This is a genomic window from Flavivirga algicola, assembly GCF_012910715.1.
Lineage (GTDB): Bacteria > Bacteroidota > Bacteroidia > Flavobacteriales > Flavobacteriaceae > Flavivirga > Flavivirga algicola.
The window spans coordinates 64,841-180,183 of the sequence record NZ_JABBHF010000001.1 but is presented as its reverse complement, the minus strand read 5'-3'; the positions used below and the strand labels follow the sequence as shown (position 1 = coordinate 180,183).

General features: G+C 34.3%; 70 protein-coding genes, 1 tRNA gene and 1 pseudogene (2 of these 72 running past the window's edge). 51 read left to right on the top strand and 21 right to left on the bottom strand.

Annotated features, from left to right (window positions below):
- The 4 genes from HHX25_RS00650 to HHX25_RS00635 form a co-directional block, all read left to right on the top strand.
- Positions 1-1,752, top strand: the 3' portion of a protein-coding gene (locus HHX25_RS00650; RefSeq protein WP_169669038.1) for a T9SS type A sorting domain-containing protein. Its footprint begins 888 nt before the window's first position; only the last 1,752 of its 2,640 coding nucleotides appear in the window; the start codon falls outside the window, past its left edge; it ends in the stop codon at positions 1,750-1,752.
- A 369-nt stretch (positions 1,753-2,121) separates the two neighbouring features.
- Positions 2,122-3,684: a sugar porter family MFS transporter gene (locus HHX25_RS00645; protein WP_169669036.1), complete on the top strand. Its 1,563-nt coding sequence runs from the start codon at positions 2,122-2,124 to the stop codon at positions 3,682-3,684.
- Between the two features lie 6 nt (positions 3,685-3,690).
- Positions 3,691-5,838: a beta-galactosidase gene (locus HHX25_RS00640; protein WP_169669034.1), complete on the top strand. Its 2,148-nt coding sequence runs from the start codon at positions 3,691-3,693 to the stop codon at positions 5,836-5,838.
- 25 nt (positions 5,839-5,863) lie between these two features.
- Entirely contained in the window at positions 5,864-8,338 is a 2,475-nt protein-coding gene (locus HHX25_RS00635; RefSeq protein WP_169669032.1) for a glycoside hydrolase family 2 protein, read from the top strand.
- A gap of 70 nt (positions 8,339-8,408) precedes the next feature.
- Here the strand turns inward: HHX25_RS00635 and HHX25_RS00630 are convergent, their stop codons facing one another.
- The 3 genes from HHX25_RS00630 to HHX25_RS00620 form a co-directional block, all read right to left on the bottom strand.
- Positions 8,409-9,407 (bottom strand): family 16 glycosylhydrolase, encoded by a 999-nt coding sequence (locus tag HHX25_RS00630; protein WP_169669030.1) that lies wholly within the window; start codon positions 9,405-9,407, stop codon positions 8,409-8,411.
- Positions 9,408-9,677: 270 nt separating this feature from the next.
- Positions 9,678-11,123 (bottom strand): aldehyde dehydrogenase family protein, encoded by a 1,446-nt coding sequence (locus tag HHX25_RS00625; RefSeq protein WP_169669028.1) that lies wholly within the window; start codon positions 11,121-11,123, stop codon positions 9,678-9,680.
- An 8-nt stretch (positions 11,124-11,131) separates the two neighbouring features.
- Complete coding sequence (locus tag HHX25_RS00620; RefSeq protein WP_169669026.1) at positions 11,132-11,905, bottom strand: enoyl-CoA hydratase/isomerase family protein; 774 nt, start codon at positions 11,903-11,905, stop codon at positions 11,132-11,134.
- A gap of 749 nt (positions 11,906-12,654) precedes the next feature.
- Here HHX25_RS00620 and HHX25_RS00615 point away from each other — a divergent pair.
- From HHX25_RS00615 to HHX25_RS00585, 7 genes are all read left to right on the top strand, one after another.
- Positions 12,655-14,298, top strand: coding sequence for a response regulator transcription factor (locus HHX25_RS00615; RefSeq protein WP_169669024.1), 1,644 nt, complete (start codon positions 12,655-12,657; stop codon positions 14,296-14,298).
- Positions 14,299-14,827: 529 nt separating this feature from the next.
- The gene (locus HHX25_RS00610) at positions 14,828-15,844 is read left to right on the top strand and encodes a zinc-dependent alcohol dehydrogenase (protein ID WP_169669022.1); all 1,017 of its coding nucleotides are present in this window, start codon (positions 14,828-14,830) and stop codon (positions 15,842-15,844) included.
- Positions 15,845-15,864: 20 nt separating this feature from the next.
- Complete coding sequence (locus HHX25_RS00605) at positions 15,865-16,659, top strand: gluconate 5-dehydrogenase (RefSeq protein ID WP_169669019.1); 795 nt, start codon at positions 15,865-15,867, stop codon at positions 16,657-16,659.
- A gap of 45 nt (positions 16,660-16,704) precedes the next feature.
- A complete protein-coding gene (aldA, locus tag HHX25_RS00600) occupies positions 16,705-18,159 on the top strand; it encodes an aldehyde dehydrogenase (protein WP_169669017.1) in 1,455 nt (484 codons plus the stop codon).
- Positions 18,160-18,163: 4 nt separating this feature from the next.
- Positions 18,164-19,255 carry a mandelate racemase/muconate lactonizing enzyme family protein gene (locus HHX25_RS00595; protein WP_169669015.1) on the top strand — a complete coding sequence of 364 codons (1,092 nt, stop codon included), beginning with the start codon at positions 18,164-18,166 and terminating at the stop codon, positions 19,253-19,255.
- Between the two features lie 18 nt (positions 19,256-19,273).
- Positions 19,274-20,392, top strand: coding sequence for a glycoside hydrolase family 117 protein (locus tag HHX25_RS00590; protein ID WP_169669013.1), 1,119 nt, complete (start codon positions 19,274-19,276; stop codon positions 20,390-20,392).
- A gap of 113 nt (positions 20,393-20,505) precedes the next feature.
- A complete protein-coding gene (locus tag HHX25_RS00585; RefSeq protein WP_169669011.1) occupies positions 20,506-21,690 on the top strand; it encodes a LamG domain-containing protein in 1,185 nt (394 codons plus the stop codon).
- 13 nt (positions 21,691-21,703) lie between these two features.
- Here HHX25_RS00585 and HHX25_RS00580 read toward each other — a convergent pair whose 3' ends face one another.
- The 4 genes from HHX25_RS00580 to HHX25_RS00565 all read right to left on the bottom strand — a co-directional run bounded on the left by HHX25_RS00580 (position 21,704) and on the right by HHX25_RS00565 (position 25,875).
- On the bottom strand, positions 21,704-22,060 hold the full coding sequence (locus HHX25_RS00580; protein ID WP_169669009.1) for a GNAT family N-acetyltransferase: 357 nt from the start codon (positions 22,058-22,060) through the stop codon (positions 21,704-21,706).
- A 150-nt stretch (positions 22,061-22,210) separates the two neighbouring features.
- On the bottom strand, positions 22,211-24,547 hold the full coding sequence (locus tag HHX25_RS00575; RefSeq protein WP_169669007.1) for an efflux RND transporter permease subunit: 2,337 nt from the start codon (positions 24,545-24,547) through the stop codon (positions 22,211-22,213).
- A 25-nt stretch (positions 24,548-24,572) separates the two neighbouring features.
- Positions 24,573-25,355 carry an SDR family NAD(P)-dependent oxidoreductase gene (locus HHX25_RS00570; protein ID WP_169669005.1) on the bottom strand — a complete coding sequence of 261 codons (783 nt, stop codon included), beginning with the start codon at positions 25,353-25,355 and terminating at the stop codon, positions 24,573-24,575.
- Positions 25,356-25,377: 22 nt separating this feature from the next.
- Positions 25,378-25,875, bottom strand: coding sequence for a hypothetical protein (locus tag HHX25_RS00565; RefSeq protein ID WP_169669003.1), 498 nt, complete (start codon positions 25,873-25,875; stop codon positions 25,378-25,380).
- Between the two features lie 110 nt (positions 25,876-25,985).
- Between HHX25_RS00565 and HHX25_RS00560 the strand changes: the two genes are divergently transcribed.
- Positions 25,986-26,411, top strand: a complete 426-nt coding sequence (locus tag HHX25_RS00560) for a winged helix-turn-helix transcriptional regulator (RefSeq protein WP_169669001.1) — start codon at positions 25,986-25,988, stop codon at positions 26,409-26,411.
- Positions 26,412-27,203: 792 nt separating this feature from the next.
- Positions 27,204-27,851, top strand: coding sequence for a response regulator (locus HHX25_RS00555; protein WP_169668999.1), 648 nt, complete (start codon positions 27,204-27,206; stop codon positions 27,849-27,851).
- Positions 27,852-27,917: 66 nt separating this feature from the next.
- On the opposite strand, the gene HHX25_RS00550 is transcribed toward HHX25_RS00555, so the two are convergent.
- Genes HHX25_RS00550 through HHX25_RS00540 form a run of 3 tightly spaced genes read right to left on the bottom strand, consistent with a single transcriptional unit; the run spans position 27,918 to position 30,637 of the window.
- Positions 27,918-28,217, bottom strand: a complete 300-nt coding sequence (locus HHX25_RS00550; protein WP_169668997.1) for a hypothetical protein — start codon at positions 28,215-28,217, stop codon at positions 27,918-27,920.
- Between the two features lie 11 nt (positions 28,218-28,228).
- Positions 28,229-29,302 carry a cytochrome d ubiquinol oxidase subunit II gene (gene cydB, locus HHX25_RS00545; protein ID WP_169668995.1) on the bottom strand — a complete coding sequence of 358 codons (1,074 nt, stop codon included), beginning with the start codon at positions 29,300-29,302 and terminating at the stop codon, positions 28,229-28,231.
- A 3-nt stretch (positions 29,303-29,305) separates the two neighbouring features.
- On the bottom strand, positions 29,306-30,637 hold the full coding sequence (locus tag HHX25_RS00540; RefSeq protein WP_169668993.1) for a cytochrome ubiquinol oxidase subunit I: 1,332 nt from the start codon (positions 30,635-30,637) through the stop codon (positions 29,306-29,308).
- Positions 30,638-31,780: 1,143 nt separating this feature from the next.
- Here HHX25_RS00540 and HHX25_RS00535 point away from each other — a divergent pair.
- From HHX25_RS00535 to HHX25_RS00375, 33 genes and pseudogenes are all read left to right on the top strand, one after another.
- Positions 31,781-32,458, top strand: coding sequence for a response regulator (locus tag HHX25_RS00535; RefSeq protein WP_169668991.1), 678 nt, complete (start codon positions 31,781-31,783; stop codon positions 32,456-32,458).
- 538 nt (positions 32,459-32,996) lie between these two features.
- On the top strand, positions 32,997-34,130 hold the full coding sequence (locus HHX25_RS00530) for a hypothetical protein (protein WP_169668989.1): 1,134 nt from the start codon (positions 32,997-32,999) through the stop codon (positions 34,128-34,130).
- The gene (locus tag HHX25_RS00525) at positions 34,108-34,458 is read left to right on the top strand and encodes a hypothetical protein (protein WP_169668987.1); all 351 of its coding nucleotides are present in this window, start codon (positions 34,108-34,110) and stop codon (positions 34,456-34,458) included. Before HHX25_RS00530 ends, HHX25_RS00525 begins: the two co-directional genes overlap by 23 nt.
- A complete protein-coding gene (locus tag HHX25_RS00520; RefSeq protein ID WP_169668985.1) occupies positions 34,451-34,966 on the top strand; it encodes a hypothetical protein in 516 nt (171 codons plus the stop codon). Before HHX25_RS00525 ends, HHX25_RS00520 begins: the two co-directional genes overlap by 8 nt.
- A gap of 46 nt (positions 34,967-35,012) precedes the next feature.
- Positions 35,013-36,137: a type II secretion system F family protein gene (locus tag HHX25_RS21395; protein ID WP_169668983.1), complete on the top strand. Its 1,125-nt coding sequence runs from the start codon at positions 35,013-35,015 to the stop codon at positions 36,135-36,137.
- A gap of 26 nt (positions 36,138-36,163) precedes the next feature.
- On the top strand, positions 36,164-36,592 hold the full coding sequence (locus HHX25_RS00510) for a type IV pilin protein (protein WP_169668981.1): 429 nt from the start codon (positions 36,164-36,166) through the stop codon (positions 36,590-36,592).
- Between the two features lie 154 nt (positions 36,593-36,746).
- The gene (locus tag HHX25_RS00505; protein ID WP_169668979.1) at positions 36,747-37,076 is read left to right on the top strand and encodes a hypothetical protein; all 330 of its coding nucleotides are present in this window, start codon (positions 36,747-36,749) and stop codon (positions 37,074-37,076) included.
- A complete protein-coding gene (locus tag HHX25_RS00500; RefSeq protein ID WP_169668977.1) occupies positions 37,076-38,482 on the top strand; it encodes a GspE/PulE family protein in 1,407 nt (468 codons plus the stop codon). The genes HHX25_RS00505 and HHX25_RS00500 overlap by 1 nt, the downstream gene beginning before the upstream one ends.
- A 3-nt stretch (positions 38,483-38,485) precedes the next feature.
- Positions 38,486-40,426, top strand: coding sequence for a type II secretion system protein GspD (locus HHX25_RS00495; protein ID WP_169668975.1), 1,941 nt, complete (start codon positions 38,486-38,488; stop codon positions 40,424-40,426).
- 1 nt (position 40,427) lies between these two features.
- Entirely contained in the window at positions 40,428-41,615 is a 1,188-nt protein-coding gene (locus tag HHX25_RS00490) for a hypothetical protein (RefSeq protein WP_169668973.1), read from the top strand.
- A gap of 1 nt (position 41,616) precedes the next feature.
- Complete coding sequence (locus tag HHX25_RS00485; RefSeq protein ID WP_169668971.1) at positions 41,617-42,144, top strand: hypothetical protein; 528 nt, start codon at positions 41,617-41,619, stop codon at positions 42,142-42,144.
- The gene (locus tag HHX25_RS00480; RefSeq protein ID WP_169668969.1) at positions 42,128-43,084 is read left to right on the top strand and encodes a fibronectin type III domain-containing protein; all 957 of its coding nucleotides are present in this window, start codon (positions 42,128-42,130) and stop codon (positions 43,082-43,084) included. Before HHX25_RS00485 ends, HHX25_RS00480 begins: the two co-directional genes overlap by 17 nt.
- A gap of 15 nt (positions 43,085-43,099) precedes the next feature.
- On the top strand, positions 43,100-43,600 hold the full coding sequence (locus HHX25_RS00475) for a hypothetical protein (protein ID WP_169668967.1): 501 nt from the start codon (positions 43,100-43,102) through the stop codon (positions 43,598-43,600).
- Entirely contained in the window at positions 43,593-44,105 is a 513-nt protein-coding gene (locus tag HHX25_RS00470; RefSeq protein ID WP_169668965.1) for an OmpH family outer membrane protein, read from the top strand. Before HHX25_RS00475 ends, HHX25_RS00470 begins: the two co-directional genes overlap by 8 nt.
- A 67-nt stretch (positions 44,106-44,172) precedes the next feature.
- On the top strand, positions 44,173-44,796 hold the full coding sequence (locus HHX25_RS00465) for a hypothetical protein (protein ID WP_169668963.1): 624 nt from the start codon (positions 44,173-44,175) through the stop codon (positions 44,794-44,796).
- Between the two features lie 3 nt (positions 44,797-44,799).
- Entirely contained in the window at positions 44,800-45,897 is a 1,098-nt protein-coding gene (locus HHX25_RS00460) for a hypothetical protein (RefSeq protein WP_169668961.1), read from the top strand.
- Between the two features lie 13 nt (positions 45,898-45,910).
- Positions 45,911-47,407 (top strand): fibronectin type III domain-containing protein, encoded by a 1,497-nt coding sequence (locus HHX25_RS00455; protein ID WP_240964190.1) that lies wholly within the window; start codon positions 45,911-45,913, stop codon positions 47,405-47,407.
- A gap of 23 nt (positions 47,408-47,430) precedes the next feature.
- Complete coding sequence (locus HHX25_RS21140) at positions 47,431-53,625, top strand: thrombospondin type 3 repeat-containing protein (protein ID WP_240964188.1); 6,195 nt, start codon at positions 47,431-47,433, stop codon at positions 53,623-53,625.
- 141 nt (positions 53,626-53,766) lie between these two features.
- Positions 53,767-57,906, top strand: coding sequence for a leucine-rich repeat domain-containing protein (locus HHX25_RS00445; RefSeq protein ID WP_169668960.1), 4,140 nt, complete (start codon positions 53,767-53,769; stop codon positions 57,904-57,906).
- Between the two features lies 1 nt (position 57,907).
- Positions 57,908-58,633, top strand: a complete 726-nt coding sequence (locus tag HHX25_RS00440) for a hypothetical protein (RefSeq protein WP_169668958.1) — start codon at positions 57,908-57,910, stop codon at positions 58,631-58,633.
- Between the two features lie 13 nt (positions 58,634-58,646).
- Positions 58,647-68,852, top strand: a complete 10,206-nt coding sequence (locus tag HHX25_RS00435; RefSeq protein ID WP_169668956.1) for an RHS repeat-associated core domain-containing protein — start codon at positions 58,647-58,649, stop codon at positions 68,850-68,852.
- Positions 68,853-68,857: 5 nt separating this feature from the next.
- A complete protein-coding gene (locus HHX25_RS00430) occupies positions 68,858-69,289 on the top strand; it encodes a hypothetical protein (protein ID WP_169668953.1) in 432 nt (143 codons plus the stop codon).
- Between the two features lie 558 nt (positions 69,290-69,847).
- Entirely contained in the window at positions 69,848-70,405 is a 558-nt protein-coding gene (locus tag HHX25_RS00425) for an REP-associated tyrosine transposase (RefSeq protein ID WP_169668951.1), read from the top strand.
- Positions 70,406-70,513: 108 nt separating this feature from the next.
- On the top strand, positions 70,514-70,849 hold the full coding sequence (locus HHX25_RS00420; RefSeq protein WP_169668949.1) for a hypothetical protein: 336 nt from the start codon (positions 70,514-70,516) through the stop codon (positions 70,847-70,849).
- 71 nt (positions 70,850-70,920) lie between these two features.
- Positions 70,921-71,559: a tyrosine-type recombinase/integrase gene (locus tag HHX25_RS00415; protein ID WP_169668947.1), complete on the top strand. Its 639-nt coding sequence runs from the start codon at positions 70,921-70,923 to the stop codon at positions 71,557-71,559.
- A gap of 142 nt (positions 71,560-71,701) precedes the next feature.
- Positions 71,702-72,025 (top strand): annotated as a pseudogene (locus tag HHX25_RS00410) (integrase core domain-containing protein); the annotation flags it as partial.
- A gap of 316 nt (positions 72,026-72,341) precedes the next feature.
- On the top strand, positions 72,342-73,118 hold the full coding sequence (locus HHX25_RS00405; protein ID WP_169668945.1) for a toxin-antitoxin system YwqK family antitoxin: 777 nt from the start codon (positions 72,342-72,344) through the stop codon (positions 73,116-73,118).
- A 568-nt stretch (positions 73,119-73,686) separates the two neighbouring features.
- Positions 73,687-76,203, top strand: a complete 2,517-nt coding sequence (locus HHX25_RS00400) for a TonB-dependent receptor (protein ID WP_169668944.1) — start codon at positions 73,687-73,689, stop codon at positions 76,201-76,203.
- Between the two features lie 2 nt (positions 76,204-76,205).
- Positions 76,206-82,256: a fibronectin type III domain-containing protein gene (locus tag HHX25_RS00395; protein ID WP_169668942.1), complete on the top strand. Its 6,051-nt coding sequence runs from the start codon at positions 76,206-76,208 to the stop codon at positions 82,254-82,256.
- A 10-nt stretch (positions 82,257-82,266) separates the two neighbouring features.
- Positions 82,267-83,448 carry a hypothetical protein gene (locus tag HHX25_RS00390; protein WP_169668940.1) on the top strand — a complete coding sequence of 394 codons (1,182 nt, stop codon included), beginning with the start codon at positions 82,267-82,269 and terminating at the stop codon, positions 83,446-83,448.
- A 345-nt stretch (positions 83,449-83,793) separates the two neighbouring features.
- A complete protein-coding gene (locus tag HHX25_RS00385) occupies positions 83,794-88,443 on the top strand; it encodes a hypothetical protein (protein WP_169668938.1) in 4,650 nt (1,549 codons plus the stop codon).
- Positions 88,433-90,526 carry a fibronectin type III domain-containing protein gene (locus HHX25_RS00380; RefSeq protein WP_169668936.1) on the top strand — a complete coding sequence of 698 codons (2,094 nt, stop codon included), beginning with the start codon at positions 88,433-88,435 and terminating at the stop codon, positions 90,524-90,526. Before HHX25_RS00385 ends, HHX25_RS00380 begins: the two co-directional genes overlap by 11 nt.
- Before the next feature lie 10 nt (positions 90,527-90,536).
- The gene (locus tag HHX25_RS00375; RefSeq protein WP_169668934.1) at positions 90,537-97,106 is read left to right on the top strand and encodes a T9SS type A sorting domain-containing protein; all 6,570 of its coding nucleotides are present in this window, start codon (positions 90,537-90,539) and stop codon (positions 97,104-97,106) included.
- Positions 97,107-97,903: 797 nt separating this feature from the next.
- Here the strand turns inward: HHX25_RS00375 and HHX25_RS00370 are convergent.
- A tRNA-Ser gene (locus HHX25_RS00370) sits at positions 97,904-97,988 on the bottom strand.
- A 217-nt stretch (positions 97,989-98,205) separates the two neighbouring features.
- Between HHX25_RS00370 and HHX25_RS00365 the strand changes: the two genes are divergently transcribed.
- Positions 98,206-98,835, top strand: a complete 630-nt coding sequence (locus HHX25_RS00365) for an NAD(P)H-dependent oxidoreductase (protein WP_169668932.1) — start codon at positions 98,206-98,208, stop codon at positions 98,833-98,835.
- 24 nt (positions 98,836-98,859) lie between these two features.
- The gene (locus HHX25_RS00360; protein ID WP_169668930.1) at positions 98,860-100,059 is read left to right on the top strand and encodes a DegT/DnrJ/EryC1/StrS family aminotransferase; all 1,200 of its coding nucleotides are present in this window, start codon (positions 98,860-98,862) and stop codon (positions 100,057-100,059) included.
- Between the two features lie 87 nt (positions 100,060-100,146).
- Here the strand turns inward: HHX25_RS00360 and ribB are convergent, their stop codons facing one another.
- The 6 genes from ribB to tpx form a co-directional block, all read right to left on the bottom strand.
- Positions 100,147-101,310, bottom strand: a complete 1,164-nt coding sequence (gene ribB / locus HHX25_RS00355; protein WP_240964185.1) for a 3,4-dihydroxy-2-butanone-4-phosphate synthase — start codon at positions 101,308-101,310, stop codon at positions 100,147-100,149.
- A gap of 134 nt (positions 101,311-101,444) precedes the next feature.
- Positions 101,445-103,457: an LptF/LptG family permease gene (locus HHX25_RS00350; RefSeq protein ID WP_169668928.1), complete on the bottom strand. Its 2,013-nt coding sequence runs from the start codon at positions 103,455-103,457 to the stop codon at positions 101,445-101,447.
- Positions 103,458-103,635: 178 nt separating this feature from the next.
- Positions 103,636-104,271 carry a LolA family protein gene (locus tag HHX25_RS00345; RefSeq protein WP_169668926.1) on the bottom strand — a complete coding sequence of 212 codons (636 nt, stop codon included), beginning with the start codon at positions 104,269-104,271 and terminating at the stop codon, positions 103,636-103,638.
- 14 nt (positions 104,272-104,285) lie between these two features.
- A complete protein-coding gene (locus HHX25_RS00340) occupies positions 104,286-106,673 on the bottom strand; it encodes an FtsK/SpoIIIE family DNA translocase (protein WP_169668924.1) in 2,388 nt (795 codons plus the stop codon).
- A gap of 63 nt (positions 106,674-106,736) precedes the next feature.
- Positions 106,737-107,105, bottom strand: coding sequence for a diacylglycerol kinase (locus HHX25_RS00335; RefSeq protein WP_169668922.1), 369 nt, complete (start codon positions 107,103-107,105; stop codon positions 106,737-106,739).
- Positions 107,106-107,132: 27 nt separating this feature from the next.
- Positions 107,133-107,630 carry a thiol peroxidase gene (gene tpx / locus HHX25_RS00330; RefSeq protein WP_169668920.1) on the bottom strand — a complete coding sequence of 166 codons (498 nt, stop codon included), beginning with the start codon at positions 107,628-107,630 and terminating at the stop codon, positions 107,133-107,135.
- Between the two features lie 223 nt (positions 107,631-107,853).
- Between tpx and katG the strand changes: the two genes are divergently transcribed.
- Together katG and HHX25_RS00320 are read left to right on the top strand one after the other, a co-directional pair.
- Complete coding sequence (gene katG, locus HHX25_RS00325; RefSeq protein ID WP_169668918.1) at positions 107,854-110,049, top strand: catalase/peroxidase HPI; 2,196 nt, start codon at positions 107,854-107,856, stop codon at positions 110,047-110,049.
- 218 nt (positions 110,050-110,267) lie between these two features.
- Positions 110,268-110,738: an ankyrin repeat domain-containing protein gene (locus tag HHX25_RS00320; protein WP_169668916.1), complete on the top strand. Its 471-nt coding sequence runs from the start codon at positions 110,268-110,270 to the stop codon at positions 110,736-110,738.
- Between the two features lie 147 nt (positions 110,739-110,885).
- Here the strand turns inward: HHX25_RS00320 and HHX25_RS00315 are convergent, their stop codons facing one another.
- From HHX25_RS00315 to nhaC, 4 genes are all read right to left on the bottom strand, one after another.
- On the bottom strand, positions 110,886-111,143 hold the full coding sequence (locus tag HHX25_RS00315; protein WP_169668914.1) for a DUF6952 family protein: 258 nt from the start codon (positions 111,141-111,143) through the stop codon (positions 110,886-110,888).
- Between the two features lie 10 nt (positions 111,144-111,153).
- Positions 111,154-111,462 carry a thioredoxin family protein gene (locus HHX25_RS00310; RefSeq protein WP_169668912.1) on the bottom strand — a complete coding sequence of 103 codons (309 nt, stop codon included), beginning with the start codon at positions 111,460-111,462 and terminating at the stop codon, positions 111,154-111,156.
- An 86-nt stretch (positions 111,463-111,548) separates the two neighbouring features.
- A complete protein-coding gene (locus tag HHX25_RS00305) occupies positions 111,549-112,193 on the bottom strand; it encodes a peroxiredoxin (RefSeq protein ID WP_169668910.1) in 645 nt (214 codons plus the stop codon).
- A gap of 147 nt (positions 112,194-112,340) precedes the next feature.
- Complete coding sequence (gene nhaC, locus HHX25_RS00300; protein ID WP_169668907.1) at positions 112,341-113,831, bottom strand: Na+/H+ antiporter NhaC; 1,491 nt, start codon at positions 113,829-113,831, stop codon at positions 112,341-112,343.
- Between the two features lie 654 nt (positions 113,832-114,485).
- On the opposite strand from nhaC, the gene HHX25_RS00295 reads away from it, so the two are divergent.
- Positions 114,486-115,343, top strand: the 5' portion of a protein-coding gene (locus HHX25_RS00295; RefSeq protein ID WP_169668905.1) for a metal-dependent hydrolase. It continues 165 nt past the right edge of the window; only the first 858 of its 1,023 coding nucleotides appear in the window; the start codon lies at positions 114,486-114,488; its stop codon lies beyond the right edge, outside the window.

Here is a 115,343-nt window from a genome sequence, read left to right as displayed (position 1 = left end):
TTGGAACATTACAGTAAACTATCGTTTGATGTGGTAAAACCAATTGTGATTTCAGAATATGGTGCACAAATGCATGATTATTCAAGAGATACATGGAGCCCTTTTAGGGATTGGTTACATATAAAAGCTTCAAGCTCTCAATTGATGTCCTTTTTGGAACGGCCAGAAACTATAGCATCTGCTATAAATTTTATTATAGTAAAAGCAGAGTGGGGGTATGATAATACATTGGATATCCCTTACAACCATCGTTTAATGCGTAAGGAAAATGAACCTTCAAGTTATACGGGGCAATGGGTGTACAGTGATATGGTTAAGTTTTATCAATTATGGCAAAATGTAGAAGGTACTAGGGTTGATACGACTTCAGATGACCTGGATATTCAGGTTGATGCTTATGTGAAAGGCGATAAAGGATATATTATATTGAATAATTTGAATTTTGAACCGACAACTATTAACCTAAATATATTTGATGATGCCAATAGAAATATTAACAGTATTTTTAAAAGGCATTTAACACTATCTGGAAATGTGCCTGTTCTGGATGAAGAGACATTGACGTCTCACATATCGTCGGTGGAATTAGGGGCAGAATCAACTATGATTCTAGAATATACATTTAGTGATGTTATTCAGGTTGATAAAACTTCCGATGAGAAAAAATATTATGCCACATCTTACCTAAAATCCATAAGTGCCAATCAGGATATCATATTCAATATCAATAATATTTCAAAAGAAAAAACTTATGGAGAAGCTGTGTTGCGAATAGGGGTTGGACGCGAGCATGGCAAATCACTGCACCCTACTGTAAAAATTAATAATCAAGATATTACCGTTCCAACAGATTGGCGTGGTTACGACCAAGCTCAAAGGGAACGTTTTTTTGGGGTTTTAGAAATTCCAGTAACTTTCGATTTACTTCAAACAAATAATACCATTGCTATTCAATTTAATGATGATGGAGGTCATATTAGTAGTGTAAGCATGCAGGTATTTAATTTTAGCCATAATATAAGAGACATTGACCCAGCAACATTCCCTTCTGATAATTATAAAATTAAATCGACTAGTACAACCTGCCCAGATAAAAGTAATGGAGAAATAGAAATAGATACACGATTTCGGCATAATTATAAGCTCAATATATCTGGAAACGGGGTTGATGAAAGTTTCGACTTTACAAATAACTTAAAAGTTAGCGATTTAAGTGCTGGAACTTATAAACTTATTATTACAGTAGAAGGGTATCCCGATTATAATATAGAATTTGATATTGAAATAACAGAACCAGATGCCTTAGATGTATTTTCAAAAGTAGATAAGTTTTCTCGTTCTGTAAATTTAAAACTCTCTGGAAGCAAAGTTTACCACATCGATTTAAATGGTAAAATAATAACGACTTCTTTTAATGAAATTGATCTTGAATTAAGAAATGGAAAAAATACCATAAAGATATCAACAGATAAGGAATGTCAAGGTGTTCATAATGAAAGTGTTTTTATTCAAGAAGCTAGCCTTATTTATCCCAACCCAACGAGTAATGAGTTTTTACTTGTTGTACCTGATAAAATGATTAACGGAACGGTTTCAATTTATAGTGATGTAGGAAGTTTAATATTGTCTAAGAAGATTTTGAAAGTTAATAACCTGATTAAAGTTAGAAACTTGCCTAACGGTATTTACTTTATTACTACCCATAAAGAAAACAACGATTATATCTTTTCTAAGTTAATTATTAAAAAATAATTTTAAAGCAGTTTTGTTTCTAAGTAATTAATTAAACGGGAGATATAGCAATTAAAAGGGTTTGGTTATTAATAATCTTATTATAAATGAACTAGCAATTTATAGGCGCCGTTATATTAAGATTTTGTAAAGTTTTTGTCTAGTATGATTTATGTATGAGACATTAAAATTAGCCTATATTACAGGTTAATATTATAAAATCACAAAACATATCTATAGAGGCCATAAGCTAAACGAAAAGCAATCAAAGTTCAGATTGGTTTATATACTGTATATATAAAAACTACAGAGTCTGAGGAGATTCTTTAATAGAAACTTCTAGTGCCTTAAAATATTCAAAATAGAAAACAACAATTAAAAAATAAGTAGATGTCTGGAAAACAATTATACACAATTAGAATTGCAGCTATTGTTGCATTGGGTGGTTTTTTATTAGGATTTGATGCTTCTGTAATTTCTGGAGTGGTAAAATTCATAGAACCTGAATTTAATCTTACAAAAATACAATTGGGTTGGGCAGTAAGTTCTATTACGCTCACAGCAGCCTTAGGGATGATTATTGCTGGCCCTATGAGTGATAAATATGGACGATGCAAGTTATTAAAATATGCAGCGATCTTATTTACAATTTCGGCTATTGGTTCTGCGCTAGCTACCACATTTTATTGGTTAATTATTTTTAGAATGATTGGAGGGTTGGCTGTTGGTGCTGCCTTAATCATTGCGCCCATGTACATAGCAGAGGTTGCACCTCCCGATAAACGTGGTCAACTAGTGTCGTTTAATCAATTAAACATTGTTATAGGTATATCGTTAGCCTTTTTTACCAATTATTTAATACTTCAATGGGGAGACTCTAATGCCTCCTGGACGCAATCGTTAGGTTTTGGAAAGTGGAATTGGAGGTGGATGTTAGGCATTGAGGCTATACCAGCTATTTTATACTATTTAGGCTTGCATATGGTGCCTAGAAGCCCAAGGTGGTTAATGATTAAAAACAGAAAAAATGAGGCTTTAGAGGTCATGAAAAAAGTAGTGCCTGAAGAAGACGCACAAAATCAGATTAAGGAAGTTGAAAAGAGCATTTTTGAAGCTAGAAATAAAGAAAAGTCAAAGCTGGGAGACTTGTTTAAAAAATCAATGAGAAAAGTTATTATTATAGGGTTGGTTGTTGGTGTTTTTCAGCAAATTGTTGGTATAAACTCAGTTTTGTTTTATGCACCAATGATTTTTGAACAAACAGGAATTGGAACTGATGCCTCTTTTGTACAGGCGATATTGGTCGGGCTCACTAATTTGGTTTTTACGGTTATAGCCATATTGACTATAGATAAGCTTGGAAGAAAACCATTGTTGATTATTGGAATGGCTGGTATTGCTTTATGTTTATTCTTGCTGACCTACGGATTTAGTTCTGCTACTTATTCATTAGATGCCGATGCGATTGCAAGCCTTCCAGAAGCTATTAATAAAGAACAAATTGTTGTATTGCAGGATAAGACTTTCGATAATGATTTAGCTTTTAAGTCTGCTTTAGTCGATACTTTAGGGGAAGCTTCTGCTAAGGCCAATGAAGCTGTTATTGTAACTGCTGGAGCAAAAATGAATACCCTTTTAATTTTAATTGGAATATTAGGGTTTGTAGGATCTTTTGCTGCATCTATAGGACCTGTTATGTGGGTGTTGTTTTCAGAATTATTTCCAAACAAGATACGAGGCTTAGCCATATCATTTGTCGGTTTTATAAATTTAGCTGTGGCTTTCTTGGTTCAATTACTTTTCCCATGGGAGCTTTCTAAATTAGGTAATTCAACAACTTTCTTAGTATATGCTGTGTTTGCAGTAATAGGCTTGGCATTTATATGGTTTAAAGTTCCTGAAACTAAAGGGAAATCATTAGAAGAATTAGAAAAATTATTAATTAATAAATAAGAACACATGAAAAGTCTAGGTGATGGAAGTCTATTAATAAAAGTATTGTTTTTTAAACTGTTATTAAGCTTCATAATCCTACCATGTTTTGTAGGATGTAAACAACAAACAAACAATGAAGACATAGTTGTTAAAAAAGATACGCTGGTTTTATTCGATTTTGAAAATGCTGACAAATCTTTGATTAAAGCACAAGATGCCACATTTGAGCTGGTCGAAACAGAAGACAATAATTATATAAAAGTAAATAATGGTTTTACCATAAAAGAACCAGGTATAAAACTATTTAGTTCAAAAGATAAACCCTGGAATTTAAAAGATTATTATCAAGTAAAAGCAGATGTTTCAAATATAGGGGATGAGTTTATTCAAGTAGAATTATTTGTTGGTAACGACCCAGATGGACTTGTACGTTGGTATTGTTCCGATTATGTCGATCTGAACCCAGGCGAAAGCAAAACTATCACTATTGATTTAGCCTGGACACCATATGTTTTTGATCCACAAATAGAAGTTAATGGCCTTCGGGGCGTTCCTGGAAAAATAAAAACAGATATAAGTAAAATTGATGAGCTGACATTTTGTTCTCGTTATGCAACACAAGAAAATCAATTTACGGTTGATAATGTTAGGGCTGTTGGAACTTTAGAAAAAAGAAACCCAGATGATTTTTTCCCTTTTATAGATGAATATGGTCAGTTTATACATGATGATTGGAAAAATAAAATGCACTCTGAGGAAGCGCTTAAAAAGGCAGCAGAAAGTGAATTGGCATATTTAGAAACAAGCAAAGGACCAGAAAACATAGGAAAATACGGAGGTTGGAAAGCTGGTCCCAAATTAAAAGCGACGGGCTTTTTTAGAACAGAAAAGGTGGATGGCAAATGGTGGATAGTCGATCCAGAAGGGTACCTGTTTTGGTCGGCAGGTTTAAATTGTGTGTCTTCAAATTCAGTGCATACAGGTATTACACACCGAGAAAACTATTTTAAAAACCTTCCCCAAAGAGATAGCGAATTTTCATCCTTTTATGGAAAAGGAACATTTGCTACCCATGGATTTTATAAAGACAAACTTCCGTACGATTCGTATAATTTTTATCAAAGTAATTTATATAGAAAATATGGAGATGATTGGCTAAAAACCTTTCAGGATATGACGCATAAGCGAATTAAAGACTGGGGAATGAATACTTTCGGATTTGTATCTGATATTGGAGCGATACGTCAGGAGAAAACACCATTTGTTGGATCTATATGGATTAACGGGACTCCGAAAATCGAAGGTTCTGAAGGGTTTTGGGGGAAATTTCATGATGTGTTCGATCCAAATTTTAGAATTGCCGTGAGAAATTCGGTTGAACGTCAGAAAGAAGGCGCAAATAACCCTTGGTGTTTAGGTTATTTTGTCGATAACGAATTGTCTTGGGGATTGTTAGGGTCGCTTTCTGAAGGAACTTTAAAGAGCCCTGAAACCCAACCTGCTAAGATTGAGTTTGTTAACGACCTTAAATTAAAATACAATCAAATTGAAGCTCTTAATAATACATGGGGAACAAGTTATAAATCATGGGGAGGGCTTTTAACTTCCATAGAAACCCCTGATTTAGAAAAAGCCAAGGTTGATCTTGTCACTTTTTATGAAAAAATAGCGGATGCTTATTTTAAAATCATCAATGAAGAGTTAAAGCGTGTGGCTCCTAACCAAAACTATTTAGGATGTCGATTTGCTTGGGCAAATAATGATGTCGTACTCACTGCTGCCGGCAAGTATTTAGATATTATGAGTTTCAATAAATATGAATACAGTGTAGAAAACTTGTCACTTCCTGATGGAGTTGATAAACCTATTATGATAGGCGAGTTTCATTTTGGCGCCCTAGATAGGGGAAGTTTTCATCCAGGTGTAAAAAAATCGAAAGATCAAGCAGAACGAGGGCAGCATTATCAAGATTACATTCAGGGAGCATTACGGAACCCATATATTGTTGGAGCACATTGGTTTCAGTATATAGATGAGCCAAATACAGGACGTTTTGATGGTGAAAATTATAATGTCGGATTTATAGATGTTTGCGATAATCCCTATGAAGAGCTCATAGAAAAAGTAAAAGAAACAACATATGGGATGTATGAATTTCGTAGAGCACAATAAGAACATACGTTATTATTAAAAATATATGAAGAATATTAGTCAAGAAGAAAAAGATTTTATGAGTAGAGACGGGATTGTCTCTAACGAAAAAATTGTGTTTGATTTAAGTGGAAACAATTGGCAAATGGAAGGTATTAGGCCTGATGAAGGTGTAAAGATAGGCTTTCATGAGCTAAATTTTGACATTACAGGAGATTCCTTTAATTGGATTTATGCCAAAGTTCCTGGAGATGTTTATACAGATTTGTGGCGAGCTGGTCGATTAGAAGATCCACATTTTGGAAGAAATAGCCTAAAGGCAAAGTGGGTTCCCGAAAATGAGTGGTGGTATAAACGTCAGTTTGATGTCCCGAAAGAAATGTTCAATAAGCGGATTCAGCTTGTGTTTGATGGTGTGGATTTTGCTTGTGATGTGTGGTTAAATGGTAAATTTTTAGGCACGCATGAGGGCATGTTTTCCAAATTTAAGTTTGATGTATCAAAAACCATTCGTTTTGAGAACTTACGTTTTGGAACAAATGTATTGATGATACGTTTGCACCCAGCTCCAAGGCGTTACAGTCAAGTGGCAGGTCGTAAACCAGCTTGGCATGGCGACTATTGGGTAAGCTTACCGCCTACAGGTATTTGGAAACCAGTGTATTTGGAAGCTATGGGAACAGTAACAATAGAAGATACCTATGTGAAATCTACGTTGCTTTCTGAAAACTCCGCAAAGCTTGATATTGAAGTTGAATTAGAAAACCATAACGATTCATTTAAGGATGTACAGCTTAAGGTTGAGGTTGAAGGCGAAAACTTTAAATCGAAAGTATATGAGGTTTCAGCTATGGTTTCAGTCGCTAATGGGACAAATAATTTTACATTAAATTTAGATGTAGATGATGCCAAACTTTGGTGGCCCTGGGATCTTGGTGACCAAAATCTATATACGGCCAAAGTAACCGTGTTGGAAGGGGAAAACCATCACGATACGGTTACAACTTCATTCGGAATTAGAGAAGTTAAAATGGTTCATAACCCTGGGTTTACTAAAGACCAAGTAGAAAACCCTTGGACAGTTTTAATAAATGGAAAACGTCATTTTATGCGTTCTGGAACTTGGGGAGGACCACCAGATATATTTATGGGACGTGCTCATAAAAGTAAGTATAAAGAATTGATCCGCCTTGCTAAAGAGGCTAATTTTAATAACCTAAGAATTTTTGGATGGCATCCAGAAGAAATACCATATTTTTATCAATTATGTAACGAAGCGGGAATTACCGTTTGGCAAGACGTATTGCCGTTAGCGAGTTTGTCTTTACCTAAAGATGAGGCATTTAAACAGGCTGTTTTTGGAGAAGCTGTAGCCTCTGTTAAAGAACAGCGTAATCATCCTTGTATTGTACTTTTGGAAGGTTCGGAAGAGTTGTTTATGACAGCTTCAGACCCACAACACAATTTGAATTTTGTCAATGAATTAGGGAAAGCTATAAAACCTTATACTTCATTGCATTACATCCCGTCCTCGCCATTAAGTGATGAGGTTGGGGTAAATCTTGGGTTCAAACCTAATGAAAGTTATCATGCCAATGATCTGTTTTACGGTGAAGGCGAATTTGTGATGGAAGATTATTTTCCTAGTTTAGATTATGCTGTAATTCCAGAGCTGGCAATTTCTTCGTGTCCAAATGTGGAAAGTATCAAGAAATTTATTCCTGAAAACGAAATCTGGCCTCCTGGACCTAGTTGGGGGCACCACTGGACAGATTTTGATGCTTTACGAACACTTAATTTTGAAGTGCTTGGTGACCAATCTAGAGATAGTCTCGAAAAGTTTGTAGAGGCTACGCAAATAGCGCAAGGTGTTATTTTTCAATATGCCCTGGAGCATTTCAGAACTAGAAAACCAAGAACAAGTGCGATCTGTATTTGTCATTACATCACATTTGCTCCAGATATGAAATGGGGAATTGTCGATTATTATCAAGAAAAGAAATTGTCTTTCGATCATGTAAGAAAGGCTTATCAACCTGTTCTAATTACTATGAAACACTATAATAGACGTTGGTTACCAGGTGAAGTATTTAAAGGCGAATTATGGGTGGTTAATGATTATTACGAGTTGTATAGTAATTGTAAAGCAACTATAAAATTTTTAAATAATAATAAATCAATTGTTAAAGAGGAACATTTTGATTTCTCTGAAATAGCAGCAGATAGTTCTGCTAAGTATGTTGATGTATCATGCAAGGTGCCAGGCGAATTAGGAGATCGGTTTTATGTAGAAGTAGAGCTTGTTGATGTAGAGGGAAGTGTATTGTCTACCAACGATTATATGCTATTGGTTGCAGATAAGGTAAAAGACAAGGCTGTATTGAGAACGATTGGTCTTGAAGCTTTTAATATAAAGCAAAAATATGGATGGGCTAATTATTTTAGATATTACCCTGGGTTAGGAGCAGAAGAAAGTGTAAATGAAGCTGACAAGGAAATGCCTACGGCTAGAGGGTTTTAGACTAATGTTTTTCAATTAAAAAAATGCCCTTTCCAAGAAAGGGCATTTTTTTAATTGAGTTTAGTCTAAATTATTTGTCTACGAGCTTAAATACTCTTATCCAATCTAATTTAAAAGTATTATCGCTTAAATTTTCAAGTTCTTCATCAGTGGGTGATAGTCCGTCATTAGCTCTCCAAGTCTGATCTTCTACACTAACAAGTATATCCATCTCTTTACTTAAACCAGTACCATCTGTGTAATCAAGCGGGTCAATTTCAGAAACACCAGACCTGGTTCTTACAAGCTTTCCGTCAACATAATATTCTAAATTCCATGGATCTTTCCAGTACACTCCAAAGCGGTGGAAATTTTCTCTCCAAATAGTAGTACCATCTGTATAAAAACTACCTTCGTCACTTGGCTGCCAATCTTGAAAAGGATCCCTGATAAATACATGGTGACTTAAATGTACACGATCGGGAGCAAACCAAGCATTTTTCCAAATATCACTGCCGTAAGCTTCAACAATATCAATTTCTTGTGTGTCATCTGGGCTAAGCAACCAAAAACCATTAGCTAATTTTGAATTCATTATTTTTACACGAGCCTCAATATAAACAGGATATACCACCCTTTTTTTGGAACTAATAACGCCAGCATTGGTAATTGTAGTACCAGTTGGTCTACTGGCAATGAGTTGTAATTGATTATCGGCAACTAGAGAATGGTCTCTTCTCCAAACTGTTGGTTCTGGGCCAGTCCATGTATTATGGTACCAGTCATCCCATTTGGTTAAAAATGTAGCTCCTTTGTCGCCTGCAGGTGCATCGTACTCGAAATTATCTGAAACATCACTTTGAAATTCCCATTCTTTACCGCTTTCTGGAGTCGCTGGTACGGGAATGGTGATCCATGTTTCTTCCTCTTCCTCTTCTTCTTCTTCTTCTTCTTCTTCCATTTCCTCTTCTTCTACAGGAGGTTGGTTTTGATTTGTGTCTTCTGGCAGAACAATGCTAGGTGATCTTGAACAACTAACAAAGATTAATGCGCAAAAAAGTAATGCAATACTAATATTGGGTATTTTCATAGCTATATTGTTTTTTTATGGAATAAAATTAGTCAAAAATGTAAAGTACTCATGAGTAATAAACTAGACAATAACTTAACATATCATGATGATCATTTTATTTTAAAGCACATATGGTTAACCGCTTGCTCTATAAAAGAAGAAAAGGCCTACTTGTAAGTGGTTTCTATAGTTATCAGAGTATTTGTCACTTAGAGCTAAGTGTATATGGACAAATACATAATTAAAATGCCGAAATATTTACTGGTTTTAAATTATCTCGTTATATATTTATTCATAGTTCATGTAGATAGTTCGTTTCTGTAAGTAATGCTCGATGCCATAAATACCATCCTCACCAGCAATACCACTTCGTTTGTGACCTGAATGGTAACCCTGAATATAACCAACGATTTGTTTGTTGATAAAAATGGTACCAATTTGAAACTCTTGTATAGAACGCATAATTAATCTATGATTTTGGGTATATAAATAAGCTGATAAACTATCGTCTCTTTTATTTAATAAATCTTTTGCTTCCTCATAACCTTTAATTTTAACGATTGGTAAAACTGGACCAAACATCTCTTCTTGTATTGCTGCCTGATTGGGCTTTACATTGGTGAGTATAGTAGGTTCGTACCAATTACCTTTTTCAAATGAAGCGCCATCTGGTCGTTTTCCACCCATAACCAATTCCGCTCCCTGTGCAACATTTTCTTTTACAATACTATCGATACGTTCTAAGCCTTTAGAACTTAAATTAGGCCCCATGTCTACATCCGTCATAGGGTCTCCAACTCTAATTTTCTCTACCCTTTTAATTAGTTTTTCAGTAAACTCATCAGCTATCTTATCGTCTACAAATACCATTTCGTTGCAAATACATACTTGGCCACAGTTGGCATAACGCGAAATTGCTGCTGCTTCTACAGCTTTGTCAATTTCGGCATCATCGAGAACGATGAAAGGAGCTTTGCCCCCTAATTCTAATACCAAACCAGCAACATTGTCTGCAGCCCCTTTATAGATTGCCTGTCCTGCCCGTGTACTTCCTGTCATGGAAACCAGCCTTGTAAGCGGGTTAGATACTAAATGGGCTCCAACATCATGCCCATAACCAACAACCATGCTTATAACGCCTTTTGGTAGTCCAACTTCTTCAATAATCTTACAAAATTCAGAAGCAGTAACGGGTGTTAATTCTGAAGGTTTAATGACCATGGTATTTCCAGTAATCAAAGCAGGGCCTATTTTACGACCAATTAAAGCCAACGGATAATTAAAAGCCATTAAGCCAACCGTTACCCCGTAAGGCACTTTGTGAATAGATAATTGCTCGTTGGGTAAATCGGAAGGGAAAATGGCGCTCTGAATACGTCGACCAGCTTCAGCTGAATATGAGAGGTATCTTATGGTGTCATCTACTTCATACCGAGCTTCCACCAAAGTTTTACCTTGTTCCATAACCAATAATTTGGCAAAATGCTCTTTACGTTCTTTTAGCTTCTCGCAAATAGCGTATAAATAGTTTGCCCGTTGCTGAACTGGTAACATTTGCCATGCAAATTGTGCTTTTTCTGCCGATTCTAATGCGTATTGTACTTCATCTAAACTACTGCAGTAAACTTCAGCAAAGATGTCTCCATTAGCTGGGTTTTCTACTTCTATTTTTTCGCCTGATGATTTATTAATCCACTCACCATTAATGTAGCAATTATATATTTTTGGCTTCATGTTATGTTTTATTTAAAATTTGGACTTCTTCTTTCAATAAAGGCTTTCAACCCTTCTTTAGCATCTTCTGTATCGTACAAAGAATCTGCTAATTTGGTTTCTAATAGCAAACCTTCCTCCAAAGATAATTCAATTCCCTGATTTACGGCTTGTTTTATTGCTTTCATGGCAGATCCCGACCCTGAAGCTAAATTTTCTAAATAAGCTGTACTAAGTGCTTCAAATTCCGATTCTGGATAGAATTGGTTGACTAAGCCTATATCAAAAGCTTGATCAGGTGTAATGGAGTTCCCCTTTAATAAGAATTCTAATGCCCTACTTAAATTTATAAGCCGAATGAGTCGTTGTGTGCCCCCGTTACCTGGCATTAGCCCTAGATTTATTTCAGACATGCCAATTTGGTAGTCTGCATCACTGGCTAAACGAATATCACAGGCTAAAGCCAATTCAAGTCCCCCTCCTAAAGCATGTCCATTTATTAAGGCTACGGTTATTTTAGGAATTTCGTGAAGTTTTTTTGCAACTAAATTAGCATAGTTTACCATTTCTTTATTTTCAACAACTGTATTTTTTTGAAATACTTTTATATCTGCACCAGCACAGAAGAATCTTGGTAAAGCACTTTTTAAAGCAATAATTTTTACTTCATCATTAAGCGCTGCGACTTCTATTTTTTCTGCCAGTAACTTCATAAAATGAATATCATATCCATTTGCTTTGGGTTTGTTGATAATGATGTAACCTATTCTTTTCTTTATTTCTAGGCGAATTATTTGTGACATAATGGATCGTTATTTTGGTTAGTTTTTAAACTCGGTTTTATCTACAATATTTCTTTTGTTTAGCCATTAATTAATGTTTTTTTGAATCTAAATTCTGGGTTTTGTTTTTATTCCCGTGATTATATCTAAAATTAATCGACCCCCTTTATCAATTGATATTTTTAAACAAGAAAAAATGTGAAAATTAGAATATAATAATTAATTTTAATAGGCTTTTTTTGAAAAAATAACTTTGATAATAAAGTAACAAATTAAATATGTTAAAAAATTGTTTTTTTACTTGATTAAAACTATACATGCAGATTATTACAGCTGACCATCACCTGATTTATAATTGATTTAAGAACCACTATAACATTTGTTGTATTTTAATTTATAGAACGGTTAAATTTCAATGTCGTTTATGTTTGAAAATTACTTCATTTAATCGTAAGTAATTCATTTCTTTTTGATTTTAAGGGAATATGAAGAATATTAAAGCCAAATTTTTATTTTATTCATGTAATGTCTATGGCTTTTTTCTTTCAAATTATTACGGTAATTGTATGTTGGAATAAATTTGATCTATTGGAAGATGTTGGTTGTTAGTAAATTGAGGTGTTATCGACAGATTAACTAAGAACTTTAATAATGCATTTAAAAATAAAAATACGTGATTTTATATCTATATATAAATAATGTTTTTATTTTTACATTTCACGTTTCAACCATACAAATCAATGAATTTTACCTATAAAAATCACTTATATATGTTTAATTTTTTAACCAAAAGAAATTTTCATTTGTGGTTTTTATTGATCATTTTGTGCTCTAATTTTTGTTTCTCACAAGAAAAGAGTAAAGACTCATTTAAAATAATAGCAGATCAAGCTTTTGAAAAAGCTGATAAAATAAAACATCAAGAGCCTAGAACTGCCATTGATTTGTTTCAAACTAGTATTGATAATTATACTAAAGCCAACGATACGGCAAGTACTATAAGAGCCATTCTTAAAAAGGCTTATGTTTTTGAAACGAATGCTGAATATCCTAAATCGTATGATTTGTTATGGAAAGCGTTATTATTGGGAGACCAATTAAATGACGTCGGACTATTGTCTGTTATCTACCATAGATTAGGAAGAATTTATAGTTATTATAAGAGAGAGCATAAATCCATTGAGTACCTAATTAAAGCCCTTCAAATTCAAAAGGAAATTGAAAAAGGAGGTAGTATCACTAAAGCCGACTTGGTGCCTTATTATTATTCAATTGCTTCAACTTACAGAGAACTAAACATTCCTAAGCTTGCCCAAAAATACTTAGATACATGTTTTTTGTATTACGGTGAGTCTAAGATCGTAATTCCAAGACCTTATTTGGAATTTGAAAAGTCAAATTTGTTGTATAAAGAAGGCAAGGGAAAAGAAGCCTTAAAAACCATGGAGGAAATTTATCCATGGTTTAAAGAAAATCAGCCTTCTTATTTGGTTCATTTTTATAAAAGCTGGGGAGATATCTACTTGGAATTATCGGATTTATCTAAAAGTGAAGCATATTATGAAAAAGCCTTAACAATATCAAAAGAATTTAAGAGCCATATTGACTTTACACCTTTAATTTATGAAAGATTAACGGAGTTATATTTAAAGGAAAACAATTTTCAAAAAGCTTATGCTAACTTGAAGATCGCTAAAGATCTAGATGCTAAGTTTTTTGATAGTAGAAGTTTGGGTAACCAACCACTATTGGAGATTAAAGATGAGTATAGAATTGTAAAAGAAGAGCAAGAAAAACGTTTGCAAGAGCAATATTTGAAGCAACTTGAGCAAGAAGATAAGATCAATAAACTTCAAAGGGTTATTCTTTTGGGCTCTATTGTTTTCCTTCTTTTATTAGGTTTCCTGTTTTTTAAACACCTAAGAGCTAAGCATAAAACTGAAAAGGAATTGATTAATAAAACAAAAGAAATTGAAATTCAGAAAGCGAGAGAACTATTGGAACTAAAGAACAAAGAACTCGCTGCATCTGCTTTACAGTTGATTGAAAAAGATGAGTTTTTAAAGGATTTAAAATCAAAAATTCGAGTTGGGGCAGATAAATTAAAAATTCCTGAATTAAACAAACTTCTTCGCTCTGTCTCTGTTAACAATAATAAAAACTGGGATGAATTTAGGCTTAGGTTTATAGAAGTAAACAAGGGGTTTTATGATAAAATCTTTGAAAAATATCCTAATTTAAGTCAAGGAGACCAGAAAGTTTGTGCTTTAATAAAATTAAATTTTTCTAGTAAAGAAATGGCAAGGTTACTTGGTATTTCAGTTGAATCTGTCCATACTTCCAGACATAGAATTAGAAAAAAAATGGAATTACCCAGAAATATAAATTTAGAAGACTATATCAGTTCGTTATAAGAGCATATATTTATATTTTCTTCTTTAGAATATAATAAAATGTTGCTCATTATTTAAGACAGTTCTAGTTTCAGATTATTATAGCTTAAATATATTTTATAGTTGTAATTTAACGACACAAAAAAAGGGGGTGTTTTAAGTTCTAATTAAAGGGTAAAATCTGACTTTGATAAGGTAATTATTGTTCTTTTGAGGTATTTATTAACACTTCCAGAAATTCTTTTGTAATTTGCCTTTTAGGTAGTAAATTCACCATAAATATTTTTTGTTTAAACAAATTGAAAGCATAAATAATTTAAAATTATTTACGCCTAATAAAGTAATTTAGTTTTTGTTCGGTTGATTTAACACATTGTAAAGTTTTAGTCTAGTCTTTATATTTCTATTTTGCTTTGGTTTTGTTCTAATTTAGCTATCGATTAAAAAAGTTATACTTTTTTAATCGATCGTTATCTCTTTTTTACATTAAAATATAGTTATTGCCTTTTTAAATTAAATATTATACAAACTAAATAAATATTATAGCAAAATGTTAGCAACCCAATACGAAGGAAATAAAACCTTCACGGTATTTGAAAAAGAAATTGAAGCGCCAGCTGCAGGAGAAGTAAGAATAAAAGTAGCATATGTAGGAGTATGTGGTACAGATGTTCATATTTATCATGGAATGATGGACAAACGTGTAAATATTCCAGAAACTATTGGCCATGAAATGTCAGGAGTTATCGATGCATTAGGAGATGGAGTAACTGGTTACGAAGTAGGAGATAAGGTTGTTGTTCGTCCTTTGGATGATAGATTAGCACAACCTTCAGATAAAGGCTTCAATCATGTCTGCGAAAAATTAAAATTTATTGGTATTGACAGTCCTGGAGCGATGCAGGAATATTGGAATGTACCAGCATTTACTTTGCATAAATTAAAAGCTGAAACAGATTTGAAATTAGCAGCTTTAATAGAGCCGTTATCTGTAGCTACTCACGATGTTAGAATGAGTGGTTTAAAAGCAGGTGAAACCGCAGTTGTTTTAGGTGGTGGCCCAATAGGGTTGTTAGTAGCGATGGTAGCCAAAGAGACAGGAGCTGATGTTATTGTTTCTGAAGTAAACGAAACAAGAATAGCAAAGGCCAAGGAGCTGGGTTTAGATGCTGTTAACCCAATAAAAGTTGATTTGATTGACTATGTGAGAAACAAAACAGAAAACAGATTGGCTGATGTTGTTTTTGAAGTAGCTGGTGTACAACCTGCATTAGATACAATGACTGAAGTGGCAGGAATTAGGGGAAGAATAGTTATGGTAGCTATTCATGGAGAAAAAAAACCTGTTGATTTATTTAAATTCTTTTGGAAAGAATTAAAATTAATTGGTGCCCGTGTTTATGAAAAAGAAGATTATGAAAAATCTATCGCATTAATAACTGCTAATGAAATACCTTTTGAAAAAATGATTACAGATGTTCAACCGTTAAGTAATATTCAACAGGTATTTGGAAATATAGATAGTAACCCAGATGGGATGAAAGTATTAATGGATTGCCAACAATAAAAATCATAAAGAACATAAAAATGAAAGAATTATTTGAATTAACAGGAAAAGTAGCATTGGTAACTGGAGGAACTCATGGGATAGGAATGGCAATTGCCAGAACCTTAGCAAGTGCAGGAGCTAAAATATGTATCAATGATATCGATCAAGAAAAACTTGATAACTGTAAAAAAGAATTTCAATCAGAGGGCATCGATGTTTATACATTATTATTTGATGTTACAAACGAAGAAGCTGTAGATAAGGGAATTTCTCAAATTGAAAATGAGGTTGGAGATATTGATATTTTGGTAAATAATGCGGGAATTATAAAGCGTATTCCAATTTTGGATATGCCTGTTTCCGATTTTAAACAAGTTATTGATATCGATTTGGTTGCGCCTCTAATTATGGCAAAAAGAGTGGCTCCAAAAATGATCGAGAAAAAAGAAGGAAAAATAATAAACATTTGTTCAATGATGAGCGTATATGGAAGAAACTCAGTTTCTGCCTATGCAGCTGCTAAAGGTGGTTTAAAACTTTTAACGCAAAACATGACCTGTGAATGGGCAAAATACAATGTTCAGGTAAATGGAATAGGTCCTGGTTATATTGCTACAGCTCAAACTGCACCTATTAGAGTAGGAGGTCATCCATTTAATGATTTGGTTATGACACGTACACCTGCCAATCGTTGGGGAGAACCATCAGATGTTGGAAATGCTGCATTGTTTCTAGCCTCAAAAGCTGCAGATTTTGTTAATGGTCAGGTATTGTATGTAGATGGAGGTATACTAGCTAATTTTGGCTATGTAAAAGGAGAGAATGACCTGTAACCTGTAAAATTTTAAGTAAACTCTAATAAACTAATAAAGAATAATATGTCAGAAACTAAAGAATACAAATTATTTATAAATGGTGAATGGAAAGCATCAGCTTCAGGAGAAACGATCGATGTTATTAGTCCATCTAATGAAGAATTGGTTGCGAAAATTCAAAACGGAACTGTTGAAGAGGCTAATGAGGCTTTAGAGGCTGCTGAAAAAGCGCAAAAAGAATGGAAAAAATTACCAGCACGTAAAAGAGCTGAGTATTTATATGCATTGGCAAATGAAATAAAGGCTAATTCTGATTATTTAGCCGAACTTTTAGTGAATGAACAAGGGAAGTTGCTTAAGGTAGCAAAAATGGAAGTAGCAGTAACGGCATCATTTATTGAGTATGCTGCTGAAGGAGCACGTAGAATAGAAGGAGATATCATTCCTTCTGATAATCCTGAAGAGCAAATATGGATTCAAAAAATACCTAGAGGTGTGGTTGTGGCAATTACTGCTTGGAACTTTCCTTTTGCTTTAGCTGGAAGAAAAATTGGACCAGCATTAGTAGCAGGAAATACCATTGTTGTTAAACCAACTTCAGAAACACCATTAGCAACTTTAGAGTTAGGGAATTTAGCTAATAAAGTAGGTATTCCTAAAGGAGTGATAAACATTTTAACCGGGCCAGGAAGAGCCATGGGGAATGCTCTGGTAAAAAGTCCAATTACCAAAATGGTTACTATGACTGGTTCTACGCCTGTTGGTCAACAAATTGCCAGAAATGCTGCAGATAACCTAACACATGTCCAATTGGAATTAGGTGGAAAAGCACCATTTATTGTTTTTGAAGATGCTGATATTGATGCTGCTGTTGATTCGGCACTGCACTCTAGATTTGATAATTGTGGACAAGTATGTACTTGTAACGAAAGAATGTATATACATGAGTCTATCTATGATGTATTCATGGAGAAATTTATAGCTAAAACAAAAGCTCTAAAAGTGGGTAATCCTATGTTGGAAGATACAGATATGGGGCCAAAGGTTAACAAATCTGAGCTAGCTCACATGGAACACCTTGTTAAGGTAAGTTTAGAGGAAGGTGCTACTTTAGCTACTGGAGGTAAACGACCTGAAGGTAAGGAATTTGAAAAAGGATTCTGGTTTGAGCCTACTGTTTTGACTGATGTTAAGCAAGATATGACTATTGTTCATGAAGAATCATTTGGTCCTATTTTACCTGTTTTGAAATTCAAAACATTTGATGAAGTTGTTGGGTATGCTAACGATTGCGAATATGGTTTAGCCGCTATGGTTTTTACAAACGATATGAACAAAATAATGAAGTGTAATGAAGAATTGGAGTATGGTGAAATCTATGTAAATAGAGGCCATGGAGAACAGCACCAAGGGTTTCATAATGGCTATAAATTGTCTGGGTCTGGAGGAGAAGATGGAAAGTATGGTTTCGAACAATACTTGGAGAAGAAAACATTTTATGTAAAATATAAAGCATAATTAAATGACGACAAAAATTTCTAATGTAGAAGTTAAATTGTTTAAAGTGCCATTGCCTGAGGTTTTATCAGATGCAAAACATGGTGATCACTACCACTTCGAATTAGTTACAACTACAATTACTCTGGAAGATGGTTCTCAAGGAACAGGATATACTTATACTGGAGGAAAAGGAGGAACGGCTATTAAAGCGATGATAGAACATGATTTCGCAGAAGCTTTAATAGGTATGGACGGGAGTAAAATTGAAGAAATTTATGATTTTTTAGAGTGGCATATTCATTATGTTGGTCGTGGTGGCATTGCTTCATTCGCTATTTCAACAGTAGATATTGCTTTATGGGATATTCGTTGTAAAAAACTAGGTCAACCGCTATGGAAAGTAGCTGGAGGATCTAACAATACTTGTAAGGCTTACTGTGGAGGAATTGATTTACAATTTCCTATCGAGAAATTGTTGAGCAATATGAAAACCTATTTAGCAAATGGATTTAACGCCGTTAAAATTAAAATAGGACGTGATAACTTAGATGAGGATCTGGAAAGAATTAAAGCTGTTCGTGAATTTATTGGACCAGATGTCACTTTTATGGTAGATGCTAATTATTCAATGACTGTTGAAAAGGCCATTAAAGCTATTGAAGGATTTAAAAAATATGATATAACTTGGTTTGAAGAACCCATTATTCCTGATAATTATAAAGGCTATGGAGAGATTGTAGATAAAACGGGGTTTCCGTTGGCTATGGGTGAAAACCTGCATACTATTCACGAGTTTGAATATGCTATGGAGCAGTCTAAATTGTCTTTTGTTCAACCAGATGCTTCAAATTGTGGAGGTATAACGGGTTGGTTGGCAGCTGCTAAATTGGCAAAAGAAAATGATATCCCTGTGTGTGCTCATGGTATGCAAGAGTTACATGTTAGTTTGGTTTCGTCTCAAGAAAATGCTGGTTGGTTGGAAGTTCATAGTTTTCCTATAGATGAGTACACAAAACGTCCTTTGGTTGTAGAAAATTATAGGGCAGTAGCACCTGATACTCCTGGTGTTGGTGTAGAGTTCGATTGGGAAAAGCTTCAACCATATATACAGTAATAGTTTGGTATTAAAATTATGAGTAAAGATATAACCGACGAACAATTAGATTTCCTAGGCATCACCAATAAGGGCTATTTAAGTGCAGCTAGTAAAAGAGCTTTAGAATGGCCTACAGATATAGGCAATGAATGGTTTTTTGAATATGAGGTGGAAGACTTAAAAGGTGATTTGGCTTATGAAGAAGGTGTTGTAAGGAGGGATCCGAGTGCTATGATCAAGCATGAAGGGAAGTACTTTGTCTGGTACAGTAGAAGTGTTGGGCCAACCGATGGTTTTGCTGGTGATATTGAAAACGATAAGGTTTTTCCTTGGGACCGATGTGACATCTGGTATGCTACATCGGAAGATGGGATTACTTGGAAGGAAGAAGGCTTAGCTGTTCCCAGAGGGGAAAAAGGAGCCTATGATGACCGTTCTGTTTTTACTGTTGAAATCATGGAACATGATGGGATGTATTATTTATGTTACCAAACAGTAAAATGTCCTTACACAGTTAGGGTTAAAAATCAGGTTGGGTTAGCATGGTCTAAGTCTCCATATGGACCTTGGACAAAAAGCGAAGCACCTATTTTAAGTCCAGCTGACAATGGCGTGTGGAAAGGAGAGAAACAAAATCGTTTTTTTGTTGAGAAAAAAGGTGATTTCGACAGTCATAAAGTTCATGATCCATGCATTATTCCCTATAACGGAAAATTTTACCTTTACTATAAAGGGGAGCAAATGGGAGAAGCAATTACCTTTGGTGGCCGTCAAATTAGGCACGGAGTTGCCATTGCAGATAACCCAAAAGGTCCCTATGTTAAATCTAAATATAACCCTATCTCCAATAGCGGACATGAGATTTGTGTTTGGAAATACAATGGGGGTATAGCGTCATTGATTACTACAGATGGTCCCGAAAAGAATACCGTACAATGGTCGCCAGATGGGATTAATTTTGATATAAAATCTGTGGTGAAAGGAGCACCTCATGCTATTGGGTTAAATAGGACAGCAGATGCAAAAAAGGAACCATTAGCGATGCTTCGTTGGGGATTAACTCATGAATATATGAATGATGATTACCAATATATCAGACGATTTACCACTTGGCGTATGAAGCACCATACGGCTAAAGGGGAAACAGGAGAATAAAACTAAAAATAAACTCCAAAAGTTAATTGTGTTTTTTTACTTCTAAGTAAAATGCAATTAATTTTTGGAGTTTTTATTTTTTGACATCAGTTTAAAAAATAAAAACTTATAATATGGGGGATATTAAAAACAAGGTATTAGTACTATTATTATGGTACTTGTTAGTACCATGTATTATGCATGCGCAATTAGATTTTGGTAATACACCACTACCTTCTAGATTGGGGGGACAAGAAAATTGGCAGCTTCAAGAGGAGCTTTCAGATGATTTTAACTATACATTTCAATCGACTTCCAATGATATGAATTTTGGAAATAATACCGATGAAAGTAAAAAATGGAAAAACTTTTATCACAATAATTGGACTGGCCCTGGACCAACTATTTGGCAAAAGCAAAATGTTTCTGTGTCCGATGGTTATCTAAATATTTGGGCTTCTAGAAACCCAGGTGAAATGAAAACTTTTTTTCATAATGGGCAGCGTTTCACTAAAAAAGCTACAAGGGCAGGGTGCGTAACGTCGTTAAAGAAAGTAAAATATCCTGTATTTGTAGAAACACGTATACGCGTAATGAATTCAGTAATGGCTTCTAACACTTGGTTATTAAGTCCTACGGTCCATGGTCAAAAAGATGACCAGGAAATAGATATTATTGAGTGTTATGGTGGTGCAGGAGCAGATAACAGAAATGTATTTTTTGCTAATAAAATACATTTGAGCCACCATGCTTTTCGTAAAGGGCTTTCAAGTGTATTAGATTATCAACCATCAGATAGAAATAGTTGGTGGACAAAAAATGGCGTTAATCAATGGGGAGGAAAATGGGTACGTGTTGGAGTTTATTGGCAATCGGCCACTAGAGTTGAATATTATATTGATGGAGAATTGGCAAGAATAGTTGATGATAAGGCTATTGAAACAAGAATTGATAATCATAGAATTTATACCTATCCAGATCCCGATTATACTTTTGGTTCTGGTGCTAATGGTCAAATTATTACTCATGACCCAAGTTCTAATTCTAATGAAGTGGGTTACCAAAGAATGCTTACAGCTAGGAACTTAGAAGAGGCAAAAAGTAAATCTCAAAGAAGTGTTATAGACCCTCTTAACTATATGAAAACCGAGGGTAAATGGACTAAAGAGCTTGAAATAATCATCAATATTGAAGACCAAAGCTGGTTGGCTGCAATGGATATTACTCCAACCGACGAGGAGTTATCTAATTTCCAAGATAATAACTTACTGGTCGATTGGATTAGAGTATATAAACCTGTAAACTTGAATGGTGATTAATTTTTATTTTCCATTACTTTTTTAGCTGCAGTCGCAAAAAGCCTTTAATCCGTGTTTTTGTAGAAGGAAATAGTATGGTCATTGATTTTAAACTGATCATATTACTCAAAGTGCTATCTATTAGTTCTTTATATAAATTTTTGCCTTTACCTCTATAGTTTGGGTGTAGTACTAGTATTAAGTTCGTTTCTTTGTTTTCTGATTGTAAACCTACCCAACCAGTTAGCTGACCGTTAATAACTAATGCCCACGGACCGTCACCATATTTAGTATAAGGTTGTTCTTTGGTAGTAATAAATGTATCACAAACATCTTTACCGAAACATTCTATTAATATAGGCATTTGTCGTTTAACTAGCTGATTATTCATTAATTTAATAGTTCTTGATTGTTCAATTTTAGTCAGCTTCTTAAATGTAAGACTCATTTCATTTTGCGAATTATTTATTTTTCTATACTTCTGAATTGGTCACTCAGTATTTTGTGGTATTTTCCTAGATATGTTTGTATTGTTTTTTCATTATTTATTGTCTTTGCTTACCAATATCAATAAAGATGGTAGTAGAATAAAATCAACCAATAATGCTGCTGGAATAATCATGGTTGTAATTAGCGCCATATAACTGGTCATGGCAAAAGAAGACTGCGCCAATACCAAGAAACCTGATAACAGTACTACTGTAGTAATGATAAGTGCTTTCCCTACAGTTTCAAATGCATATTTTACTGCTTCTGTTGAAGTGTATCTCAATTCCCTTCTTGCTCTTAAAAATTTGGAGACAAAGTGAACGGTATCATCTACAATAACACCAAGGGTCATGCCAAATACCACAACCATTCCTGTATTTACCTCACCCAGATATAGTGCCCATATTCCAAACCCTATGGCAACTGGAGCCACATTGGGTATGATACTTAATAATCCGATTTTAAGGTGCCTGAGTGCGATAATTAGAATCACTGAAATCAAAATCAAGGCTATAATGTTTCCGCTCATCATACTATCGGCCTGTCTTACACCTAGTTTTGAAAACATTAAAGTACTACTGGTACCAAGGGCTTTCATTTCTTCAGACGCGTTATCTTTTAACCATTTTTCCCCACTTTCTGAAAGCGCTATCAATTCGGAACTTCGAAGGTTTCTTGTAGTAACCGTAAAGCGGGTTTCAGATTTATCGACATTCACTTGGTTGTTCAAGTCAAGGCCAAAGGGTAAGGACATTTCATATAAAAGGAGGTACTGAGCTGCCTCCTGTCTTGATTCTGGAATTTTATAATATGCTAACTTATCTCCGTGCATAGATTTATTGATTCTTCTGGCAACTTCCGTAAAGGCGTTTACATGTACTACCTTTGGTTGTTTTTCAAACCATTTTTCAAATTCTTCTAGTTTTTTAAGATACTTGGGGTTGTTTATGCCTCCACTCTCTCCAGCCCCAATAGAATATTCAATATTATATATACCCGTAATGTTATCACTTATATAATCACTATGAATTCTAAAATCTACAGTTTCGTCAAAATACTTGATGAATTCATCATCGAAAAAATTCCTAAAAGATAGTACCGATAAGATTCCAATTACTACTAAGGAGATTCCTGCCAATTTTTTTGGGTTTGTCGACACATATTCACCAAAAAGGATGAGCCAATCTTTTTTTCGGGGAGATTTTTCCATTTTGGTGCTCACACGTTCTTTAATGGGCATAATAGCAATAAATGCTGGCAAGAAGGTCAATGAAAACACCAGTGCTGCTAAGATACCAATGGATACGATATTCCCTAAATCAGCAAATGGCGGTACATCTCCAAAGTTCATAGAAAGAAACCCAATTATGGTCGTAATACTTGTTATGAAAACAGGTATAAAATTCAGCCGTAAACTTTCAATAATAGCTTGTTTTTTTGGTGATTTTTCTACTCGAATGTTATGTAAAAATGTAACCAAAATGTGAATACTATCTGCAACTGCTAATGTTAGAATAATAGTTGGAAAAGATGCTGAAGATGGTGTGAGTTTAATTCCTGCTATTCCCAGAAAGCCTATGGATACTGCTATTGAAAAGATAATGGTCAACAAAGTAGCCACGGTACTGTAGAAGCTTCGAGTAAGAATGACTATCATTAAAATAACAATTACGAACATGATCATGGTATACATCATATCTTTCTGTGCAGTAGAGAACATGGCATCCTGTAGCATGACAATACCCGATAGATGTACATCAAACTGAGGGTGCTTTTGCTTGAATTTTTCGATCATGTCTCGAACAAAGGCAACCGTCTTAGGGTTTTCATCATCCTTAAGTCCTGGAAAGGTCACATTAACATTAATAGCAGTTATGGAACCATTGTCATTAATCAATCTATTGACAAGTAAGGGATCTTTAAGTGCAATTTCCCTTATTTGTTTAATATCTTCTTCAGATTTTAGACTGGTTTCATAGGATAGATCTTCTACATATAGGTCGTCACTGTCGGCCCTGGTATACTGAAAATTGGTAATAGCATCAACACGATTGGAAAAAGGTGTATTCCAAGCTTCAGCGGTAAGCTCTTCAATGGCAGTAAGGTTTTCCTTTGTGAAAATATCTCCGTTTTTAGCAGTCAATACAATAAGAGCGTTGTCATCTTTGGTATACTTTTCCTGTAAACCATCGAATGCTAAAAGTTCAGGATTATCATCACTAAAATACGTATGGTAGTCTCCGTCAAATTCCATTTTGCCTTGAGAAGCTATTCCATAGGTTAGTAATATACTGCCTAATAGAATTCCCCATTTATATTTTATAATAAACTCAGCCCATTTAATAGTAAATGAGTTCAGCTTTTCTTCTGTTTTCTTTAGTGTATTCATATTAATGAGTTTGTTAGTTAAAAATTTATTCAAGAATATGTCCCCCAGAATGGTTAAGCATGGTGCCTGTCATGTATCCTGCCAAGTCTGAGGCAGCAAGAACAACAACCTCCGCTGTTTCATGTGTTGACGGAAGGCGTTTCAAGGCAGTTTTTTGTTGTTCTATAAATCCCTGCATTTCTTCCTTGCTCATACCCATGTTAGCTCCCATGGTAGTAAAAGTATAGTCGATAGTTGGTGAGTCTGGCATAGCTTCAGAACGAACGCCGATAACGCGAATACCATCAGGTCCCCATTCACTCGCAAGGCTTTTTACCAAACCTTCTGTGGCTGCATGCGAAGCGGTGAGGGCAGGACTCCATGGAGAACCGACTTTTGCCAAAGTTGAAGTGATAAAAATAATAACACCGCTTTTTTGCTTAGACATAAGGGGAAATGCTGCTTTTGCTGTGACAAATTGATTGGCTGTGGTTGTTTTAAGAGGAATTAGAAATTGTTCTAAAGAAACATCTAACGCGGGTTTTCCGTGATTGTATTCTGAGGGATTGGAAGCACTTAGATTAATGACAATGTCTACTGGGATTTTTTCACGTTCAAACCAAGAAAAATAGCCGTTGACTTCGTCTTCATTTAACGTATCTACCTTTCTTACTTCTCCTAATTCAGAAGGTTCTATACCAGTTACATTGATATCTGATAAATATACATTAGCTCCACTATCTTTAAAAGTTTTGGCTACTTGTTTACCTAATGCTCCTTTTGCTCCAAAGATTAATGCGTTTTTGTTTTCTAATAATTGATTTTTCATTTTTCTGTTTTTTTAATTTTATTTATTCGTATTTCATGGCTTCATAACCAAAGGCTTTTCTAATTAATGCTATTTGTCCTATGGCGTAAGATTCTCTATCTATTAAAAATATGAGGGTTCCTAAAATGTTATTTTGTTTTATTGATTTGGGAATAAAAAGGGGAGATGGCGCTGATAATTGTTCGGGTGTCATCTCTTCAAGGCGCTTTTCTAATACAGGTGTGATTCTGTCCCAGTCTTTTATGATGGCTTCTAAAGAGGGATATTGAACATTTGGAATAATAGATTTATGATCTTTGAAAAACTCAGGGAAACCTTGTTTTAACTCTATTCCGATATTATTTCCAAGATTGAATCTAGTAGCTGCTAAGTTACCTGCTATCCAAGACACATGGTTTGTGAGCCCGTTCAGCCTAATATGGGTATGTTTAGGTTTGATACTTTCTAATACATTTTTGTAAAGGGTGTCGTGGAATCGGTATTGTTCTAATAGCCGAGTGATAGATGTGTCTGTTTCCATTTTATAGGCATTAAATATTATTGTATATTTGACTAGTTGCAAAAAACAACTAGACAAATATATAAAACTAATTGTTTTTCACAACTGGTTTTGTATTAAAATTAGTTTTTATGAAAAATTGTAAATCATATTGCCCAATAAATCAGGCTTTAGAAGTATTTGGAGATAAGTGGACTTTATTGATAATCAGAGATATTATGTTTGATGGGAAGCGTTATTTTAGAGAAATGTTAAACTCTGATGAAAAAATTGCAAGTAATATTTTAACCAATAGATTGAATAAACTAGAGGAATTTGGAATCTTGGTTAAAACCAAAGATGCACATCATAAGCAGAAAAACGTATATAGTTTAACAGATAAAGGCATAGACTTAATGCCTGTTATGATACAACTGGCCCATTGGAGTACTAAGCATAGGGAAGTTTCTGATAAGGATAAAGCGCATGTCATGGAACTTGTTGATGGAGGGAAAAAGTTACAGGATAAAATGAGTAAAGCACTTAAAGAGGAATTCAAATCGGTGTCAATACAATAAACGAAGAGTCATATAATGACAACCTGAGGTTTAATTTTGTGGTTTTGGGAATAATCTGAAGTAGAATGGATAACTACATTAAATTTTACAACTAAGAATTTTAATAAAAAGAAAGCCACATTTTATCAAAATGCGGCTTTTGTGCAACAGATTTAAGCTTCTAATGACATTAAGTGTATAGGATAGAGAGTATACCTAAGTTTTTTCTTATTAAACTAGTACTTATCAGAAAAACTTAATTTATTGCTTGCTATTAACCATATTTAAAATTATAATTCATTAGTATTTAAGACCTTCATAAATTCATTCTTAAAGGCTATTTTTTTAGAGGTCTTAATTTTTACTTGTTTTAAAAATTAAATGATGAGCAAAAAAAGAAAAAAAAATAGTTTTATGCATCACTATAAAAAGGGGAATAGAGAATCCCTATTTATAATTGCTTTTTAATAGAGGTCGTTCGATATATTTTCCTGATTTTTATTTTTTTAACTTAACAATATTATTTGTTAATTTGTTCAAATAAGTGAGTCTAAAATACCTACTCTCAAGCAAATCACTATATTTAGGTACAGTGTAATCATTATAAACGGGTATTTTTTTATGAACCAGCTTTATATTTACAGTATAGATAAAAAATGAAATTATTTATATTTTTTTTGTAACGTATTAATAAAAGAAAAATGCGTACTTGTTAGGGGGAGTTTAAAATCAAATTAGAGATTCTAATTGAATAATAAATTAGTAGCTTCTTGTCAAATATAAAAGCCAGTTAAAACCTACTAGAAATTGTTTATGATCTACAAAAAAGAAATTAGTATTATAATTGCTGACGACCATCAGATCTTTTTAGATGGTCTTATAGCACTTTTTGAAGGTGTTGAAAATTTATGTATTACTGGTACTGCTGTGAATGGTCTTGAAGTTTTATCACTTCTTGATACTCATGTTGTAGATATGGTTATTCTTGATATTAATATGCCTGAAATGGATGGTATTGAGCTGAATAAAATTATAAAGAAGGAATACCCTAATGTAAAAACTTTAGTGTTGAGTATGCATATTAGCCCAGATAAAATTTCTAGCCTAGCTAAAAGTAATGCTAATGGATATTTGTTGAAGAATAGTGGAAAAACAGAATTGTTAAATGCTATTGATTCTATAGTAAACCAAAATGTTAATTATTATTCTTCAGAAGTTAAAGAGGAATATATGAATAGTATTTTCAATTCTAAAGAAAAACCTATTGAAGAGTTAAGAGATCGAGAAAGAGAAATCATAAAATTGATTGCTCAGGAATATACGACTCAGGAAATAGCAGAAAAACTTTTTATTAGTCCGCATACTGTAAACACACATAGGAAAAACCTACTTGCTAAACTGAATGTTAAAAATTTAGCTGGCTTGGTAAAATATGCAATTAAAAATGGGCTTTCCGAATAATTACAATTTGTAAAATAGATTGTTTTTAACTTTGAAAGCTATTTATTAAATGTATTTTATTGAAAATCAACCATGACCCATCTTAGTTTTTAATTTGTGAATTAAAATCACGGCAATAGCGCCTCCAACAAAAGAGATGAATAAGTTTAATGCAAATAGGCTAAAATAAACATCTCCCGATTGAATTATTGATTTAGGTCCGAATCCAAACTTTCCAAGAGCTTTTATGAAAAAAATACCGCCAAAAACACCAGCGATGGTATTGCCTATAATTCCTAATGTATATGTCTTGAAAATATATCCAGAAATGTTAGAACCAATAATTCCACATACAATGCTTATCAAAGAAATTAAGGTGTCCGTCATAGACTTATATATTAATGGCCATAATCCATTTTATCAATTTTTCCTCCCATAAGTCTTTTTTGAATAATCATATAAACGAAAAGTAGAATAAAACCAATAATACCCCAGTTAATAGCGACAGATAATCCATATTCTGGCGCAGCAGTATTGTAAATAGTTAGCGATTCATTAACCACATTGTTAGAAGGTAGCATAGCTGGAAATATGGATGCCAAAGAAGAGGAGATACCTCCAAGTATCAATAGGGTAGAGCAAATAAAACCATAAATATCTTTCCCTAATTTTTTGATGAAGAACAATCCGATTAACCCCGAAATATAAATAATTGGAAATACCATTAGATAAGGGGTTTCTATAAAATTATCTAAAGAATTAGGGTTAATGTTCTGCCAAACAATCAAAGAAAATATAGTTAACGCAGACAATACTATGTTTAATTTAAAAATAACCGTTTTAAGTTTGTTATTTATGGATGAATTGGTTTTTAAAATAATCCAGTTGGCGCCATGAATAGCTAAAGTAACTAGGGTTATTAGGCCAATAATAATAGTGAACCAATCGATTACCCCTGGAGATTCGCTCAATGGACTAAAACTGGAACTCCATAAAGGCAGGAAAAAATAATGTCCTTCATAGATAGATACTCCGTTCTCAACACCTCCTAAGTTAACACCTCTTACAATGTTACCCAATGCAATACCGAAAAATAATGCTAACAAAAAGCTAGAAATACCAAAGGCCTTATCCCAGATATCTTTCCACATTTGGTAATCAAACTGACCTCTGAACTCCAACCCAATGGCCCTAAATATAATGAGCCATAAAACGATAATTAAAGGCAGGTAAAAACCACTAAAAACAGAAGAATAAAATGTTGGAAAGGCCATGAAAAGCATACCGCCAGCGGCAACTAACCAAACTTCGTTGGAGTCCCAAAACAACCCAGCAGATTTGGCAATAACTTCTTTGTCTTTTTCGGTTTTGGCATAAAATAAATGAATGATACCAGCTCCAAAGTCATAACCGTCCAATACAAAAAATACAACTAAGACGATAGCAATTATAATGAACCAAAATATTTCCATAAGTTAATGTGTTTGAGGTTTAGGACCTTGGTGTATGGTTTTGCCAACCAATATCAAAAATAACAGTCCAAGTAGTAGATATATGGCAACAAAGCCCAACAAAGTAAATAAAGTGTTCCCAGAAGAAACTGTAGGAGAAACCCCTTCACTTGTTTTTAATAAGCCGTAAACTAAGTAGGGCTGTCTACCTAATTCTGCAACATACCAGCCCGTTATATTTGCGATATAAGGAAATGGAACCAAAAACATGATGGTCCAGAGCAAAGGCTTTATGTTAAATAATTTTTTGCGCCATAAAAAGAATACTGCTAACCCCATGACGCCAATAAAAATAGTGCCCAACCCAACCATGATATGATATGAGTAATAAAGTGCAGGGATATTGTCGGGCAGCTCTTCTTTTTTAAACCTGTCCATTCCAGGAATTTGCTTGTCCCACTTTTGGTAGGTTAAAAAACTTAATATGTTGGGGACGGCAATCTTATTATCTAATTTTTTCTCTACCATGTTTGGCTGACCGATTAGAACAATTTCGGCTCCAGCTTCTTCTGTTTCAAAGATGCCTTCCATAGCAGCGAATGATGCAGGTTGATATTTAGCCACATTTTTAGCGTTCCAATCTCCGGTAGGAAAGGCTAAGAGTATACTGGACACCAAGCCAAATACAACGCCTGTTTTTAAAAGTAATTTACCATAGTCTAAATTTTTGTCTCTTAAGATGTAAAAAGCACCTATACTGGCAATTACAAATGAAGAAGTCGCAACAGAGGCAAACTGATTATGTAAAAAGGCAGGAAGTAACCAGGGATTACTGAAAAGCGACGAGAAATTTTCTAAAACAAATTTACCATTATCCAATATTTCATACCCTACAGGATGTTGCATCCATGCATTGGTAGCTAGTATAAACCAACCACTTCCCCAGGAGCCCAGAAAAACCAAGAAACCGGTTAGGAAATGTAATTTTTGCCCCATAAGCTTCTCCCCAAAAATAAAAAGCGCTAAGAATGAAGATTCTAAGAAGAAAGAAAACATCCCTTCCATAGCTAACGTTTGCCCTATAATACTTCCCGTGAGTTCTGAAAACTTTGCCCAATTGGTGCCAAATTGAAACTCCATAGGGATTCCAGTAATAACCCCCATTGTAAAATTAACGGCAAATATCTTCATCAAGAATTTTGCAATATCATTATATTTTTCAACTTTATTTATTAGATATTTTCCTTTAAAATAGACTATTATTAATGATAAGCCCATGGTTAATTGTGGAAATATATAATGGAAAGTGATAGTAAATGCAAATTGCAATCTATCATAAAAAATCATGTCTTCCATTTTAGTATCTTTTTTTAGAAGTGAACGACTTTGAGTATGAAAAATAACGTGTTAAAGAGCTATTAAATTGAAGGCTTAACACAGGTGAATTTTTTAAAATTTATATCGATAATTTTACACTGCAAAGATAGCCAATTTTAAAAAAAATAATGATATTAAATCTGTAGATTTTATGATGTTTTAATAGAGTTATATCGTGCTTGCTTTTGTTTTTTTGCTATTATTCTATTTCTAATTTTTATAATAATTATGTACAGAAAGCATAAAAATAACACCTGTAATTTGATGACATTCTTTGATAAGATTGTCGTTTTTTAATCTAATAGAATAATCTAATTATATGTTATAAAATAAAAACAAATAGAAGGAACTTTCAAGAAACAGATTTACAACAATAATAAAGTAAAAGTTATTTAGCTAATAATCAAATAATTTGAATGATTGCTAGAACTTTTATGGAAATTTTGGTTCAACAGAATGACGATACAAAAAAAAAGATGATATAAAATCTAAGTAAAAACCTTAGTTTTTGTAAGGTAAAACCATAACGGCGATAATGGGGATATGAATATAATTGTTTACTGTTTTTATTACAATATTTTGGATAATTAGCTTACTGATAAAGTCAAAAAAATAATATAGAATGAGACTTAAAATGGGTTTCTAGTAGTTTCTTTGAGATTAATTGTGCTAGTTGTATCCATAACTATTTAGAAGTTAATTGATATAATTTTATAATATATGTTCAATTTAATTTTTTTAATGCTTTATAATAAAGTGAGCCAATACCTTAAAAAAGGTTATAAATTTATTGCTATTTCTTTTTCAAAAACCTAATTAAGTATATAAACTGATTTTACATAAATATTACGCTATTAAAGCCCTTTATCAAACTTTTAAAATCTTTTAAAAAGATTGTCGTAAACTTCTTAAGAAGACGTTAAGTTATATTTTCAATTGAAAATAATAAAGTATAGAAATAAGTAAAATTTGATCTATAAAACAATTATAATTGGCATATGTACCTTGTAAACTTAAGAATATATAAAAGAAGTGATTTAATGTTTAGATTTTTTGGGATTGGGCGAAATTAAAATATATTGATTGTAGTAAAAATAACATTTTTAAATTTAATATTTTGACATGAACAGTCCTTACAGAGTTTTACTAATTGATGATCACCCACTAATTACAAATGTTTACAAAGTAGCCTTACAAACAACAACAAAATTAAATAGGGCCTTTAAATTTAGCATTGATGTTGCGCATAGTTGCGATGCAGCCATTTCAAAAATTAATGAGGCAACTAAAAACCATCCCTTTGATATTGTTTTTTTAGATATAAGACTGCCAGCATCTAAAGACAATAAAATTTTAGGTGGAGAAGATTTAGGTGTATTGATTAGAAAACAATTTAAAAACATCAAAATAATCGTGTCTACAAGTTATGACGATAGTTATATGATTTCTTGTATTCTTAAAAATGTCAACCCAGAAGCTTTTGTCACAAAAGGAGATTTAACTGTAGATGTGTTAAATGAAACTATTAAAGCTGTAATTGCAGATCCTCCTTATTACAGTAAAACCGTGATGAAAATATTTCGGAAACAATCGGCAAACGATTTTGTTATAGATAGTATTGATAGGCAGATTTTATATGAATTGTCTAATGGGACTAAAATGAATGAGTTGCCCCAAATTTTGCCACTTTCAATTGCAGCACTAGAAAGAAGGAAACGAATATTAAAAGATGTTTTTAATGTAGAAGGTAAAGGGGACAGAGGATTGCTTCAATTGGCTCATGAAAAAGGATTTATTTGATAGCAAAGTACAGTCTTTGAAGCTCGGTTTCGGATTTTCGTTAAAACTACCATTTCTCTAAAACCAGTAAGATAAATACGATAATAGCAGGATTTTAATTTTCAATACAAAACGAAACCAGCTGAATTACTTAAAAACTTAGTTTTTGAAAATAGCTGGTTTCAATGTTTTAAGTGCTGTTGCCCAGAACAATTAATTAGTTGGTTTTATTAAAAGAATAAGGCTATTGGTTAATAAGCATAGCTAAATATATTTTTGAAAACATTATATCGGCATCTTTTTAAAGTAAGGAATCGCCTGTCTCTTTTAAGGGTTAATCCCTAATTGTTTTAATGCACTGTCTATTATTTTTAAATGTTAATACATGTGAGTGGGATTAAAAAATATAATTACTTAATAATTGAAAAATAATTTTAAAAACTACCTTGAAATCAAGTGTTTATTAAAGAGTTCTTCTTTAGTAAATGCCGTTTTCGTGTGCGCAGTTATTTCTGTTTTTAGTGGTTGTTTTATTTTAATATCTCACTATCAAAATATATTGAATGATAGACTTTATTTACAGGAAGATTTAATTAGCGAAAATGAGTCGGTATTCAATTATTTTTTGAATAATAGTGACGTTGTTTCATATAATGATGTTAAGGAGATTACTGTTTTTGAAAACGATATGCTTTCCTTAATTGAAAAAAAGAATTGGGGGTTTTACGATATCCTTGTTTGTAAAACGATATTTAAAAAGGATACTGTTAGCAAAACGGCTTTAGTGGGCAGTACTAGTAATGTTGTGGACAATTTGGCTTTGTATGTTACTGATTATGATAAACCTTTAAAATTATCAGGTGAAACAAAAGTTTTTGGAGATATTAAAATACCCAATGGACACTCTGAGCTAGCTTATATTAATGGTAAAAAGGGCAATGCTTTAACTTTAAAAGGCAGGCAGTTAAAATCTAAAGATAAACTTCCGAAAATTAATAAAACAGTTGATTTGAATATTTTAGGTTTACCTCAATTGTCGTTTGGTACCATAGATATTAATAATGAAAAGGTACTTGTAAATAAGTTTGATGAACTTTCTAAAGTTATAGATCTTAATGGTATAGCTTCCCTTAAAGAAATTAAATGTAAAGGCAATTTTATTTTGCATTCCATTAACGATTTAGAAATAGATAGCTCAGCAATACTAAACGATGTGGTTATTATGGCTCCCGTGGTTAAAATTGCATCAGGTTTTAGAGGTAATATTCAAATTATAGCAACACAAAAAGTGATTGTTGAAGACAATGTATCTTTAATGTATCCGTCCAGTATTTATATTAAAAGTGATACAGATATTGCTTCTGTAGAAATAAAAAAAAATAGTACACTGATTGGAGGTGTTGTTATTGATGGCAATACTTATAACAACTCTTTAGAACGCAAATTATATATAGATGAAGACGCTGGTGTAATTGGAAATGTTTATTGCTATGGGAGTACGCAATTAAAAGGTAGTATAATTGGAAGTATTTATACAGATAGGTTTTTTTTAAAAACTAAGGCTTCAAACTATGAGAATGTCATTTTAAATGGAAGTATAAACAAAGAAAAACTTCCCGATAATTTTGTGGAGCTCCCACTATTTAATAACTCATTTAATAAAAAAAAATATGCAGTTATTAAAGAATTATAAGGTTTTCAAAGCTTCATCATTAACAGAATCTGTATTTGCGATATCTATTATTTCAATTTGTGTATTGGTAGTTTTTATGGTTTACCTAAACATTATTAGTCAAAACAAACCAGTATACTACTATGAGGCTAAGCATACGGTTGAATTTTTAACACAAGAAAGTATTAAACAACAAAATTATGAAGATAATGCCTTTGAATATAAAGGTTATACTATAAATAAAAAAGTAACTATAAATAAAGAGGACCAAATGGTTTCACTGTCGTTTTTCATAAAAACAGGGCATAATAAATACAAAATCAATAAGCTTATTCCATTTAATGAATAGCAATACAAATTTAAAAGCTTTTACTATTCTGGAAGCATTGATCAGCTTGGTTCTTATGGGCATTATTATCACGTTATGCTATACAGTATTTAATTTAATTGAAAGGCAAATGACACTTTTTAAAAACGAAAATATGAGTGTTTTACAATACAACTTATTTAATACAACGATTAAAAATGATATTTATAATGCTGAAGATTTTATTTATAATGATAACCGATTATTATTAAAGAATTATGATGGATCAAACATAGACTATCAAGTATCAAAGCGTTTTATTTTAAGACATCATAATATAAAAACGGACACTTTTAAGTTTCGTGTTTTTAACCATAAGTTTTTACAAAGCGATAATTCTAAACCACTTGATAAAATACTTCAAATCACTATTGGGGTTTTAGGAGATTCTATTAATACAAACTATTATTTAAATAAGCATATGGCTAATACTATTAACAATATCTATTTTAATGAAACGGCTGTTACCAACAATCCAAATGCGTTATAGAATGATTCATGGATACATACTTAATCATTAAGAAGAATATTATCAAGTGAAAATTGAAATAAGCACATATAACCCAAAAGTTAAAAAGACAAATACGATCAATAGAGAGATTAGCTTTTCATCTCCTGTTTTTAAGCGATTTTCGGATAAACAAAAAGAAGATTTTTATAGAGAATTTTCTACCCTTATAAAGTCCGGAGTAGATTTTAACCAAGCCTTGGAAATATTAACAGGCCAACAAAAATCTAAATTTGTAAAATCTATTTATAAAACTATTAATGATGATGTAGTTAAAGGAAAATCATTGCATCAAGCCATACAAAATTATAAATACTTCTCGCCTTACGAATATTATAGTATAAAGATAGGAGAAGATACAAGGCGATTGCCAGCCATTTTTGATCAGTTGCAAAAATTCTTTTCGCGAAAAATAAAAATGAAAAGGCAGGTTATTTCTGTTTTAGCCTATCCTGTTTTTGTACTGCTTATAACATTTGGAGTACTGTATTTTATGCTAAACTTTGTGGTGCCCATGTTCGCATCGGTTTTTCAGCAGTTTGGAAAAGAACTACCTAGGATAACACAATTTGTTGTAAACATTTCAAATAATTTTAACATAATAATTTCAGTGCTATTAGGGACTATTTTATGTGTGTTTACAGCACATAAACTATTAAAACAACATGATGCTTATAAAAGAATAATATCAAATATATTTCTAAAAACTCCTTACTTTGGAAGCCTAATTAGAAAGATTTACTTAGCGCGATTTTGTCAATCATTTGGGCTTTTATTATCTGCTAAAACACCATTGATTACATCTTTAGAATTGGTAGAAAAAATGATTACGTTCTACCCGCTTAAAAATGCATTGTCACAAACTAAAAAAGATATATTAAAAGGAGAAACTTTAGCAAATAGTTTAAAAAAGCATTCCTTTTTCACTCCTAAAATAATATCGTTAACTGCCATTGGAGAACAAATTAATGAGTTGGATGCTATGTACGACGGTTTAGCAAATCAATATAATGATGATGTCGATCATTCTACCAAAATGATAGGCACCATTTTAGAACCTATAATGATTGTTATTATTGGAAGTATTGTAGGTTTTATAATGATTGCAATGTACTCTCCAATTTTTAATTTAAGTAAAGTCATTCAAAATTAGATATCAAATAATTCAAAAATTTAAAAATGAAAAAGTCACTATTAAAATTAAAGAAAAATAAAGGTCATTTAAAGGCATACTCTATGTCTGAGATATTGATTGTACTATGTATTATAGGTATATTAATTTATTTGGTCGTACCTAATCAAACATCTGTAGTTACGAGTGCTAAATCTATCGAAGCTCAGAATATGTTGAGTATGATTCATGGGTTGGAAAAGAGTCATTTTTACCGTCATTCTAAATACACAGCAGATTTTGATGAGCTAGGATTTGAGGAAACTTTAACCATAGATAAAGGCGGACAAGCCGTATACAAAATTCAAGTTACAGAGGCTTCATTAAATAGTTTTAAAGCAACAGCAACAGCGCTGCAGGATTTTGATGGCGACGGTGTTTTCAATACCTGGGAGATAGACCAAGATCGTAAGTTAAGAGAAATTGTAAAAGACTGATATGTTGCTTGATTTGGGATATGTTTTTTTAGTAATAACGTTACTTTTTGTGCTGTATTTTGATACAAAAAAACGAACTATACATGTTATTTTGCCTGTATTGATTTTCTGTTTCTCGATACTCATTAATTACACTTCTATTGATTTAAGGTTAATGGATATAATATACAATTTTGTTTTTCTACTTATTAATATATCGGGACTTACACTTTATTTTTCAATAAAAGAAAAAGTATTTGTTAATCCCATAGACCGTTTTATAGGGTTAGGAGATATTGTTTTTTTTATAGCTATAACACCGCTTTTTAAACTTGAAACATTTATTCCGTTTTTCATAGTGGGCTTATTATTTTCATTGTTATTATATGCAATTATCTTACTTTTTAAAAAAATAAAAACAATTCCACTAGCAGGTTATTTGGCATTGTACCTTGTCATTAATATAGTGATACAAAATGTATTTAATATTAATATATCTATTTAATGGAAGCAGCAAAAATAGACCATATAAATTTATCTGTTAACCTACAGCAAGCCATTAGTTCTGAGATGGCAAATCACTTCTTAATCATTCCAAAATCCATTTCTGAAACAGAATGTACATTCTTTATAGACCAAACACAAGAATTAGAGCTGTATAGCATTAAAGATGAACTCAAGTTGCTTTTTAATAAACAGATAAACTTGGAAACCGTTGAGGCTTCCGTGGTAAAAAAAGCCCTTTCCATTTACTATAGAAGGCATGATTCTCAACCCAAAATGGTTTCCTATGGCAATGATTTTTTAGAAGATCTAATTTTTGAAGCGAAACATATTAATGCGAGTGATATCCATATAGAAATCTATGAAGAAGATGTCAGGGTTAGATTGCGAATAGATGGTCAACTAATCGAAAAAAACAATATAAAAAAGGAGAGTTATTTGGAATTGATTAATCAAATAAAAATCAAATCAAATTTAGATATTACTGAAAAAAGATTGCCACAAGACGGGAGAATTGAATATGATAATTTTGACGTAAGGGTTTCTATCTTACCTACGCATCACGGAGAAAAGGTAGTCATGCGTATATTGGGAAGAGATGCTTCTCATTTGGATATCTATCAACTAGGTTTTGAAACACATGATTTACCACTTTATCTGGAAGCTGTAAAAAAAACGAATGGTATTATTTTAATTAGTGGGCCAACGGGTTCTGGTAAAACAACTACTTTATATGGTACTTTAAAACATTTAAATACTATAAATACAAATATTGTAACGGTAGAAGACCCTATAGAATATACCTTGAAAGGTATAAACCAAGTACAATTAAAAGAAAACATTGGGCTAACTTTTACATCTGCATTACGATCCTTTTTAAGACAAGACCCAGATATTATTATGTTGGGAGAGATTAGAGATGCGCAAACAGCCCAAATGGCTATTAGAGCCTCTTTAACAGGACATTTGGTGTTGTCGACAATTCATACCAATTCAGCAATAGGTACTATCTCCAGGTTGGTAGATATGGGCGTGCCTTCTTTTTTAATAGCAGAAACCATCAATATATCTGTAGCACAAAGATTAATAAGAACACTATGCGAAAACTGTAAGAAAGAACAGGAATTTAACGATGACGATTTGCCATTATCTTTTAACCCAAAACATAAATTAACGAAACACCATATAGCTGTAGGTTGTGACGAATGCTACCATACAGGTTATAAGGGGAGAAGGGCTATTTATGAAATACTGCCAATTACTCGAGAAGTCATGGATGCTATAAAGAAAAACACATTGGAGCAGTCTGGCGTTATGAAGAACAGAAAACTCTCTGACAAAGCTTTTGATCTATTCTCAAAAGGACTTACATCGTTAGATGAGATATACCCAATACTTATCAATTAAATTATGCCATACAGAACTATTATAGTCTTTATATCTTGTATTGTTTTTAATATAGGTTTTTCACAAACACATATTAAAACATTTACTGAAAAATTAGACGAACTGTCAAAGACAAAAAAAGGCTTGCAAGATAATGTTAGAATCGACTTAAGCGGTTTAACATTGTATGATTTTATTAACACTTTAGCCGAAGAGCATCAATTAAATGTTAGTGTAGATTCAAATTTAAATCAACTGGTTACAAGTAATTTTTATGATGTTAATATAAAAGATGTTTTCTTGTTTTTAATTAAGAAACATCAACTAGAAGTTGACGTGGCAAACAATATTTTAATATTTAATAAAAAGCCAGAAGCCGTTGTTGTTAAAAAAATAGCGCCATTAAAAAAAATAGATATTTCTTATAATCAACAAAATAAATTTTTATCGGTGAGATTAAAAAACGATTCGTTACCACGAGTTGCGCAAGCCATTACAGATGCTTCTAAGAAAAATGTTGTTTTGGCTCCAAATATAAAAGATCAAAAAGTATCTGCTTATATTTTAAACAGACCCATTGATGAAGTTTTGAAAATGATGGCCAAATCGAATAGTTTGATTTTAACAAAAGATGAAAACGAGAACTATTTTCTTGAAAAAGATATTGTTGAGCCCGAACTTCCCAAAAAAACAACAACATCACGATCTAACAGGAGTAGAAGTCGAGCTAGTCAATCAAAAAATAACCGGACTACGAATCAGAATGCAACAGGCGATTTCGAAATTAAAATAAATGCTCAGGGGTTTTTAGATATTAAAGCCTTTGAAGCCGATGCCTCATCTATAATTAAAGAAGCAGCTGAAAAATTGAATATCAACTTCTTTATGTATAACACGCCTGAAAGTGTTATAACGACCTTAGTGGCCAATGGTATTACGTTTGATAATTTATTGGATCACCTTTTTAAAGGCGAAAATTACACTTATAAAAAATCAGGTAACCTATATTTAATAGGAGAACATACAACCGAAGGTCTTAGAAAGACAGAGTTGGTGCAACTAGAAAATAGGACTATTGAGACTGTTTTAAGCACACTACCCGCAGCTGTAACGGAAACACTAGAAATAAAGGAGTTTGTAGAGCTTAATGGTTTTGTGGTTACCGGGTCAAAAAATCATATTCAGGGATTTAAAGATTACATCTATGAAATTGATCGGGTTGTACCAGTCATCCAGATAGAAGTTATCATTGCACAATACCAGAAATCCTATGAAATACAAACAGGCATGCAAGCAGGTCTTAGTGATGAACCAAGAACAACATCGGGTGTTCTTTTTCCAACAAGTGACGTAAACCTTAATGCGACATCGGTAAATGGATTGATTGATGCATTTAACGGTTTAGGAATTGTAAATCTAGGTAAGGTTTCCGAAAAATTTTATTTAAACTTAAAAGCTTTAGAAAACAACTCACTTATTAAATTATCATCAACACCCAAACTGGTTACATTAAATGGCCATGAAGCCACATCTTCAATAGGGGAGACCAATTATTATTTTGAACAAAATAACCGATTAATTAATTCCGGGGTAAACAACAATATTCTTCAATCTGGTACCTGGAAATCCACAGAAGCTAATTTGAGTATAAACATTAAACCTTTTGTTTCTAAGGATGAAAATGTAACGTTAACTATTTCAGTTGAGAAAAGTTCATTTTTAGGAAGGGCAGGAGAGAATGCACCTCCAGGCAAATCGACTCAAAAATTTGAATCGATGATTAGTGTAAAAAATAATGAGATGATTCTTTTGGGAGGTTTAGATGAGTTGGAAAATGAGAATTCGGGAACAGGTACGCCTTTGCTTTCTAGAGTTCCAGTTATTAAATGGCTATTTAGTGGAAGAAAAAAAAGAAAAGAAAAATCGAAGCTCCATATTTTTATAAAACCTACTGTTACCTATTAAAATGCTACCAGAAAAGCTAACAAACATATTTAATGATAATAAGAGATACTATGTACTAAGTATATCAAATACTGGTGACGTATCGGAGTATTATTTAATCACATTGCTATTTAAAGACAATGAATTAAAAATTGAAGATCGCTATACATCTAGGGGCATTGATGAGGATTTCAAAGGGCATTTAAATAAGAACTATCCGGTTATTCTACATATTGAAGGAGACAGCATCATAAATAAAAGTGTTGAAAACAAAGCTGGGTATCGAAAAAACTTAATATTTAAATCCAATCTTGACGATTTCTACTTTTATGAGTATAAACAAGAGGAAACGGTATTTGTATCGGTAGCAAGAAAAGAACTTATTAATGTACTCATAAAAGAAATAGAAGCATTGCATGTTTTTGTGGTCCATCTATCTTTTGGGCCTTTTGTAATGGCCAATCTACTCCCTGTTATAAAAAATCACTCAAATATTTCATCATCTAATTATACTATCGAAATAAGTGAAAATTTAATTCAGTCTTTTAAAAAAGAAAACCATTATAAAAATCAATACATCATTAACGGCGATACGTTTAATTCCTATGAAATACCATTGATTGGCGCTTTTTTAAGTTATAAACTACCTAATAATGTTATTGAATTTGATACTGCTTTTTTAAATAATAATGCAAGCGAATTTAAGTTTAAAAAATGGTTTAAAATAGCATGTGTTTTTTCAATCTCCTTTCTTTTAATAGCACTTTTTTCAAGTCACTTGTTACACAGTTCCTATGTAAGTGCTTTAGTTGAAAAAGAATCGGTTTACGCTTTGTCTCAACAAACAGCTGCAGAGATTGATGCACTGCAAGAAGAAAAGACATTAAAAGAAAAAATACTTCAAACAACTAATATTAGTAACAAAAGTTTTATCACAAAATATGTGGCAGACATAGGAAACTCTACACTTCCTGAAATTACATTAAAAAAAATTCAAGTAATTCCGACACTAAAAAAAATAGAACATGGTAAGAAGATCGCTTTTAATTTTAATGTGATTCATATAACAGGTAAAGTTACTGATGATGAGGCTTTTAATCGCTGGATTAAAAAAATTAAGCAACTAAAATGGATTGAGAAATTAGATATAGTGGCCTACACACAAGAAAGTAAAATAATGAACAAATTTATTTTAAAAATAGAACTATAAAGTGTTTAAAAACTTAACATATAAACGAAAATTTTTTCTGGTTCTTATTGGTTTCGTATTGCTTTTTTTGGCATCATATAAAAAGACCTTTAAACATACTTTAGCTGCTAAAAAGGAACTTAATCATGTGAGGCAAAAACTGGCGAACACCAATAATTCATTTAACAACTTGTATGCTTTAAAAAACGACATTAAAACTTTAGATAAATTAATTGGAGGGCGCTCGTTAAATCCCGTGCATGTTCAACAAAAAATTCTTGATTTCATATCTAAAACAGATCCAACAATTAATATAGTATCTATTGAAGATGTTCACATATTTTCAGGCAAAGAGTTTTTAATTTACTCTAATCAAATAGAGCTTGAAGGTGCTTATGAGTCACTCGTTAAACTACTCTACGAAACAGAAAAAAAATTTAAGGATTCCCGTGTAGTAAGCTCAGAATTTTATTCAAAAAAGAATTATAGAACAAATAAAGAAACCCTTTTTTTAAAAATAATATTGCAGAATTATGAAAAAGCTAAATAATATAACTTTAATACTAATCTTGTTTTTTGTATCGTTTGCTTGTGATGATATTCTAGAAGAAGATATTACCGATGTTACTATACAGATAATATCTCCAACCGAGGGTACCATAGTGGAAGGGAATACGGCTCAATTTTTATGGCAAGCCGTTAAAGGCGCCGATGCATATAGAGTTCAAATTGTTAGGGATGACCAAAGGTATGAAGTGGACTCTTTGGTGACTTTAACAAACTTTACTTATAATTTAGACCCTGGATATTATCAATGGCGTATTAAAGCAGAAAATTTTGCATATGAAACAAGTTATATTTTTCCTGTAAACTTTGAGATGCGTGCTTCAGATAATCTATCAAATCAAAATGTGGTTCTTCAAACACCTTCAGAAAATTTATACACCAATAATAAAAGTATCATTTTCACTTGGCAAAGTTTAAGTAATACAGATACATACACATTTGTATTAGCAAAAAAAGTGGGAGGAGAACAAACTGTTTTCGAACAACCAGATATAACCAATACCAGCTTAAATATTGATCCTATGAAACTTGATGAAGATGCCGAATATATTTGGAAACTAAAAGCAAAAAACGCAATATCAGAAACCTCTTTTTCAGAACGTTCTCTTTTTATAGATACCGTGATACCTAACCAGCCAACATTATCTGCACCATTAAATGAAGCAAAGGTGGCTCCATCGTCAGTGACCTTTAATTGGGCGAACGGAGCAGATTCAGGAACCGTTCAATCGTTAATAACCAATACTCTGGAAATTTCCACAGATGTTAATTTTAATACCTTGATCCATTCAGCTAGTACTACAAATAATTCTGCTGTGTATGAGTTTGTCTCCCCAAATACATATTACTGGCGAATAAAAGCTATAGACGCTGCAACAAACGAAAGTGATTATAGTATAGTAAGATCCATAGTTGTTGAATAATAAAAAAAATGTCATTTGAATAAAAAGTATGTAAATAGTGTTCTGATAGCCTTTCTTATTGTTATTTGGGGGGCGGTAATATATAAATATTTTGGAAAGTCTAATACTGTAGAGGTAGGTGTGGAAAATAAGGTGTCTAGTACGAATTACCAACCTAAATACAACATAACAAAAGACACTTTTTTACTCGAAATAATAAATAAAACACCTTTTAAAGCTTCTAAAAACCTTAAAAAAAAGGCAACAGTAGTTAAAAAAGCTAAGACAATAGTAAAGAAAATACCTAAAAAGCATGTTAAAAAAACAAATGTGACCTGGCCAGACATTAGCTATCATGGTTTTGTTAAAGGAGATAAAAAATCAACCCGACTTGTCTTATTAAAAATAAACAAAAAACTTTATAGAAAGCGAGAAAAAGAGACAGTAGATGGTCTAACTTTAATAAAAGCATACAACGATTCCTTATGGGTATCATTTAATAATATAAAAAAAACAATAACAAAAATCCATGACTAATATTAATCGTCTTACTCTAACAAATTCTATTTTAATAGCAATTATTATTACAGTCGCTATAATTAATTATTTACAGATCAATGATCAAAAAGATATTGTCTACATAGATAACATCAAATTGTTCAACGGTTTTAATATGACCAAGGATATTAAGGCTATTGAAGAAACAAAGATTAACAAACAGACCAAAGAACTAGATAGTTTATATTCAAAATTAAAATCGCTATCCAGTCAAGAAAAAGAGCATACTATGACTAAAAATTTGCAGCAGCAAATTGCTTATAAAAGTAAAGCATTACAAGAACTTCAAGATAATTATACTCATAATTTAAGTCAGAATGTATGGCAGAGACTCAATACTTATATAAAAGGATATGCACAAACCCATAATTATAAAATCATATTGGGAACAAGTGGTAATGGCAATGTTATGTATGCCAAAGAAGCCATCAATATTACCAATCAAATTCTTGAATATGCAAATAAAGAATATGAGGGGAATTAAAAAGGTTTTCCCTTAACTATATAACGGAGAATCCCTACAAGGCGCGTTAGCACTTTCTATAATTTTAATGAAAGTTTTAACGAGTATTTTTTACATGGGGTCTTTTAGAAAATTTTCATATTACAGTCTTTTTATAGGGGTGTTGGGAGCGATGATTTCCTGCAATAATTCTGGAAAAGCAAAAAATCAACCAGCGTACAAAATCTATAGTTTACAGCAACAAGGTTGGAAATCTAAGCGTGTTACACAATTTGTCAACAATATAAATTATACGGCTACAGAAGTACCCATACAGTATTACCTGTTGAAGAATAATCAGAATAATGAAGCTGTAGTAGATTCGCTGTATCAAACAAACATTAAAGAACGTATTGTAGAAATAGAATTCCAACATGTCAATGAAGCAGATTTACTGCTAAAAGATTATACAAATAAAACGTATAAAGATGCTGTAAAATACATGGCATTTACTATTGAAAAGGATTTTTCTATTGTTACATCCTCTAATGATACAATTTCATGCTCGGGAGTGAATTTTGAGCGAAACTTCAAAGTGGCACCTTTTAAACGGATGTTACTCTACTTTAATAATATAAACCCTAACGATCATATAAAGCTAATATACCAGGATCATTTGTTTGGTAACGGGATTATAAAATTCAATTTTAACGAAACCCCTCTAAAGTTATAGGTTATGAAGACAATTATAAAAATAATCATCTTATTTGTTTGCAGTTCATCATTAGCACAAACCAATCTTTTAGATACTTCTACGTGGACAGCTGGAACGGGTTCAGCTCCTGGTTTTCTACACAATGGGGCTGATGAAGAAAATGTAAGGGAAATGGGAATAGGTCCGCATGGTACTTCTGTTCTTCTGTGGAAAGCTGTTCCCAGTGCCTCTTCTTTCAATATTGGATGGACTACTGAATATATAAATATAGACCATACAAAAACTTATCGTTTAACATTATGGTTTAAAAAAACAGGATCCAACGATGGTAGTACGTGGCAATCATTTTTATGTAAAGACGATTTAGATAATAATACCGCTTTAAACTTAGATGGTACCGTAAATGGAAATCCGTATCCTTTTTATGGTGACCCACCTCAATTAGATCAATGGTATCTCATAGTAAGCTATATTCACGGTAGTGATTACAATTCCCTTACTAGTTTAGGAGGCATATATAATACCAGTGGGACAAAGCAAGGAATTAATGTTAAAGATTATAAATTCTCTAACACTGCTACTCGAATTTTGCATAAGCCTTATTTTCATTCCTCAGGAAATATATCGGAAAGGCAGTATCTATATGCACCTACTATATATGAAGTTAATGGTCAAGAACCAAGTATACAAGATATAGTAGATTCGCAGTCAAATAATAACCAAAACCCAACTACAAGTACAGGAAACTGGACTTTGAGCAATCAGGATGTATACTACAATGCAGGTAATGTAGGGATTGGCACAGCTACACCAGATGAAAAACTGGCGGTAAACGGCAATATCCATACCAAGGAAGTACGCGTAGATTTAATTGGCTGGAGCGATTTTGTTTTTGAAAAAGATTACAAGCTGCCTACGTTAAAAGAAGTAGAGAAACATATAAAAGAAAAGGGGCATTTAAAAGATATCCCTTCAGTAAAAGAAGTGGAAGAGAACGGTATTTTATTAGGAGATATGAATGCCAAACTCCTTCAAAAGATTGAGGAATTGACATTGTATATCCTGCAACAGCAAAAAGAGATAGAGCAATTAAAAAAGAATTTGAAAAATAAAGGATAAAAAGCAATAACCAATGAAAACAATCATAAAAATAACCCTTCTACTTGTTTACAGTGCCACTTTTGCTCAATTTGATTCTGATTATCAGGCAATTTTAGATGAAGCGACCACTCAGGGGTATACTTTACCAAGTGCTGCCGACCAGAGTATACAAAACCAAATTGTTGTTAGTGCCAAAGCTAATGGTATATGGGCAACCTCAGATCTCATTTTATACTTTAAAGGAAGTGGGGACAAAAATTTTAAGCTAATAAACTGGAAGAACCCAACGGGAACGAAAGCCACAGAAGAAGATTTTGGAGGGACGTTAACATGGACGTCCACGGGGGTAAAAGGAGATGGTTTAAATTTAATTAAGACTGGTTTTAACCCTACGTCGTCGGGGCTCAATTATCTTCAGAACGATGCAGGTGTTTATGTAAAAGTAACGCAAGCCTATACCACCAAGCATAACGTATTTGGAGGGGCAAACGTTAGTTTAAATACATTATTTCAGAGACCATCCATAAATTCTGATAGTAGCTTAGCTCCCATATTTACATATCCAGGAACGGGTTTATTGGGTTTGTCGAGAAATAATGCTACTTCATTTATAGCTTCCGTTGATGCCACCTTAACTACGCTAACACATAATTCTGGTAGTATTACGAATGAAGAGCTAAAAGTACTGGGAAATGGGGCTGCGAATAATGCTTTTACTAAGTTTGATGGAGAAGTAGCATATGTAATAATAGGAAGTGATATGTCTGATAAATTACCAGACATGGCCACTACGTTTGATTCAGCATCAGGAGGGGATACCGAACTTCCCACAACACCAACCTTATTACCTAATGAAGACAAAACAGAAACTACAGTAGATTTAAGCTGGACGGCCTCGACCGATAATGTGGCGGTAACAGGTTATAAGGTCTATAAGGATGATGTTTTGGAGGCCACCTTGAACAATGTTCTAACCTATCAGGTAACAGGCCTTACAGCATTTACGGCTTATAATTTTAATGTAAGCGCTTTAGATGAGGCAGGGAATGAGAGTGCATACAGCAATGTTTTGGGTGTAACGACCAATAATACATCAGGAAGTAGTGGTACCTCTGGCAACTGGACTTTGAACAACCAAAATGTGTATTATAATACAGGTAACGTAGGGATCGGCACCACAACACCAGATGAAAAACTAGCAGTAAATGGTACTATCCATACCAAAGAAGTACGTGTAGATTTAGATGGCTGGAGTGATTTTGTTTTTGAAAAAGATTACAAGCTGCCTACGCTAAAAGAAGTAGAGAAACATATTAAAGAAAAGGGACATTTAAAAGATATCCCTTCAGCTAAAAATGTGGAAGAACATGGCATCCTGCTAGGAGATATGAATGCCAAGCTCCTTCAAAAAATTGAAGAATTGACCTTATATATTATTCAGCAACAAAAAACATTGAAAGAGCAAGACCATAAAAATGAAATGCAGGAAAAGAGGTTAGCAGAATTAGAGAAATTAACAAAGCAGTAATTATAAAATTATAATAAGCCATTATGATTCATTCCATTAAAACCAATAAGTTTTCAAAAGTCATAGCTAGTTATTTGGCTATACAGTTACTTATTACAACGGTACAACCATCCAATTTATTTGCTTTAACCAGTGGTCCATCACAGCCAGAGTTTAATTCGTTTACACCTATTGGGACATCGGATATGGTGAATTTATCTACTGGTGATTTTAACTATAATATTCCTATTATGGATGTGGGAGGGTATCCGTTAAATTTATCCTACGATTCTGGTATCACAATGGATCAGGAAGCTTCTTGGGTAGGTTTAGGCTGGAACCTTAATGTAGGACAGATAAACAGACAGGTTCGTGGTATTCCTGATGATTTTAAGGGAGATGAAATGATTTATGAGAAAAATTTAAAGCCTAATGTGACTGTTGGGATTAGCGCACAATATTCAAGCCAAGTTTTTGGCTTGGAAACAGAAGACTATGTCAAAGGAGGCTTTGGTGCTTCAGTAGGTTTGGGGATACAATACAACAATTATCATGGGGTGAGTTTTAAACCGTCCTATGGGTTGTCATTTGATTTAGGAGACTATGTATCAGTTGGTATGAATGTACAAACATCGGCGACCGAAGGCGCTACAATTTCTCCATCTTTAGGTGCTAAAATTAATCTTCCATATATAGATGATATGTCTATTGGCGGAAGGTTAAATGCAGGATTGTCATATAATTCCAATAAGGGATTAACTTCTTTTGGTTTAAATGCAACAACATCTTTTAGTTCTAAGTTGAGTACTAAAAATGAGGCAATAGATAACACGTCCAAATCTTTTGGGGTTTCATCTGGAAGTTTATCATTTTCTAATATTACGGTAACACCAAGAAAACGAAATGCTTTTCAGGACTTTAATAGTACGTTTTCATTTTCAACAGGCGTAGATTTATGGGGAGTAGATGGCGAAGCAGAAATATCTGCGACAGCTTCTGTTCAAAAAATAAAAGACAAAACAAAAACTGAAAAAGCTTATGGGTATGAGTTTACAGGGCAAGCAACAAAAAATGATGTCTTAGACTATAATAGGGAGAACGACAGAGTTATTAGTAAAAATATGTTGGCATTGCCGTATACAAATTATACATATGATTTGTATAGTGTTAATGGACAAGGTATCAATGGTATGTTTAGGGCACATCGTAGTCAAATTGGTCAAATTTATGATGAATATGTGGAAGATGAAAGCTCTGGATTTAGCTTAGGTGGTGAATTCGAAGGAGGACCCTCTTGGCATGTAGGAGCAAATTTTGTAGTTGCACCTTCAAAAAGTTATACAGGTGTTTGGCAAACTAGAGCCTCCAACACATTTAAAAATGAGAATGAGAATAAATCATCATCTAATTTAGATTATGAACCTGTATATTTTAAATATGTGGGTGAACATAAAATCGATAATGAAAGAAGCTTTTATACAGATCGGTTAAAGAGAGACAAACCTATGGCTATTGGTATTGGAGGGACAGGTTTCAATAAATATGCAACGACTAATTTTAAAGTTAAAGAATATGGTACAAACAATATTCCCAGTCATTCAACACAAGCGTTTAGTACAACTTCAGGAGGAAAGTTTAAAAGGACAGCAAGAGATGTTCGTAATCAGTCCATCCAAAAAATAACTGTAAGTGAACTACGTGACTTTTATACAGAAGATTATGCACTAGAACGTATTAATAAACATGCGGCCGAGCATCATACGGCAGAAATACGTATACTAAAGCCTGATGGTGCAACTTATGTGTTTGGAGAGACTGCTTATAATACAGAAAAACAAGAGGTTACGTTTGCTACTAATTCTAATGATTTCGATTGTGGAACTGGTATAATAAGATATAACGCGGGAGATAATTCGAGAAACAATAAAGCAGGAATCGATCATTTTTACGATAAGGTAATCACACCAGCGTATGCACATACCTATTTATTGTCTTCAGTATTATCGTCAGACTATGAAGACCTTACAGGTAATGGTCCTACCGATGATGATTTAGGAGCCTATACCCTTTTTTCATATAAAAAACAGAATGAAGATTTTCAATGGCGTATTCCTTTTGGAAAAGATGAAGCCTCTTATAATGAGGGACTAAGGAGTAATCGGGCTGATCAAAAAGGAAGTTACCTCTATGGTAAAAAAGAAGTGAAATATATAGACAAAATTGAAACCAAAACACATGTGGCTGTTTTTAAATTATCAGATAGAGAAGATGCTATTGGTGTTAATGATGATAATGGCGGTACTGGAACTGGGCGCTTACAAAAAATAGATGAAATACATTTGTATTCCAAGCCAGAGTATAACATTTATAAGGAAGAAATTGAAGATGAAGACCCAGCAAACGACCCTGGAAAAGATGAGCTGTCACCTATTAAAATAGCATATTTTGAATACGATTACTCCCTGTGTAAAAATCTTCCTAACCATTTGGATTATGATCCTGATGACTTAACTAATCAAGATGGAAAACTAACCCTTAAAAAGGTATATTTTACATATAGAAACTCTAAGATGGGAAAGCATACGCCCTATACTTTTAGTTATGAAAAAGATTTAGATGGAAATTTGACAATTGATAATAATCCAGATTATAGTTTAAAGGCTTTTGACATTTGGGGAAATTATAAACCAAATGATCTTAGTAGTTGTAGCACCCAAGATCCAATAACCACTTCGGAGTTTCCTTTTGTAGATCAATACAATAAAACGTTACAAGATCAATATGCTGCTTCATGGTCATTAACTTCTATTAGTTTACCGTCTGGAGGTTCTATAGATTTAAACTATGAAAGTGATGACTATCAATATGTTCAGGACAGACCAACTATGGAAATGTTTAAGGTAGTAGGTGCTGGTATTAGTGATAGTCCTACAGACCCAGAAAGTAACCAGTCATTGTATCTAGGTGTTGTGCCATCTACTTATTTGTATGTAAAATTAGAGGATGAGACCACAGCAATTTCTTCTGGGGCATTTAAAGAAAAGTATTTAAAAAATCAGGATGATAAACCAATTTACTTTCGTTTTCTGGTTAACATGACCAAAAGAGGAGCGCTTAATTCAAATAGTAGTGATTACGATTATGTCACAGGCTATTTTGGATTGGATGGAGATGTTAATGTTTTCGAGGTAGGTACGGGTGATTTTTATGCGGCTATTCCAATGAAGACCACCAGTATGGAAGGTGGAACAGACGGGGCAGATCAAGTAAACCCCATATCCAAAGCAGGATGGTATTTTGGTAGGCGTTATTTAAATGGCATTGTATATGGTTTAAATCAAGATCATAGATCTGAGAATGTTGTCACCATTGCAAAAAAATTAGTATCCAGTATAGGGGCGATAGGTGAAATATTTATGGGGCCTAACAAAAAGTTAAGAAACAAACGTTGCGCACAAAACTTTATTCCAGAAAAATCATGGATTCGTTTATCAACTCCAAAGCTATATAAATTAGGGGGTGGTTCGCGTATAAAGCAGTTGGTTATGAATGACCATTGGGACGATATGACTGCAGGTGGAGCTTTACAAACCTATGGACAAACCTATAAGTATACTTTAGAAGATAATAGTTCTAGTGGCGTTGCAACCTTTGAGCCTAATGATAGTGCAGAAAACCCCTTTGTTGAGCCCTTCTATGATAAAGGAGAGCGATTAATAGCCCCTCGTGAGGTGAGTTATGTAGAGAAACCTTTTGGAAAAGCCTTTTTTCCATACTCTAAAGTAACATATAGTCGTGTTTCCGTAAAAAATTTAAAGCGCCCCAATATAACGAGACATGCTACAGGTGAGGTAATCACGGAATTTTACACCTCTAAAGACTTTCCAACCAAAGTAGATTATACAGATATAGATAGTCATTATAGCAGTAATCAAAACAATGTGTTAGAACAACTTATAGGGGGACTTTTTGGTCTTCCTGTAAAAGTGAAAAACGAGTTTACACTTTCGCAAGGCTATGTTGTACATACTAACGATATGGATGGAAAAATGAAAAGCCAAAACGTTTTTCAAGAAGGTGTAAGTACACCTATTTCTTCCGTAACCTATAAATATAGTACCAAAGTAAAGGATAATACTAATAATCAGTTGGCCAATGCAGGCATTCTTAATAATGTGTTGCCAACTATAAGTAAAAATGGTGAAATTAAGGATCGAGAGATAGGTGTAGATTATGATGTAATTACCGATTTTAGGGAAGCTTACTCTAAATCTGAAACAAAAGGAGTTAACGCAAATGTAGTAGCCATTCCATTTACATTATTTGTTTTGATTATTTGGACAGCTTTTCCAGTTTTAACAGAACAAGAAAATATAGCCCATAGTGTCATTACTACAAAGACAGTGCATACCACATCCGTTTTAAAAGAAAAAATAGCTACGGATTTAGGGGCTAAAGTATCTACGGTCAATGAAGCTTGGGATGCCGAGACAGGGCAGGTTATTTTAACCAAAACCATTAATGAGTTTGATGATACCTATTACAACTTTAATTTCCCTGCATACTGGGCTTACAATAATATGGGACAAGCCTCTAAAAATTTAGGTGTTAAAGGTACTTTAACGCCTTCTGGTGATTACTTTATGTTACCAAATGCCGATAAATATCTGACGTTGGGAGATGAACTTATAGTGTCATACGGGAATACAACAGAGCGGTTATGGGTCGTAGGTTTTAATAACGAACATACGGGGATACTTTTAATGGATAAAGATGGTAGTGTAGCAAATAAAAGTGAGGGGTATGCTATACAAGAAGATATAGACTTTAAAATAGTGCGCTCAGGTTACCGTAATCAGCAAATGGGAAATATGGGAGCTATTACAATGATGAGTAACCCTATAAAAAAAGATGTTGACAATAATTATCTTAATATAAATACAGCAACATTCTCACAGTTAGCTTCTTCCTCAGCATCAGATAACTTGCGTATTGTAAATGCCAGTGCAGTGGGTTACGACGATTTTTGGAATTGCCAATGTGAAAACAATTTACCATTTATTCCAAATGCGAATGTAAATGAAGATGTTTTGGCAAATTTAGCCATAGAGGAGTACAAATTCAATCCCTATCTATACAATGCAAGTGGGGAATGGCGTGCCGAAAAATCATATGCCTATTTAACAGAGCGAACCGACGTTAAAGAAGGGGCTAGTACCGTTAGGAAACATACAAGAAAAGAAGGCTATTTTAAAGAGTTTATACCTTTTTATGCTTTAGAAACCGATGGCACCCAGTGGGCAGTAAATTCTGAGGTAATTGATGAGCAAACCCCTGATGAAATAAACTATTGGACGTTTGCCAGCGAAGTTACCCAATACAGTCCTTATGGTGCAGAAATAGAAAACAAAGATGCTCTTGATAGATATTCATCTGCGCAATATGGTTACAATTTCACATTACCAACAGCTGTGACTTCTAATAGTAAGTACCGTTATATGGGGGCTGATAATTTTGAGGATTATAGCTTTTTAAACACAAGAGACGGTCATTTTAATTTTAAAGATAATGTAGACGATGATGGAGATGGAGGTATCCAGATCTCTACAGACCAAGCTCATACGGGGCATAGTAGTTTATTGGTGCCTAATGGAGATATGGCCACTAAAGAAGTAGAGCTTTTGGGAATTGAAGCGGAGGATGCCGATGTAGATGGAGATGGTATACCTAATAAAGAAGACAATTGCCCATATACATGGAACAAAAACCAAAAAGACTATGATGGGGATTTAATAGGAGATGTATGTGATGATGAGGCCGTTCCAGAAGTCTCTAATGTCATTAAAACAGAAAGGTTAGATCATGGTTGTAGCAAACAAATGTCTTTTACGGTTAATGGCACCCCAAACGGAAAGGGATATATTAAGTTTCATGTTTATGAGGAACCACGTGGGGGCTATGTTATATTCTTAAATGGTGACGAAATTGGTGATAATGCAGATAAACCCAATGGTAAAGTGGTTGAAATAAATTTTGATGCTACTGGTAAATATTTTGGTGAGTTTGAATTATACGGACAGCGAAAGGACAAAAGCTATTTGAAAACAGCGATAGAATTGCAAGATAGTTTCCATAACTATGTGTCTAAAGAATTTTTAACGCTTACAGTTTATAAAAACAAAGGATGTCATGGAGAACCATATCAGGATAATAAGTTATTTGATTCTGGAATTAATTAAACTAAAAGCTTCAGTATGAAATTGAAGTCTAACAATAATATAGCAAAGCCTATTTATAACAATAGCATTTTTAAAGTGTTTAGCAAATTCTCTTTCGACATAATTTACAATTTAGTTAATAATAAAATTTTATTATATACCATGAAAAGAACATTTTGTAATATACTTTTATTAGTATCGATATTATCTATAAGCAGTCGTGGATATAGTCAATGTACAACAGATGTGCCCACAGCAGAGCGTGATGCTTTAATAGCATTATATAACGCAACAGGTGGAGCCAATTGGACAAATAACACAAATTGGAATACGTCTGCATGTGTAAGTGATTGGTATGGGGTGACGGTTGAGAATGGAAATGTTGTACAAATAATACTTCCTTCAAATAATTTATCTGGATCTATTCCTACAGAGTTAGGAAACTTCCCTTTATTGAATAAATGTGAATTATATACAAATAACCTAATAGGTGATATACCTTCAAGTATAGGAAATCTTATAAATTTAGAATGGTTGAGTTTAAGTGAGAATCAACTTGTAAGTATACCTACAAGTATTGAAAATCTTATTAACCTAGAGGTATTATATATCAGCGATAATCTACTAGCAGGAGCTATCCCTTCAGAGTTAGGGACATTACCCGAATTAGTGGAGTTGTCACTGCACGCCAATCAGCTTACGGGAAGCATTCCTGATAGTTTTGTTAATAGTGGATTATTTTATTTATACCTTAACGATAATGAATTGTCAGGGGATTTCCCTTCATTAAGTACATTAAGCAATCTTGCTGGATTTAGATTCAATAACAATAAATTTGTCTTTAAAGATTTTGAGAGTGAACACCCAGCCTTTAATACTAACTTGACAATATATGCTTACAGCCCCCAAGCCAAAATAGACCAGGTTGAAACTCCGATAGTTGAAGAGGGTACCAGTTATACATTAACAACAAGCTTGAGCAGTCCCAATAATAGCTACCAATGGTATAAGGACGGCGTGGCAATTCCTGGAGCTACGAATAAAGATTATACAATAAATTCTGTAGCATCAACAGATGCAGGTGTGTATCATGTAATAGCTACTAATAGTATTGTTACAGGACTTACTTTAGAGCGCAATACCATTACGCTTGCTACAACAACAAACACTTGTGGGGTGTCTCAAACAGAACGCGATGCTTTAATGGCTTTGTATAATGCTACAGATGGGGCTAATTGGACCAATAATACTAACTGGGGAACATCGGTACCCGTTTGTGATTGGTATGGAGTAACAGTAGCTAATGGAAGTGTTACAAGGTTAATACTTAATAATAACCAGTTATCAGGCACTATTCCATCGCAATTAGAAGATTTAACTAATCTAATTGAATTGAATTTGTCTAATAATCAATTGTTTGGATCCATTCCAAGTGAAATAGGAGGATTATTAAATCTTACACATTTATACTTATTCGATAATCAATTATCTGGAATCATTCCTAATGAATTGGGAAACTTAACAAGTCTTGTACATCTATATTTATATGTTAATCAATTAACAGGAAACATTCCTTCTGAACTAGGAAATTTGACTAATTTAAGCAGATTACGTCTAACTTCAAATCAATTCACGGGAAGCATTCCTTCTAGTTTAAGTAATTTAACTTCATTAATAATTCTTGAATTGGCTAATAATAATTTAACTGGTGGTATTCCTTCAGAATTAGGAACATTAAACAATTTAGAGCAATTATATTTATATAACAATCAGCTTACCGGTAGTATTCCCAACACATTCGAAACTCTACCTAATCTTACAAGGTTGCGTATATATAGTAATCAATTGTCAGGGGCAATTCCATCAGGCCTTAGTTTGATAAATTCTATGAATCAATTTCGCTTTCAGTTAAACAATTTTATTTTCAGAGATTTTGAAAACGAATTTACAACGTATGTGTCTAATATTGATAGCTTCATATACGCTCCCCAAGCCAAAGTAGATCAAGTAGAAACCCCAATAGTAACGGAAGGGACAAGTTATACATTTACAACAAGTTTGGTTAGTACCAATAATAGCTATCAATGGTATAAAGATGGAGTGGCTATTCCAGGTGCTACCAGTAAAGATTATACAATAAATCCGGTAGCCTTAACAGATGCAGGAGTTTATCATATGTTAGCCACAAACAGTATTGTTACGGGACTTACTTTAGAGCGTCATACCATTACTTTAACGGTTAATCCACCACCTGTAAATAATAATATATTCTGTCTTAGTACATGGGAAAATTACCCCTTAATAACAGATTTGACACCTTCGGGAAGTAATGTTTTATGGTATGCAGCAGAAACAGGAGGCATTGCGTTTAACGATACAGATGAAATTAGGGAAGAAGCAGAAAATCCAGGAGGGGTCTCTTATTGGTGGGACGATACCACCGATGCAATAAGCACCCGTACAGAAGCAACTGTAATCATTTATTTGGGACCAGAAGGAGATACCGAGCAGGCATTTAGTATTTATGGGCCAGCGCCTACAATTTCAGATATTGATGTTGTTAACAATGGAGAGCCTGTATTTTGGTATGATTCAAGTACTAGTAATACAGCATTAAGTACAAATACGGTATTGGTTGACGGACAAACATATTACGCTTCGTCATATACTGATACAGAAGACGGAAATAGTTGCCGTTTACCCGTTGCCATTACTATAGGCGTTATACCTCCTAAGGGCGACCCCATACAGTTTTTATGTGAAGGTTCTGAATTAAGCGATATTGTTATAGAATTAGAAGATGGGCTGTCGGCAGTATGGTATAATAGTTCAGAAGGTGGCACATCTTTAAGTGACTCTACCCTAATTTTAGACGGGAATACATATTATGTAGCACAACTGGATACCAATAACGGGGAAGAAAGCCCGAAACGATTGGCGGTACTTGTAAATATATTACCCTTAAATACGCTCGTAATAAATGAAACCACACAGACTTTTAACCTCAATGCATCTCCAAAAGTTGAAGACTTGCTAGCCAGTGGTTATGATGTTGTGTGGTATAGCCAGCCAACAGGAGGTAATCAATATGGAGGTGCCACCCCATTGGAAAATGGACAGTATTATGCTGAACAAACAGAAACAGACGGGCAATGTCCTGAAGGCAATCGTGTAGAAGTTACTGTAATTTTAGTAGACGAACCTGTAGACCCACTTTTGGGCTGCGAATTATTTAGACCAGATTTAAAAAAGCATTATGTTATAGATGCCTGGCTAAATGAACGAGATGTAATGACAGAAACCATAAGTGAAATCTCTTTTAATGGAAGTCCAGAGAGTGAATTGTTTATAGACCTTCTTAATCACTTGAAAAATAGATTGTTGAGTGAGGATGAACAGTTACATGATATTCCTGCTGAATACGAACCAGTATTTTCCAGTGGTGAGGCACCTCGCGATTTATCACCATTAATGGCTTTCATTGATGGTTTGGCTGCTACCGAAAAAAAATTGATTGTTTACGATTTTGAAACCATTGATGATGCTTATGGCAGGGCCATTGGTTTTTCTTTTTATTTGAATGCTGCAAAAGATAGACAGATTATTTATAAAACACCAAATATTGTGAGAAATGGTGTTAAAGAGACAGGCGATTTAAACCGCTACCCTTTATTGGATAATATAGGTAATACTTCCGATGAATTTTTAAAATTTACTAAAGTGGAGGTTGTTACCCCAACAGGTGAGTTTGAAATCTACGCCGATTTTAAGCAAGTTATAGAGCCAGCACACGAAGTGAGTCAAAAAAGTACATTTTCCAACTCCAATATTGTAAAGCAAACATCAACCAACTTTAAATACAATGAAGTTGCTTATCAGTCTGTATCGTCCTATAACCAAGCAGTTATAGAGGTTAGTTTTGTAGATGTAGATAATGTGCTCATTGGGGCACCCATACCACTACTACCACAAAGTAAAATAATAGATAAATGGCAAAAAGTTGCTACAGATTTTATTATTCCAGATAATGCTGGTAAAATGATTATTTCTCTAAAAAATAACGATAGCAATAGGATTGCATATTTTGATGATTTGAGAATCTTGCCGTTTAAAGGTAACATGAAAACTTTTGTCTATCACCCAGAAAACCAGAGACTCATGTCCGAATTGGACGAAAACAACTTTGCAACTTATTATGAATATGATTTGGAAGGAGGTCTTATCAGGGTTAAGAAAGAAACTGAAGAAGGCATTTACACTATACAGGAAACAAGATCTGGAACTATTAAAAAAACAAACTAAAATGTGTAGAAAAGTAAAACATTATTTACAGGTAACATTTCTATTATTGTGTAGCATAAGTATTCAAGCCCAACTACCAGCAGCTGCAGAAAGCTTGGCCAAAACAGAAGCTTACTACAAAATGGCTAAAACGCTTAGTCTACAGGTTACATATAGTATGTATAAAGGACACACGGGTAACCATCTTACCGAGTCGTATAAAGGTACCATGCATAGAAATGAAAATGTTTCACGAATAAGGATATTAGGCTCAGAGATATTGCAATTTCCTAAAGTACAGCTTACCATTAATAAGGATAATAAGACGTTGGTTTATAACAAAATATCTGATCAGGGGTTGAAAAAATCGCCATTGGACATATCGATATTTCTTAAATATTATAAAGAAACATCCACACGAGTAAGAGAAAACATGCTTATCCACGAAATGGTTTTAAAGAACAACAAAATGCCAATTCCATATAATAAAATTGTCATTTATATTAACAGGACTAACCATCAACTAATAAAACAGGAATTATATCTGTCTACCAAGGTGCCATTTGTTGACGAAAACGGGAAAAGCACCCATGATGTGGCTCGTATGGAAATTAGCTTTAAGCACGATGAAAAGATCATGAATAGAGTACCTAAGTTAAACGATTATGTGTTATTGGAATCCAATAAAAAAGTACGTTTAGCTAATGCGTATGCTGCTTATACCATAATAGATCCAACAAACTTATAAACACATAAAAGATATGTTTTTAAAAAAAATTAAATCACGGTACATAAAAGTTATATTACTCGTATTAATTTCTGGGTTTAATATACATGCTCAAAACTTTAAAGATGAGTTTACTGGGCCTACAGAGATCATTAATGGCACTTTAAGCACAAATACGTCGGCAGAAGTAACGGGAACTACAGATGTAAACCCTTACACCTATTTTTCTTTGGGAATAAAAGAAGATACGGCACCGTATACAGCTTATAAATTTTCGATAAGCTTACAGGTTACGCCTGTATTGCCTGATGGAACACCAGATGCTACAAGCCAGGACATTACTTTAGAAGTGGAGAATAATTTAGCTCCGGGAGTAAGAAACATTACCGATTTAAACCAACATATTATTGCCAATACTTATGGTGCCAATATCGTGGTTTCGAGCTTTACCTTTGAAGATTTAGAAAATGGTTCCATTGATAATACTACGGTTCCAGATAATATGGTACTTACGGTGGGATTTGATACTACCCGCTATTATGAACTGCCAGAAACGGCACTAACAGGTGTTGCTTCTGCACTTACAAATAACAATACTGAGTTACAGATTAATTGGACTGGTATAACAGAAGCGAGTCATTATGATGTAGAATGGACATGGGTGGATAGTTATGGAGATGACCTATCTACTTTTTTAACATCAGACTTAATTCCATTTTCAGTTAAAGATTTTCAGCGTAACAGCACACGTGTACAAACCAGTGAAACAAGTTATAGTATTCCTTTAGTTTATGAGAGAGGCTTTATAATTTATAGAGTAAGAGCGGTAGGTCATTTTAGTGTGGCAGAAGACCCTACCTTCTCAAAAACCAAGTATAGTGAGTGGAGTGCTAATCCAATAGGAGAGGATACTAAGGTTTTAAATTGGGGAACACAAGGTAATGGCGTCCATGAAATTGATCAGCTTCAAGATCATGAAGCAACTAAAAATTGGCAATTTCAGGCTTCATATGCTGAAGCGGGGAAAAAGAAAGAAGTGGTTAGTTATTTTGATGGCTCGTTACGTAACCGTCAAACAGTAACAACAATCAATACAGACAATAATGCCGTAATTGGTGAGGTCATATATGATGCTCAGGGTAGACCAGCAGTAGAGGTACTACCTGTGCCCACTACGGTAAACGAATTAAAGTATCATTCTAGTTTTAACTTAAATAGTGCTGGAACACCGTATAGCTATTTGGATTTCGATATAGATACTCAAAATGTTGTAGATGAGCTCTCTACAGATAAAGAAATGGATACAATCATTGGAGCTAGTAATTATTATTCAGGAGACAATACCAGTTTTACAGGAGCGAAACGCGACCGCCTCCCAAACGCTTCAAAGTACCCATTCTCACAAATAGAGTATACCCCAGATAATACGGGTAGGATTCGTAGAAAAAGTGGTGTGGGTAAAACACATCAATTAGGTTCTGAACATGATATGGAATATTATTATGGTGTACCAGAACAAATAGAACTAAACCGTCTCTTCGGTTATTCTGTTGGTCATGCATCACACTATAAAAAAAATATGGTATTAGATCCCAATAGACAATTAAGTATAAGTTATATAGACCCGCAAGGGCGAACCATAGCGACCGCTTTAGCAGGGGCTACACCATTAGAGTTAGACCCTTTAGATGATGAGGCAGATACTAGCTTGCATACAGAATTTACCACAGATCTTTTAGGCAAAGTATCTAGTGGAGACACCGATAAGCCCGAAGATAATAATGAAGTAGGAGCTTCAGGTGCTTTTGGACCTTTACAAGATCAGTTGTCATACAGTGCTATAAAAACTGCTGTTTTTGATGACACCCGAACTTTTAATTACAATGTTACCGATACATTGCCTTTTACATATTGTGATATTAGTAAAAGATACCCAATAATATACAATTTAGAAATCGATGTATTAAATGAGGATGCCGAAAGTATTTTGCCTGCAGCAATAACAGAAACCATAGATTTAGGAACAGGAGCTACAAACCTCATATTTTCAATTCCAGAAACATTGGCTCCAGTTAAAAGAGGGACTTTTACCATAAATAAACGTCTTCGAGTAAATAAAGATTCTGTTACCGTATATGCAGATCAATACATAACAAAGCTACAAACTCCTGGAGATCCTTGCTATGTGTCCAAAACGGATCTTGCTGCAGAATTAGACCCGCTTATTGTGGAGGGATGTAATATAAACTGTATTGATTGCGAGACTAATCTTCTGGCGGAATATGCCACAGCTACAGTGTATGCCGATGTTCAAATAAGCTATAACCAAGAGTCATACGATGCACTTTCCGATGAAGAAAAAGTTAGATTCAGAGCCTCTTTAGAAGCTCAGTGGCAAGAAGCCTTAGAAACGTGTCAAGCTTTATGTACCGATGCTAGCAATAGTAACGGTGCTGCCCCTAATGTTATTTCTTGTAAAACAGCTCTGGATCAATTGTTAAGAGATATGAGTCCTCTAGGACAATATGGTAATGGATCAGATGAATCAGAAACGACATTAAATATCTTTAATGAAAACAATAAACTGTTAAGTGCCAAAAAAGATGAAGACGAATATTATAGTTGGAAAAATCCCTGGCATCCAGATTATGATATCTCCGTTTCAAAGGAAGAAGGGCATTATTATAATGAAGATGGTACAATTAGTTATGTAAAAGTAAAAAGAACAATAACTATTGATGAAAATGAGGAAGAAATTGTAAGCTATAACCCCGTAATTAATGAAGATGTCCCCATGACACTTGTAGAAGATTCTGATGATGAGTACTGGGTAGAGCCCCAATACTTGGGTAATAGTTCAGATATAACACATCCTGATGTATGGCAGGACAGCTGGGCCTATTCATTGTTATCGTACCACCCAGAATATGACTATTTACAGTATAGTAATGCCTTGTGCGAACTAACAAATACCGCAGGTGATTTTAGTTCAGATGGATTCGACTCTTATTTACAATCTCTTGATACTTATCAAAAAGCAGAAGATGCATTGCTTTTGTCTGATGATTTATCAATATACAATAAGGACCCTTATTTTCAAGCTACACAAATAGGGACAACCCAAGATGGTTTTGAGACATTAGCTTTAGCCAATGCAAGAAAGCAGATCATGATTGATGCTTTAAAAGAAGCTGGAGGCGATTTTGATGGCACAGGAGCATTAATGATGGCTTCCGCCCATGCTACAGTAAGTTGTAATAGTTTAACCAATTGTACGCAGCTTACCACGGTATCTAGTATTTTAAGCGACTTAACACCAGAAAATAAAGATCTGTTCTGGAATACCTATAAAGCTAATTATTTAGGTTTAAAACAGCGGATACAATCGGTGTTTTTAAATGCTTATGCCCAAAAACAAGGTACTTATAATGGCTGCATAGGTCTTTCAGAAGCACCAGTAGCTTTAGTGGCTAACATTTCTACATATAGTAGTAGTATCACATCTGTTTTAGAAAGTTATTTAAATGGAACAAGTCCGTCGGATGGTTTATGTAGTGATTCTTTTGCAGATAACTATACAAAAAAACAAAAACGTTTTTTGCCAACCGATATGTTTCACAATGCTGGCGCAGATCCAGAAGATGCTGTTGCAGATATAGCAGAGCAAGTAGATTATGAATATTATGTAAATACAGGAATCTGTCCATTAGCTAGGGATTTAGTAGTCTATTTAGACGGTTATTTTAAAGAAAGCGCGGCTTTAATTACGCCTACTGTTACAGGCAGTAGAACGTACGACGCACTCTACGTATCATCCACCTTGTTTAAAGAATTTGGAGGAGATTTTCCTGCCAGTTCGGTTTCTATAAATGGAAACGTTTCAGGAGCCTCGAATGAGATACTCACATTAAATATAAACAATCTGGTAGATTCCGATGTTAATATTACTATTCCAGGCTATAATTGGAATAATTATGGTAGTACGGGGTTTGTTATTACTGAGGTAAATACTATAACGACATCTTATAATGAAACTAGCCAACTGTTTGAGTATAGAGCCTTGGCGAAATTAGATGTTAATAATGGCACATACGAAGAAATCGTAATTACTGGAACTACTAAAGCGCGTATTACCTGTAGCACAACAAACCCAGTAGCAGAAGGACAATATTTAGGAGAAGGCAATACCTATGATGAAACGGGGGCATGTAACAAGGAGTCCCATTTTAATAAGGCCATGGCTAAACTGCTTAACAGCCTTATAGACTCCAATCAAATTGATGGTTCAGATATAGTTATTACTGACGCAGATGCTTATGCTAATGGGTATTTACCAGAGTTTTTTGAGAATAGTGAAACCACGACTTGGAATAACATAGGAAATAATACCTATACGTTATCTATTGATGGCGTTGATAATTTTTTAATGAGTTTAGACGCCCCATTGCCAACAACTGGTACCATTACCAATCTTAGTTTTAATTATACCTATAACGCAACAGGAAATGCTATAACTGGGCAAAATGTAAAGGTAACTTGGTTAACGAACACATATATAAAAGAAAGCACGCAAGGAACTATAACTGGTGTAGATAATAGTTTGCTTAACTTTTTGTGTTGTGATGATATTAATAATTATAAAGAACTTTCTGATAGTTATACTTATGTTTATAAAGGTAAGAGATTTTCTGCATCAAATCAGGCTGTTGGGCACACTTGGAGTGCAGATGGTAATATACTTTATATTAGTTTTCATAATAGTGTGGGTAGACAATATTTATGTTCAACTCCATATGACGTCTCAACGGCTAATTTAAATGCTTCTGCAGGTATTTTTGGTCAAGGAGAGGGTATTCACATAACTTCTTCAGGGAATTTTATGATCCACAAATTTAATGATATACAAGGAGAAATAATATTGTATGAATTTTCTATACCTCACGATATATCAACAATGACAGAGGTTAGTCGCGTTAATTTATCTGGAATACTAAACGACACAGATATATTTATGACCGATAATGGTTTAAATATGTATTTGTTTAAAACGGAAGGACTTACGAGGTATTCATTATCAGCTCCATTCGACCTTAGTAATCCTACACAGGAAGAAACACTTACAACAGGGCCAGGCCGGAGTTTTACTTTTTCAAAAGATTTAAAAAAACTGTTAATTTTCTATGGATCTGGTACCCCTATACTTAGAACATACTTACTTACAACACCAGGAGATTTAAGCACTGCATCTTTAGTTAATGAACAGCCATTCGATACAGTTATAGAAGGGAGTAGTTATAATTTCCCGATAATTAGGATTTCGCCAGACAATAACTACTTAACAGTTAGTACATATAATGGTGCTTACCCGATTTATACTTTTGAAAAATCTAATATAAATCAATATCAATCAGAGGAACCTATAAATAAATTCAAACCAGCCTTTACCTTAAGAAAACAGATAGCAGCTGCGACAAATCGTATAGAAAGCAGAGATATAAATTTTAGCCCCAAAGGATTTAAAGTGTCTTTAAATGAACTTGTAAACTTTGAAGCTAGGTTAGATTTTAGTAATTATTCAGAAAATCCAGGAGATTATAATACGGCAGAAATAATAGTAAACGGACAATCCTTTAAACAGGAAAACAATGAGTTAATATTTGGTGTTGTTGATTATACTGTGAATAAAGGGCGTTATTACCCCAAAAATCGCTTTTCGTGGAATGAAACAGACGCTTATGGGACAGCTTTCGATATTTTTAATTTTTCATATAACTTTAATGGTATTGAACGCTCTTTCAGCTTGAACGAAGGTAGTGGTTCCACTACTTCAACAGATGGGATTGGAAATATAAATATTAATAATAGCAGTTGGATTACAGACCCTGTTTATGGTACAGGCTTGAGGTTTGATTCTACTTTAGAAGCTGCTTGGGACGATGAGATTCCTTTAATTTTTGAACAAGGAGCAAATATTAATTTTAAAGCAAGTTTAAGATTTACTGGAGAATTGCCTTATACTACTCAGCCAGGTTATGGTCTGATAGCACAAATTGATTATGAAGATCCAGATAACCCAGAAAACCTGTATCAACTTTTAATTTATGGGGAATTTGGAGATGAGGACATTGTTCCCGAATCATGTAGCAATTCTTTGGCTGAATGTGTTGCTCAACCTATAGAACCTGTTAGCTGTACAGATAAGTTTGCGGCATTTACTACAGCGATTAACGCCATTGGGGATACTGAACAACAAAGTATAACGGAAGAAGCCTTTTGTGATAGGAAATATGCATACATAACAGACGATTATGTTTATTATTTAACAGAGTTAGGGATAACAGATGCAGATCAATCAATACATTACTTGACTATAGGCGATTTTGGTGCCACCGAGTTTGGATATGGTTATGAAGACCCGGATATTAATATTGCTGGTATGGAAGGTATTATTGATGCCTATGTAGCTCACATTAATGCGATGGATACTGCAGGAACACCAGACGACATTAAAACTTGGGTACAGTTCACGTCAGATAAGTTATATGAATTGAAAGAAGATGGGACCAAATGTATTTCACTACCATCACCATTACCAATTACTACTAATGGTTATCAGCCACCTAATATGCCAGAAGATCCACCATGTGTAGAGTTTGCAAAAGCTATATATAACAGTTACAGAGATGATGCATATATAGCTTTACTGGATAGAGAGCGTGAAGCATTTATTAACGCCTATCTTGAAAATGCAATAAACAATGCCGTAGAGAACTTCAGTATGAAGTATCATGATAAAGAATATCAATACACGCTATACTACTATGATCAAGCAGGCAACTTATCGCAAACCATACCACCAGAAGGCACCAACAGATTTACCAATGCCCAGTTAATGGCACAAGATACTAATGGAGCAACACTTAATGATAGAATTAACATTCATAGAAAGAACAACGAAGCCAATGAGGATGTAGCATTGTTACCACCACACGATTATAAAACCCAATACGCTTATAACTCCTTAAATCAGTTGGTATGGCAATTTACACCAGACGGAGGCGAAACGCGTTTTGCTTATGATGCTTTAGGACGTATTGTGGCTTCACAAAATGCAAAACAATTAACAAATAATACCTTCAGTTATACTGTTTATGACGAATTGGGACGTATTACAGAGGCTGGTGAGTTGGTGCCAAAAATACCCATAGCGATTAACCAGACCACAGGAAAACTTGTAGATATAACTACGGGAGACCCCGTGTTTACAGATGGTTTTTCAGAGGATAATTCGGTTGTTCTTTTTCCAAAAAATATATCCGATCAACAAAATGAAGTAACACGAACCAAATACAACACATACATTAGTGATCCAGGTATCGTGTTTAAAACATTAGATGCTGGTCGTTTAGATATAACTTCTAGGAATAGGGTTACCGAAGTATATTATTTTGATAAAGTAACAGTAACACCACCAACAGCATCCATAGATTTTAATAATGCGATGTATTACAATTACGATATACATGGTAATGTAAAAGAGTTAGTACACCACAACAGATTGCTTGCAAAATCGGCTATGCTATATTCGGGGCTCAAGCGTGTAGAATACGAGTACGATTTAATAAGCGGTAATGTAAACAAGGTATATTATCAAAAAGAGGCTCCTGATCAATTTATACATAAATATACTTACGATGCCAATAACCGTATAACAGCTGTAGAAACATCGGCCAATGGGTATATTTGGGAACAAGATGCCAGTTATGACTATTTTGCTCACGGTCCACTGGCAAGAACAGAACTCGGTGACAAAAAAGTGCAAGGCCAAGATTATGCCTATACCATACAAGGTTGGTTAAAAGGTGTGAATTCAGATGAGTTAGACCCAACTAACGATTTGGGAGGCGATGGCGATACAGACTCTAACATTGCAACAGATGCCTACGGATTTGCATTAGCCTATAACGATGAAGATTACCAGCCTATAGGAACCATAAATGCCTTCGTAAACAGTGGCGCAGGCGGACCAAACAATACAAGCGATTTATATAATGGTAATATAAGGCTTATGACTACAGGTTTAATGGATAAAGATGAAGTTTCATTGGGTTCTCAAATAAATCATTATAAGTACGATCAGTTAAACCGTATTAAATCCATGCAAGGGTTTGATGTAAACAATAATGCAAATTATTATGCCGATTATAGTTACGATAGAAACGGAAATCTGAAAACACTCAACAGAAAAGCCCATAATGGTCAGGATATGGACCAATTAGATTATAAATATAATAATACCAAAGAAAACCCTCTAACTGGTGAAATAACAAAAAATAATCAATTAAACTATGTCACGGATGCTATTGGTGATGCTGGGTTTAAAGATTTGGTCGGTCAATCTGTAGATAATTATGAGTATGATGAAATAGGGCAGTTAACTTCAGACTTTAGTGAGAATATCACTAACATCGATTGGCGTGTAGATGGTAAAGTAAAGAGCATTACCAAAACAGGGGGCGTAGAAATCCGTTTTGAATATGATGGATTGGGTAACCGAATAGCAAAAACCTTATTACCAGAAAACATAACGACTGTTTACACACGTGATGCGCAGGGTAATGTATTGGCTGTTTATGAAACTAATGAGACCGATATTACTAACATTTCGGTAAATAAATCTGTTGTACTTAAGGAACATAACATTTACGGGAGTTCCAGATTGGGTATTGAGCAGAAAAATATATCCATACCAGATGATGGTAATACGTTTATAATACAAGAAAACCTGGTATTGACAACCGATAACATAACAACAACCGAACTGCTACAAGCAGCAAATAAGATAGACGTTGCTGGAGGGGTTAATACGTATACTATTGATGATACTGGTAATATGACAATGCGAGCTGGTCAGGTTATATTAAAACCTGGGTTTTCAACAGTTCTAGGCTCTAATTTTATAGCACAAGCCCAAAATATAGATGCCACCTTGCCAGAAAACACCTTTATCCGTAAAGTTGGCGACAAGCGTTACGAGCTTAGTAACCATCTAGGTAATGTACTAAGTGTGGTCAGTGATCGAAAATTGGTTGCAGACCCACTTAATTTTACTAACTTTACTGCGGACGTTCTTACATTTAATGACTACTATCCCTTTGGCCAATTACTGCCTAACAGGCATGATAACACGCCTGATTACCGTTATGGCTTCCAAGGGCAGGAGATGGATAATGAAGTAAAAAATGTTGACGGAAGTTCTGTAAATTATAAGTATAGGATGCATGATCCTAGGGTGGGTAGGTTCTTTGCGGTTGACCCATTGGCTAGAAAGTATGCATATAACTCTCCTTATGCATTTAGCGAAAATAGGTTAATTGATGCTATTGAATTAGAAGGGCTGGAAAAATATAGATTAGGAGCTACAGATGGTTTGGGGAGATTTAGTTTGCTTTATTGGTTAGGCAAGTTTAAAAAGGGAGCTGCGATAGATAAAATAGAGAATCCTGAATTACATGATAAAAGTACAGTTGTTAGTTCTAGAATGTTAGGATATATAACTATTGATGTGACAACAGATGTTCTGCAATTTACTGATGTTGATGATGCTGTGGTTATAGCAACTACAATATTGCCTGAAGAATCAGGTCCAATAAATGTTAAAGGAATGACCGCAACTAACACAGATAAAGTCTTCGCTTTTGGAGGAGTATTTGTACCAATTGTTGCAGGGGCAGTAGGACGCAAGATATGGAGATTAATTAAAGGTGAAACACATCTTTTAAAAGGCATAGTTAAAGTTACAGATGAAGCTATTGAATATGCTGGAAGAAGTAAAAACGCATTAGCAGACCTCAATAAACTCAAAGCGACGGGTGAAGCTTTAAGCGATAGAGGCTTAGATGTTATTATTAAAGGAGAAGGAGTTGCCAATGGAGCTGGAGAAATAACAATTATGGGGGCGTATGGAAAGCAAATTGCAGCAGAAAGTAAAAGATTAGCAAGTAATTCTGCAAATGCTGTTAATAAGAATTTAAGAAAAGGCACAAAACAAGCTGGAGATGGTGGGTTCACAATAATTGATGGTACTGGTAGTGGAACGACTTTGGAATCATTTAATGAAGGATTAGATTCATTTATAAGAGAATCGGTATCTTCTAGGAAGGCCGCAGGAGATGCTGGTTCTAGCGGGACAATTATATTCTTACACGGTAAAGGAGAAATGGAAGTAATTAAATTTTAATGTCTATGTATTTAGTAACTTATGTAATTAACGAATCAGGATATGAGTTTCTTAATAAAATAAATAAAGAGACTTTTAATAAATCGTTTTTTGAAGGAGAGATATTTGGTGAGAATATCGATTTAGAAATATCTAAAGAATTAACCGTTTTTTCGGTCGGCATAAAATATGGTTGGTTTATTTTGGAAGAAGAACCTCAAACAAGAATAAAAGAGTTTGAAGAAAAACTAATGAAAGTGCTTAATATTGAAAAATATGACTATATTTTACGTGTAGATGAATCGCTAGTTGAAAAATACTGGAGTAAATATGTTAACAATGAATATTGGTTTAAAGAAGAAAATGCTTTCGATAGATTCTCTAAATGGATTACAACTCAAGAATCTTTACATTGGAAAAAGATTTATTTAACCCCAGCTGGTGCTAGTTTACCGTAACGGCTACCCCAGATGGTGCTAGATTAACACGTAACGGCTACCGCTAGCATTTGCTAGTGGCGTTCCGAGTCAGCAGTCAAGAGTCACGCTAAAGACGTGATAAATAAGAAAAAATAAAATAGAAAAGCTTTTACAGAGATGTAAAGGCTTTTTTAGTTATAAGCCAATCGCGTTTTAGCATCGCGCAACAGCGCATCAAGATTGTATAAAATGGCTTGCCTGTCTTTTTCTGGAAGTTCACTAATATCCCCCGCTGTTCCATAGTATGCGCTACCGCTAGCATTTGCTAGTGGCGTTTTGAGTAAGAAATAAAAAAAATAATATAGAAAAAGCTTTTACAGAGGTGTAAAGGTTTTTTTTAAGCAATAGACTTAAGCTTCCCCAGATGGTGCTAGTATGTGCAAGTAACGGCTACCGCTAGCATTTGCTAGTGGCGGTAAGAGTGAGAAATAAAAAAAATAAAAATAGAAAAGCTTTTACAGAGATGTAAGGGCTTTTTGTTTTTTACTGTGGCTAGTAAATTAATAGATAATATTAAGTTTTACCTATATTAGGGGCATGAGTAGAAACTATAAATTTCACAACAAAAGTGGATTATATTTTGTGTCTTTTGCTACCATAAATTGGATAGATATCTTTACAAGACAAGTCTATTTTGATGTCCTGGCAAAAAGTATAACTTATTGCAGGTTAGAAAAAGGTATGGAATTATATGCTTATTGTTTCATGCCTAGTCATGTACATTTTGTTTTCCGTTCGGCTAATGAAGATCCAGCAGGTTTATTAAGAGATTTTAAACGGCATACATCAAAAACAATGATAGAATCTATAGAGACCAACCCACGAGAAAGCAGAAAAGAATGGCTATTGTGGATGTTTGAAAGAGCAGGCAAAAAGAATGCAACGACATCCAAGTATCAATTTTGGCAACACCATAATAAGCCAATAGAATTATGGAGTGAAAAAGTTATTAAACAAAAAATAGATTATATACATAATAATCCAATAGAAAGCGGTTTTGTAACCAATGCTATAGATTGGAAGTACTCAAGTGCCAGAAATTTTCAGGACGACCATACTGTTTTAGAAATTGACAATGTTGGCTTTTTTGAATAAAAGAATGATAATCTATACAACTTATTTTTTTCCTTTTTAACCATTTGTAAACCACAATAAATCCATTAAATTTATTATATGGTAACATATAATTATTAATAGTTCTTCATGAAAAAAACGACGGACCTCCTGCCATTATTTAAACAATTTGTCCGAGATAGCGAAACAGGGAAACACCTTAAAAAAAATGGTGAAACAATCACAAAACGGACTATCGATAATTATAGGTATATATTTAATAATTTAGCTAAATTCTGTCTGGAAACCAATTTTGATTTTCGTGTATGTGATGTTTATAAGCTAAATGTCAGGGAATTTATTTCAGAGAAAAACTATTGGAAAAAGTTTTACAAAAAATACACGGAGTTCCTATACAAAAAGGGATGTCATGACAATTATGTAGGAGCCAACATCAAAATTATACGGACTTTTTTAATTATTTAAAGGAAGACAAAAATATTCCAACTGGCGATTTTCAAAAGCAATTCTATGTCCGTAAAGAAGAAATAGATATTTTGGTACTCTCACCCGAGCAGCTGAAATTTTTAATACACGATAAAGATTTTGATCGCTCTCTTTCTCCTGCTATAAAACGTACTAAAGATGTATTTATTTTTGGCTGTACTACGGGGTTGCGTATTTCGGATATCAATAGACTTACCAATAAAAACTTCGAAAAGCAAAACGATGATTGGTACCTGAAAATAAAGTCGCAAAAAACGAAAACGTATAGCTTTATAAAACTACCTAATTATGCTGCAGAAATTTATAAATACTATAAGCCTAAATCATCAAAAACTCCAATATTTAAAAATGTGAGCCTCTTTATTTTTAATAGGAATTTAAAACTAATAGGAGAAAAAGCAGGTTACACGCAACCTATACATATGACAAGGGAACGTTTAGGGAAAGCTAAAAATATGACTATTAATGTCAGGCAAAAGCAGATCCGCTTTTGTGACGAGATGAGTTCTCATATGATGCGAAGAACTGCTATTACAACACTGCTTATATTAGGAATGCCAGAACATCTGGTTCGTAAAATAAGTGGGCATAGCTATGCCAGCAGTTCTTTTAATCGCTATGTACATTATGCCCAGGCATACATAGATAAAGAAATTGATAAGGTAAATAGTAAACTAGAAAGTTATTGATTGATAAAATGGAAAAGTTTTTTATCTAGTTTTTTTATTCGCTGAAGTAACTTCTATTTTTTCTTACTCTTGACTGCTGACTCGGAACGCCACTAGGAAATCCTAGCGGTAGCCATTACTTTGACATACTAGAGCCATCTGGCGAAACTCAAAAAAAGAACTTATTCATCATTCTGATAGAGGATTGCAATACTGTGCTTCCTTATATCAAAAGGCATTAAAAAAACACAATGTCAGACCTTCGATGACCGATGGTTACGATTGTTACCAAAATGCTTTAGCTGAACGTGTAAATGGTATTTTAAAACAGGAATTTTTGATTCATAAATGCAATAAGGAATTGGAACAACTAATAAAAGAATCTATCAAAATTTACAATAACAAAAGACCACATTTGAGTCTTAACATGAAAACACCTAATTTTATACACAACAAAAAACCGATGAAGCTAGCTTCATCGGTTTGATTTAATTTATTAAAATCTGTCAACCTATTTTAGGACGACTCATTTTTTTTATTTCTTACTCGAAACGCCACTAGCAAATGCTAGCGGTAGCGCATACTATGGAACAGCGGGGTAATTTTACAGTTTTCTTAAGTTTATAATATATCTTGTTGTTGATAAGGGAGTTGTGGGAAATATTTTTTTAGAAATTATATCTGTCACTGTTTTATGTGGTGACAACTGTGATGAAAAATTACAAACCCTCACTTTGATAAGGTAAAACCCTCACAGAGTTTTTTAAGTTACTTATACTTTAGCTATTTAAGTATTTTATCCCATGAAAAGAGTCATAGGCCTTATAATATGTTCTGTAATGTGTTTTGCTTTTTCTTCCGATGTGCAGAGAAAGGTCATTAGATACAATGGTTTTGATATTGAATGCTACGTATCTCTAAAAAAAACGAATCACTTTAATAAAAACAAGACCTATTACTGGTACAAATCTGGTGAAATACACCAATCGTTGTCTACCTCTGGGGGGCTTGTGTTGCATAAAAAATATTTAAAATACTATAAAGGCAATCAGTTGGTGGAGCAGGGCACGTTCAGCTTCGGCTTAAAAATTGGCGATTGGAAAACATGGTATAAAAATGGAAAGTTAAAGACCAACGAGGCGTGGGTTAACGGGCATAGAAATGGCCATTTTAAAGCCTATGATTCATTGGGGAATTTAATTGAGAAAGGAAACTATAAAAATAATTTAAAAGATGGTTATTGGATTGATCTTGTTAAAAAAGATACCATATATCATAAAAATGATTTTGAATTTAAAGAACGACCAAAAAACCTTGTGGAGAGATTACTTCGAAAGAGAGATTCTCTCGAAAAAGTTCAAATAAAAGCTGATAGAAAAGCGAAGCGGAAGCATGATTCCATTAATAGGGTGAAATTAAAATTAAAGAGATCTCTTAAAAAACGCAATGATTCTATAAAAAGAGTAAAAGACAAATTAAAGAGAAAAGAACAAAAGAAACTAGATTCTATAAACAGAAGTAAGGCTCCTAAAAAAAACTTTTTTAAAAAGCTATTTAATAAACCAAAGAAAAATAAATAACATTTTTTGATGTCACTCTAAATTACCTTAAGGCATGCTTAATTCTTTGATTAAAGAAAAATAATATGGTTCAGGTGGTATTTAGAAAACTGTAAATTGATTTTATGGCTAAAAAATGATGCACGTAATACATCTAATATCTTGTAAAAAACAAACCCTTTAAAACTTAGTTTTAAAGGGTTTGTTTTTTTAGCTGCGTTTCTTTTGAGACATGTTTTTTGTGGAAAAAGAAGAACAGGCTAAAAACGTATACTTTATTAGCACATACAGCGTTCGCTCCAGATTAAAAAAATGGTAATCCCGAATTAGCTTTTATAATTTGTCATATAAAACATCTTTGTTATCATCAAACGGTTAGTTGTTGGTAAAGAGAACTTATAAAAGGGATAAGCGAAGCATTTTTCAAAACCTATAATTTTTCTTGATGTAGTAAAATTTCACTGAAAACAGTGGATTTTTCAACATCGATTTGACCTAATTTTGACCCTTGAATAATTGTCATACTAGTTTCTATTTAGAGAAGAAAGGATAATTAAAAAGGATCATTAATACTTGGTATTAGAGAAAAATGTCGATAACAGATTTTAATACAGACAAGCTTTATGGGAAACATTTAACAAAGTTTTTTTTGTCATGGATATTAATGATGATATCTGGCTACGTTACAGCACAGGATTTGGGACAAATAGGGAAAGCAAAACTTTTTAGATTAACAGGAGGTGTGTCGGCGAACTCTGTTTTTTATGAAGGCAAGTCCAATAGAGAGCCCTTTACTTATTTTTTGAATGGAAACGTGAACTTAAATATTAGCAATGTGTATAATATACCGTTTTCATTTTCCTATTCAAACCAAAAATTTAACAGCAGCAACCCTTTTTCGTTTAATAGGTTAAGTATCCATCCTTCATATAAATGGGCTACCGTCCATATTGGAGATGTAAATATGACATTTTCACCATATACATTAAACGGACATCAGTTCACCGGGGTTGGTTTTGATTTAACCCCTGCTGGAAAGTGGAAGTTAAGTGCTATGTATGGAAGGCTATTAAAGCAGTCTGAGTATGATGCAGAAGCTTCAGAATCCACACCAGCTTATAAACGAATGGGATATGGTTTCAAGGCTGGTTACGACAATGAAAAAACAAGAATAGCCCTTATTTTATTTAAGGCCAAAGACGAAGAAAACTCTATTAAAAATCCAGTTCCTGCAGAACTGGAATTACAGGCAAAAGAAAATGTGGTATTAAGTATTGAAGGGGGCATCAAGGTTTTTGAAAAAGGAGAGATCCAAATTGAAGGAGCTACTTCTTCTATTACCGAAAACCTAAACGCGACCGAAGAAGGGGAACAGGGTGGTTTATTTGCTTTATTAATGGATACAAACGTCACAACGTCCACCTATAAGGCCTATAATGTGTCATTTAACTATCCAGTAGGAAGTGGGTCTCTTGGTGTGGGCTATGAATATATTGATCCCGAGTATCGAACTTTGGGCGCTTATTTTTTTAACAATGATTTAGAAAATTTTACGGTAAATGCCTACCAAAATATCTTTGATAATAAAGTAAACATAACCGTTAACGGGGGGATACAAAGAGACGATCTTAAGAATACCAAAAGTTCTCAACTGCAAAGAGTGGTAACAGCTGTTAATGTAAATTATAACGCTTCAGAAAAACTTACAATATCAACGGCATATTCTAATTTTCAGTCGTATACCAATATTAAAAATCAATTCGATTATATCAATGAAGTATCTCAGTTTGATCATCTAGATACGTTGAATTTTCAACAAATATCCCAGAACACCAATATAAATATTAATTACCTATTAAAAAATACAGAAACCAATAATCAAAATATTTCTTTTAACGGATCTTTAAATAACGCTGTAAACAAGCAAGGAGGTAATGTTGTAGAAAATGGGACATCAAATTTTTACAATGGTAATGTTGCATATTCCTTGGGGTATCCAGCATCTCAGTTTACTGTATCTGGTTCGGTAAATGTAAGCTACAGTAAAGTTGGAGGCGCTACCAGTACTACATATGGTCCGATACTTTCAGCTAATAAGTCTTTCTTTGATAAATCACTCCGAACTTCTGGGTCTTTAAGTTATAATCAGAGCCATGTAGACAGTAAGAAACAGTCTGAAGTAGCTAACCTCAGGTTGGGAGGAAATTACAGTTTAAAGAAAAAGCACAATTTCAACCTTAATTTATTAACTCAGTATAGAAAAAATAATGCCAGCTCTCAAGTTGAGTTTACGGCTATTTTGGGTTATAACTACATACTCGATAAAATTAAGGTGCCAAAGATCAAATTCCCTGGAGCAAAACCAAAGGAAAAAAAGAAAGCTCCTAAAGAGAAGAAGGGACAATGGATAAGCTTTAAGTACAGGGATTCTTTATATGAAGGGACATTGCCTCAGATAAACGATCAATTATATAGCTTACAGCGCCACTCAAGGTTTGATTTTATACCAGCATATAAAAAAGAGGAATTGAAAATGCTTCGCCTAATTGCTGCTCAGGAGAGAAATACTAGAATATATAGGCCTAAGGCTCTTGATTTTTTAAAAGCACTTTACAGCTATGAAGATTTTTTGGCCCAATATCATGAATTGATTTTCAACACACTTTTAGAGCTAAAAGTAGATATGTACCGATTGGATGAAGCTTTTGAAGGCGAGTTTGTAAAAGCAAAAATTGAAGTAGACAATCATGAGTTATTTAAACTTTCTGAACAAGAAAGAAAGAATAAACCTGAAGAACTACAGAAAAAATTTAAAGATTTAAAATTTGATGAAAAGGTCGCCTTAGATAAGCTTATAGCTCATAGGTGGATGTTAGAGTACATAGAAAAGTATAAGGTTATTGAAGATCTACAGAAACCGGATAAGTTCCTTACAGAAGTCATGGAAGAGGAAAAGGACAATATTTTCCGAATGTGGGATAGAGATGATCCAAAACCAAAGGTGCAATTATATATCATTACCAAAATAATAGCACATTATAACATGAAGTCTAAAACATACACAGATAAAGATAAGGTCGAATTAAAATATATAAACAGAAGATAATTATGAGAAAGTTATTCATTGCTCTTTGTTACTTATTTGTTGGTTGCTATTTGAGTTTGGCACAACAGTTTCCTATCCAGGTTATTCCTCAGATTAATCCGCCAGCACCAGTAAATTTTTATAATTATGCCGATGTCGCTACTATTAATAGCCCAATTAACTTGCAACTTGCTCTTAATGATATTACAATAATTGACAGGCGAATAAGGTTAAAGGTTTATTTTGAAGGTCATGGTATTAATTTTCAAAGTAACGACCTAGTCATAGGAGCAACGCCCTTATTTATTTCTGGCGGAGTACCATTAAGGCTTGATAACACCCAATTGGCTCCATATTTCGAGTTTCAAAACATTCAAGGGATTAACCCAAATGTTTATAGGAATACTATACCCGAAGGTAGTTATCAATTTTGTTTTGAAGTATTCGATTTTAATACAGGAAACCGTTTGTCTTCAAAAACATGCCAGACAACGTTTATTTTTAGTAATGAACCGCCTTTATTAAATCTGCCTTTAAATAAAAACAACATAACTCCTGGAGCAGTAGAGAATATCGTTTTTCAGTGGACTCCAAGACATATCAATGTTAGTAATGTAGAGTATGAATTAAGTATTGTTGAAGTTTGGGATGGGTATGTAGATCCGCAGACGGCTTTTCAAAGTCTGCCTCCTATATTTCAAACCACAACCAGAGCAACAACCTTTATTTATGGCCCTGCACAACCGTTGTTACTAGGCAATAAAAAATATGCATGGAGGGTAAAAGCCAAAGCCCTTCAAGGAGCCGAAGAAATAGGGTTGTTTCGTAATGATGGATATAGCGAAATTTTCTGGTTCACCAGAACAGAACCATGTGGTTTGCCAAATATGGTAGCAGCAAAACCACAAGGAACTTCTAAAATTAATGTGTATTGGGAAGAAAACCCTGCATTATACTCAGAGTACATTATTCGTTATCGTGAAGCTAATAAACCAGGCGCAGAATGGTTTACCATGAGAACTAATAGCTCCTGGGCAACGATTTGGCATTTAAAACCAGGCACGACTTACGAATATCAGGTGGCTGCAAAATGTAAATTCGAGGAAAGTGATTTTACAGAAATCCAGGAAATTACAACGGAAACAGAAGAAGATGAAACTGCAAATTACAATTGTGGTATTGTCCCAGATAAGATAGCTATAACGAATCGTGATCCGCATCCAGGATTAACAACGGGCGACCGCATTACGGCAGGTGATTTTATTGTAACGCTTACCAATATAACCAGTCAGTCTAATGGTATTATTTCGGGAAAAGGATTTGTGCAGATTCCCTATTTAAAATATGCAAGATTTGCCGTAGTGTATGATAATGTTTTGGTGAATTCAGAGAATCAACTGGCGCAAGGAGAAATTGTTACAGTTCATGATGGTAAATTTGGAGAAGGTGAAGAAATTGTAGTAGACGTAGATATCGATCCTAAAGAAACAATATATGGAGACCAAGGAGATATTAAGGCAGTAGAAGTAGACTTTGAAATTGAAGAAGTTAGAACTAATGAAAATGGCGGTATAGAAGTTATAGGTACTAATGGGGAAGTTGGGAATCTGCCTGGAGGAAAAGATACGGTTATCAGAGATCGTAATGGAGACGTCTATACAGTTTCTGAAGATGGCAGTGTCAGCCAGGGCGAAATGGCTCCTGGAGGTCCTGTGATTGCCGATAATGGTGGTTCTGGAGGTTCTTCGGTAGATGAATTAGAAGATATCGGTGTTCGGGTAGATTTTATTAGATCTGGTATCTATTCTTATGATAATGTGCCCGAAGTTGAAAGCAATAAGCTTATTGCAGAATACCCTACCATAAAATCTGGAAATGATACGTATACAATTCCTTTTAAGGCCATTTCTAAACTACAAGGCGATGATATTATAAAGGCCGTAGCACACATAACAAATAGTGATTATAAAACGAATGATATTGTTTTCAAAACCAAAGAAGGTATTAAAATACCTGCAGATTGGAATGGAGAAGCAGCAACCTTAAATATCAAACAAACTTTCGATTACGCCATACAGGAAATTTTTGCAACCATACCATCTAAAAGCGATAATACCAAACATAAGGTAGTTGGAACTTTTAATTTGGTTCACTTGAGTTCTGCATTGTCGAATATAGAACTGGTTCTTGTGCCAATAAACAACGCTAAGATAACTAATGGAATCGCTGATAAGATTAATGATATCTATAATAAATCTGGTGTAAACTTTAGCATTAAGGTTGCTCAGGCAATACAATTACCAGATAAAGCTTGGAATGCTGATGGTCTTCTGGATGTGGGAGATAGCGGGCATCTATCATATTACACTAATGAAGAAAAGCAGATTATTGATGCTTACAAATCAAAAAATAATGTTAGCCGTGATACCTACTACCTTTTTATTAGTGATCTGCCCGTTAGTAATGCCGATGTAAACGGATTTATGCCGCTGAAGAGTCAGTTTGGTTTTGTATTTGGCTCTTCAAATCAGGCAAGGATTGCTGCGCACGAATTGGGTCATGGTGTATTTGGCCTGGAACATCCATTTGAGGCCTATAAAACTCCAGAAGGTGCAACCGACTTTTTGATGGATTATGGCACAGGAACAAGACTTACCCACATGGACTGGAAAACCATGTATGCCCCAGGGTTTAAATTGTATTGGTTTCAGGATGACAAGGAAGGAGCCTATACAGATACAGAATTTACCGATAAGATATTTCAAATCATACGATGTGCCTATTTAAACACTAATAAAAATGGTGTTATCTCTTTTGATACATCGGTTTTTGGAAAAACAGGTACATTCCATTCCACATGGGAAGGACATAAAATTTGGATTAAAATTGATCAAGGGGATTTTGAAGGAATGTCCACATATGAGCCTATAGAAATTGGTGAAAATGATACTGAAAATAGGCCCTGGCGCTATAGTTTGTTATATAGAAACGTAGAAATATACACCCCCCGACATAGTACAGGGGCAGACCCTACCGCTTTACAAGCATTACGTAAGTATTTGTTTCCGCAAGATAAGACACAATTAAGAAAAGATATAGAAGACGTCTTAGCTGAAATTCTTAATAAAAATGAGTTTGAAGATAAAGATTTTGAAAAAATTAAGAGTGTCGCAAATTGTGGCGTGCAGTATTTAACCGCTAAACAAAGGTTTCAAATTATATCTAAAATAGTTAAAAGTGTAAATATCACAGAGTATTATGAAGATTTAATACTTGATCTGTTTGAAACATCACCCTTAGAAGACGCAACAAATTATTACGATGCTTTTTTAGGCTATTTTTTAGAAGAAGATGCAGAAGTATTAAAAGAATTGTTTGCCGATATAGACGATGCGGGAGTAGGCGTACTTTGGAAAGGAAGAGAGCATAATTATACGCGTTTTATAAATGCATTAGCCAATGTTACTTCTAAATTAGATAAAGATGCTAAGAAATGGCAAATTGTAAACCATATCATCAATAATGATTATGGTGATATGGAAGATGTTGAAAAGAATGGAATTACGATGATTTTAGGGGCGATGGATGAGCATGCTGAAATAGCAGATAAAGTTCCGGCTATCTCAGAGTTATTTATCAATATGCTTGAAGATGATCATTGTGAAGCTTTAAAAGATTACAAGATAGTTTTTGAGATAGCCACATTTAGAAATTCTAACAGAGAGTTGTTTGCAAGTTTTACACAATCGGAGTCAACAGTTTTACTTAATAATGAAAAAATATGGGGTGTTAGAGGTAAAGCGAGGTTTTCATGGGTGCGTCCTGTGGGTTTTAAGATTAAAGAATTAGATGGAGGTAAGCTCGAAATTAAGGAAAGTGAGTTAGGTAATTACTATGCTTGGTCTGGGTTTTTAAATGAAGATCAAAATTCCCACATTAAGGAACTATTAAAAACCAATCCTCCTAGGTATTTCCAGATATTTTTAGACCAATTATCTAAACATTTTAAAAGTGCTTTAGGAACTAATAATAAGTTTTGGGATAATGTAACGAGTATTGATTGTAATAATAGAAAAACAATTGTAGAACATATAAATGCTAATGAAAATTCAAAATCACTTAAAAATGTAAATAAAGATTTACGATTAGAATTATTGGTAAAAATGTTTGAGTGCAATTGGTTTGGTGTTTCCAATACGGATGCATTTTATAAAAATGCAGAAGATGTTCTTACCAAGCTGGTATCCAGTTTTGATCCTTCAGACAATAGTATATTAATTACGATAGAAAATAAAATAGGACTAGATAAAATTTACGATAAGCTTTCAGGAGAACAATTGAGTGAGTTTTTTGTTTGGGCTGGGAATCAGATTGTTAGTAGTGAGCACTTTAAAGAATCGGCTCCATTAGAGATTTTAAAAGAGGATGGTGCGTTTATCAGTAAAGATGAGATATTAAAGTTAGAAGCAGATCTGTTTAGTTTTCAAAACTTTTCAGCAAAAATATCTGATAAAACCAAGATAACTACAGGTTTAGGGACACTCGATTATAGGCAAATGGTGTTGGTGTATGTAGAAGGTAGCTTTACTTTTTTAGATAAAAAATATAAAAAAGGAGATGTTTTATATATGCCCTTAATACAAGCTTTTGCTATGAGTAATAGCAACAGTAATATTGCACTAAGCAAAGGCGCTTGGTTTGCTTTCGATGTGGCTTCATTTGCCGTGGGAATAGGTAGTGTTGGTGTACTCATTAAAGTAGGAAATACAGTAAGAAAAGTAGTGGTTTCGTCAGATTTAATTGGCTCGTCGGTGGGTATGCTTGCTAACGCTTTAAATGATGATGCCATATCCGAAGATATGAGGTTTAAGATTAACATGCTTACGTTAGTGGCTTGTTTGCCACAAATAGCAACAATAAGTAAAAGGTTTGATAACATCATTACAGAATTAGATGATCAGATAGATCAGGCAAGGGGGCTCAATGCTACATCGAGAGAAGTACTCGAAGAGCATTTAGAAAAGATTGCCGAAAAAATTGGCACAGATGCGTTGAAGCAAGTTGACGTTATTACATCTGATTCGAATAAAAAACTCAGTGATGTCATAGAATACAAATATGAGGATCCAAATGGAGAATTTTTGGATATAAGTCTACAAGAAATTCATGAAAGTATACAAAAATTAATACAAGAATCTGAGCTTCCAGAATTTATAAAACTAGAGCTGGCGGAAGTTGGAGATTATAAAGGACTGAAAAGTCTTATTGGTGGTCATTCGGAAATACTTTTTAACATGGTAAGCTCTTCCAATAAAGAATTAGTTGATTATGCTATGTTTTTAATTAAAGGGCGCAAGGAAGAGGTTTTTGATCACAAGACTTATAAATATTTAGTAGCAGAAGCACAAAAAGTATTTAAGTTAACACCAGTAAAAGTAACTCCAAGGACTAATGATGGTGGCTTTAGAGGCGCATTCTTTGATGGAGAATTAAACGGAAATCCAGTAGTCTTTAAATATGATCTACATCATAAAGAAAACTCCATAAATGAAATGGAAAAGATATTAATAGATCTAAAACCTTATGGAGCACCAGATTATTATGGTCGCTTTAGAGTACAATTAGAAGATGGAACTTGGCGTGAAGTTATAGGAATGGAGCGTATTACTGGCTATAATATTAAAAAAATTAAAGAAAGGTTGTCAAAAGGAGAAGATTTAGATATAGATAATATAGGGTTTACTGAGGTAACTTCTATGCATCTCAAAGCAATAGATGACATTGAAAACAAACTTCTTAGAGATGGTAATAGGTTGATAGAAGATATTAATCTTGGCGATTTTATTCTAACTAACAACCCTGATAGACCCATTGTAATGATAGATATGTTATTGGAATCTGGCACAAGCTTACATCAAGGTTTAATAACTAGTGGATCGAAAAAAACTATTCGTGAAGTCATTGAAGAGCTTATTGAAAAAACAGTACGGACTTCAAATACAACCCCTAATTTTTCTAAAAAGTTAGAAGGTCTTAGGTCGAAATTAAATGAATTAAAACCTAATTGTAAATAAAAATATAGATATGAAATTAAAAAGTAACATGTTTAGGTTGATACCTATAGTATTTATTTTCTATATGGTATTATGGGATCTGAATTCTTATGCTCAGTGCTCTACTATAGATATATGTATTGAAGAGATACAAAGATTAGAGGGGGCAAAAGTTAATTCAGAGCAAAAAGTATTAAATCATTTCATAGATAAAGGAGATGATGCCTATGATGCTTGGAGAGTATTGTATGAGGCAGACCCTAATACTAATAGAATGAGCATTAGTATTCTTGAAAAAATAGAAGAATATCTAAGCACTACAGATGCAAGAGTTGATGATGTTATTAGAGAAATAAAAGAATCTGGTTTAGGTTTCGAAGGTTGGTTTCTCCAGAAATTAACCCCACCTAAATTGACTTTACCTCGTCCGATTGATGAATTATTAGATAATGTGGACTACTCAACCACAAAAAAGAAACATTTAGAACAAGACCTAAAATCTTCGGATGAATTGGCAAAAGCTTTGGGAACAGATGAAGATTTATTGAATGCATGGAGTATATTTTATGATATAAAAGTAAGTGATGCGTTGAGAAATGAAGTAAATAGCCTAAGAGCGATGGCTTCTTATGTTAAAAAAATAAAGAAAGAGAACTTTTCTTTTACTTTAGAGTCTTTTAACCGATTTGTAAAAGATAAACTTGATAAAAGCGCTTATGTAAAAGCTATACTTTATCCGATAAAATTATATAAGGGAATAAAAATTCCAGATGCGCTATTAAGTAGAGTACCTATTGTGACTGCTAAGATTAGTAGTTCTCAATTTTCTGGCACAGGAAAATTTGGTGCGTATGAAATAAGGATACAGGACGGTAAAGTTCAACACTTAGTTGTAGATAGTAATGGGAAACATAATTGGAAAGCTTTTGATAAAGGGATATACGATATAAATTTTGTAATTACAAATGATGGAAAACTCAGAATTGGCCATGGTCACTATAATTTGTCTGGAGAATCTCGTACGGTTATTTCTGCTGGAAAGTTAATTTTTGAAAATGGACAAATCACAGAGGTTTCTAATTTTAGTGGACATTACATGCCTTCTATTGATAATCTAAATGAAGTAGCTGAAGTGTTTAGACAACTTGAAATAACAAGTAGCGATTTTAAGGTATTTGAAAAGCCTGATTCAAAGCAAACAGAATCAGATTAAAATAATAAAATTTGGTTCTGGTTTTTTATAATGTTGCTAATTTCAACTTAACACATTATTGAGTCTTTCCTGAATAAAAAACTCATTACTTATAAGGAGAATAGTTACCTAAAGCTGCCTGTATAATGTAGCATTTGCTAAAAGAATATAATATATCAAAAGATATTGAATTAGCAAAAGGAAACTACAATACCATTGAAGAAAGGTAAATCCCCAGTTTGTAGCCAAAGAAAAACCCTGTTTTCCGTGTATTAAGAAAAATCTGCTATATGTAATATTGTACTACAAAAATATGTATGCCTTGTATCTTGTATATGGATTAAAAAGATAAAGAAATTTTAAACTATGAATGAGAGTAAAATTTTGATAATTAATAAAGTAAGCCTGTTTCTGGTCATGGTTTTAATAGTTGGTTCATTTAGCCAGTTAAAAGCAGAAACCAATAAAAGTTTCACAGGGCATGCTATAAAAATTAGTAGCAAAGCTAAAAACACTAAAAAAGTTAAGAAGACAGCACGGCCTCTAAAAACATCCCGGAAGTTTACAACTCTCGAGAAATATGATCCACCTGTTCCTTTAAAGGTCGTAAAAGCTGTTAAAAAGAAAACAAGAGGCTTTCATTTTGATGGTGCAAATGCAAAAGAGAACCAAAAGTGGTTGGAATTGGCACAAAGCACTTTTGCCAAAATTGAAGCCGCCCAAAACTATATTGATGTCCTTAGCGGTGATAAGTTATCACAACTTCCAGTTGCAATTACTCCTAAAACTGTAAGCAATACCAAGTATACTGTGGGTATAGCAAAAGCTAGTTTTAAACCATCCTATGCAGAATTAACAGCATTTTTAAAAGTAGAAACAGCAAGGGGAACCCTGATTCTGGGAGCACAGGATATTAAGTTGTCCCATGACGGTGGTATAGTAGGAGATGCCAAACTAAATCTAATATCAAAATTCACCATTAACATTAATAAAGAAAAAATATTACTGACTCTGAATGGTGGTTTTACCGACCCGAAAACCTATGCCACTATGGATTGTAATGGTTTTAAGGAGTTGTTTATCGATGCCAATGTCTCTTTTCACAATGATTTGATTTTTCCAGTCAATGAAGATGGAAAGAAAATTGAAGCCAAGAGAGTGGAGGGTTCTTTTAAGACCCAAGTGGCCGATTGGAATGATTGGGTCGTTAATATTTCGTTACCAGAATTTGGGGTCAAAGGGTTGGAAGGCACTACTTTTAAATTAAACACAGCAGTACTGGATTTTAGTGATCTTAGAAATGATGAAGCTGTACCAGCGAGTTATATCAACACGTATTATCCCAATACTCCTAATTTGTGGCGAGGGGTATACGTTGAAAGTTTAAAGGTATTGCTGCCTAAGGCATTCAAAAAGAATAATAAAAATGATAGAATTGCTTTCGCTGGTACAAAAATGATTATTGACGATGCGGGAGTCACAGGAACATTTGAAGGAGAACATATTTTATCTATAGACGAAGGCTCCGCTTCTAAATGGCAATTCTCATTAGATTATTTTAAAATCGGATTGCAAAGAAATGCGATTATAGAAGGAGCATTTAATGGTGAAATGATTTTACCAGTCTCGAAAATAGGGCGCTTAAAATATAACGCTTTCATCCAGCCAAACGAGTATACTTTTCAGGTTTCCAATACAGAAGATCTAGACTTTGATGTTTGGAACGCTAAGGTTAATCTTACTCCAGATTCCTTTGTGGAAATGTCAATTAAAGAAGATAAATTTAGGCCCAAAGCCCATTTAAATGGATCTGTAAGCATTGCTTCGGGACTTAAAAAAGGATCCTCATCTTCTGGCGATAAAACTGTTAATTTTAAAGGCATTGTTTTTGAAAAAATGGTTATCCAGACCGAATCTCCCAAGTTCGCTGTAGAATATTTTGGATATAAGGGAAAACAAAAACTAGCCAATTTCCCGGTAAGTTTAAATGAGATTGGTCTAAGATTAAAAGGCGAACAGGCAGAGCTGGTCGTAGATTTTAGTGTGAATCTAACATCTGAAAAAGATGGTGGAAATGGAGGAGGTTGCAAACTCGCTATAAAAGCAAAATTAGAAGATGACCAAGGTCGTGAACGATGGAAATATGATGGGATCGATATAGAACGCCTCAACGTTCAGATGGAAGTTGCTGGTCTGGAACTAAAAGGCGCCATTTTTATATTCGAGGACGATCCTACTTATGGCAAAGGCTTTGCTGGGGCAGTCGGGGCGAAGTTTAGTATGGGTATGAAACTTGAAGTTGAAGCCAAGGCGCTTTTTGGTCGTACAGATACATTTCGCTATTGGTATGCAGATGCAGGAGTAACTTTACCCACACCCATTCCCATTTTTACAGGGTTCGCTATAAATTACTTCGGAGGAGGCTTTTATAATCGAATGAAAATGGCTGGGATTGATAGAAATCCGAACGGCGCTTACGAAAATATTGGGACCTCAATTTCGGGAGTCATTTACGAGCCTAGTGAACAAAATAACTTTGGGATGAAAGCGAGTGTGGGTATCATCACTCAAAATTCTGAGGAATTATTTAATGCGACTTTAGAGTTCGGTATGTCTTTTAGAAGATCTGGTGGTTTAGAGGAAATTTACTTTAAAGGAGAAGGAAACTTAATTTCCAGTATCCCGAATAACTTCTATCAAAGGTTAACAGATAAATTGGGTGGTATCTCTGAAGGAGTTGATACGGTATTGGCTTCATATCAACCAGAGGGGCGTATTGCTGCTAACGTTTTTATAAAGCACGATTTTGTGAATAGCGTATTCCATGCTACTTCAGAGCTGTATATTAATTTAGGTTTTCTAAAAGGTATCGGTCCTAACGGCAGGGCTGGTTGGTTGGATTTTTATGTCGGCCCAGACACTTGGCACCTCCTTATAGGTACTCCAGAAGATCCTATTGGAACTAAAATGAATATAGGCATTTTAAAAGAAGAGACCCGTGCTTATTTTATGACAGGTAAGGATTTGCCAGGAAGTCCGCCTCCACCAGCCATGGTGGCAAAACTACTGGGGGTAGATGCCGCAAAACTAGATTACACCAGAGATCTTAATAAACTGGATTCTGGAACAGGAATGGCCATGGGGATGCATTGGGCCATGTCTACTGGAGATTTACGGTTCTTGATTTTCTATGCACGCTTTGATGCTGGATTTGGTTTTGATTTTATGTTAAAGGACTATGGAGAAGCGCATTGTAAAGGATCTTCAGGACCTATCGGTATGGATGGCTGGTATGCCAATGGACAGGCATATGCTTATTTACAAGGGCATGTTGGACTTAAAATCAAAATCTTTGGCAGACGAAAGAAAGTCAATGTGTTTTCTGGTAGCGGTGCTGTACTGGTACAGGCAAGGCTTCCTAACCCGACCTGGTTAAGAGGATACCTTAAAGGGAAGTACAGACTTTTAGGAGGCCTGGTTAAAGGTAGTTTTAGGTTTAAAATAGAAGTTGGTGATAAATGTGAGGTCGTAGGAGAAAGTGCGTTGGATGGAATCGTTGTTATTGGTGATATCCAACCCAAAAAAGATGCGAAAGATGTCGATGTATTTGCAGTACCGCAAGTGTCGTTTAATCTTCCTGTTAATAAGGTGTTTGAACTCCCTGATGATGAAGGGGACCATCGTTATAAAATTATATTAGATAAGTTTGAGATAAGTAAAAATAGTCAACCTATTCACGGAGAAGTGGAATGGAATATGGGGAATGACCTGGCCACTTTCTACTCTCATGAAATCTTGCCACCTAAAAGTAAGCTTAATGGTGTTGTTCAGGTGCATTTTGAAGAATTTGTTAATGGTAGGTGGCAGGTTATTAAGGATAAAGGAGCAACCGCTACCGAATCTAAAGAATTTGCATTTGAAACAGCTGAGGCTCCAGATAATATTCCGCTTTCTAATATTGCTTATATGTATCCCGTGATCGATCAGCAAAATTTTTATGCAGATCAATATAGAAACGGATATGTAAACTTAAAGCGCGGACAATCTTATCTTTTCGAACCCATTCCAAATTGGCGTAAGACTGTGACAATGAAACCAGAATTTGGCAACGAAACCAAAATAGATTTTATATACCATGCTGCTAAGAAACAGTTGGCTTTCGAGTTGCCCAAAAATATGGAATTGAATAGTAACTATAGTTTGATGTTGTCTGTAGTGCCTCCCGAAACACAAAAAGGGAAAGATGTATCAGAAAGTTATACAACAACAGAGTTGGGTAATGATAAGAACGGCGAGGAAGGAAATTCGGTCTCTATTCGTACCAATGTAATTAGTGAATTAAAGGTAAGGGGAGACGAAAGAGAACTCCTTAATTATGGATTTAAAAGTAGCGCATACAAGACGTTCCAGAGGAAGCTTGACGATATGAAAAAGCATGACGATTCTTACGAATTTACGAGCATACCTTATGGTTTGACATTATCCAATAAAATACATCCTTTAGAGCCATTTGATATTCAGGAATTAGTAGGGACAAGATTCACTGGAGGGAAACCTTTAGTTCAGGTACGAGCCCTATTGAATAATACCTACTATAAAGATAAAATATACCCATTAATTTATGAAAATTACCCTCTGGCAGGAAATATAACAGTAGATCGGAATACAGAAAAAGTTGGGGTGCCTCCAGTAGAAGGGGTAGAGCCAATGACCTGGTATTTAACCTATCTTGAAAATAATGTTCCTACAGATCTTAAGCAGAATAACCCCTACAGATACAATCTCACTTACTATTTCTATGAGGATTATGAAGATTTGGCTGTTAAACTGGTTAATTCTGATATTAAAGGGTCGCAATTAGGTCTTTATCTGGATTTGCTAAAAGGGCCTTTCCCAATGATGGAATATGGCAATTATGATACCGAATTTAAATATTTCCTTCCTGGAAGTATGGAAAATGGAAGAAAGCGTAAAGTCAAATATTTTAATAAACAATATGGCCCCGATGAAAACTAAAATCATACTGTTTCTTTTTTTAGCTGGATTTTGTTTAAAATCTAGTTATGCGCAGCAGCCCATAGGAGATGATACCCCTGCTATTATGGTTAGGGCAAGGGTTATTAACAATACTGTTAAGTTAAGGTGGGCTCCTAATACCCCTACGCTATGGAAATATGCCAACCAATATGGCTATTACATTGAAAGGCATACTATTTTACGAGGTGATGTTATCCTGGAACCAAGGGAAATAAAACGTCTTAACAATGCACCCATTAAGCCCAGACCCATGATGGAATGGGAGTCCTTCACAGAGCAAAACGATATGGCAGCCATAGCAGCCCAGGCACTCTATGGAGAAGATTTTGAGGTAGATATGCAGGAAGGGGGAAACCCTATGATGCAAATTCTCAATCAGGCACAGATATTAGAACAACGCTTTGCTTTTGCATTATATGCGGCCGATTTAAATTATGGAGTCGCTGAGTTTTCAGGTCTTGCATTTGAGGATGTTTCATTGATTTCAGGCGAAAAATACCTTTATAAAATTATTCCTGCAATTCCAATCGAAAAAATGACAATAAAACCAGGGGTTGCATATATTGGGTTATCAGATGTTAAGAATTTACCCAAGCCACAAGAATTTGTAGGGGTTTTTAAAGACCATAATGTTTTACTAACCTGGAACTATAAAATTCTGGAGTCTCAATACAATAGTTATATTTTGGAGCGTTCGTCCGACCAGGGAAGTACCTTTCAACAAGTTTCTAAAGAACCACTAACACCTTTAAGCGATCCCGAAATTCAAAATACAGGGCGGATGGTCTATATGGATAGCCTGCCGCAAAACAACAAAGAATATCAATATCGCATTAAAGGAATTTCACCCTTCGGAGAAGTAGGCCCTGCATCAGTATTGGTAAAAGGGATGGGGCAAAAGGGGCAATATTTTAACCCAGCCATAATTAATACATCGTTGTCTAAAGATCAAAAAAGCGCTGTAATTACCTGGGAATTTCCTGAGGAAGGTCTGGAAGGTTTATCACACTTTCAAGTGGTAAGGGCAGATGAAGTAAAAGGCCATTTTGTGCCTGTGATTTCTAAAATTGATAAAAATTTACGTTCGGCCATTGTACCAGATATTCAGATTATTAATTATTACAGTGTCACCGCCGTAGGTCTAGATGGTTCTAAACGACATTCATTTCCAGCAATGGTACAGCCAGATGATGCCATACCACCGTTAGACCCCAGAGGATTGATTGGTGAGATTGATTCTACAGGGGTGGTAACCTTACAATGGACTAAGAATTTAGAACCAGATTTACTGGGATACCGGGTATTTCGAGCCAATCTGGAAGGTGAGGAGTTTACTCAGATTACGTTTAAGCCGATTCCCCAAAATACCATTACAGATACCATCCCCATAAAAACATTGGTGAAAAAGGTATATTATAAGGTACAGGCATTTGATAAGCGCTACAATCCCTCTGGTTTTTCAGAAATACTGGAACTTAAACGGCCAGATATTATTCCGCCCACGCCTCCTGTTTTTACTAAATTCAAAACCGAAGGCGGAAAGGTTTTCCTTAATTGGATACCCAGTAGCAGTGAAGATGCCACTAAAACTTTAATTTACAGAAAAGAAAAAGGAAAAGCAGAAGACTGGCAATTAATAGCAGATAAAGATATCTCTATTAAATCACATGCAGACACCTATGTAAAAGAAAGTACCCACTATTTGTACACCTTATTAACAATGGATGAATCTGGTCTGGAATCGGAACCTGTAAGGCCTATAAGCATTTCAACTCCTACAAGCAAAGTCAAACCCGAAATTAGTCGTTTTACAGCAACGACAAACAGAGAATTAAAGCATATTCTTTTAAGCTGGAATTATAGAGAAAAAGGGGTAACAGAAATGCAACTTTTTAAAGCGAAAGAAGGCGAGCAACCGACCTTGTATAGGGTTTTTGAAAATGATGAAAAGCAGTATCTGGATAGTGATTTATTAATCAACACCAGCTATACATATTTGTTACAAGCTGTTTTCGATAATGGCAGTCGATCAAAAATGACTAAAGAAGAAATTAAATATTGATTTATTAAGTATGAAAAATATTATTTTAATAGTCTTGACCTTATTTTGTTTTGTGAATTATGGTTTTTCACAACAACATGGTAACGATAGAGAATATGTTTTGTATGTTAACGGACGCATAGGTCAAGGGAGTGCTACTTGTAATTCTCACGGGCTTCAGGATATTATAATAACTCTGGCATCTGGTAGAACAGAAACTATATTTGGGTTTGATTCTACTAATAATCGATATTCTAATAGAACGTTTATTACCGCACCTTATACTTTTTCATATGGTAATAGGCCAGTTTCAATTAGATTTCGTTCCAGAGCTAGAAGAAGTAATTGGAATGGATGCCGTAGGTTATTAAGCCAAGACGAAGGTTTAACGACTTATAGAATAAATAATTATGATTGCTATTTTAGGAGAATTGTAAATTCAGACGGGGGAGGTGTTCGGGCAAATACTTTGTTCCCTGGACATGGGGGTGATGATGAAAATTGGGCTGAGATTAGGATAGTTCCAAAACCATCCATTGGTTTTGCCGACGGGACTCCAAGTAATGCGATACAAAATGTTTGTTCTTCGAATGGCTCGGAAATTTTGGTAGGTCGTGGGTATTCGAATCCTTCGCGCACATATAATTGGGAATTTTTAGATAATATTCATACTGAAACTCGACAGAATCCCGAACTTTTAAGTTTACGACACAGGGTTAGTGAAGCACGACGAGCTGTTGATTTTTGTGAGGCATATACTGGAAGATACTGCCAAAGAGAACGTAGTATTCTGTATCAAGCTCGGGAAGATTTAAGGAATTTTTCGGGACCTCAAACTGTACAGGTGCCCGTATGGCGACCTATAACGAATAAGGATGGCCAATCTAATATTAGATTAAGACCAACCGACTTATATTCCAATGCTAATGATCGTAATGAGCTAGTGGGGCAGACTGTGCAGGTAAGACTTAATCCAAGTTGCTATGATCGTGGTCCAGATTCTAATGCTTTAAGTTTAAGATTTCTCCCTGATGCTCCTTCTGTTTCAGGTCCACCACAGGTAATACAACCGTCTTGTTCTTATAGTGAGTTTAACCGTATTCGAATTCCTTTTGCAGGCGGCATAGCCTCTAATCAAAAAATTTCAATATCCTTAAAGCGGCTGGCAGTTGGTCAGTCCCCTTACAGAAATAGCGATTCTGCACAAAGCCTGGGAATTACAAATCAGGAATTTAATCGTCGTGTCAACCAAAGATATCCCAATGAGTATAAAAATGTGGTTAATGTAAGAAATTCGAATCTGGGATCGGGTTGGTACAATTGGGATTTAAATGCTGGTAGTGACCCTGATCATTTCGCAGGTGGTCACTATGCCATAGTCGTTACGTCTTACGAAACAAGCGATACTGGTAATAATACACCATCCTGCCTACCTAAATATTACTTTTTTGAGGTTACGGCACCAGCTGCTTTAGATTGGTCTGTTAATAATATTACTAGCCAAACATGTTATGGTGTAAGTGATGGTAGTTTTCAGATACGGGTAAATTCTGGTAGAGCACCTTATCGTTATCGTATTAATGGTGGAAGATGGATTGGCTTCTCAGGAAGAAGTAATACGACTACAGTAAGTGGTTTAGCGCCCAGATCAAATTCAAATCCTTATCGTGTTGAGGTAGTTGATGCTAATGGTTGTGGTCAACGTGCTAACCCGAGAGCCCCTAATAGAACTGTTAATGTAAGTATAAATGGCATACCCAGCCGCATTTCTCATAATGTCCCTATAGACAGGATACAGCATCCTACAAGACCAGGTGAGAGAAATGGCGTCATAGAGGTGGCATCTATTAGAGGAGGAACACCGTCTGGACGTTTTGGATATAGATATTCGGTTTTGCGTAACGGTACACCAGTTTCAGGTTATCAAAACCTTACTTCCAGAGGAAATATTGTTTTACGGGAGCTGCCTGAAGGCACCTATACCATTAATTATCATGATGGTAACGATTGTGAGCAAACATTGCCTCTTGCAGTGCTTAGAGATCCAAGGCCTATCAGTTTTGATATAGAAACAACCCTGGCATCCTGTAATGGGGTAAATAATGGTAGCATACGGGTTCTTAATGTAAGAGGTACTTCTGGCCCTTATACATTTACCTGGTATCAAAATGGTTCAGTCATTCCCAGAGAAACAACAAGTTCCTTAACCAGAGGAGCGGGAACTGGATATTCTGTAGAAGTAACTTCCTCATCAGGATTTGGTAGTCGAGATAATATTTCTATTGGATTATTGCCAGAGGTTCAGGTTGAACGCGTTGATGTCTCTGAGTTACTATGTTACAATGGTACTGCAATGGCCACCATCACGGCAAGAGGGGGTTCTGGTAATTACGAATATGGGGTTTGGAATGGGAATGCTACCGTTTGGCAAAGTTCCAATCGAATATCGGTCTCTTATTCATCTGCTGGATACCGCTTTGCAGTCAGGGATGTCTTAACTAGGGTCTGTATTTCAGAACCCAGTGCCGTTTACAATTTGGATCGACCCGACGAACTCTACATTAGCTCCAATAATGTAACAAATAATACCGTGTTTGGAGGTAACGAAGGTCGTATTAACATAGAGGTTGCAGGGGGAACTGGAAGATATCGTTACGAATGGTCTAAGGAAAATGATGCTGCATTTAGTTCTGACAGGCAGAACATTAGAGATTTACAAGCTGGCCGCTATACTATAAGAATCTTTGACCGTAATAACTGTTCCATTGAAGAGCGTTTTGAAGTAACAGAGCCGGACAGATTAGAAGCTTCTGTAAATATAACCAGTGCAATCCCCTGTTTTGAAGGCACTGGGAATCTTACAGCCATTGTTAGAGGTGGATTATTAGACGTAAGTGGTCAATATCGCTATCAGTGGTTTGTGAGGGAAAGCGGTGCGTTTAGACGAATAAATGGACAAACTGCAGCAACGATAGAAAATCAGCCTGTAGGAACTTATCGGGTAGAGGTTTGGGATGATTATACCAGTATAACTACTGAGCAAAACCTTACTGAACCAAATCTACTGGCTCTATCATTATCAAAGACAGATGTTAGCTGTTTTAGTGGTGATGATGGCACAATTAGCTTATCACCACAAGGGGGAACAGCACCTTATTTTTATTCGTTGGATGGAAATAACTTTTCGCCCATCTCAGGTTTGGTCAACAATACGATTAATAGATTAACGAGTCAGGAATATAACGTTTGGCTTCGTGACAGTAATAATTGCACTATAGATAGTCCAGTAAACGTTGAATTAGAGCAGCCAGTTTCTATGGATATTGAGTTAATCAACAACGACCCAGCAACCACTGTTGGAGGGACTAATGGTGCGCTGGACATATCGGTATCTTTAGGAGCAGCCCCTTATACGTATTTATGGAGCCTGGAAGGGAACGCTACTTTTACAGCGACTACAGAAGATATCCGGGATTTATCGTCAGGAACTTATACAGTTACTGTTACCGATAGTAACCATTGTAGTGTGCAGGCTAATTTTGAGGTTTTACAACCCGCTCCACTGGAAATCGAGTTTGTAGACCCGTTATCTATTCGTTGTTACGGAGATGAAAATATTGAGTTAAGGGTTGAGGTTCAAGGAGGCTATCCTTTTAATGCTACCCCAGATGATTTTGAGTTTAGATGGTATAGAATGGAAGGCAGTATAGCAAATTTAATGACCAGCGGTAATGGTTTGGTGCGTTTGCCCGATCTTGGTGCTGGTAGATATAGAGTAGAAGTAGAAGATGTTGAAGGAACAATAGCAGAGACATCTATAGAACTTACACAGCCAGATGAACTGATAGTCACATTAGATGGCGATCCTACACAGGTATTGTGTCATGGTCAATCTACTGGTGCTATTAATATAACGGTTACTGGAGGCCCTGTAGATCCTAACACTGGGGAAAATTTACCGTATACAATCAGGTGGTCAAAAGTCGAAGATCCTGGATATACGGGCATTACTGAAGACCTTCGGGATATTGGAGCAGGAACTTACGAAGTGGTGGTGGTTGATGACAATCTGTGTACCGCCTCATTACTGGCACCTGTGGTTATTACCGAGCCGGATGCTCCTTTGGAGATCATCAATGTTCAGGCTACCAATCTTTCTGGCTACCAAACTGCTAATGGAAGTATTTCTTTGGAAGTTACCGGAGGAACAGCTCCGTATACTTATGCATGGACCAATAGTGATGATGCAACCTATTCAGAAGACACGGAAGATATCGATGATTTAAGTATTGGTACCTATGCGCTTTTGGTAACCGATGCGAATGGCTGTACAGAATCCCTTGTTCAGACAATCACTGAACCCGAGCAACTATTAATAGACATTATTCCATTAACTGAAGCAGAAGGCATTCAGTGTTACGACGAGGAAACGGTGATGCCTTTAACGACTAATACCAGAGGAGGCGTTGGGATGTATACTTACCAATGGTTTAATGAAGATAACCCAGGAGTGATTATTTCTACGGAAAGTGATTTGGGATTGGTAAAAGAAGGAACCTATATGGTTGTGATTACTGATGAAAACGGTAATACAGCCAATGATACCTATGAAGTAACTCAGCCCGATAGACTATCTCTTTCAGAAAATGTTACCCACATGCTATGTCATAATGATACAGATGGTAGAATCGATATTTCGGTAATTGGAGGGGTACCTCCTTATGAATATAGTTGGAGTAATGGAGAGCAAACAGAAGATATTGGTGATCTTAGATCAGGAATATATACGGTTATAGTTACCGATGCTAATTTTTGCGAAGTAAGGGCTGAAATTGAGGTAGAACAACCAAACAGTTTGTTTGCAGATATCGATCGTCAATATCCTTCTTCCAGTACTGTAAGGGATGGAAGGGTTATTGTCGATGTAAGAGGAGGCGTTTTTCCATACCAGTATCAGTGGTATAATGAAACAGGGGATTTACTGCCATTTACCGCAAGTAGATTGGATAATATAGGACCAGAGAAATATGCATTAACCATTACTGATGCCAATAATTGTGAGTTGATCATTGACGATATCGATCTGTTTGTACCACCAGCTTTAGAAGTGGTTATTGAGCAGCAAAGTGTCATCTCTTGTCATGGTAATACAGAAACGGGCAATATTGTAGCTATTGTCAACGGAGGTGTACCATTTAACTCAAGACTTGAATATGAATATCAATGGTATAATGCAACAAATAACCAACTTCTGGAAACAAATAATCCTGTTTTGTCTAGGGTTGGAGCAGGCATATATTATGTGTCGATTACTGATGCTATTGGAACTATGGTTCAAAGTGAACCTTTTGAATTGGAAGAACCGGATAGATTGGTTGTTAGCTTTGAAGCAGACTATATTAATTGTGGAAATGAGGATGATTGGACGATTGGTGCCTTGGTTGAGGGTGGTACACCTCCTTACCGATACCGTTGGAACACAGGTGCAAATAAGCAACAATTGGAAGAGGTATTAGCAGGGACTTATAGCATTTCTATAACAGATTCCAGAGGTTGTACGACTCAAGGAGAGGTTACAATAACCGTACCCGAGCAGTTAAGGTTAGCTTATAATACTGTAATGCCAATTTGCCATGATGGATGTGACGGTAGTATTACCCTGGATTTAACTGGAGGGGTACCGCCCTATAATTATGAGTGGAACACAGGTGTTACTGAAAGGGATCTAAACAATATTTGTGCAGGGGACTATGAAGTGGTCATAACTGACGCTAAGGGGTGTCAGCTTACCCAGCAGATCAGGGTAGGTAATCCTGAGCAATTAATTGTTGATTTAGGTGAGGATGTCACGCTTTGTGTAGATCAGACTACGATTTTGGATGCCAGTATCGCAGATGTTGGGGCTACCTATCAGTGGAGTGCTACTAATGGCTTTACAAGTAACAACCCCATAGTAGAAGTTTACGATTCTGGTATTTATGAGGTATTGGTAACAAGCTCGGAAGGTTGTGAAGCTACGGGAAGTATTTTCGTAGATCGTAGTAATGACGTTATCAGATCAGAGTTTATTGCTTCAACCCAGGTTTTTGCTGGAGAGAAATTTGTGTTAGTAAATATAAGTGATCCAATTGCCGATCAGGTGGAATGGCTTTTTCCAGAACAGGCACAGGTATCCTTCGAGGATAACAACTATGCAGAGTTTACTATTGATACTCCTGGAGAATATGAAATATCTATGTTCATAGAAAGGGGATTATGTACAGATATAAGTACCAAACGAGTTATTGTTGTGGAGCGGGAGTATGAAGAAGAAGCAGAAACTGGAAAAGGATTGGGGGTAGTAGCTAAATTTGAATACATGGTGTACCCTAACCCAACATCTGATGGTAGGTTTAGCGTGGATGTTGCATTAAGGGAGGTGCTTCCCATAAGTATCAAGGTTTTTGATATGGTGAATAATCATCAGGTTGTTTATGACCGTCAACAAGGTAGTGATCACTACATAAAAGAATATGATCTGTCTGGGTTGCCTACGGGAATCTATTTTGTCTTGCTAGAAACTCAAGGTCAAAGTCAGGTTAGAAAATTAATAAAAAAATGATTTTATAAGAACTAAAGTTGTAATTGGTAAGGGCGCCTCTATTGATGCTGTTATAAATCGGTATAATGTCAGGTAACTGCAAACAGAAAATTTAAAACAAGACTTATTGATAAATAGCAACATATCGATAAATTTTATCAAATCAATAGAATAAGTTGGAGGCTGATAATTATAGAAATAGAAGATAGTTAAAAAAATATTTTTAACTATCTATAAATAAGTTTACTACAGTGTTTTGTAACCAGATTTAAAAACAATGAAGTAATTCAAGAGGTGGTTTATGCTGGGTTTTATATGAATACTTAAGAGTTAATTAGAACCTTGCGAAATTTTGCATCGTTAACTAGATAGGAAGTTCATGGAAATTATCCTATTTTATCCAAGATCCCAAAAACTCTTGAACTCGTTTCCAATAATTATCATCATCCCAAAAACCATGAATGCCTTCGTTGTAAAAATAGTGACAAAACTGACTCTTATCTTTTTTTTAATCAGATTTTTTGCAAAAGACACGGATACAAAAGGGTCATTTTTATCATGATGTAGTTGTAGAAAAGACAGTTCCTTTGTAAAATAGATAGGAGAGCTTGCAATAAATCTTTTTCTGGCCTCTGCAATACTTAATTCAGTTCTTTGACCTTTACTAGTTATTCTTAAGTAAATATTTGCTTTCTCTGTATTGCCTGTTTTGCTTTTGAGATTGATCCATTTTATGCTGATATTTGATATTAAATAAAATTAAAAAGCCTGTAAACATTATGTTTACAGGCTTTTAGTAGAATTCAGTAAATTCTCAGCGGAGAAAGAGGGATTCGAACCCCCGGAGGTGTGACCCTCAACAGTTTTCAAGACTGCCGCATTCGACCACTCTGCCATTTCTCCAGTGTCTTTTGCGTTTGCCTTTAGCAGGCTTGCCTAATAAAGAAAAATTCTTTTCTCGTAGGCGGGTGCAAATATAGAACGCTTTTTTAATTCTTTCAAATAAAATGCAAACTTTTTGAAAAAATAATTTTAGAGCATTTATGAGAATTATTTTATCTGTTAATATTGTAAAAAACAAAATCTCAAAACCTTATTTTTGTACACATATAGATATAAAATGGATACTATAAAACAGTTACAATGGCGCTACGCTACTAAAAAATTTGATAGAAATAAAAAACTTTCTAAGACAAAGCTAGATATTTTAAAAAGGGCTTTTAACTTAACTGCGACTTCCTTTGGGCTTCAAACTATTAAACTGGTAGTTATTGAAAACGAAGTCTTAAGAGGTTCGTTAGTTAAACATTCGTATAATCAGAAACAGGTTTTAGACGCTTCTCATTTACTCGTAATTTGTATTCAAAGAGACATTAGCACAGCCGATGTTAATGCCTATTATGATAATATTAAGGCCATTAGAAACACATCAGATACTATTTTAGAGCCTTACAGGTTAGAACTTATAGATATGATGAAAAACATGACTGTTGAGGCACGTCAGCAATGGTCTAAGAACCAGGCTTATATATCATTAGGTAACTTGTTAACGGTTTGTGCTGTAGAGGGTATAGACTCGTGTCCTATGGAGGGCTTTATGCCAGAGGAATTCGACACCATTTTAGAATTAAATAAACAGAACTTAAAATCTGTATTGTTGTTACCAGTTGGCTATAGGGCAGATGATGATATGTTTGCTGAATTTGAAAAAGTTAGAAAGTCAATTGATGACGCTATTATTGAATTATAAATTAAAAAAACAATTATATTATTTATGCCAGGATTTGAATTATTTGGAGAATTAGAACGTCAGGAAGTTAATGATGTCTTAGATAATGGTGTTTTAATGCGTTATGGCTTTGATGGCATGCGTAAGGGACATTGGAAATCAAAAGAATTAGAAACGGCATTACAACAATCATTTAAAACAAAGCATGCCCAACTTGTTTCTAGCGGAACAGCTGCTGTTTCTGTGGCATTAGCATCTGCAGGAGTAGGGGCGGGAGATGAGGTGATTATGCCTGCATTTACTTTTGTGGCAAGTTTTGAGGCTATTATGTTGTTAGGAGCCATTCCAGTTTTAGTAGATATAGATGATACCTTGGCTGTAGATCCTAAAGCTGTTGAGAAGGCCATCACTCCAAAAACAAAAGCCGTTATGGTCGTGCAAATGTGTGGCAGTATGGGAAATATGGATGCCATACAAGCAGTGTGTGATAAACATGGTTTATTATTAGTTGAAGATGCTTGCCAAGCTATAGGAGGAACTTACAAGGGCAAACCATTAGGAAGTGTAGGAGATCTTGGTTGTTTTTCTTTCGATTTTGTAAAAACAATTACCAGTGGAGAAGGAGGGGCTGTAATTACCAATAATGAAATGTATTATACACATGCCGATCATTATAGTGATCATGGTCATGACCATATTGGGTATGACAGAGGTTTGGAAACGCACCCCTTTTTAGGTTATAATTTTAGAATATCAGAACTGCACGCTGCGGTAGGCTTAGCTCAAATAAAACGATTACCTGAGTTTTTAGCAATTCAGAAGAAAAACTATACGATACTTCGAGAAACCTTATCTCAAATTCCGGAAGTCACCTTTCGAACGGTTCCTGAAGGAGGCGAGGAGAGCTATGCGTTTTTAAATTTCTTTTTGCCTGATTTAAAAATAGCCCAAGACGTGTCAAAGGCTTTTAAGCAGCATGGTGTAGATGCTTGTTTTCATTATTATGATAATAATTGGCATTACATTAGAAAATGGGAGCATTTAACAAATCTGAAATCGTTATTTCCGATTTCTGAAGAAATTAAAAAAGGTCTTGATTATTTAAAAACAAAATCATTTTCTCAATCGGATTATTATATTGCCAGAAATATTTCTTGCTTAGTGAAGCTTTCTTGGACAGAAGATGAAGTAAAAGAAAGGGCAAGTAAAATGGTCGAAATAATTAAAGAAATAATACACGCCTAGTGTATCAACTTCTGATTATTTGACTTGCAGAAATAAGTTATTTTGTCATTCTTACTTATGTGGGAATGACAAAACCATTTTAAATGCCTAGTACTTCACATAATCGACAATCTCTAAGCCATATCCTATTAAGCCAACACGCTTAGTATGTTCTTCGGCGTTGGAAATTAATCTTAACTTGTGAATGTTTAAGTCGTGCAGTATTTGTGCACCAATACCAAAATCTCTCGTATCCATATTTATTCTTGGTGCTTTATATATATTGCCTGAGCTTTGGTTCTCTTTTAAAACGGATAGGCGCTTTAAGATATTCATAGATTGAGATTCCTGATTGATGAATATAATAGCTCCCTTACCTTCATCGTTAATAACCTTGAACATGTCTACTAATTGTTTGTCAACATTATTGGTTAAAGTACCTAGAATATCATTATTGACCAAAGTTGAATTTATTCTAGTAAGCACTTCTTCATTGTCTTTCCAATGTCCTTTTGTTAGTGCTATATGTACTTGGTTATTAGTGGTTTGTTTGTAAGCTCTTAATCTAAAACTTCCAAAGCGGGTTTCAATTTGGAAATCTTCTTTTTTATCAATTAAAGAATCGTGTTGCATTCTGTATGCCACTAAATCTTCAATGGAAACAATTTTAAGATCTAGTTTTTTGGCAACTTCCATAAGTTCGGGTAAACGAGCCATTGTACCATCTTCATTCATGATTTCAACAATAACACCAGCAGGTTGTAAACCTGCTAATCTTGCAAAATCGATGGCAGCTTCTGTATGCCCCGTTCTTCTTAAAACTCCACCTTCTTTAGCTACCAAAGGAAAAATATGTCCTGGACGTGCTAATTCAAATGGTTTTGTATGTGGATCAATTAAGGATTTAACCGTTTTTGCTCTGTCGCTGGCAGAAATACCAGTCGTTACCCCATTTCCCCTTAAATCTACAGATACTGTAAAAGCCGTCTCCATAGGATCGGTGTTGTTACGTACCATCATATTTAGCTGAAGTTCCTTGCACCTGTTTTCTGTTAGAGGTGTACAGATAAGCCCTCTGCCATGCGTAGCCATGAAATTTATCATTTGTGGTGTTACCATATCGGCTGCAGCTACAAAGTCGCCTTCATTTTCACGATTTTCATCATCAACAACTATAATCACTTTTCCATTTCTAATATCGTCAATGGCTTCGTGTATGGTATTTAGCTTAAACTTGGAAGTCGTTTTTTGTGTCATAGTATCTGCTATCATAATGCAAAGATATCGCTTATTTTAAAGATTATAAACAATTAACATCTTATAGTAGTATTATTTAGTTTATTATTTCAAAAAATAATATTTGGAGTTAGTACTAAAATTTAAAATAAATATTAGAGGATTGTTATTTAACCTTTTTTATTTTTTGCATCTAAAGTTCCTAAATCTAAATCTTTTTCAAACTCTTTTTTCTGAAAGAAGTAAATAATAAAATATAAGGGAATTCCAAGTATATAAACGAGAAAATTACCAGTTGTTAAGTTCTTTCCTGTATGCTTGTAATAATTATACTGACTTATACAAAACTTTATAAATGAAAATATAAGCAATGCTTCAATTATACAGCCAATTAAGAAAAGTGTCGTACCCGTTTTTGGAAAGTTATTATTGTCTAAAATAGCTCCAGGTATTGATGTGAAAATTGAAATAAAGTACAATACAAAAGTTAACTTTGCATCTTCTTCATATTTATCTTTAAGATTAATAATTTGTTCGTACTCTCTGTTGTTAAAATTACCAGAGAACTTTAATTGCTGATTAGTAATACCTCTGGAATTAAGAATTTCTAAGGCAGTATTTCTATAAATAATTTTATAGCCAAACTCTTTATAGCTTTTAGCAATATTTATAAGCTTATTGTTGTCATAAGTATTTAAAGTGATATATTCAGTGTCAGAATTATTGAATACAGACGTATCTAATTCAGGCGCTTTCTTTTTAAGTTTAAATAATTTCTTCAAGAATTCAAATATACCTTCACCTTCAATCAAAGGTTTGTCGGCAGTAGCTCTTCGAGTTAAAAATATACTTAAAGGTAACATAAGGAGTGAGGAAAACCAACTGGCTAGAATAGGACTAAGGTTGCCACTTTTTGCACTGTTTGTTGCAAAAATACCTATAAAATGATACGTTAAAAATAGCAGAATAGCGATAACCATAGGCAGGCCAATACCTCCTTTACGTATTAAAGCGCCTAATGGAGCACCAACAAAGAATAAGATAATACAGGCAAAACCTAATGCAAACTTTTCATGCAATGAAATAATGTGCTTGTTAAGCATGATTTTAGAATTTTTTCTTGCTTTTTCCTTTGAAATAACGATTTGTTTGGCACTAGTCATTGATTTATTAGTTAAATCTAATAGTTCAGACTTTCTTGTTGGATTAAAAATATCCAAAAGGTTTCCGGTATATATAGAATCCTTACCTCTCCTTTTTATTTTTTTGTCTTTAAATTTACTATAAAGCCCAGATCTTTGAAATAAACTTTTTGAAAACAAATTTTGGTCCGTTTGCCTTTTTATAGAAAGTGAATCAATGGTTTTGTTTAAACCAAAAACATCAAGCATATTGTACTTGTCTGTTTGTGATTTTTCATCAAAATCTACATTATTAAGCTTCGACAAATCTATATTAATAATGTATTTTTCAAACGTACTTTTAGCAAAGGGCTTTTTTTCTCGTGACTTTGTTTTTTTAGGAGAAATATCTGTATAGTAATTACCGTCCAACAATATAAGTTTTAAAACATTGGAATCTTTTTCGCTAGCAAGCTCCCCGGTTTTAGACTTTATGGTTGTGGCATTTTTTCTGCCATTCTTCCCTTTAATATGTATGGTAATATCTTCTAAATATTGATCCCTATCCCCATGCTTATCTGCAAATTTTATATTATAAGTACCTACCTCATTAAACTGCCCTTCAGCAAGTAACATAGCTGGTTTTAATTTAGCAATATTTCTGCGCAGGTTATATGAGTTAAGCTCTGCCCATGGGATTACATTATTAGAAAATAAAAAAGTAACGAATCCTAGTATAACAATAAAAATACTAAGACCAGACATGGCTCGCTGTAAAGAAATACCTGTAGATTTCATGGCGGCGAACTCATAGTTTTCTGCAAAAGAACCAAATACCATGATGGATGCCAGTAAAATGGTTAGGGGTAACACCAATGGAATTAACTTGGGCATGAAGTAAATTAAAAATTTAGCAATCACGATAATATCTAGATCTTTACCCGCAAGTTCTTTAATATATAGCCAAATGGTCTGTAAAATAAATATCAGTATGAGTATTAAAAACACACTGATAAAAGTTTTAAGATAGGTAGTTAGTATGTATCGGTCTAATATTTTCATCTGCTTACACGTATTGGTTTTTTATAGTCAGATGATTTATATAGTAATTTTCATTGGCAACTAAATTTTTGCTCATAAATGTTTTGAACGTTTAAATTTTACTAATCATTTGCTAAACAATCTAATTATAAAATTATGAACGTGCATTACACTCCATCCTTAATATTAAAATTGTTCCCTAGTCTAATTTGTTGATGTAATAGTCTTGATATTTACTCGAGTCAAAGGTAAATAAGGTTTTTGACAAAGGTTCATTTGTTTTAAAAGAATTAACAGTAAGTGTTGTTTTCGTATTGTTTTTTCCAAGCTGTATTAAATTGTAAATATGTTTGGTCTGTACATCGATACCCAGTAGGATATATTTTATTTCCGATTTTGAATCGATAGGTATTAGTTTGATGTACTGTATTTTTCTACCTTTTATGTTTTGTTCAATATCCGTGGAGTACATGTACCCATCTTCATAAAAGGATAGCATTTTACTAGGTGTTATGGCGTCATCTTCATCATCACTATCTGATGAAATAGTGACTTCTTCATCTTCAGGGCTTATGGTATAAAGGGTTTTACCGTCAAAAAGACGAATCACACCCAAGATGTTTAATTTATATTGATCCCCTTTCATGACCACATCGCCTCGGGTTTCTTGTTTTATATTTTCTGCAGCATTTTCAAGTGTGTATTTAAAGTCTATAGAAATGTTTTCATAGCCCTTTACTTTTTTAGAAACTTCGTTTAATAGGGCTTTGGCTTTGTTTTGGGCTAGGCCACTAATTGTAAAAGCAATAAATAAGTATGTAATAATCTTTTTCATTTTCAAAATTTAAATTATATCTCGTTTTCTAAATGTTGATCTAAAGCTGCAAGGTCTGTAATCAATACTTGTCTGGCTTTACTGCCTTCAAAAGGACCTACAATACCTGCTGCTTCTAATTGATCTATTAATCTTCCAGCTCTGTTATAGCCTAACTTTAGCTTTCGTTGCAATAACGAAGCAGAACCTTGTTGGGCCGTCACTATAACAACTGCTGCATCTTTAAACAGTTTGTCCCTGTCTGATATATCTATATCAATACCTGTGCCACTTTCTTCACCAACGTATTCTGGTAAAAGATAAGCATCAGGATAAGCCTTTTGAGAGCCTATATAATCGGTTATTCTTTCAACTTCAGGGGTATCCACAAAAGCACACTGTATACGAATCACATCATTACCTTGAGTAAATAACATATCACCACGACCAATTAATTGATCAGCCCCAGAACCATCTAAAATAGTTCTTGAATCGATTTTAGATGTTACCCTAAATGCTATACGGGCAGGAAAGTTTGCTTTTATAATACCTGTGATAACATTAACAGAAGGACGCTGCGTGGCTATAATTAAGTGAATTCCAATAGCTCTGGCTAGTTGTGCTAAACGTGCTATGGGAGTTTCGACCTCTTTGCCTGCTGTCATAATTAAATCTGCAAACTCATCAACCACTAGGACAATGTATGGTAAAAACTGATGCCCATCATTAGGATTTAATTTACGGTCTTTAAACTTCTTGTTGTACTCTGCAATGTTTCTACACATGGCATTTTTTAGAAGTTCATACCTATTATCCATTTCAATACATAGAGAGTTTAGTGTATTGATAACCTTGGTGTTGTCGGTTATAATAGCATCCTCGCTATCTGGTAACTTGGCTAAGTAATGACGTTCTATTTTATTAAAAAGTGTTAGCTCCACTTTTTTAGGGTCCACCAAAATAAATTTAACTTCTGCTGGATGCTTTTTATATAGCAAGGATGTTAAAACGGCGTTTAAACCTACCGATTTACCTTGTCCGGTAGCCCCTGCCATAAGTAAGTGAGGCATCTTGGCAAGGTCGACTACAAAGGTTTCGTTGCTAATGGTTTTTCCCATGGCTATAGGTAGCTGCATTTCTGAAGTTTGAAACTTTTTAGATGCAATGACTGAGCGCATTGAAACGATTGTAGAGTTTTTATTAGGTACCTCAATACCAATGGTTCCTTTTCCAGGAATAGGCGCAATGATACGAATGCCTAATGCCGATAACGATAAGGCGATATCATCTTCCAAATTTTTAATTTTTGAAATACGAATCCCAGCTTCAGGCACTATTTCATAAAGCGTAACTGTTGGACCGATAGTCGCTTTAATACTGGCGATACCAATTTTATAGTTGTTTAAAGTCTCAACAATTTTATTTTTATTCTCCTCTAGTTCTTCCTGATTGATGGTAATACTTTCTGAATCATATTTTTTTAAAAGATCCAGTGGTGGAAATTGGTATTGGGAAAGCTCAAGCGTAGGGTCGAACTGTCCAAAATCTTCAACCAATTTATCGGCTAAATTATTTTTTTCAGAAAGTTCTTCGGCCACTTCTTTAACTTCTATTTCAAGATTGGGCTCTTCTTTTTCTTCTTCTTGGGCGACTTTCACTTCAAGAGGCGCTACATCTTTAATGACTTCTGTTTCCTTTTTTTGTGAAGGTGTATCATTTTGCAAAGGAATTTCGTAAGCAGACTTAATGGCCTCTGCTTCTTCAGATAAATTATTATCCACAGGGATAATCAAGTCGTCCTTTAAATCGGAGATTTCATTTTCAAAATCCTTTTTTGCTGATTTAAAAATATTCGTAAAACTTTCAAAAGTGACTCTAAAACGGATAGCCAAATAAGTGATTAGCCCAAATAAAAGCAGAAGAGAGATTCCTATTTTACCGATATAAATTTGTAGATACTCATTGATCTCAAAGCCTATAGTTCCGCTAAGAATATGGTCTTTGTTTCCAAAAAAACCAAAAAGAACAGATAGCCAAATAGTTATTAAAATTCCCCAAAACCAATGCTTTCTTAATTTGGTTTTATTTAGGTTCATTAACACATATATACCAGATAAAAAGATTAATCCGGAATAGATAAATGAAGCAATACCAAACCCTCGTTGAATAAAAAACTCGCCAGCCCAAGCACCAAATTGGCTTACCCAATTCCGGGTTTCTGAAGTTCTTGAAGGAAATGTATTGATGACACTTTGATCTGCCTCTCCCGTAAAAAAATAAGAGACTAAGGCTATACATAACCAAACACCACATATAACAAGTAAACTACCAAAGACCAACTTTTGTTGGTTTGATAGCTTAAAACTTGGTTTCTTGATTTTTTGTTTAGGTGGTTTTTTAGTCTTAGTTCTTTTCTTCGCCATTAACGCGTTGTTAGTTTAAACAAAAATACAAATTACTAACGTTTATCCTAAGGGAATAGTATTTTAAAAAATCTTTGGAAGATAAATAATAAAACCAACTACGATAGCAAAAACAGAGGCAATAAAAACAGCGCCCGCAGCGATGTCTTTTATTAAACCAATTTTATTATGATGTTCTGGATGAATAAAATCGGCTATGGCCTCTATAGCAGTATTTATCCCTTCAATACTCATAACCATACCAATACATAGAAGTTGAACCATCCACTCGGTTAAAGAAATTTGATAATAAAGCCCAGTAAGTGTCACTATTAAAGCAATTACAAATTGGATTTTAATACTAGCTTCTGTTTTTAAAAGTAATAAAGCGCCTTTAAAAGCATAACCAATACTTTTAATCCGATTTACTACAAAGGAATCTTTTTTGGTCATAATATTAAACCGAGATTTAAGTAACTCTTATAAAGCTTCAAGAGCAGCTTTGTAATTTGGTTCTTGACCTGTTTCTGGAACTTGTTCTGTGTAAATCACTTTACCATTTGTGTCTACTATAATGATACTTCTGGAAAGTAAGGCATCAAAAGCACCACTAACCATAATGAGTCCATAGTCTTTACCAAATGCCCCAGTTTTAAAATCGGAGAGCATCACAACATCTTCTAATCCTTCAGCAGCACAAAACTGGTCTTGAGCAAAAGGAAGGTCTCTAGAAATACATAAAACTTTTGTGTTTTCCAATTGACTTGCTTTTGTATTAAAATGTCTAACGGATGCTGCACAAACACCAGTATTTACACTAGGAAAAATATTTAAAACCAAACTATAGCCTTTAAAATCTTCCAGTGTTTTGATAGATAAATCTGTTGCTACTAATTTAAAATCAGGAGTTTGAGATCCAATTGATGGTAGGTTTCCAGATGTCTCGACAGGAGTACCTCCCAAAGTTATATTTGCCATTATTTATGTTTTTAATTAAGTACTAAAAGTAAGCATATAAAGTTGTTTAGAAATACTAATTTTTGAAATAATTACAATCATTGTTAAAAACTATTGATATTCTATTTTAGAATAGTTTTTAATTATAATTTTATAGTTTATAAATATAAAAAAAACACTAATTTTTAATACTTAAAAGTTAAGTTTGTGTAAATGAGTTAAATAACTAATTAAAAAAATATAAATGGATACAAAAAGTGGCGACATAAGCAAATGCCCATTTATGGGAGGGGCTCATAAAGAAACTGCTGGAAGTGGTACAAGAAACCGAGATTGGTGGCCCAATGAACTGAAATTAAACATCCTGCGTCAAAATGGGGTGAAGTCTAATCCGATGGGAGAAGATTTTAATTATGCTGAAGCATTTAACAGTGTTGATTTTCCAACATTGAAACAGGAAGTTATTGACTTAATGACAGACTCACAAGATTGGTGGCCCGCAGATTATGGGCACTATGGTCCTTTCATGATTCGTATGGCCTGGCATAGTGCAGGAACCTATCGTGTTGGAGATGGACGTGGTGGAGCAGCTACAGGAAACCAACGCTTTGCACCACTGAATAGTTGGCCCGATAATGGGAATTTAGATAAAGCACGTTTATTACTTTGGCCTATAAAAAAGAAATATGGCAAAAAAATCTCTTGGGCTGATTTGTTGATTCTGGCTGGTAATTGTGCATTGGAGTCTATGGGCTTTAAAACCTTTGGTTTTGCTGGTGGCCGTGAGGATGTTTGGGAACCAGAACAAGATATTTACTGGGGGTCTGAGACCGAATGGTTAGGAAATGAAGAGCGATTTGAAGAGGGGGACAACATTGAAGGTCATTTAGGAGCAGCACATATGGGATTGATTTATGTAAACCCTGAGGGGCCGAATGGGACCTCTGACCCTTTAGGCACTGCGAAGTTAATGAAAGAAACTTTTGGACGCATGGCTATGAATGATGAAGAAACGGTAGCTCTTACTGCTGGGGGACATACATTTGGAAAGGCACATGGTGCCGCCAACCCCGATACATATGTAGGAGCAGAACCTGTAGGTGCTTCTATAGAACAAATGAGTATGGGATGGAAAAACACCTATGGCACAGGCGTTTTAGATGATGCTATTACTAGTGGGCTTGAAGGGGCATGGACACCGAATCCAACTCAATGGAGTCACGATTTTTTTGAGGTATTATTAAATTATGATTGGGAGCTGACTAAAAGTCCAGCAGGAGCAAGTCAATGGACACCAACTAAAGCGTCACAAGCTAGAATGGCACCTACAGCTGGAGATCCATCAAAACAACAAGCTTTAATGATGACTGATGCAGATATGGCTTTGAAAATAGATCCGACGTATTTAGAAATTTCTAAACGTTTCCATAAAGATCATAAAGCATTTGAAGATGCCTTTGCACGTGCTTGGTATAAATTAACGCATCGTGATATGGGACCTATATCTCGCTATTTAGGCCCTGAAATCCCAAATGAAGAATTGTTATGGCAAGACCCTATACCTACGGTTGATTACAACTTGAGTGATAATGATATTGCCTCTTTAAAGAATAGGATCTTGGCTTCAAACTTATCAATTTCGCAGTTAGTCACTACGGCTTGGGCTTCTGCATCAACGTTTAGAGGATCGGACATGCGAGGAGGGGCTAATGGAGGGCGTATTCGCCTGGCACCCCAAAAAGATTGGGAAGTGAACAGTCCAGGAGAGTTGGCTAAAGTACTTGCAATATATGAGGGGATTCAGAAAGATTTTAACGGCACTATTTCGATAGCAGACTTAATTGTTTTAGGAGGTTCTGTGGGTGTTGAACAAGCAGCAAAAAATGCTGGACATGATGATATAACAGTGCCTTTCAATAGCGGCAGGGGAGATGCCTCCCAGGAACAAACAGATATAGAGTCCTTTGCACATTTAGAACCATATGCCGATGGCTTTAGAAATTATATAAAATCAAATGTGAAAGTAGCTGCAGAAAACCTATTAGTAGATCGTGCTAATTTATTAACACTTTCAATTCCAGAAATGACAGTCTTAGTAGGGGGCTTACGTGTTTTAGGTGCCAATTATGATGGTTCAAATCATGGCGTATTCACGGACCATGTTGGTCGTTTAACAAATGATTTCTTTACCAATATTCTGGATTTTACTTATACATGGAAAGCAACGACTGAAGATGATACCCTATTTGAAGGTCGTGATCGTCGAACTGGAATCGTCAAATTTACAGGGACTAGAGCTGATTTAATTTTTGGATCCAATACAGAGTTAAGAGCAGTTGCTGAAGTATATGGTGCTGATGATGCTCAAGAAAAGTTTGTAAACGATTTCGTTAAAGCCTGGACAAAGGTTATGAATTTGGATCGTTTTGATTTAAAATAATTCTTATAAAACATTTATAATAAGTTTAATCACTCCCGAGGGGCTAAAAAGTCTTTGTTATTTGATTTGTTAGGTTGAGCTTGTCGAAACCAACATTGGTTATCCGTAAATAAAAAATATTTCGACAAAGCCTGTCCTGAGCCCAGTCGAAGGGCTCAATATGACATTGAGTATACTTTCTTAGCGCCTCATTTATTTTGAAACTCATATCATATAACATGAACGACATAAATTTTTTTCAAAGTGCTATTCAATCTGGAGATAAAGAACGGGTAGAGACACTTATGAAATTTCATCCTAATTTGATAAACACTAAAGATTCTAAAGGCTTTACACCTCTAATTTTTGCTGCTTATTTTGATAAAGAAGCTATTGTAAAGCTGCTCATAGAAAATAATGCAGATATTAATGCTACAGATGCTTCTGGAAATACGGCTTTGATAGGCGTATCGTTTAAGGGTAATGTCGCTTTAGCAGAATATTTAATACAAAGTGGGGCGGATGTTAATGCTAAAAATTCAAATGGTACTACGTCTTTAATATATGCTTCCATGTATAATCAATCCAAAATAGTAGAATTGTTATTAAGCTATAATGTAAATAAGACGATTAAAGATAATGAAGGAAAAGTTGCTCTGGACCATGCAAAGGAAAAGAAATTTGAAACTATCGTTGAGCTTTTGAAATAGTATATTGATAATGGTTTTATGGGCTGATATTTAGATCTTTAAATGTTTTTATAAAGAAATTTTAAATTGACCATTCTTAAGTTTAACTCAAAGAAAAACCACCTTGCTTTCGCAAAGTGGTTTTGATCCTCAATTTTTCTTTTTCAATTATTTGTCGATAGCTCCCAGTACCCGACTCATAAAACTATTTAGAGCCTCTTTTTGTGAGGTGCCAGCTTTTATCATTTTATTCACTTCAATAGCACCGTACATGTTGGAAATAAGTTCACCTATAACATCTAATTCTTCATCTTTAAGAGACGAAACTTCAGTTAAAGCTTCAAGAGTTTCAATAGTTTCAACAATATAGTCTTCATCATTGTCCTCAATAAATTGTGTTAAATGTTTTATGATAGGTAATTTCATGGAAATTTTTTTATATAACTTCGTTTACTAATTCTTTTAAAACATCAAACTTGTTAGTTTGCGTCTGATTCACAAATTTTCCATCTTTAAAAGCTGCAAATGTAGGCAAATTGTCAACGGTTGCTAACTTTCTCGATTCAGGAAACTTTTCTGCATCAGCGATGATAAAAGTTATGTTTGCCAATTCGGAAGCTAATTTTTTAACTTTTGGCTTCATAATGCGGCAATTTCCGCACCATGTAGCAGAATATTGTACAACAACAGTCTCGTTATTGGCAATTAATTCACTTAAATTATCTTGACTTAATTCTTGTACCATAATATGTTTTTTGAATTTTCAATAAATCAAGTACCAAATTCCAAACATTCATGTTTGGAATTTGGTCTGTTGACTATTAGAATTTCTTAATTTACGTGAGCAGCTAAATACTCAGCAGTGGCATTTCTGTTAGCATTCATAGCTTCTTTTCCTTCTTCCCAGTTTGCAGGACAAACTTCTCCTTTTTCCTGTACGTGTGTTAAAGCGTCTATAATACGTAAAAACTCATTGACATTTCTACCAATAGGCATGTTGTTTACGCCTTCATGTTGTACTATACCATCTTCGTCTATAACATATGTTGCTCTGTAAGTGACATTATCACCTTCTACAGTTACGACACCAGTTTCTTCATTGTATTGCTCGTTCGTGATATCCAAAATCCCTAAAGTAGATGCTAAATTTCTGTTAGAATCTGCTAAAAGCGGGTAGGTAATACCTTCAATACCACCATTGTCTTTTGCAGTGTTTAACCACGCAAAATGTACTTCTGGAGTATCACAAGAAGCTCCTATAACAATAGTATTACGTTTTTCAAATTCTCCTAATGCAGCTTGAAATGCGTGTAATTCTGTTGGGCAAACAAAAGTAAAATCTTTAGGGTACCAGAATAATAATACTTTTTTGTTATTGTTTTTTGCCTCTTCAAGAACGTTTACTTTAAAAGTATCGCCCATCTCGTTCATTGCGTCAACGTTTAAATCTGGAAATTGTTTTCCTACTAATGCCATTTGTATTTAAATTTTATAATTAATAATTCACTTTTAAGTGAGCAAAAATAGACTATAACATGAGAAAATGAAATAGGAATAAAATTTTAAATTACTATATACTTATAGTATTTGTTTATAATTGCTGATAATGAATGTGTTATGGTTTTATTTTGTTGCCAGTTGTTTTATTTTAATTGAAAAAGCAGCAAATAATAATGTCATGAACGGACTTAGAATACTAAAAAACACATATGGTATATATGCGGTCGCTCCAGCATATCCAAATAAAACTTTTGAGTGGTAGGCGCCACAGGTATTCCAGGGAATTAGAACAGAGGTAACTGTACCAGAGTCCTCCAGTGTTCTACTTAAATTTTCAGGTGCCAAACCTCTGTCTTTATAAGCTTGTTTAAACATTTTGCCTGGAACAACTAAAGCTAGATATTGATCGGATGCCGTAAGGTTTAGAGCTAAACAACTCGCTACGGTACTTGCAAATAGCCCAAATGTTGTGGTTGCTAAGTTTAGCAAAGACTTTGTAATTCTAGATAATGCCCCAATAGCATCCATAACACCTCCAAAGACCATAGCGCAAACAATTAACCAAATGGTTCCAAGCATACCTTTCATACCACCTGCTGTAAACAAATCGTTTAATTCTGGGCTTGTAGTTTCAACAGCTGTATCTACCGTTAAAGCATTCATCACACCTTGATAAGCAGATTGAAACGTTAAGGAGTCAGCTCCAGCAATTTTTATTACGATATCTGGTTGTGCAATTAGTGCAGCTACGCCTCCAAGCAAAGAACCTATTAGTAAAGCGATTAAAGGAGCTGTTTTCTTTACAATCATAATAATCACTATAACAGGTACAACAAATAACCAAGGACTTATATTAAAAGCGCCTCTAATGGCCGAGAGCTTATTGTCTATTTGGGGTGTACCAGTGATATCAAGATTCAATCCTATTATTATAAAAATAATAAGCGTTACCATTATGGTAGGTACAGTAGTTAATGCCATATATTTAATATGGCTAAACAATTCTCCGCCAGCCATGGCTGGTGCAAGATTGGTAGTGTCGCTAAGTGGAGACATTTTATCCCCAAAGTAAGCACCAGATAGCACAGCACCTGCGGTCATTCCTATAGATATGCCTAATGTTTCACCAATACCAACAAGAGCAATACCTACGGTAGCAGAGGTAGTCCATGAACTTCCGGTAGCTATCGAAATAATAGAACAAATAATGACGCAAGCCGCTAAAAATATGGTTGGGTTTAATATTTGCAACCCATAATAAATCATGGTTGGTATAATACCACTAATTAACCAGGTACCAGCCAACGAACCAACCATTAATAATATAAGTAAAGCACCTGTGGTAGATTTTACATTTTCAGAAACTTCTTCAAGCATTCTTTTATAAGATACTTTATTTTTAAAGCCAACTATCGCAGCCACAGCAGCTCCTAATAATAAAACAAATTGATTGCTACCGCTTAAAGCATCATCTCCATAAACGTATATGTTATATGCTAACATACCAACTAAGGCTATTACTGGAATGAGCGCTTCCCAAATGTTAAGTTCTTTATTCTCTATTATTTTTTGATCTTCTATTTTTAGTTCCGAAAGATTGTTTTCGTCTTGCATATGGGAAATTTTAGTCATGTAATGTTACGATAATCCTTATTTTTTAGCAAATCGCTGGCTTTCGATTTTCAAGTATTTATTAAAATTAGTAAAAAATGAGTTGAAGATCATGTGACTTTTCTGTAAGGCTTGTGTCTTATAAACTACAGATTATTAATCTTTTATTTATAACAAAATGACGCAATTTATGATTTTGATTTTTTTTGCAACAACCCTATTGTTTTTAATACAACAGATTTATAATTTAAAACTATTTTCTCTTAAGTTAGATTTGCTACCTAACTTGTTAATAAACACGCTCTCCTTTACTTAAGTTAAATAAAATTTGGAGTTAATAATAATGAAACGAACTGTAGTATCAAGCAAAAACGTATCCCCAGAAGTAAAAGATATAAAGCTAAAATTGGAAAAGCATAATCAGCAATTATCTAGGAGTTTAAAAACGCTGGAGTATGTTTATATGATAGAAATCAATTACGAGAAAAGGCGTAAAAAAAGCCATTTTGAAGAGCTTTTAAAGTTTAAAACCAATATTCAAAAACATGTTATAAGGACGACAAAAAAAATAAATTATTATAAGTCTTTGCAAAAGGAGTTAAAATATTAATGTAGATCATGCGTATTCCCGTTTAAATTGTATTTTTATCGGCATACATGGATTCGTTAACTCAAATTGTTTTAGGAGCTGCTTGTGGCGAAGCTGTCCTCGGGAGAAAAATTGGAAATAAAGCTTTGCTATTTGGTGCTATAGGTGGTACCATTCCAGATTTAGATGTTTACATTGGCATTTTGTTATTTAATAATGAAATAGATGTGATGCTATTTCATAGAGGCTTTATGCATTCTATTTTGTTTTCTGTTCTTGCAGCATTTCTTTTTGGGTGGTTCACTTACAAGCTATATAACTCAGGTAAGCGTTTGCATACTACAACTAAAAATAATTGGATTTGGCTGTTCTTTTGGTCGCTATTTACACATCCTATATTAGATTGTTTCACACCTTACGGTACCCAATTGTTCACGCCATTTAGTAATTATCGTGTCGCTTTTAACAATATTGCCGTTGTAGACCCTGTATACACATTACCATTTCTTATCTGTATGATTGCTTTAATGTTTTTTAATAGAAAATCGAACAGAAGAAAGTTATGGCTCAAGCTTGGTTTGGGAATAAGTTCTGTGTATATGTTATTAACGATGGGAAACAAGCTATACATAGATGCTTTATTTCGAAAATCCATGGTAGAAAACAAGATCGATTTTAAACGGTACAGTACCCAGCCAGCTATATTTAACAATGTGTTATGGTACGGGATTGTTGAAACAGATTCTTTATATTTTGTGGCTAACTATTCCTTGCTGGATAGAGAAAACAGGTTTTTGAATTTTAGAGAATTACCTAAGCAACGCGATTTAAAACCTACTGATTTTTATGATATTAAAAACTTAGCCCAGTTTAGTAATGGCTATTATAGCATTTACAAAATGAAAGACAACGAATACCATTACAAT

What these genes read in the sequence shown, in the direction of transcription:
- HHX25_RS00455 (WP_240964190.1), top strand. Translation starts at nt 45,911, where the DNA reads ATGAAAACAATCATAAAAATAACCCTTCTACTTGTTTACAGTGCCACT.
- HHX25_RS21140 (WP_240964188.1), top strand. Translation starts at nt 47,431, where the DNA reads ATGATTCATTCCATTAAAACCAATAAGTTTTCAAAAGTCATAGCTAGT.
- HHX25_RS00340 (WP_169668924.1), bottom strand. Translation starts at nt 106,673, where the DNA reads ATGGCGAAGAAAAGAACTAAGACTAAAAAACCACCTAAACAAAAAATC.
- HHX25_RS00525 (WP_169668987.1), top strand. Translation starts at nt 34,108, where the DNA reads ATGCAGTTATTAAAGAATTATAAGGTTTTCAAAGCTTCATCATTAACA.
- HHX25_RS00585 (WP_169669011.1), top strand. Translation starts at nt 20,506, where the DNA reads ATGGGGGATATTAAAAACAAGGTATTAGTACTATTATTATGGTACTTG.
- HHX25_RS00610 (WP_169669022.1), top strand. Translation starts at nt 14,828, where the DNA reads ATGTTAGCAACCCAATACGAAGGAAATAAAACCTTCACGGTATTTGAA.
- HHX25_RS00540 (WP_169668993.1), bottom strand. Translation starts at nt 30,637, where the DNA reads ATGGAAGACATGATTTTTTATGATAGATTGCAATTTGCATTTACTATC.
- HHX25_RS00535 (WP_169668991.1), top strand. Translation starts at nt 31,781, where the DNA reads ATGAACAGTCCTTACAGAGTTTTACTAATTGATGATCACCCACTAATT.
- HHX25_RS00400 (WP_169668944.1), top strand. Translation starts at nt 73,687, where the DNA reads ATGTCGATAACAGATTTTAATACAGACAAGCTTTATGGGAAACATTTA.
- HHX25_RS00310 (WP_169668912.1), bottom strand. Translation starts at nt 111,462, where the DNA reads ATGGTACAAGAATTAAGTCAAGATAATTTAAGTGAATTAATTGCCAAT.
- HHX25_RS00405 (WP_169668945.1), top strand. Translation starts at nt 72,342, where the DNA reads ATGAAAAGAGTCATAGGCCTTATAATATGTTCTGTAATGTGTTTTGCT.
- HHX25_RS00635 (WP_169669032.1), top strand. Translation starts at nt 5,864, where the DNA reads ATGAAGAATATTAGTCAAGAAGAAAAAGATTTTATGAGTAGAGACGGG.
- HHX25_RS00315 (WP_169668914.1), bottom strand. Translation starts at nt 111,143, where the DNA reads ATGAAATTACCTATCATAAAACATTTAACACAATTTATTGAGGACAAT.
- HHX25_RS00645 (WP_169669036.1), top strand. Translation starts at nt 2,122, where the DNA reads ATGTCTGGAAAACAATTATACACAATTAGAATTGCAGCTATTGTTGCA.
- HHX25_RS00335 (WP_169668922.1), bottom strand. Translation starts at nt 107,105, where the DNA reads ATGACCAAAAAAGATTCCTTTGTAGTAAATCGGATTAAAAGTATTGGT.
- HHX25_RS00305 (WP_169668910.1), bottom strand. Translation starts at nt 112,193, where the DNA reads ATGGCATTAGTAGGAAAACAATTTCCAGATTTAAACGTTGACGCAATG.
- HHX25_RS00625 (WP_169669028.1), bottom strand. Translation starts at nt 11,123, where the DNA reads ATGAAGCCAAAAATATATAATTGCTACATTAATGGTGAGTGGATTAAT.
- HHX25_RS00425 (WP_169668951.1), top strand. Translation starts at nt 69,848, where the DNA reads ATGAGTAGAAACTATAAATTTCACAACAAAAGTGGATTATATTTTGTG.
- katG (WP_169668918.1), top strand. Translation starts at nt 107,854, where the DNA reads ATGGATACAAAAAGTGGCGACATAAGCAAATGCCCATTTATGGGAGGG.
- HHX25_RS00570 (WP_169669005.1), bottom strand. Translation starts at nt 25,355, where the DNA reads ATGAAAAATCAATTATTAGAAAACAAAAACGCATTAATCTTTGGAGCA.
- HHX25_RS00385 (WP_169668938.1), top strand. Translation starts at nt 83,794, where the DNA reads ATGAATGAGAGTAAAATTTTGATAATTAATAAAGTAAGCCTGTTTCTG.
- HHX25_RS00615 (WP_169669024.1), top strand. Translation starts at nt 12,655, where the DNA reads ATGTTTAATTTTTTAACCAAAAGAAATTTTCATTTGTGGTTTTTATTG.
- HHX25_RS00430 (WP_169668953.1), top strand. Translation starts at nt 68,858, where the DNA reads ATGTATTTAGTAACTTATGTAATTAACGAATCAGGATATGAGTTTCTT.
- HHX25_RS00595 (WP_169669015.1), top strand. Translation starts at nt 18,164, where the DNA reads ATGACGACAAAAATTTCTAATGTAGAAGTTAAATTGTTTAAAGTGCCA.
- HHX25_RS00575 (WP_169669007.1), bottom strand. Translation starts at nt 24,547, where the DNA reads ATGAATACACTAAAGAAAACAGAAGAAAAGCTGAACTCATTTACTATT.
- HHX25_RS00500 (WP_169668977.1), top strand. Translation starts at nt 37,076, where the DNA reads ATGGAAGCAGCAAAAATAGACCATATAAATTTATCTGTTAACCTACAG.
- HHX25_RS00460 (WP_169668961.1), top strand. Translation starts at nt 44,800, where the DNA reads ATGAAGACAATTATAAAAATAATCATCTTATTTGTTTGCAGTTCATCA.
- HHX25_RS00590 (WP_169669013.1), top strand. Translation starts at nt 19,274, where the DNA reads ATGAGTAAAGATATAACCGACGAACAATTAGATTTCCTAGGCATCACC.
- HHX25_RS00420 (WP_169668949.1), top strand. Translation starts at nt 70,514, where the DNA reads ATGAAAAAAACGACGGACCTCCTGCCATTATTTAAACAATTTGTCCGA.
- HHX25_RS00505 (WP_169668979.1), top strand. Translation starts at nt 36,747, where the DNA reads ATGGATATAATATACAATTTTGTTTTTCTACTTATTAATATATCGGGA.
- HHX25_RS00375 (WP_169668934.1), top strand. Translation starts at nt 90,537, where the DNA reads ATGAAAAATATTATTTTAATAGTCTTGACCTTATTTTGTTTTGTGAAT.
- ribB (WP_240964185.1), bottom strand. Translation starts at nt 101,310, where the DNA reads ATGATAGCAGATACTATGACACAAAAAACGACTTCCAAGTTTAAGCTA.
- aldA (WP_169669017.1), top strand. Translation starts at nt 16,705, where the DNA reads ATGTCAGAAACTAAAGAATACAAATTATTTATAAATGGTGAATGGAAA.
- HHX25_RS00380 (WP_169668936.1), top strand. Translation starts at nt 88,433, where the DNA reads ATGAAAACTAAAATCATACTGTTTCTTTTTTTAGCTGGATTTTGTTTA.
- tpx (WP_169668920.1), bottom strand. Translation starts at nt 107,630, where the DNA reads ATGGCAAATATAACTTTGGGAGGTACTCCTGTCGAGACATCTGGAAAC.
- HHX25_RS00435 (WP_169668956.1), top strand. Translation starts at nt 58,647, where the DNA reads ATGTTTTTAAAAAAAATTAAATCACGGTACATAAAAGTTATATTACTC.
- HHX25_RS00560 (WP_169669001.1), top strand. Translation starts at nt 25,986, where the DNA reads ATGAAAAATTGTAAATCATATTGCCCAATAAATCAGGCTTTAGAAGTA.
- HHX25_RS00640 (WP_169669034.1), top strand. Translation starts at nt 3,691, where the DNA reads ATGAAAAGTCTAGGTGATGGAAGTCTATTAATAAAAGTATTGTTTTTT.
- HHX25_RS00350 (WP_169668928.1), bottom strand. Translation starts at nt 103,457, where the DNA reads ATGAAAATATTAGACCGATACATACTAACTACCTATCTTAAAACTTTT.
- HHX25_RS00465 (WP_169668963.1), top strand. Translation starts at nt 44,173, where the DNA reads ATGAAAGTTTTAACGAGTATTTTTTACATGGGGTCTTTTAGAAAATTT.
- HHX25_RS00395 (WP_169668942.1), top strand. Translation starts at nt 76,206, where the DNA reads ATGAGAAAGTTATTCATTGCTCTTTGTTACTTATTTGTTGGTTGCTAT.
- HHX25_RS00620 (WP_169669026.1), bottom strand. Translation starts at nt 11,905, where the DNA reads ATGTCACAAATAATTCGCCTAGAAATAAAGAAAAGAATAGGTTACATC.
- HHX25_RS00550 (WP_169668997.1), bottom strand. Translation starts at nt 28,217, where the DNA reads ATGACGGACACCTTAATTTCTTTGATAAGCATTGTATGTGGAATTATT.
- HHX25_RS00520 (WP_169668985.1), top strand. Translation starts at nt 34,451, where the DNA reads ATGAATAGCAATACAAATTTAAAAGCTTTTACTATTCTGGAAGCATTG.
- nhaC (WP_169668907.1), bottom strand. Translation starts at nt 113,831, where the DNA reads ATGCAAGACGAAAACAATCTTTCGGAACTAAAAATAGAAGATCAAAAA.
- HHX25_RS00630 (WP_169669030.1), bottom strand. Translation starts at nt 9,407, where the DNA reads ATGAAAATACCCAATATTAGTATTGCATTACTTTTTTGCGCATTAATC.
- HHX25_RS00495 (WP_169668975.1), top strand. Translation starts at nt 38,486, where the DNA reads ATGCCATACAGAACTATTATAGTCTTTATATCTTGTATTGTTTTTAAT.
- HHX25_RS00580 (WP_169669009.1), bottom strand. Translation starts at nt 22,060, where the DNA reads ATGAATAATCAGCTAGTTAAACGACAAATGCCTATATTAATAGAATGT.
- HHX25_RS00365 (WP_169668932.1), top strand. Translation starts at nt 98,206, where the DNA reads ATGGATACTATAAAACAGTTACAATGGCGCTACGCTACTAAAAAATTT.
- HHX25_RS00480 (WP_169668969.1), top strand. Translation starts at nt 42,128, where the DNA reads ATGAAAAAGCTAAATAATATAACTTTAATACTAATCTTGTTTTTTGTA.
- HHX25_RS00440 (WP_169668958.1), top strand. Translation starts at nt 57,908, where the DNA reads ATGTGTAGAAAAGTAAAACATTATTTACAGGTAACATTTCTATTATTG.
- HHX25_RS00605 (WP_169669019.1), top strand. Translation starts at nt 15,865, where the DNA reads ATGAAAGAATTATTTGAATTAACAGGAAAAGTAGCATTGGTAACTGGA.
- HHX25_RS00470 (WP_169668965.1), top strand. Translation starts at nt 43,593, where the DNA reads ATGACTAATATTAATCGTCTTACTCTAACAAATTCTATTTTAATAGCA.
- cydB (WP_169668995.1), bottom strand. Translation starts at nt 29,302, where the DNA reads ATGGAAATATTTTGGTTCATTATAATTGCTATCGTCTTAGTTGTATTT.
- HHX25_RS00345 (WP_169668926.1), bottom strand. Translation starts at nt 104,271, where the DNA reads ATGAAAAAGATTATTACATACTTATTTATTGCTTTTACAATTAGTGGC.
- HHX25_RS00360 (WP_169668930.1), top strand. Translation starts at nt 98,860, where the DNA reads ATGCCAGGATTTGAATTATTTGGAGAATTAGAACGTCAGGAAGTTAAT.
- HHX25_RS00565 (WP_169669003.1), bottom strand. Translation starts at nt 25,875, where the DNA reads ATGGAAACAGACACATCTATCACTCGGCTATTAGAACAATACCGATTC.
- HHX25_RS00445 (WP_169668960.1), top strand. Translation starts at nt 53,767, where the DNA reads ATGAAAAGAACATTTTGTAATATACTTTTATTAGTATCGATATTATCT.
- HHX25_RS00510 (WP_169668981.1), top strand. Translation starts at nt 36,164, where the DNA reads ATGAAAAAGTCACTATTAAAATTAAAGAAAAATAAAGGTCATTTAAAG.
- HHX25_RS00490 (WP_169668973.1), top strand. Translation starts at nt 40,428, where the DNA reads ATGCTACCAGAAAAGCTAACAAACATATTTAATGATAATAAGAGATAC.
- HHX25_RS00555 (WP_169668999.1), top strand. Translation starts at nt 27,204, where the DNA reads ATGATCTACAAAAAAGAAATTAGTATTATAATTGCTGACGACCATCAG.
- HHX25_RS00320 (WP_169668916.1), top strand. Translation starts at nt 110,268, where the DNA reads ATGAACGACATAAATTTTTTTCAAAGTGCTATTCAATCTGGAGATAAA.
- HHX25_RS00390 (WP_169668940.1), top strand. Translation starts at nt 82,267, where the DNA reads ATGAAATTAAAAAGTAACATGTTTAGGTTGATACCTATAGTATTTATT.